Genomic DNA, 114845 nt, shown 5'->3' on the forward strand with positions numbered 1-114845 from the left:
GATTTCGCTTGCCGCCGCCTGCGTCGCCGACTGGATGCCGAGCACCTGGGACGAGATGTCCTCCGTCGCGCGTGCGGTTTGCGTCGCGAGCGTCTTGACCTCCGCCGCCACGACGGCAAAGCCACGGCCCGCTTCGCCCGCGCGCGCCGCTTCGATGGTCGCATTGAGCGCCAGCAAATTGGTCTGACCGGCGATATCGCTGATCAATTCCACGACGCTCCCGATCTTTGTCGCGGCTTGCACCATGCTCTCCACCATTAACCCGGCCTGGGTTGCGCGGCCGCTGGCGATGTCAGCCACCTGGCTTGCTTCCTGGGCCCGTCCATTGATGTTGCGCGTGGAGGCATCGAGTTGCTCGACTCCGGCAGCCATGGTCTGCACGCTGCCGGCGATGCCCTCTGCGGACGCCGACGCCGTGCGGCTGCACGATAGATTGTCGGCGTTGAACCGCTCGAGTTCCTGGATCGCATCGGCAATGTGTCCGGCCGCCGCAACGACCTCGTCCACCGAGCCGACGACTGACTCCTCAAAGGACGAGGTCGCACGCGCAAGAACATCTCTCAGCTCGCTTTCCGCCTGCATCTTGAGCTGCGCTTGCGACGTCTGAAGCGACAACCGATCGGCCGAATGGTCACGCAGGACGGCGACCGCCGCGGCCATCGCGCCAATCTCGTCACGCCGGTCCAAGCCTGGAATGCTCCCTTCGATCTCACCCGACACGATCTTGCGCAGACGCTCCTCGAGCCGCCGCAGCGGCCGGGAGATGGTTCCTGCGATCAGAACCGCAAACGCCACACTCATGAGCACGACAAGCAGCGCGAGACCTCCGAGCCGCAGCGCCGCGGCCTTGAACGACGCGTCGAGATCGTCGACATACATGCCACTGATGACCATCAGCTTCAGGTCCGGAACCGCCCTGACGAAGGCCTGTTTGCGCAGCGGCTCCGGCTGGCCGTTGCGGGGGAAATGATAGGTGACGGTCCCGGCGCCGGCGCTATGGGCGAGATCGACGATCTCGCGGCGGAACAGGCGCCCGTTGACGTCGCCCTTGTCGATCAGGTTCTTCCCGACGTTCTCGGGCGTGCCCCCGTCGGCCAGATTGAGCCCGTCCCAATCGTAAACGAAGAAGTAGTTGTTGCCGTCATACCGCGATGGCGCGACGATCTCCCTGATCCTCGCAACCAATTCGTCGCGCCTCATGCGGCCCGACAGCACCTCTGGCTGATAGGCTGCGATCTGCGATGCCACCACATCCACCGCGCCGCGCAGCGCCCTCGTCCGCTCGGCCTCCATCTGATCGCGCAACTGGATGAGGGACACGCCGACGAGAACCATCATCGCCAGAACACTGCCAAGCGTGAGCATGCCCAGCCGCCACGCGATCTTGATCTTCTTCATGCGAAATCCCTTGTCGCTGCAATGAATGCCGAAGCTTGCAGCCGAAAGCTTGACGAGGACTTTCACTCAGGGAGCGGAAGGCGGCGTCTTCTGCAGAATGTTATGCGTAATTTGCATCGGCCAGTCGGATCTCGCATCGAAAGGCGATGGGGATGCCGGCCGCGACGGAAGCCGCGGCCACGCTTCGTCGGGCAAAAAGGTACCGGTGTCCGAGACGAATCTGCGAGCTCACCGGAGGTGTGCGCTTGGCCGGTGTGAGCCGAGCAGGTGCGGTGTCACGAGGTTCGTTCACAAGGGCAGACCGGAAGAGAACGGCAGAGTGCCAAAGTGACGTAATTGACCCGGAGCGGCCTTCAGATCGAAAGAAATTCTCGCTACCTTTCAGGCGAGCCAGCACTTCAGGTGGTCGCGTCCGGCAGGGAGCCCAATGAACATTTCGCTCGCACTCATCGCCGCCACCCTGCCTGTGGACTTTTCCGAACTAGAGGCGGATGCGACACTGGATGGTCACCGGCATCTGACCCGCTTCGCCGCGGAGTTTGCGTCTGAGCGAGCCATGTTCCACGCGATTTACACGTGTCGCGTGGATGGCCAATTGGCTGGGACTGGGGCAATTACGGACGAACCTGCGATGACCGTGCATCCCGGCAGGCGGATGCGCCGGCTTTACGTGCACCGTCGATTTAGACGGCGCGAAATTGCCCGCACCATAGCGAGCGCGCTGATGTTGGAAGCGGCAACCAAGGTTTCCATCGTGACTGCGCACGCAGGAAACGATGGGGCCGCCAAGTTTTGGGAGGCGATTGGATTTAGACCCGTGCAAGATCAGGCTTGGTCTCACGAAGTACGGATAACAACCAAGTCCTGAGGTGCGGCAATGGCCCCCTCAGCCGAACCACGCTGATCCCATCGTGGTGTCGGCTTCCGGCAGCAGTGGAGCGGACACGGGAGCGCGCCTGTGCCAACAGCCGCTCTTGTCACACAGCGGACCCCATGTCGGCGATATGCGCTGGCTAATCGGAGGACCTCACGTCCGCTTTCGCGTCGCCAACAGTTGGCGGATGTGGTCCAGCACGGGTCGATAATCCAGCCTCTTCGCGGCGTGCGGACCGTCCTCGCAAAGATCACCTGCCAACGCGAGAACCCTCCCGACTGTCGCGCCCAGCATCGTCTTCACAGTCGGCTGGTTGCTCCGAATCCACGCAGAAAGAGCAAACCCCGAACCGGTGGGGCCGCCTACGTCGATCAAGGCGACATCGATAAAGTGTTTCCCGCCTTCGAGGCATTCACGAGCCTCGTCGTGGTGAGTTGCTTCCACAACGCGGTAGCCACACTCGCGAAGGTACTCCGCCAGCGGATGGCGCACGAGCACATCTTGCTCGACAATCAACACAGTTGTTGTTTGCATGCAGATTACAGCGCCGGGCCGAGCATCTCCGCGATCAGCATTGCGATCTGCTTGGGATCGTAGGGCTTGCGGATGAACCTACCTACGCGGCTCGCTGCGCTCTCCAATTCTATGCTTCCGGAGGCAACGAGGATAAGGAGCATCGGTTGCATATCGCGTACCCTCCCAGCCAACGCAAGGCCATCAAGGGTTCCCGGCATTCGGACGTCGGTTATAAGCGCGTCAATCCGCTCGCCTGATGCAATGTAGTCCATCGCCTCGTCTGCGGTGCTCGCCTCAACAACCTCAAGCCCCACGCCTCGAAGCTGCTCAGCGACGTCGAATCGGATGAACCATTCGTCCTCCACGAGCAAAACCCTCACGCGCTCACTCTTCAGCTGCTCTTGGGGGACCATTGTTGCTCCTCGGACGCTGGTCGGCCAACCTCCGGAGTGGCGCAACGTTCCAAACCATTGACTTGTTCGCTAATTGCAAGCCGCAATCACCACCAAAAGTATCCCATGTTAGTGGGGAGTTCTGCTCGCGATGATAGATGTTGCCCATCACCAGCAGCGGCTCTGTTCGTAGGCACCGGTGGCTGAGAGACCGATTGCGCTCCCGCCTGCACAACCAGGGAGCGCAGCCATGCTAGTACGGCGCGGAATTTGTCGTCCGTCCCAACACGAGTTCAACGAAATAGAACGATTACGAGAGCTCGTCACGGAAGCCCGAGACACCCTGATGCGATTTCCTGTGCCGGACACGTTCCTCGGGAGGAAAACACAGGAGCCGTTCCCGGAAGAGACCGCAAATGGCCGCTCGAAAATTCCGAATGATTCACATAGGTAAATTCCCGAATCAGGAACAGGTTGTTTGCTTGCGGCATCCTGCGTGACGGGGAAGTCACAATGCCTCATCGTATGTACCGTGCGTTAGAGCGGGATTGCCAGCTGCAGGCGGCCCTTACAGAGCACAAAGAAACGAGAGAGGAATTGAAGAAGATGCAAAGGGAGTACAAAGTCATAGCCGATTGGCTGGAGCGGCAATTGGCTGAGGCGGATCGGTCTCCCGATGTGCGATAGGTGCATCAGCATCGACAAAGAGCTTGCCGCGCTCAAACGTGTGAGACCTCTTGTAGACGATCAGCTGGCGCTGGCTCTGATGGCTGAAGTCGTCAAGGACCTTGATACAGAGAGGGCCACACTGCATTGGGACGAGAACCACACGACTAAGTGAATGGTCTGATCCGCACCGGCCACGGCGCGGAGTGTTGGCGGTTCATCCCGGCATGACTATCCCCGACAAACTGACGGAGTGTAAGGAAGCTAAGCCGTCCCGGCTGGAGCAGGCACGACTGGATGACTTCGCCTTACCTGCGACGCAGTACGCGCTCAGCGGTGACGTGAGCATCGCCTATCAGGTCATGGGCAATGGTCCCATCGATCTCGTGATGGTGCCGGGCCTGGTTTCGTAGCCGCGAAGCGGACGAAGCCTTGGTACACGACGGCCGCCCCCTCGAGTTGGGCCAGGCACGGACGGAGCGCAACAAGTTTGAGGGTGAGCTATCAGCGAGTGTTTCTGACCGCCTCAGCCAGAATGGCGTAAAGCTGCGGCTTGCTGAATTCGTCGGGCTGCGGCCTCTTCCCTGTGTTTCGCGACACCTTCTTTGCGACTGGACGGGCGCAGGCTGCCGACGATGCCGGCCTCAGCTTTGGGGGCGGCCTTATGCTCGGTCTTGCTGTAGGTGGCTTGCGGCCGCGCTTCAGGCCCCTTCGGGTCAGCATGCCGCAGACCGCATTACGGCTGCACCCGAGACGGCGCGCAATCTGCGCGGCGCTCTGTCCTGCGGACCAGAGTTCAGTCAGAAGCGCGATGTCTTTCGCATCCCAGCCCATGGGAGATATCATAGCGCAGACTGCCGAACGCGCACCAGTCTAGTCTTCGTCCGGCTCGCGCACGACCGGCGGTTCATCAGCGTCATCTTCCTCATCGTCGTCTTCGTCCTCGTCGTCTTCATCGGGGTCTCTTGGCGGCATCGCGGTGCCCATGAGCACGAGCGGTGTCCAGCCGATCGCGGCGGCGAAAAATGTTTCGGAGGTGTGTTGCTTCATGGTGTTGCCATTCCTCGAAAAGAACGCGCAGTCGCATATCCCTGGCCGATGACGTGCAGATGCCGAAGGCGCGCAAACGCGACGGGATCAGGTCGACTGCATCAGCCGCGGGCGGCCCCCGCCACGTAACCTTGTGACGTTTGCGCCTACCTTATGCCAGAGGACGCATCGGGCTCTATGTTCACCAACACTTCGCCGGTGGTAATTTCGGGAACTCCAAGATCGAGGTCATGTAGACTTGCTTGAGCAAACGCCATTATCTTGTCGTTCGCTGTATTGGCGCTTTCGCGGTCGTCAAAGATCATCACGGCGATACCGACACCGTCGCCCGCATCCAGCACATAGTAAGATCTGAATCCCGGCGATTGCCTCAGGATCTGGCCGACCCCACTCCTGGCGCGGCGAGCGGCGTCCGCTACCGAACGAACCTTGGTGTACTTGCGAATGAGCATGTACATGACGTCACCACGCTGCCAAACGCCGCTCGCATCAAAGCATATCGGTCCCCCGTCAGGCTAGGGGCCAACTTCCGAGCTGTCACACCGCCCGGTCGGGCGGACCGCGCAACGCGCCTGTTTCCAATGAGCCATCTTCGCCCACGAGCGCGGGCGAGGTGCGGAGGCTTAGGAGCCCTCGAACTTGAACGATACGTTGAGCTTGGCGCGATAGGCTTCAACCTTTCCCTTTTCATCAAGTTGCATATCGAGCTTGACGACCTCTGCAATGCGAAGATCGCGGAGAGATTTTGCAGCTTGCTCCACCGCATTGGCGGCCGCTTTCTCCCACGAGTCACTGCTGGTACCGACCAGTTCTATGACCTTGTAGACGCTATCAGGCATGTCATCCTCCTGTCCGACATGACCCGGGAAATCTAGCATCAGGATCTCGACGCCGATACCGTTTCGCGAATGCCCCGGAACAAGAAGACAACTGCATTCGCGGAGGGCGGCTCTTGGCCCGAGCTAAAAGGGTCCGACTGGCTGCCGCTTTGCTGTTGAGCTGTCCTCTGTCATCCCAATCGTCCTGATGCTTGCCTTGGGGCCGCAGGGTCGGACAGCATCAGGATGCCCGCTCCCGACCCGGATCGTACGTCGGATCTCGTGTTGTGCGAAACCGTCGACACCGCTGCCCCATGGAATGCTCTTCATTTACAGCAGGCTGGCCTGTCGCAGTTTACGCGCAAGACGGCGCGAGAACTGGATTTAACGATGCCGACATCCATTCTACTCAGCGCCGACGAGGTGATCGAACAGGCGGGTCGACGTCGCTTATTGCCCTTGGGGCGCTGCGGCGCGCAGGGGCCACAAATCGTTCGAGTTGAGCGTTCGGCGCGGTGCTGACGAGACGAGATATTTCGACTATCCTTCCATGCGGGCATTCAAGGCGGGGCCCACGAGAGGAGACCGATGAGCACCGTAAAAAACGCTCTGGCCCAGAAGGGTGGCGCCCTGATCCACGTCGGTTCCGGCGACATGGTCGTCGAAGCTTTGCGCAAGATGCGCGACGACCGGGTCCGGTCGGTGCTGGTCATCGACGACGACGTGCTTGTCGGCATCGTGACCCAGGGTGACTGCGCGATCAAAGTGCTGCTGCCCGGGCTCGATGCGAAGCAGACACCGGTGGGCCAAGTGATGACCGGCAACCCGGTGACGGTCAAGCCGGACGATCCACTGGACCGCTGCATGGCAATGATGGCTCAGCGCAGTTTTCGCCATCTGCCGGTGCTGGACGCGGGCAAGGTCGTCGGAGTGATCTCGATCGGAGACGTTGTCAAGAACATCATCCGGGACTTGGAGCACAACGTGGACGACCTGATGGGCTACATCATGAAGGACGGGCCCGGGGGCTGACAGACGAACTGCCGTGCCGCACATCCAGGCAAGTTGCCCGGCGAAAAGCACGTCGCCGAAAGCCGCCGCCAAGCCCAAAGACCCCGGGGTCTCTCCCGGGGCCCTTCGATCACGCGCAGAATTTTCCCGAGGGGGCGGACCCGCGCCTTTATCCCCCCGCTGCACCAACCGCGGCGACGCCAGGCACGACGGTCTCCGACGTGCCCTCTTCGACCAGACCTCGCTCGTCTTCCCACTTCGCCACGGCAGCCGTTGCGATGCCGTTGCCGATGACGTTGGTCATGGTCCGCCCCATGTCGAGGAACTGGTCGATACCCATGATCAGAAGCATGCCGCCCACCGGCAGGTTGAACATCGGTAGCGTCGCGGCAACGACGACGAGCCCGGCGCGCGGCACGCCGGCGATGCCCTTGCTGGTCACCATCATCACCAGCAGCATGACGAGCTGCTGCGTGACGCCCAGCTCGATGCCGTAGGCCTGGGCGATGAACAAGGCCGCAAACGCCTGGTACATCATCGAGCCGTCGAGGTTGAAAGAATAGCCCAGCGGCAGCACGAAGCCGGAGATGCGCTCGCTGACACCGAACCTGGTCAATTGCTCGATCATCTTGGGATAGGCAGCCTCGCTGCTCGCCGTCGAGAAGGCCAGCAGCATCGGCTGGCGCAGCAGGCCGATGAGATGAAGGACGGGCCGGCCCAGCGCCAGCAGACCGGCGAGGACGAGGACGGTCCAGAGCACCGCCAGGCTGAAATAGAATGTGGCGATGAACTTGCCGTAGGTCAGGAGCACGCCGAGCCCCTGCGTGGTGATGACAGCCGCAATCGATGCGAACACGCCGAGCGGCGCGAACTTCATCACGAAGCTGGTGATCTGCAGCATGATGTGGACCAGTTCGTCGATCGACGCCGCGATGATCCTGGCATGGCTGGTCTTCAGCCTGCTCAGCGCCAGTCCGAAGAACACGGCGAAGACCAGGATCTGCAGGATCTCGTTCGCGGACATGGCCTGGGCGATGCTGGTCGGAAAGACGTGGGTGATGAAGTCCTTCAGATTGAAGCCGGCGGTCTGCAACGTGCTGGTGGCATCGGCATCGGGAAGCGGCAGCTGCAGGCCGTGCCCCGGCGCGAACAGGTTCGCAAAGACCATGCCGAGGCCGAGCGAGACGAGCGAGGCCGAGACGAACCAGCCCATCGACCTGGCGGCAATGCGGCCGACCGCTCCGCCTTCGGAGCCGAGGCTGGTGATGCCTGACACGATCGTGGCGAAGACGAGCGGCGCAATGATCATCTTGATCATGCGCAGGAACACATCGGTGACAACAGAGAAATAGCCGGCGATGGTCTTCGCCATCTCCGGCGTCGGAGCCAGTTCGTGGCAGGCGTAACCCGCCAGGATGCCGAGCAGCAGGCTGAGCACGAGAGCATTGGTCAGACGGTTGGACCGCGCAGGTGAATTATCGGCGCTTGATGTCATTTCCTTGTTTCCTCCCTTGGACGCTTTGGTTCACGACGGTTGGATCTGGCGGCCATCCTGGTCCGCGGCGGCCAGACTTTGCGGCCGCGTCAGCATCTCGGGCTTCAGGATCGCCGCGAGGGTGGCCTCGGTGAGCAGCCCGCGCTGGCGCACCAGCTCGGCAACGCCGCGACCCGACGCATGAGCCTCCACGGCGACGGCCGTGGCGGCGGCATAGCCGATGTATGGATTGAGTGCGGTCACCAGGCCGATCGAGTTCTCGACATCGGCCCGCAGCCGGTCCCGGTTGGCTGTGATCCCCGCGACGCAGCTCCGCTCCAGTGTCAGGCAGGCCTGGCTGAGATGGCTGATGCTCTTGAACAGGCTGTGCGCAATGATCGGCTCGAACGCATTGAGCTGGAGTTGGCCGGCTTCGGCGGCCATCGTCACCGTGATGTCGTTGCCAATGACTTCGAAGGCGACCTGGTTCACGACTTCAGGGATCACGGGGTTGACCTTGCCGGGCATGATCGAGGAGCCGGCCTGGACGGCCGGCAAATTGATCTCCCCGAAGCCGGCCCGCGGGCCGCTCGAGAGCAACCGGAGATCGTTGCAGATCTTGGAGATCTTGACCGCGACGCGCTTCAGCACGCCCGAGATCTGAACGAATGCACCGCAATCCTGCGTCGCCTCGACGAGATCAGGCGCGGTGACCAGCGGCAATCCGGTGATCGCATTGAGATAGCGGCAGACGAGACGCGCATAATCCGGATGCGCGTTGATGCCGGTGCCGATGGCGGTCGCGCCCATGTTGATCTCGTGGATCAGCAGCCCCGCTTCGCGCAGCCGCTCCTGATCCTCGCCGACCATGACGGCGTAGGTGTTGAACTCCTGTCCCAGCGTCATCGGCACCGCATCCTGCAGCTGGGTGCGGCCCATCTTCAGGACATCCTTGAACGAACAGGCCTTGCCGGCGAAGGCGAGACGCAGCACGTCCATCGCCTCCACGAGATTCTGCAGGCCATGAGACGTCGCGATCTTCAGCGCGGTGGGGTACACGTCGTTGGTGCTCTGGCTCATGTTGACGTGCTCGTTCGGATGCAGCGCGGCGTACTCGCCCCTGCCATGGCCGAGGATTTCCAACGCCCGGTTCGCGATCACCTCATTGGCGTTCATGTTGGTGGAGGTGCCGGCGCCGCCCTGGATCACGTCAACGACGAACTGGTCGTGGAGGCGGCCGGCCCGCAATTCCTCGCAGACCGCCACGATCGCCCGCCCGCGGCGCTGGTCCAGCAGACCGAGCTCCATGTTGGAGAGCGCCGCCGCCTGCTTGACGGCAGCGAGCGCATTGATCAGCTCGGGATAGGCCGAGATCGCGATGCTCGAGATCGGAAAGTTCTCGACGGCGCGCATGGTGTGAACGCCGTAATAGGCCTCAAGCGGCACCTCGCGCTCGCCAAGCAGATCATGTTCCGTCCGCATGTTTTCTCCCGCAAATCGGCTCCGTTGTCCGCAGACAGCGGCAGGGGATGCATGCGCCGAGGGACGGAGGGCCGTCCAATGTTATGCCGGCAAGTTCTATTCCGAATTTGCATAGATTTCCCCGGCGCGTCAGGGCATCTTCCGGCGAGCGAGGCTGACCGGAGCAGGCACGATGGAGTTGAAATGGCTGGAGGATTTTCTCAGCCTCGCCCGCACCCGCAGCTTCTCGCGCGCGGCCGATGAGCGGCACGTGACGCAATCGGCGTTCAGCCGCAGGATCCAGGCGCTGGAGCTTTGGCTCGGCGTGTCCCTCGTCGACCGCAGCAGCTATCCGACCACGCTGACCACCGAGGGCCGCGAATTCCTGGAGACCGCGGAAGAAACGGTCCGTATGCTGCATGCGAGCCGTCTCGCGCTTCAGGCCAGCAAACGGCCGAACACGCAGATGGTCTCGGTCGCGGCCCTGCACACTTTGTCGCTGCATTTCTTTCCGCGCTGGTTCAGGAGCATCGAGCAGGAGGTCGGGCCGATCGGCAGCCGGTTGCTGCCCGACGATTTTCACAGTTGCCTGCAGGCGCTCGTCGAAGGCAGCTACGACTTCCTGCTCACCTTCCATCACGCCAATGTGCCGATCCTGCTGGAGCCGGAGCTCTACCCCCATGTCGTCGTCGGCATGGACAGTTTCGTCGCCGTGCGCAGTGCAACATTGGCGGCCGCGGCGGACGATGCCGCTTCGCTTCCCCTGCTCAGCTATGCCTCGAACTCTTTCCTGGGGCGGGTCGCCACCTTCGCGCAGGCCCAGGCCGGCTCGCCGCCCGCGCACGTGACGCATACCAACGAGAACGCCATGGCGGAGGGGCTGAAATTCATGGCGCTGGAGGGCTATGGCCTGGCGTGGCTGCCGCGCAGCCTGGTCGCCCGGGAGCTGGACGAGGGCACCCTCACCATTGTCGGCCCCGAGATTCCGCTGGAAGTCCGGCTCTATCGCAGCGCGCGGAGGACGCGGCCGATCGTGGAGAAGGTCTGGAGCGCCGCGCAGGCGGCCAGCCCCGAAACTATGTAGAAGCCGCATATGCCGTTCTGAACAGGCATTGGATTTGCCTGAAGCAAGCATGCATCGTGGCTCCAGCAAGGAGACTTCGATGCTTGGCATTCTGGGCGGCATGGGCCCGATGGCGACCGTGGATTTCATGGGCAAGATCGTCAGGAACACCCCCGCATCCTGCGACCAGGACCACATCCAGATGGTGGTGTGCGCGGCAACCGATGTGCCCGACCGAACCGCCGCCATTCTCGGCCGGGGCCCGGATCCCCTTCCCGCCATGCTGAATGCCTTGCGCCGGCTCGAGCTGTCCGGCGCGACCCGGATCGCCATCCCCTGCAACACCGCCCACCATTGGCACGGCGCGCTGCAGGGCGAGACGCCGGTGCCGATCATCCACATCGTCGACGCCGTTGCCGACGGGCTCGCTGCGCAGCAGGCGAGCAACCCGACCATCGGCCTGCTTGCGACCGACGGCACGGTGCACGCCGGAATCTACCAGCAGCGCCTGGCCGAACGCGGTTATGCCTGTGTGGTGCCTGGCGCGAAGGCGCAAGCCGAGGTCATGCGCGCGATCCGACTGGTGAAGGCGGGACACACGGACGAAGCGGCCGGCATTCTGGGCCGGGAAGCAGAGGCGCTCGCGGCCAGGGGCTGCTCGCACGTCGCCATGGCCTGCACCGAAATCCCCCTGGCCCTCGCCACGCTGGACTGCGATATCGGCGCGGCATTGCTGGACCCGACCGACCTTCTCGCACGGGCCTGCGTCAGATCATGCCTGGCCGCGCCGCAGGAGGCGATGCGGGAAGTCGCCTAGCCCTTCCCTCACGCCGCAGCGGGCGCCTCGATCTCGCGCGGCAGGATGATCGCCGCCGCGATCGCGAGCAGGCAGAGGCCGGCGAAGGCGTGCAGCATGGTGACGAAGCCGCCCTGCCCGTAGAGCCAGGCGACGAGGCCGACCGAAGCGCCCGCCGCGGTGAAGCCGATGAAATAGCGCACCGCGTAGGCGCGCGAGCGCCATTCCTCGCTGGTGTATTTGCCGACCATGGCATCGTTGACCGTGACCTGGCCGAACGCGCCCATGACGATGCCGATCGAGACCAGGATCAGCGGCAGATTCGACAGGCTCGCGGCCAGATACAGGAACGGCGCCAGCATGAAGGACAGCGGCAGCGCCACCGTCTTCAATGAGTAACGGTCGAGCAGCCGGCCGATGGTGTACTGCGTCATCGCGCCGAACACGTAGACGCAGGCGGCGATGACCCCGAGCCACGCGGGGCTCCTGGTCAGGTCCGCGAGCCGCTCGGCGAACAGCTTTGGCAGCGCGACGGTGACGGCATTGAACGTGGTGGAGATCGCGATCACGACGATGAGCAGCGACAGCACCACGCGCCACATGTCCTGTTTTGCCACCCGCGCCTGCGCCGCCGCCTGCTTGCTGCCCTTGCGGTCCTCGTGCACCACCATCATCGCGAAGGCGAGGCCGATCAGGATGGTGACGATGCCGGGGATGATGAAGGCAGAGCGCCAGCCGAGATATTGGCCGATCACGCCGGTGACCAGGGCGGACGAGGCCACGCCGAGATTGCCCCAGACGCCGTTGATGCCCATCTCGCGGCCGAGCCTCTCGGCATAGGACACGATCATCGCCGTGCCGACAGGGTGATAGATCGAGGCGAACACGCCGATCGCAAGCAGCGCGCCGCCGAGCTGCAGCGGGGTCTGCACGAAGCCGACCGAGATCATGGCGGCGCCGATGCCGATGAAGAAGATCAGCATCATGTGGCGGCGGCTCCAGCGGTCGCCGAGCCAGCCCGTCAACAGCGAGCCGGCGCCAAAGGCGATGAAACCGGGGGTCGCGTAGGGAAGCAGTTCCGAATAGGCCATGCCCAGCGCCGGCCCCATGATGATCACGGCGGCGGCGAAGATCAGCATCGAATAATGGTCGATGAAATGGCCTGCGTTGACGAAACTGATGACCCTGGCGGGGCTGTTCATTCGGAATTCTCTCCTGCTCCGAAAGGAGTTATATGTCATGGGCATGACGGAATGCTGCCAATGACTGTCGTCGAAACGCCAATCCTCCGGGAGGTCCAGGGTAATCATCGCTCCACCGCGGGCGTGCACCTGGTCGCGCGCGATTATCCGAAGGGCATGCGGATCGATCTGCACATGCACCGCGAGTCGCAGCTGATCTATGCGGCGAAGGGCACGATGCAGGTGACGACGCCAGGAGGACGCTGGCTGGTGCCGCCGGACCGCGCGGTCTGGGTGCCGGCCGGGCTCGAACATGCCATCGACCTGCTCGCCGACATCGAGATGCGCACGCTGTATTTCGACCTCGCCTGGCTCAAGCGCGAGCAGCGCTACGAGGGGCTGACCAAAGAATTCGTGGTGCGGGTGTCGCCGCTGCTCAACCAGGCGATCCTCGCGCTGTTCGACGCGCGCAACACCGCGGAGCGCACCGAGCTGCTGGTGCGCCTGGCGATGCTGGAATTGCACCAGGCCGAGGATTCCGCGACCTTCGTGCCGCTGCCGCACGAGCCGCGCTGCCGGCGCGCGGCGATGATCGTGCTCGACGATCCAACCGGCCTGCACGACATCGACACGCTGGCGCGCGAGGTCGGCACCTCCGCGCGCACGCTGTCCCGGCTGTTCTCGAGCGAGACGCAGCTCAGCTTCAAGAGCTGGTGCCAGCGCGCAAGGATTGCCGCGGCGATCCGGCGGATATCCACGGATGCGAATGTCTCGATGAAGCAGCTCGCGACGCAACTCGGCTATGCCAGCGTGCCGGCGTTCTCGGCCGCCTTCCGGCAGGTGACGGGTCGGACGCCGACGGAGTTTGCGGGGAAGGATTGAGGCGAACGCGCCCGCGTCACCGTCATTGCGAGGAGCTCGCGACAAAATTGCGTAGCAATTGCGCTGATGCGACCAAGCAAGCCGGACTGTCCGGCCAAGGGATTCTGGATTGGTTCGCTTCGCTCGCCATGGCGTTGTGAGGCAACTGCCCCCAGCCCGGCACAGCGGCAGTCTCGGAAATGCACGGCCCGACTAAAGATGCCGCATCCCACCGCTTGATTGTGATCGGCTTCCGCCTAAATCCGATGTAAGCTTCCGCACCGCACAAACCCGGATTCGAAAGCCCAGATGGCCAATGCCTTCTTCTCCGACCTGCTCGCCACGATCTCCGAGCGCGGCCGCACCCTGCTGCGCCGGGGGAATTCAGCCGATACCCGGCAGGACGCCGATGGACTGATCGCGCTCTGCGGTGCGCTGCTGTCGGGCCGGGGCGAAGCTTCCGGCACCGCCATGGCGCGCGAGGTGCTCGACATCTACCGGCAGCTGGATGCGGCAGGACGCCGCGCCTTCTTCGAAGGCCTGCTGCGCGATTTCGGTCCGGATCGGGAGCGGCTGTCGAAGGCGATCGAAAGGTGGCGCACTCAACCTGATGACGAGGATGCGAGCTCGCTGCACTTCGCCTCGGAACCGCGGCGGCAGGAGCTTATCCGGCGTCTCAACCGCGCGCCTGGCGGGACCGGCGACCTCGTCGCCATGCGTGCCGACCTGCTCGGCATGATGAACGGACACACCCACCTCGCCGCGCTCGATCGCGACGTCTCGCATCTTCTCTCTTCGTGGTTCAACAGGGGGTTTCTCGTGCTGCGCCGGATTGACTGGTCGACCCCGGCCAACATCCTCGAAAAGATCATCCGCTACGAAGCCGTGCATGAAATCAGGGACTGGGACGATCTGCGCCGTCGCATCGATCCGGTCGACCGCCGCTGCTACGCCTTCTTCCATCCCGCGATGGTCGACGAACCCCTGATCTTCGTCGAGGTCGCGCTGACCGAGACGATTCCCGGCGCGATCGCGCCGCTGCTGGCCGTCGATCGACAGTATCTTCCGATCGAGAAAGCGCGCACCGCCGTGTTCTATTCGATCTCCAACACCCAACGCGGCCTGGGCGGCATCTCGTTCGGCAGCTTCCTGATCAAGCAGGTGGTCGAGGAGCTGCGCCGCGAATTGCCCAAGCTCGACAGTTTCGTGACGCTGTCGCCGGTGCCGGGCTTCATGTCATGGCTGAAGCAGGACAAGGACCTGCCGCTCTCGGACGAGGACCGCGAGATCCTCAAGCGGCTCGACGATCCCAAATGGTACGAGAATCCGGAGACGACGACGCAGCTGCGCGGCGTCATCGAGCCGCTCGCCGCCTATTATTTCCTGAAGGCGCGGACGTCGAAAGGCCGCCTGATCGATTCCGTCGCCCGCTTCCACCTCGGCAACGGCGCGCGGCTCGAGCGCATCAACTGGCTCGGCGACCTCTCGCCGAAGGGCCTGCGCGAATCCGCCGGCGTCATGGTGAACTATCTCTACCGCCTCGACGACATCGAGAAGAACCACGAAGCCTACGCCAATGACGGCGAAGTCGTGGCGTCGAGCGCGGTGAAGAAGCTGCTGCGGGGCGAAGGACGACGGTTGCTGGATATGCGGTTGTCGTAGGGGGGCGGGCGGACTCACTGTTCACGCCCGCCGTCATTGCGAGCGCAGCGAAGCACTCCAGACTGCCTCTGCTGAAAGACTCCGGGTTGCTTCGCTTCGCGCGCAATGACCGAGTATGCGGCAGCGTGTCGGCCTACTCCGCCAGCGCCTGCATCTCCCTGTAGAGTTCGGACTTGCCTTCGAAGCCGATGCCCGGGAGCTCAGGCATGGTGATGTGGCCGTTTTCGACGCGGACGCCGTCGGGGAAGCCGCCATAGGGCTGGAACAGGTCGGGGTAGCTTTCATTGCCGCCGAGCCCCAAGCCGGCCGCGATGTTGAGCGACATCTGGTGGCCGCCGTGCGGGATGCAGCGGCTGGGGGACCAGCCGTAGGTCTTCAAGACTTCCAGCGTGCGCTGATACTCGCACAGGCCGTAGGACAGCGCGCAGTCGAATTGCAGCCAGTCGCGATCCGGGCGCATGCCGCCGTAGCGGATCAAATTGCGGGCGTCCTGGTGGCTGAAGAGATTCTCGCCGGTCGCCATCGGACCGGGATAGAATTCGGCGAGCGCGGCTTGCAACGCGTAATCGAGAGGATCGCCTGCTTCCTCGTACCAGAACAGCGGATAATCGCGCAGCATTTTTGCGTAGGCGATACCGGTCTCGAGATTGAAGCGACCGTTGGCGTCGACGGCGAGCTGCGCGTCCTTGCCGATCTCGTTCAGCACCGCCTCGATGCGCTTGCGGTCCTCGTCGATATCGGCGCCGCCGATCTTCATCTTCACGACGTTGTAGCCGCGATCGAGATAGCCGCGCATCTCAGCTCGCAGCATCGCGAGATCCTTGCCGGGATAATAATAGCCGCCGGCGGCGTAAACGAAGACGCGCGGATTGGCCTTCACACCATGGCGCTCGGCGAGCAGACGAAACAGCGGCTTGCCCGCGATCTTCGCCACCGCATCCCACACCGCCATGTCGATGGTGCCGACCGCGACCGAGCGCTCGCCATGGCCGCCCGGCTTCTCGTTGGTCATCATCGCGGCCCAGACCTTGTCAGGGTCGAGATTGTCAGCCGATGCATTCAGCAGCGACTTCGGATCGGCCTCCGTGATGCGCGACGCAAAGCGCTCGCGGATCAGGCCGCCCTGCCCGTAGCGGCCGTTGGAGTTGAAGCCGTAGCCGACGACGCGCCTGCCGTCCGCTACCGCGTCGGTGACGACGGCAACGAGGCTCGTCGTCATCTTGGTGAAGTCGATATAGGCGTTGCGGATTGGGGACGAGATCGGTTTGGTGATCTCGCGGATGTCGACGATGCGGACGGACATGGGGACGGCCTTTCACTTTCGTCATTGCGAGCGTAGCGAAGCTATCCAGAGTGTATCCGCGGAAATAGTCCGGATTGCTTCGCTTCGCTCGCAATGACGGGGAGAGGGAGTGGGGCTCCTCGCAATGACGAGGACAGAGAGCGCCCGTCGCAATGACGAGGAGAGTGCGCGACGCTTACTTCTTATCCCTGAAATACGGCTCCACGGGCCCATGCACCTTGATGGTCAGCGGATTGCCGTAGCGGTCCTTGGCGTTGCCGGCGGTGACGCGGACCCAGCCTTCGCTGATGCAGTACTCTTCCACGTTGGTCTTCTCGATGCCCTTGAAGCGGATACCGACGTCGCGCGACAGGATGTCGGCGTTGTAGTAGGGGCTGTTGGGATCGACCGAAAGACGGTCGGGAAATTCGTCGCTCATTGATGTCTCGCTCATAACAGGGTCTCGATCTTCTGCCGCAATCCTTCCGGCCGCGCGGTCGGCGCGTAGCGCGCAGTCACGTGGCCGGCACGATCCACCAGGAATTTGGTGAAATTCCATTTGATGGAAGCGCCGAGGAGTCCGGATTGCTGGCGTTTCAGGTACTCATACAGGGGGTGCGCCCGTGCGCCGTTGACGTCGATCTTTTCGAACAGCGGAAAGGTGACGTCGTAGTTCGTGGAGCAGAACGCCTGGATCTCGTCGGCCTGCCCCGGCTCCTGCGCGCCGAACTGGTTGCAGGGAAAGCCGAGCACCGCGAAGCCGCGCGGCGAGAGATCGCGATGCAGATCCTCCAAGGCCCGATATTGCGGCGTGAAGCCGCATTTGCTGGCGGTGTTGACGATCAGCAGCACCTGCCCTTCGTAGGCGCGCATGGACACCTCGTCGCCGGCAAGAGAATTGGCCTTGAAATCATAAAACGCGGACATGGCTAACCCACGGGATCGATCGGCGACGGCGGCACGCCGCCCGCCTCGATCGCTTCGCCGGCGAGCAGACAGAGATCCTCGCGATAGCGGCCGGAGACGATGTGGACGCCGACCGGAATCTTGCCGACGAGGCCTGTCGAGACGACCAGGCCCGGCAGCCCCATGAAGGGGGTCGCGATCTGCGGCAGCTGCGCTTCCCAGACGCGCTCGAAGGATTGAGCGTCCTTGCGGTCGAGATGATCGGGGAACGGCAGCTCGCCGGACACCGGCGTCAGCACGACGGCGTATTTCTCGAAGAACAGCATCCAGTCGCGGGTCAGCGTGGCGCGGCGGGTCAGCGCCTGCGCGTAGTCGGCCTGGTCCATCGGCGTCACCTTGGCGCGGTTGCCGCGCAGACACGCCAGCGCGCCGGGATCGCCCTCGCGCTCGGCCATCTCAAGCTGCGCCTCATAGGCTTCGCCAAGCCAGAGTTTTCGCTGCCATGTGACGGCTTCGCGCATCGGCGGGGTGTTCTCGATCACCTCGACGGTCCACCCCGCGCGCTCGAGGCGCTTGCCGGCGTCGGTCACGGCCGCCTTCACCTCAGGCGTGGTGGCGAGGCCGTCCGGGTTGAGGCAGACCGCAGCGCGCTTGTCGCGCGCGGGGCCTTCCAGCGGGACCGGCACATACCAGGGATCGCGCACGTCGCGCGCCGACATCGCGGCGAGCGAAATGCGCAGGTCATTCACGGTGCGTGCCAGCGGGCCCGACACTGCCATGAGCTGCGGCCCGATCGGGCGTTCCGGCAGCGCCGGGTTGAATGCGGGAATGCGGCCCAAGGTCGGGCGCAGGCCATGCACGCCGCAGGCATAGGCGGGATAGCGGATCGAGCCGGCGATGTCGGTGCCGTGGGCGATTGCACCGATGCCGGCAGCGACCGCCGAGCCGGCGCCGCCGGACGAGCCGCCGGGGGTCAGCGAAGCATCGCGCGGGTTCTTGGTGTCGCCATGGACGAGATTGGTGGTGAACCAGCGATAGGAGAAGGCCGGGCAATTGGTGCGGCCAAGGAGAACAGCCCCGGATTTACGGAAATTGGCGACGACGGGATTGTCCTCGCGGGCGATCAAGTCGCTCTGCAGCTTGAGGCCGTTGGTGGTGGCAAAGCCCGCCTGGTCGACATTGGCCTTGATGGTCACGGGCACGCCGGCGAGCACGCCGGGGTCTTCCCCCCTGGCAATGGCGGCATCCACGGCGTCGGCCTGCTTGATCACGTCCTCGGGCCGGTGGTCGATGACGGCGTTGAGCTGGGGGTTGACCGCGTCCAGGCGATCGAGGCCGGCCTTGGCCGCCTCCCGGGCCGACACCTTCCTGGATTTGACGAGATTCGCGAGGTCGGCTGCTGAGAGGCGCCAGAGATCTTGCATGACATGCTCCGTGTAACCGGCGTCTTTTAGCGCCGGGAACGCGGCAAAGCCATGCGGATTTCGCAGGGAAACCGTCATTGCGAGCGAAGCGAAGCAATCAAGGCTGTCGCCGCGGAGGCAGTCTGGATTGCTTCGTCGCTTCGCTCCTGCCAATGACGGGAGGGAGCGGCGGCCCCTCTAATGCCGCGTCGCGGACTCGCCCGGCATGTCCAGCAGCGCCTCGCTGAAGGGAAATTCCAGAACGATCTCGCCGTCATCGTCGGTGACCTCGATGACCGCCTCGAGCAGGGCCGGCTGCGCGCCCTCGGACTTCACGACCTCCAGGATCATCTGGCGGGCGACCTCCCAGGCGCGATCCGGGTTGCGCAGATCCTCGCCGTCGGGATCCACGATCAGTTCGTCGCCGATACGGGTGTTGAAGAAATATTTGGGCATCACGAGATCCAGCTAAAGGCGCCTGTATCGGATTGAAAGCTGCACTGCACTCACAACTGCTTTATCAGGACAGGGTTCGCGACCGAATGTGCCAAGCGCGAGGCCGCATCCCCGGAAGTAATGTTCCCAGTGTCATTTTTCGCGTCGCAACATGGCGTTTCTCGGGAAGATTTCTCTGGCGAACTTTTTCGCCCGCATTAGTTTACCCATGGTCGGACACGTCCGAGTTCGCAGAAATGGAGAACCAAAATGGCCTGGAAAGCCCCCAAAATCGTCGAAGTGCCCTGCGGCATGGAAATCAACATGTATGTGAGCGCCACCCGTAAGTAAGCGGTCGGCGAGTTAAGCGTTCTGCGCATGGGTCTTTCGGTCGCGAGCGGTTTCCCCGCGGGAAACTGTGTCGGTCTGAGATCCCCTTCGCGAATTTGCCCCAGGAGACGGATCATGCTTCGCGTCGTCGTCCTGGGCGCCGGCGCCGGCGGCGGTGTTCCGCAATGGAATTGCGGTTGCGACGGTTGCCGGGCGGCCCGTGCCAATGGCCATGAGCTTTATCGAACCCAGGCCTCGGTCGCCTTCAGCGGTGACGGCGAGCACTGGTTCCTGATCAACGCCTCTCCCGATCTCCGCCAGCAATTGAACGCCACGCCGCAGCTGCATCCCAAGGCGGGCGCGCTGCGCCATACGCCCGTTGCCGGCGTGATCCTGACCAACAGCGAAGTCGATGCGGTCGCGGGCCTGCTGTCGATGCGCGAGGGCTCGCCCTTCACTGTTTATGCGCATGAGAAGGTTCTGGCGATCCTGGCCAGCAACAGCATCTTCAACGTGCTGAACGAGAAGAGCGTCAAGCGCCAGCCGATCGGCCTTTCCGAGCCGTTCGAACCGAGATTCCCGGACGGCGCGCGCTCGGGCCTTGAAGTGCTCGCCTTCGCCGTGCCGGGCAAATCGGCCTGGTATCTCGAAGGCAAAACGCATCCCGGCGGCGAGAGCGGCGACGGCGACACGCTGGGCCTGAAGATCACCGACAAATCGACCGGCAAGTGCTTCTATTTCATCGCCGCCTGCGCCGAGGTCACCGATGCGCTGAAGGCCGAGATCGACGGCGCCGCACTGGTGTTCTTCGACGGCACGGTCTGGCAGGACGACGAGATGATCAAGGCCGGGCTCGGCCACAAGACGGGCAAGAGCATGGGCCATGTCGCGATGTCCGGCGCCGATGGCGCGATCGCGCGGCTGGCCGATCTCTCACTCGACAGGAAGATGTTCCTGCATATCAATAACTCGAACCCGGCGCTGCTGCCCGGTACGCCTGAACGCAAGACGGCCGAGGCGGCGGGATGGCAGATACCCGCCGACGGAACGGAGATCGTGCTGTGACTGCCGCGTCCAAGCCTGAAATGAACATGACTGGAATCACTGCGCTCTCTGTCGGCAAGGACGTCCGGCTCACGAGCGCCGAGGAACTGGAGGCGACGCTGCGTCACATCGGCGCCACGCGCTATCACAGCCTGCATCCGTTCCACAAGCTGCTGCACGGCGGCAAGCTGAACAAGGGCCAGGTGCAGGCCTGGGCGCTGAACCGCTACTATTACCAGAGCACCATCCCGATCAAGGACGCGGTGGTGATCTCGCGCTTCCGCGATCGCGCCACGCGGCTGGAATGGCGCCACCGCATCGAGGATCATGACGGCGATGTCGGCTCTGAAGGCGGCATCGAGCGCTGGCTGAAGCTGACCGAAGGTCTCGGCCTCGACACGGCCTATGTGGAATCGACCGAAGGCATTCTGCCGGCGACGCGCTTTGCGGTGGAGGCCTATGTGCACTACTGCCGCGAGAAGAGCCCACTGGAGGCGATCGCCTCCTCGCTGACCGAGCTGTTCGCGCCAAACCTGCACGAGGAACGCATTTCGGGCATGCTGGAGCATTACGACTTCGTCAATCCCGACATCATGAGCTACTTCAAGCGCCGCCTCACGCAGGCGCCGCGCGATGCCGGTTTCGCGCTCGACTATGTCAAGACGCATGCCACGACGCCGGAGCAGCGCGCGCAGGTCTGCAACGCGCTGATCTTCAAGACCAACGTGTTGTGGGTGCAGCTCGATGCGCTCCAGCACGCCTATGTCGAAGGCAACATTCCGCCGGGCGCGTTCGTGCCCAAAGAAAACTGAGAAGGCGAGCTGAGGAATAAGAGCATGGCCCGGCCGCGGAACATCAGCGTCAGCGAGGCAAGCCGCCCCGTGCTGCCGCGGCACGCCAAGCTCAAATATGACGAGACGCGACAAGTCTGGGTGATCCTGGCGCCGGAACGCGTGCTGGCGCCTGATGAAATCGCGGTCGAGGTCTTGCAGCTCTGCGACGGCAGGCGCAGTGTCGGGGAGGTATCCGATCAGCTGGCGGCGAAATACGCCGCCCCCCGAGAGGCGATCCTGGCCGACGTCATCGTCATGCTCCAGGATCTCGCGGACAAGGGCTTCCTCACCGAAGTCAGGGAGAAGACGCCATGAGCGATGTGCTCCCGACCATCCCGCTTGATACCGGCGACAGTCTCGCGGTGCTGGAGAAGAGCCGCTCGACGGCCGAGACCTTCGGCATTCCGCTCGCGGTGCTGCTGGAGATCACGCACCGCTGCCCGCTGCAATGCCCCTATTGCTCCAACCCGCTCGAGCTCGACCGCTCGGGCAACGAGCTGACCACCGAGGAATGGAAGAAGGTGCTGAGCGAGCTCGCCGAGATCGGCGTGCTCCAGGTGCATTTCTCCGGCGGCGAGCCGACGGCGCGCAAGGACCTCGTCGAGCTGGTCAAGCATGCCAGCGATGTCGGCCTGTACACCAACCTCATTACCTCGGCCGTGCTGCTGACGCGCGAGCGGCTCAGCGATCTCGCCGACGCCGGGCTCTGCCATGTGCAGATCTCTTTCCAGGGCATCGAAGAGGGCCTCGCCGACCGCGTTGCCGGCTACAAGGGCGGCCACCGCAAGAAGCTCGAAGTCGCGAAATGGACTCGCGAGCTGGATCTGCCGCTGACGGTGAATGCGGTGATGCACCGGCAGAATTTGCATCAGCTCCCTGAGATCATCCAGATGTCGGTCGATCTCGACGCCGACCGGCTCGAGGTCGCCAATGTGCAATATTACGGCTGGGCGTTGAAGAACCGCGCCGCGCTGATGCCGACGGTCGCGCAGCTCGAGCAATGCACCCGCACCGTCGAGGAGGCCCGCGAGCGGCTCAAAGGCACGCTGGCGATCGACTACGTCGTCCCTGATTACTACGCGCTGCGGCCGAAGAAGTGCATGGGCGGCTGGGGCCGGCAGTTCTTCAACATCTCGCCGGCCGGCAAGGTGCTGCCCTGCCACGCCGCCGAGAGCATCACCGGGCTCGACTTCGAATCCGTGCGCTCCAACCATTCGATCGCCTGGATCTGGCGGAACTCCGAGGCCTTCAACCGCTATCGCGGCAGCGGCTGGATGAAGGAGCCGTGCAGGAGCTGCGAGTTCCGCGAGATCGATTTCGGCGGCTGCCGCTGCCAGGCCTTTGCGCTGACAGGCGATGCCGCCAACACCGACCCGGCCTGCGCGCTGTCGCCCTTGCACGAGACCATCTTCAAGCAGGCCGAGCGGGAGGCCGAGGGCGAGACCAACCGCTTCCTCTATCGCAACTTCGCCGGCGGCACTCTGGAACACGAGAATGGTGCCTGACGCGGACGCGGCTGCATCCGCGAGACGTGCCGATCCCTTTGCGCCGCTGACATCGGACATGCTCGATGTCGGCGACGGCCACGAGCTCTATGTCGAGAGCGTCGGCCGCGCTGACGGCATCGCCGCGATCTACCTGCATGGCGGCCCCGGCAGCGGCTGCCAGCCCGATCACCGCCGGCTGTTCGATCCCGAACGCATGCACGCCGTGCTGTTCGATCAGCGCGGCTGCGGCCGCAGCCGGCCGAAGGGATCGCGCGAGCACAACACCACGGCGCATCTGATCGCCGACATGGAGAAGATTCGCGAGAAATTCGGTCTTGACCGCTGGATGGTGGTCGGCGGCTCCTGGGGCGCGACGCTGGCGCTGGCTTATGCGCAGGCCCATCCCGCGCGCGTCTGTGGCATTGCGCTGCGCGCGACGTTCCTCGGCACGCAGGCGGAGGTCGAGATCGCCTTCACCTCGCGCCTGGCGCAGTTCTATCCGGCGCTGCACGAGGATTTCCTGAGCGTGCTGACGCCGGAGGAGCGCGCGCATCCGGTTGAAGCCTATTATCGCCGCATCCTCGATGCCGATCCCGCCGTGCATGGGCCGGCCTCGCGCGCCTGGCACGACACCGAGCGCGCCCTGTCGGAACACAAGGCGACCAAGACCCGCATCGACCTCGCCTCGCTCAACGTCTGGCGTACGCTGCCCGCGACGCCGTTCATGGAGGCGCATTATTTCGCCCACAGCTCCTTCATGAGCGAAGACCAGCTGCTGCGGAATGCAGACAAGCTCGCCGGCATTCCCGGCATCATCGTGCAGGGCCGCTACGATTTGTTGTGTCCCCCTGAGACATCCGCGCGGCTTGCGCAGGTTTGGCCGGGTTCCGAGGTCAGGATCGTAGAAGGCGCCGGGCATTCGCTCTATGATGCCGGCGTGCGGGACGCGGTCATGAAGTCGATCGCCGATCTCGCGTCGAAGGCCGCGCGCTGACGCGCCCTTCCCGCTGCCCGTCTCCGTCGGCACCTATGCGCACATGTGGGGCCTCGCGAAGAGCGATATGGTGCGCCGGCTGAAGTCGGAAGATCGCTACGCTGCCCGCCAGATCTTTTCGCGGATGCACCTCGCAGCGACGGAGATAGAGCACCGCGTGATGCTGCACCGCCGCATGACTGCGCGCGGACGTTAATGCTGTCTGCGCGGAGCTCCCATGAAAGCAGGTGATCGCGAAAATTTGCCGTTGTACTCCGGAGCGGTTCTAATAAGCTAACCCAATGACGTCATTCAGAAACCAGATTGCGACGCGTTAAGCGTTCGACAAGCTCGAGAAAAGGCCGCCGGGTCTTTGAGCCTGTGCGGACATGGTAGGAATGAAACCGACCGATATCGCGGCCCCCGACTACTTTCACAAAGTGGTCGATTGCCAGTGGGCCTGTCCTGCGCATACCCCCGTTCCCGAATACATCCGACTGATCGCACAAGGCCGCTATAGCGACGCCTATATGATCAATTGGAAGTCGAACGTGTTTCCCGGAATCCTGGGACGCACGTGCGATCGTCCATGCGAACCGGCGTGCCGGCGCGGACGCGTCGAGGAAACGCCGGTGGCGATCTGCCGCCTCAAGCGCGTCGCTGCCGACTTCAAGGACGACATCAAGCAGCGCCTGCCGCACCCTGTTGCGAAGAACGGCAAGCGTGTCGCGTTCGTCGGCGGCGGTCCGGCCTCGCTGACGGTGGCCCGCGACCTCGCGCCGCTCGGCTATCACTGCACCGTGTTCGACAGCGATCCTGAAGCCGGCGGCATGATGCGGACGCAGATCCCGAAATTCCGACTGCCCAATTCCGTGATCGACGAGGAGACCGGCTATATCCTGGGTCTCGGCGTCGAGTTCAAAGGCGGTCACCGCATCGAGAGCATGAAGGCGCTGCTCGCGGAAAAATATGACGCGATCTTCGTCGGCTCCGGCGCGCCGCGCGGCCGCGAGCTCGACATTCCCGGGCGGAAAGAGGCCGCCGCCAACATCCATATCGGCATCGACTGGCTCTCCTCCGTGTCGTTCGGTCACACCGACAAGATCGGCAAACGCGTGATCGTGCTCGGCGGCGGCAACACCGCGATGGATTGCTGCCGCACCGCGCGCCGCCTTGGCGGGGAGGACGTCAAGGTGATCGTGCGCTCCGGCTTCGAGGAGATGAAGGCCTCGCCCTGGGAGAAGGAGGACGCCATCCACGAGGACATCCCGATCCTCAACTACATGGTGCCGGTGGAATTCAAGCATGTCGCAGGCAAGCTGATCGGCGTCACCTTCCAACACGTCAAGGCCGAATACGACGCAAAAGGTCGCCGCAATCTGGTGCCTTCGGGCGATCCCGATCAGACCATCCCCTGCGACGACGTGCTGGTCGCGGTGGGCCAGGAGAACGCCTTTCCCTGGATCGAGCCGGATTGCGGCATCGAGTTCGACAAATGGCATATGCCGCAGGTCGATCCGAAAACCTTCGTCTCGACCAACCCAAAGGTGTTCTTCGGCGGCGATGCCGCGTTCGGGCCGAAGAACATCATCTGGGCGGTGGCGCAGGGCCACGACGCCGCGCTGTCGATCCACAAGCTGCTCTCGGGCGAGGACATCACCGAGCGGCCGCTGCCGGAGGTGAACGTCTCATCGCAGAAGATGGGCATCCACGAATGGAGCTACGACAACGACATCTCCATCGATAAGCGCTTCAAGGTGCCGCATCGCGACAAGGTCGTCGCGCTGAAGGACATCCGCACCGAGGTCGAGCTCGGCTACGACGTCAAGCTCGCGCTCGGCGAGGCGCATCGCTGCCTGAACTGCGACGTCCAGACGGTGTTCTCGACCTCGCTCTGCATCGAGTGCGATGCCTGCGCCGACATCTGCCCGATGGACTGCATCACGTTCACCGCCAACGGCGAGGAAGACGATCTGCGCCATCGCCTGAAGGCGCCCTCGCCGCATCAGGACCAGGACCTCTACGTGTCCTCCGCTCTCAAGACCGGCCGCGTGATGGTCAAGGACGAGGACGTCTGCCTGCATTGCGGGTTGTGCGCCGAGCGGTGTCCTACCGGGGCCTGGGACATGCAGAAATACTTCATCGAGATGACTCACGCAGGTTCGACATGTCCGACAAAAAGCCGATCAGCAGCGTAAACGACTTCGTCGTCCGTTTCGCCAACGTCAACGGCTCGGGCTCGGCCAGCGCCAACGAGATGTTCGCGCGCGCGATCCTGCGCCATGGCGTACCGGTGTCGCCGCGGAACATCTTCCCCTCCAACATCCAGGGCCTGCCGACCTGGTACGAGGTGCGCGTCACGGAAGCCGGCCATCTCGGCGCCCGCGGCGGCGTCGACATGATGGTGGCGATGAACCCGCAGACCTGGGACAAGGACGTCGCCGGCATCGAGCCCGGCGGCTATCTGTTCTACGATTCCACCAAGCCGATGCCGTCGACCAAATTCCGCGACGACATCACCGTGATCGGCGTGCCGCTGACCGCGATCACCAACTCGACCTATACCGATCCGCGCCAGCGCCAGCTGTTCAAGAACATCATCTATCTCGGCGCGCTGTCCGCGCTGCTCGAGATGGATCCGAAGCTGATCGAGCAGCTGATCGGCGAGCAGTACAAGGGCAAGGAGAAGCTCTTGTCCTCCAACGTCCATGCGCTGCATCTCGGGCGCGACTGGGCGCTGCAAAACCTGAAATGCCCGCTGGGCTTACGCATCAAGAAGTCCGACAAGGTCGGCGACCGCATCTTCATCGAGGGCAACAGCGCCGCCGCGCTCGGCGCCGTCTATGGCGGCGCGACCGTCTGCGCCTGGTATCCGATCACGCCATCGTCCTCCGTGGCGGAGGCCTTCACCGCGCATTGCAAGAAGTACCGGCACGATCCTGAAACCGGCAAGGCCAAATACGCGATCGTGCAGGGCGAGGACGAGTTGGCTTCGATCGGCATCGTCATCGGCGCCTCCTGGAACGGCGCCCGCGCCTTCACCGCGACCTCAGGGCCCGGCATCTCGCTGATGACCGAGTTCATCGGCCTCTCCTACTTCGCCGAGATTCCGGCCGTGATCATGAACATCCAGCGCGCCGGCCCGTCCACGGGCATGCCGACCCGCACCCAGCAATGCGACATCATCGCCTGCGCCTATGCTTCGCATGGCGACACCAAGCATGTGCTGCTGTTCCCGGAAGACCCGGCCGAGGCGTTCGAGTTCGCGGCGGCCGCCTTCGATCTCGCCGAGCGGCTGCAGACCACGATCTTCCTGATGCTCGATCTCGACATCGGCATGAACCACCGGCTCTGCCGCCCGCTGAAATGGGACCATGCCAAGCAATATGACCGCGGCAAGGTGATGACGGCGGAGATGCTGGAGGAAGGCCGCGATTTCGGCCGCTATCTCGACGTCGACGGCGACGGCATCCCCTACCGCACCTATCCCGGCACGCACCCGACCAAAGGCTCGTATTTTACCCGTGGCACCTCTCGCGACCGCTATGCGCGCTATTCCGAGGAAGGCACCGTTTATGCCGACAACATGCAACGCCTCGTGCGCAAGTTCGAGACCGCGCAAGACCTCGTGCCGCGACCGCTGCAGGCCAATGCGGAACGGCCGACCAAATATGGCGTGATCTATTTCGGCTCGACCTCGCCGGCCATGGACGAGGCGATCGGCTTGTTGGAAGCGCGCGGGCACCAGCTCGATCGCCTGCGCATCCGCGCCTTCCCGTTCCACTCGAGCGTGGCGAGCTTCCTTGCCGAGCACGACTTCGTCTACGTGGTCGAGCAGAACCGCGACAGCCAGCTTCGGCAGCTCGTCGTCAACGAGAACGGCATCGACCCCGTCCGCCTCGTGCCGATCGTGCACTATGACGGCACCCCCATCACCGCACGTTTCATCGCAAAAGCCATTGGCGACCACCAGGATCACCTCAAGGTGACCCCGCTCCGCAAGGCCGTGTCATGATGGCCGGCTGCATCTACATCGTCTTTGCGAGCGCAGCGAAGCAATCCAGAGCCTTGCCCCGGAGGGATTCTGGATTGCTTCGCTGCGCTCGCAATGACGGGTTGCCGCAGCAACAGCCCGGGCGGGGCTGAAAGACGTGGGATTGCGGCGAGGAAGCAGAAAGAAATTGTCATGACCTACATCGCAAAGCCGAAATTTCATCATCCCGGGCTGAAGAAGAACGAGCTCGGCTACACGCACCGCGACTACGAGGGCAAGATCTCGACGCTGTGCGCCGGCTGCGGCCATGATTCGATCACGGCGTCGATCATCGAGGCCTGCTACGAGCTCTCGATCGAGCCGCACCGGGTGGCAAAGATCTCCGGCATCGGCTGCTCGTCCAAGACGCCAGACTATTTCCTCGGCAATTCGCATGGCTTCAACTCCGTGCACGGCCGCATGCCGTCAGTGCTGACCGGCGCCAATCTCGCCAACCGCGACCTGATCTATCTCGGCGTCTCCGGCGACGGCGATTCCGCCTCGATCGGCTTCGGCCAGTTCGCGCATTCGATCCGGCGCGGCGTCAACATGACCTATATCGTCGAGAACAACGGCGTCTACGGCCTGACCAAGGGTCAGTTCTCGGCCACCGCCGACCGCGGCTCAAAGTCGAAGAAGGGCGTGACCAACACCGACAACGCCATCGACCTCGTCGCGATCGCACTGCAACTCGGCGCCACCTTCGTGGCGCGCTCGTTCTCCGGCGACAAGACCCAGCTGGTGCCGCTGATCGCAGCCGCAATCCGCCACAAGGGCGCGTCCTTCATCGACGTCATCAGCCCCTGCATCGCCTTCAACAATCACGCCGGCTCGACCAAGAGCTTCGATTACGTCCGTGAGCACAACGACGCCGTGAACCGGCTCGACGTGCTGGTCGGCCGCGACCCCATTGCGGTCGACTACGCGCCTGGTACGGTGCAGGTGGTCGAACAACATGACGGCAGCAAGATCGCGCTGCGCAAGATCGATGCCGACTACGATCCCCATGACCGCTTGGGGGCCCAGACCTTCCTCGCCAAGCACGCCGCCAAGGGACAGATCGTCACCGGCCTGCTCTATGTGGATCCCGATGCGGAAGATCTGCACGCCCATCTCAACACGGTCGAGACGCCGCTCAACAGGCTCGAAGCGGACACGCTGTGCCCGGGCTCGGCGGTGCTGGACAAGATCAACGCCAGCCTGCGCTGAATCACTGGCTGCGCTGCGACGGTGGCCTGACACGCACGGTGATCTTGTCTGAGACGACGGGCGGATCGAACGGATAGTGCTTGGCATCGCCCAGCAGCAGCTGAAGGGTGTGGGTGCCTGGCGGGAGCTCCAGAAACGTTTCGGTCTGTCCGGCGCCGAAATGCAGATGCGACTTGTCCTGGAGAATCGGCTCCTTCGGGTCAATCGGGTCGGTGACGTCGACAAGCAAATGATGATGACCGGCGTTCTGGTAATCATCACCGGCATGCGTCACCCCCATGTTGCGTAAGCCGAACCGGACCCAGAATCCGCCGCGGACCTTCTGCCCGTCATACGGGGTGATGAAGTAGAGCTTTGCGTCCTTTGGAGCTGTCTTGCCTTGCGCAAGTGCTGTGCCCGGAAGCAACGCAAGCGCCATCGACAACGTGATGCAACGAAGGATTTGCATCAAACCCACTCCCCTGACTAAGGACCAAGAGCGACTCGGAATCCATGCGTCGGATAGCGAACATTGGTGTCGTAGCCATCGCGGTTGGATGGCCTCACATATCTCGAATCGTTCTTCCACGAGCCCGAGCGCAAGACATGCGATGTACAGTCCCCGCCGTTCCACGCCGAGCCGTCACCAGGCGCGCCCTGGTAGGTTCTGTGCCAGCAGTCCTCGACCCACTGGTCGACGCCGCCGCCCATGTCATGGAGCCCGAATGGATTCGGCTTGAAGCTGCCGACCTTCGCCGGCTGCTCGGCCGCGAGATCACCGCAATCCTTGCATCCGGCCATGCCCGACTGGAGCTTGTCACCCCACCAGTATTTGGTCTGCGTTCCGCCGCGGGCGGCAAATTCCCATTCGGCTTCGCTCGGAAGCCGATAGGGCTTTTTGGCTGCTTGCGCGAGATAGGCCACGTACTGCTGCGCGTCGGTCCAGCTCACATTGGTGACGGGCGCATCGTCCTTTCCGGTCGCAACAAATCCGCATGCCTTCGCAGCAGCGCATTCGTTCCATTCGGCGGTCGTCACCGGGTACTTGCCGATTGAAAATGGCTTGATCGTCACCTGGTGGACAGGCCGCTCGGTCGGGTCGTCATTGCTTCCCATCGCGAAGCTGCCGCCGCGAATGGCGATCATCTCGGGTTCGCGGGCGGGCGTCGCCGATGGGCTCGGCGACGGCGCGGATGACGGAGTTGAGGCGGCCACTGACGGAGACGGTTGAGGTGTCGGCGCCGCCGCTTCGCGTGGCGGCGGTTGCGGACTTGGAGATGCGACCGGAGGGACGGCCGGCGCGGCGGCGCGCTCGCCTGTCTTGCCCGGCTGCTGCGCCAGCAGATATCCCAGCACGCCGGCAGCAATCACCAGCAGCGTGACCGCGAGGAGAAAGATCAGCGTGTTCTCGCGCCGGCCGCGTGTCCTCCCGACCGCATCGGCGTCCGGCAGGACGCGATAGACGCGAACGGGATCCGTGATGTTCTTGACCTTACGGTCTCCGAGCGACTCGTAGCCGCACACGACCTTGTGCTTGATCTGCTCGTAGATCGCGCCCGAAATGTAGACCTGACCGGGATCGGCGATTCCCTCGATGCGCGTGGCAATGTTGACGCCGTCGCCATACACGTCGTCCGGTTCTACGATCACGTCACCCAGGTTGATGCCGATCCGGTATTCGATCCGCGATTCCCTCGGCAGCGAAGCGTTGCGGCCGATGAGATTCTGCTGAATGACGATACTGCACCTGACAGCCTCGACAGGACTGTCGAAAATCGCGATGAAGCCATCGCCGGTCGTCTTCACCAGCGCGCCATGATGCTCGATGATGCTGGGCCCAATGAGGTCTCGCTCGATCCGCTTGACACGGACATGCGTGCCTTCCTCGTCGGCTTGCATCAAGCGGCTGTAGGAAGCAATGTCACCGACAATGATCGCAGCGAGGCGACGGGGCATTGAGCCCTGCGGAGGCGGCTCGCCGTGATTTCCGGATCTGAAGTTGCGAATTTCGCCCATGACGGGGCTCCACAAACTTGCAAAGACGGATCAGCTTAAAACTCCGAAATGCGATTGCCTGTGAAGAGTATCACATCGATGAACCGCGACAACGTCGTAGCGGACCGCGCGCGGTTCCCAGACACAAGCGCCGCTGAACCTTCCTGGTCCGACGGCGACTAAGGCTGACGCGAGCGCACCCATTAACCTGCGTCTATTCTCCGCGACACGTTGCGCGACAACCTGTTCGACCTCGGAAAGCTCCACACTACTTCAGCGAGGCCGCCGGAGCGAGGGCAGATGAACGCTCGGCGAGCGGCTTGCGACTAAACCGCAACGGCCCGCTCCCTTCCCGATACGGGCCCTCAATGGCCAACGTCTTCGGTGCGATCATGAAGCTTGCCCTCATCCTCCCGCTTGCCCTTGCCGCCTTCATCGGCGCCGCCCGGGCCGAGGAGGTCGACGATATCCACGAGGCCACCACGGCCGAAGCCGATACCTTCAACGCGCGCATCTATGCAGGCGCACCCGGCAAGACGGCCTATGCCTGCTTCGTTCGCCGTTACGATGCCGCACATCTGGCGCAGCATCCGAAGCAGAAGGTTGCCTCGATGAAGCTGCTGGTCTCGGCCGAGACCGACGCAGTGGACAATCAGCTGCGCAACTCGTTCCGGATCGGCTTCCACTATCGCCACCGCAGCGGCGCTTTCGACTCCAGCGGCTCCTGCCACCACGCGGTGTTTACCAAGGACGGCAGCGAGGTGCGCCTCGACTGCGGCGTCGATTGCGAGGGCGGCGGCGTCGGCATTGCACTGTCAAAGGACGACAAGTCAGCCATCGTGCGGCTCGAAAGCATCAGGATCTGGCTGCACAACAACCCGACTGAAGATAAGGATCGATCCCTGGTCGCAGGCCAGGACGACGGGATTTTCCGGCTCGATCGGACCGACAAGAGCGAGTGCGCCGCGTTGGTGACCGACCGCAAGGAACTCGCTGCGCTGCGCCACAAGTGATATGCCTCCGGCAAAATCAGGAGATCATCATGAACCGCCGGAACATGTTGTGGAGCACCGTCTCGGCGCTTGGCGCAACCTTTGCGGCCTCGCGCGCCAAAGCGGCGGCTGAACCCACCAAGTCCGACAAGCTGAAGGTCGTCTATCACCTCGCTGACGCCGACAAGGTCAGTTTCGTGCTCGGCAACATCCAGAACCACATCGACGGCGTCGGCGGTCCCGACCACGTCAAGCTCGCGCTTGTCATCCACGGGCCGGCGTTGAAGGCGTTCCACTGGGCGCACGCCAACCCCGACGTCAGCCGGCGGATCAGCAATTTCGCGAAGGACGGCGTCGAGCTCGCCGCCTGCGGCAACACCATGAAGGCGCAGAACATCAAGCTGACCGATCTGCTGCCGGGGTTCGTGAGTGCGGAGAAGGGCGGCGTGGTTCATCTCGCTGAGCTTCAGTCGCAGGGGTATCTGTATTTGCGGCCGTAACGGCTGCCGCGAATTCGCGCTCCCTCCCGGCTTGCGGGGGAGGGGGTGTCTCCGCGACGGGACAATCCCCCAGAGCAAAAAGCCCTCCCGCAAGCGGGCGAGGTAAGGCGGAGCCCGCAGAGTCGCCTACTCACTTCGATCGCACTTGACACACCCATAACTCCACGGTTATGGGTTGATCCATAACTTCTGAGTTATGGATTCCCGATGTCCGCCGCCCCCGACCTCCTGTTCCGGACGCTCGCCGACCCCACAAGGCGGGCGATCTTCGAGCGGCTTTGCCGCGAGGGCGAGCGGACGGTCGGGGCACTGACGGCGACATCAGGCGTTTCCCAGCCGGCGGTCTCAAAACATCTGGGCGCGCTGAAGCAGGCGGGCCTGGTGCGTGACCGCCACGAAGGACGCCAAACCCATTACAGCGCGCAGCCCGGTGCGCTCGATCCACTGATCGACTGGACCAGCCAGATGGCGGGCTTCTGGCAGAACCGGCTCGATGCGCTCGACGATCTCCTCAAGAGGATGGACCAATGACTGAGGCTGCGACCGAAACACGTTCCGTGGTGATCGAGCGGGAATTTGCCTTTCCCCCGGAGCGGCTGTGGCGCGCGCTGACGCAGCCGCATCTGATCGAGGAATGGCTGATGAAGAACGACTTCAAGCCATCGGTCGGTCATCGCTTCAATCTGCGCGGCGAATGGGGCGGTGTGCTGGAGTGCGAGGTGCTCGCCATCGAACCGCAACGCTCGCTCGCCTACACCTGGAATTTCACGCATGAGGACGCGGCCTACGACCTCAAGAGCGTCGTGACGTTCACACTCACCCCGCGGGGATCAGGCACGCATCTGCGCGTCGAGCAGGCAGGCTTCCGTCCCAGCCAGAAGCAGGCCTATGGCGGAGCGCATGCCGGCTGGAAGCAGTTTTTCACCAAGCTGGACGAGCTGTTGGCGCGGACCGAATAGTCCGGCTGATTCCGTCCATCCCACACATTGCCGAAGGAGATTGAGATGAGTTCGAACACGTGGATCCGGCAGATCCATCGCTGGCTGTCGATTGCCTTCACGATTGCCGTGATCGCCAACATCGTTGCGCTGACCATGCAGATTCAGGCGACATGGATCGGACTGCTGGCTTTCGTGCCGCTGATCCCGCTGCTCGCGACCGGGCTCTATATGTTCGCGCAGCCCTATCTCGGCCGCTCCAGCGAGGCGCGATGATGAAGAAGGCCGTGACCGCAAACAAGAAAGAAACGGACGGGCCGTCGCCGTCAAAGCTGATCGACGGTCGGATCAAGGAGCTCGGCGACTGGCGCGGCGAGACGCTGAAGCGAATCCGCGCGCTGATCAAGGAGGCCGATCCTGATGTCGTCGAGGAATGGAAATGGCGCGGCGTTCCCGTATGGGAGCACGACGGCATCATCTGCACCGGCGAGACCTACAAGACCGTGGTGAAGCTGACCTTTGCCAGGGGCGCGGCGCTGGACGATCCGGCCGGCCTGTTCAACTCCAGCCTCGACGGGAATGTGCGGCGCGCGATCGATATCGGCGAGGGTGCGAAGATCAACGAGAAAGCCTTGAAGGCGCTCATCCGCGCGGCCGTGGAGCTGAATGGGTCGAAGAAGAAGCGACCGGCGTAGGCACGCCGTGCAGCCACGGCTGGCTTCCTTCTCCCCTTGCGGGAGAAGGTGGCGCGAAGCGCCGGATGTGAGTATCCACGAACACCAAAGTGTGCCGGGAATACCCCCTCACCCGAGCGAGCTTGTGTCTCCCGCCGTCGCTGCCCTCTCCCGCAAGGGGCGAGGGCACATCAACGCACATCCCGCCATGTCGCTTCGCGTGCCCGCCTCAGGCCACCGCCGCCGCGATCGGACGCGGGCTGACGACATACTCCCGCAGCACCTTGTCGCTGGAATCGACCTCGATCAGCGAGACGTCGTAGGTCCAGAGATCGGCGAGATGCTGAAGCACCCGCTTGGCATCGGTCTCGTTGAGCTGCGAACCCTTGATGACGCGGTGATGCAGGATCAGCCGGCGGTCGCCGGAGAGATCGACGTCGACCACCTCGATATTGGCATCGATGAAGCCGACATCGTGCTGCCGCGCCAGCTCGCGGCGAACCCGGCGGAAGCCGCGCTCGTCGTGGATGGCATCGACGCGGATGCCGGCGCGCTCCTCGGGATCGTCGTGCAGGTGGAACATGCGGAAGTGCCGCATCAGCTTCGGACTCAGGAATTGGCCGATGAAGCTCTCGTCACGATAATTGGCCCAGACGTCGCGCAGCACGCCCATCACGTCGTTCCTGCCGGCGATATCGGGGAACCACTCGCGGTCCTCATCTTGCGGATTGGTGACGATGCGCTCGATGTCCTGCATCATTGCGAAGCCGAGCGCATAGGGATTGAAGCCGGAGAAGCGCGGATCGTCGAATTCGGGCTGGAACACCACGTTGGTGTGCGATCCCAGGAATTCGAGGAAGTTGCCGTCGGTGATGCGGCCCTGCTGATGCAGCTGGCTCATGATGCGATAGTGGACGTAGGTCGCCGTCCCCTCATTCATCACCTTGGTCTGGCTCTGCGGATAGAAATATTGCGCGATGTGGCGGACGATGCGCAGGAGCTCGCGCTGCCAGGGCGCCAGCCTTGGCGCGCTCTTCTCCAGGAAATAGAGCAGGTTTTCCTGCGGCAGGCCGAGCAGCTTGCGGCGTCGTTCGAGCGAGATCGCGGTCCGGGCCTTCGAGGCGCCCTTGGGTACCGTGCGCCAGAGGTCGTTGAAGACTTCCTGCTCGTGCTGCCGGCGACGCCCTGCCCGCTTTTCTTCCTCGCGCAGATCCAACTGCTTCTTGCCGGGATAGCGGTCGATGCCGTGCGACATCAGCGCGTGCGCGGCATCCAGCGTGCGCTCGACCTCGGTGCGGCCGTAGCGCTCCTCGCACTGCATGACGTAGTTCTTGGCGAAATCCAGATAGTCCAGAATGCCCTCGGCATCGGTCCACTGCTTGAACAGATAATTGTTCTTGAAGAAGTGGTTGTGACCGAAGGCCGCGTGCGCGATCACCAGCGTCTGCATCGTCGCCGTGTTCTCCTCCATGAGGTAGGAGATGCAGGGCGAGGAGTTGATCACGATCTCATAGGCAAGGCCCATCAGGCCCTTGCGGTAGGAGGCCTCGTGATACGCGAAGTGCTTGCCGAACGACCAGTGCTTGTAGAACAGCGGCATGCCGACCGAGGAATAGGCATCCAGCATCTGCTCGGCGGTGATGACCTCGATCTGGTTCGGGTAGACGTCGAGACCGAGACCCTTCAGCGCCACCTCCTCGCACGCATCGGTAATGCGCTGCAAGGTGTGGAAATCCCAATCGGCGCCTTCGAACAAGCGTTCCGTCATGGAGCGGCTTTCTCCTGGGCAGTTTCGCGGCGCTGGAACAGGTCGTGGAACACCGGAAAGATCTCGCTGCGCTCAGAGACCTTGCGCATCGAAAGCGGTGCGCCGGAGTTGCGGAGGCGCTCGTAGAGGGTCCAGAGCGAGGAATCGGAGAGATCGAAGGCGCTGCCGCCGGATTCCCCGACCTCGAGATAGGCGAAGAACTGGCAGGCCGGCAGGATCTTTTCGGTCAGCAAGAGACCGGTGAGCTCGCCGTCGGAATAGGAATTGTCGCCGTCGGAGGCTTGCGCGGCATAGATGTTCCAGTCCGAGGGATTGAAGCGCTCGCGCACGATCTCGTGCATCGCCTGCAGCGCGCTGGAGACCAGTGTGCCGCCGGAGGCCGGACCGTAGAAGAAGGTCTGCTCGTCGACCTCTTCGGCGCGATCGGTATGGCGGACGAAGACGATCTCGACATGCTTGTAGCGCCGCTTGAGGAACACGTAGAGCAGCATGTAGAAGCGCTTTGCCAGATCCTTCATGTGCTCGGACATCGAGCCCGACACGTCCATCAGGCAGAACATCACGGCCTGCGCGACCGGCCGCGGCATCTTCTCGTAGCGGCGGTAGCGGATGTCGAGCGGGTCGATGAAGGGAATGCGCTTGGTCTTGGCCTTCAGCTTTTCGAGCCGGGCGACAAGCTCGGCGCGCTCGTCCTCGTCGGTGCAGGCCTCAATCGCGGCTTCCAGCTCCTCGACCTCGTCCTTGCGCGGGCGCTTGAGCGCGATGCGGCGGGCAAGCGCAAGCTTCACCGTTCGGCTCACCGAGATGTTGGCGGGCGAACCCGACGTGGTGTAGCCGGCGCGCTGGATGCCTTCGCTCTCGGTCTGCGCGATCTTGCGCTTGGCCAAATCGGGCAGCTCGAGATCATCGAGGAAGAGATCGACGAATTCATCGCGGCTCAGCACGAAGCGGAAGGCATCTTCGCTGTCGCCCTCACCCGGTCCGGAATCCTTGGCGCTGCCCTGGCCCTGGCGCTGGAGATAGTCGCCCTCGATGAACTTCTTGTTGCCGGGCAGCACCATGTCCCGCGTTCCGCCTTCACGGCGGAAACGCGGCTCGTGCATCCCGTCGAGCGGGATCGTGACCTCACCACCCTCCAGGACGTCCTTGATTTCGCGTTCCTGCGAGGTCTTCTTGACGGCGCCCTGCACCAGGGATTTGGCCCGACGCAAGAACCGCTGGCGGTTCTCAAGGCTCTTGCCGCCTGGATTCAGGCGCCTGTCGATGATGTGAATGGCCACTTTCTCATCCGCCTCAACCGGCTTGCTTCACGCGCATGTACCATTCGACCAGTCGGCGAACCTGACGCTCGGTGTAGCCACGCTCCACCATGCGTGCGACGAATTCGCCGTGCTTCTTCTCCGTCTCGCCGTCCTTCTTCGAACCGAACGAGATGACCGGAAGCAGGTCCTCGACCTGAGAGAATATCCGCTTTTCGATCACATCGCGAATCTTCTCGTAGGAGGTCCAGGTCGGATTCTTGCCGCCGTTCTGGGCCCGGGAGCGTAACGAGAATTTGACGACCTCGTTCCGGAAGTCCTTGGGGTTGGCGATGCCCGCCGGCTTCTCGATTTTCGTCAGCTCCTGGTTCAAAAGCTCGCGATCGAGCAGCTGGCCCGTATCAGGGTCCTTGAAGTCCTGATCCTCGATCCAGGCGTCGGCGTAATCGACGTAACGGTCGAACAGGTTCTGGCCGTAATCCGAGTAGGATTCCAGATAGGCCTTCTGGATCTCGTTGCCGATGAATTCGGCGTAGCGCGGCGCGAGCTCGGCCTTGATGAATTCGAGGTAACGCTTTTCGACTTCCTCGGGCAGCTGCTCCCTGCGGATCGACTGCTCCAGCGCGTACATCAGATGCACGGCGTCGGCGGCGACTTCCTGCGGATCGTGATTGAACGTCGCAGCCAGGATCTTGAAGGCAAAGCGGGTGGAGACGCCGTCCATGCCCTCATCGACGCCAGCGGCATCGCGATATTCCTGGACGCTGCGCGCCTTGGGATCGGATTCCTTCAGGCTCTCGCCGTCATAGACCCGCATCTTGCCGAACAGCGTCGAGTTCTCGTGCTTGCGCAGGCGCGACATCACCGAGAATCGCGCCAGCGTCTCCAACGTCGAGGGCGCGCAGGGGGCGGACGCGAGCTCGGAGCCCTGGATCAGTTTCTCGTAGATCTTCTGCTCTTCAGTGACGCGCAGGCAGTACGGCACCTTGATGACGCAGATGCGGTCGATGAAGGCTTCGTTGTTCTTGTTGGACTTGAAGCTCGCCCATTCCGCCTCGTTGGAGTGCGCGAGGATGACGCCGGTGAACGGGATCGCGCCGATATTCTCGGTGCCGATATAGTTACCTTCCTGCGTTGCGGTCAGCAACGGGTGCAGCATCTTGATCGGCGCCTTGAACATCTCGACGAACTCCAGCACGCCCTGATTGGCGCGGTTGAGGCCGCCCGAATAGCTGTAGGCGTCGGGATCGTTCTGAGCGTAGGTCTCGAGCTTGCGGATATCGACCTTGCCGACGAGCGAGGAGATGTCCTGGTTGTTCTCGTCACCGGGCTCGGTCTTGGAGATTGCGATCTGGCGCAACCGCGACGGCTGGATTTTTGCGACTCTAAACTGAGAAATGTCGCCGCCGAAAGCTTCGAGCCGCTTGTAGCACCACGGACTCATCAGACCGGTGAGACGCCGGCGCGGAATGCCATACTTCTCTTCCAGCATCGGACCGAGATGATCGGGATCGAACAGGCTGAGGGGGCTCTCGAACACCGGCGAGAGTTCATCGCCGGCCTTGAGCACGTAGATCGGATGCACTTCCATCAGCGACTTCAGCCGCTCGGCGAGAGAGGATTTGCCGCCGCCGACAGGCCCGAGCAGATACAGAATCTGCTTGCGCTCCTCTAGTCCTTGCGCCGCATGGCGGAAGAAGCCGACGATGCGCTCGATGGTTTCTTCCATGCCGTAGAAGCCGGCAAAGGCCGGATAGGTACGGATGGTGCGGTTCAAAAAAATACGGCCAAGGCGTGGGTCCTTGGCCGTGTCAATCGTCTGAGGCTCGCCGATCGCCGCTAGTAACCGTTCGGCCGCATTCGCGTATTTCATGGGATCGCTTCGACACGATTCCAGATATTCCGCCATCGACATGTCGTGCTGGCTTCTCGCCTCGAACGACCGAGCGAAAGCGTTGAATAGAGAATCGTTGTACATGATCCCTCTCCGCGTGAGTTCCGCTACAAGCTGAAACGAAAGCAGTTGCTGGACCGTTCCTCAGGCCGCGTTTCGAATCAGCGTGAGCACATGACGATCATTGGACACCCGGCTGCCAACACGACGCAATGCACAAGGTAGGCACTCGCTGAATTACGAACAGGCACTTGCCTGTAATTTGTGCGAATCTTCGTCTATCTTGGCTCATTTCCAGAAATTGTCACTGGCTCGCCACATCCGGGCAAATACCGGGGATCGCTCCATCCGGCACTGCAACATAGAACGATCTGCGCGCGGCGAACTTATGACGCTTGTAGGGCGACGCCTTGGGTGTCGCGTTCATCTTCCTGGTGCAAGACAGGCCGTCACCGGGCGAACAGCGCGACCCCGGCATAGCCGATCGTCGCATCGTGAGAGCTGAGTCACCCCGCCATTCCAAGGCCAAGCTCGCGCTCAGCAGCGTCGCGACGAGGCTCACAGCGACCCCGGCCGCAGACGCGTGACGCATGGACCGATTTCGAGATCATGGCATGCACCCACACAGCCGGCCGGCGCAATCGATGCCCGGCTATCGGCGACGGCAATACCATCAGGACAAGCACGTATGCTTTCCCCCAGCATGGCCATTCGCGACCGAGCCAATGACTATCGGCGCTATCCGCCGATGACACTCAGCGGCACGACAGATCAATCTCACGCAGCAATCCAGCCAGACCATCCGGCCAAATCTTTATTACGCAAAACGGCGACCGCCGCCTGGATCGCCATGATCGTGACGGAGTTACACCTGGAGTATGACGCCTGTACCCTTGATTGGTTCCCTCCCGGGAGCATGTGAGCTAAAGGATAGCGCGTCAGGACCGTCGCGGAAACCCCCTCCGCCCGCAGGCTTGGAGATAAGAGCATCATGAATCCCGTCAAAGAACTGGAAAAGCACGGACAAGCCGTCTGGCTGGACTTCCTCGCCCGCGGCTTCATCGGAAAGGGCGACCTGAAGCGGCTGATCGACTCCGACGGCGTCAAGGGCGTCACCTCCAATCCCGCGATTTTCGAGAAGGCGATCGGCAGCTCGGACGAGTACGACGCCTCGATCGGCAAAGCGCTGAAGCGGGGAGACCGGACCGTGGCCGACCTGTTCGAGGCCGTCGCGGTCGAGGACATCCAGAACGCCGCAGACGTGCTGCGCCCGGTCTATGACAGGCTCAAGGGCCATGACGGCTATGTCAGCCTCGAGGTCTCGCCCTATCTCGCAATGGACACATCCGGCACGGTGGCCGAGGCGCGGCGGCTCTGGAAGGACGTCGACCGCAAGAACCTGATGGTGAAAGTGCCGGCGACGCCTGAGGGGCTGCCGGCGATCGAAACGCTGATCGGCGAGGGCATCAGCATCAACATCACGCTGTTGTTCTCCAGAGCGGTCTACCTGAAGGTGGCCGAGGCCTATCTCGCGGGTCTCGAAAAATACGTTGCCGGCGGCGGCGACCCCTCCCATGTCGCGAGCGTGGCGAGCTTCTTCGTCAGCCGGATCGACTCCGTCGTCGACAAGCAGCTCGACGAGAAGATTGCCCGCGCCAACGACCCATCTGAAAAGGAGCGGCTCGCCGCCCTGAAGGGCAAGGTCGCGATCGCCAACGCCAAGCTCGCCTATCAGGACTACAAGCGGCTGTTCTCCGGTCCGCGCTGGGAGAAGCTCGCCGCCAGGGGCGCCAGGCCGCAGCGCATGCTGTGGGCCTCCACCGGCACCAAGAACAAGGATTACAGCGATGTCCTTTATGTCGAGGAGCTGATCGGCCCCGACACCATCAACACCGTGCCGCCGGCGACGCTCGATGCTTTCCGCGACCACGGCAAAGCGCGCGACAGCCTGGAAGAGAACGTCGATGACGCCCGCCGCGTGCTGGAAGAGCTGGAGCGCTCCGGCATCTCGCTCGACGCGATCACCGAGGAGCTCGTCAGGGACGGCGTCAAGCAGTTCGCGGATGCCGCCGACAAGCTCTACGGCGCAGTCGCCCACAAGCGCGCAACCGTGCTCGGGCCGGCAATCGACCGCCAGCAGCTCTCGCTGGGTGACAGCCTCGCCAAGGCGGTGGCCAAGAGCACCGAAGAGTGGCGCGCCTCGGCCAAGATCCGCAGGCTGTGGCAGCGCGACAAGTCGGTCTGGACCGGGACGGACGAGGACAAATGGCTCGGCTGGCTCGACAGCGCGGCGAAGGCCGACGTCGCCGATTATGAGGACTATGCCAACCGCGTGAAGGGCCAGAAATTCTCCGACGCCGTCGTGCTGGGCATGGGCGGATCGAGCTTGGGTCCGGAGGTGCTGGCCGAGACCTTTGCGCGGAAGCCGGGCTTCCCGAAGCTGCACGTGCTTGACTCCACGGACCCGGCCGAGGTGCGGGCGATGGAGGCCAAGATCGACATCGCCAATACCGTCTTCATCGTCTCGAGCAAATCCGGCGGCACCACCGAGCCGAACGCGATGAAGGATTATTTCCACGAGCGGGTCGCGCAGGCGCTCGGCCCCAAGGCCAAGACCGGCTTCCGCTTCATCGCGGTGACCGATCCCGGCTCCTCGCTGGAAAAGGCCGCCAAGAAGCTGAATTACGCCCGCATCTTCCACGGCGAGCCGTCGATCGGCGGCCGCTATTCGGTGCTGTCGCCGTTCGGCCTTGTGCCGGCGGCCACGGCCGGCATCGACGTCAAGACCTTCCTCAAGCATGCCCTCTCGATGGCGCGCTCCTGCGGACCGGACGTGCCGCCAGCCGAGAATCCGGGCGTGCAGCTCGGCCTCGCCATGGGACTTGCCGGCCTCGAAGGCCGCGACAAGGTGACGATCCTGTCGTCGAAGAAGATCGCCGATTTCGGTGCCTGGGCCGAGCAGCTCATCGCGGAATCGACCGGCAAGGAAGGCAAGGGCCTGATCCCGATCGCCGGCGAGCCGCTCGGCGAGTCCTCTCTCTACGGCAACGACCGCTTCTTCATCGATATCCGTACCGAAGGAGAGACCGACGCTGCCCACGACTCGGCCCTGGCCGGAATCGAGGCCGCCGGCCATCCGGTCGTGCGCATCGTCATGAAGTCGATCGAGCATCTCGGCCAGGAATTTTTCCGCTTCGAGATGGCAACTGCCGTTGCGGGCGCGATCCTCGGCATCAACCCGTTCGACCAGCCGGACGTGGAAGCCGCCAAGATCAAGACCCGCGAACTGACGTCAGCCTATGAGAAGACCGGCGCGCTGCCGGCCGAAGAGCCTGTCGTCAGCACCAAGGAAGCCGATCTCTACACCGACGCCGCCAACGCCAAGGCGCTGCGCGCAGCCGGCGCCGATGGCGACCTCACCTCCTGGCTGAAGGCGCATCTGTCGCGTTCCAACCGCGGCGATTATGTCGCCCTGCTCGGCTACATCGAACGCGACAAGGCCAATGTCGACGCGCTTCAGGCCATGCGTCTCGAGGTGCGCGAGAAACGGCATGTCGCAACTTGCGCCGAATTCGGGCCGCGCTTCCTGCACTCCACCGGACAAGCCTACAAGGGCGGCCCCGACAGCGGCCTGTTCCTCCAGATCACCGCAGATGACGCCAAGGACCTGGCGGTGCCGGGCCAGAAGGCGAGCTTCGGCGTGATCAAGGCAGCGCAGGCGCGCGGCGACTTCGATGTGCTCACCGAGCGGGGCCGGCGCGCACTTCGGGTGCACCTGAAGGGTCCGCTCGAGAAAGGTCTCGCGGCGCTCAATGCGGCGCTCAACGACGCACTGAACTAAGGGAATATCTCAATGCAACTCGGCATGATCGGCCTCGGCCGGATGGGCGGCAACATCGTTCGCCGGCTGATGCGCCAGGGACATTCGACGGTGGTCTATGACAAGGACAGCAAGGCCGTCGCCGGCCTCGCTGCGGAGGGCGCGGCCGGTTCGGCAACGCTGGAAGAGTTCGTCTCGAAACTCGAGCGGCCGCGCACGGTCTGGGTGATGCTGCCTGCAGGCCGCATCACCGAGCAGACCATCGACACCATCGCAGGCGTGATGCAGGAGGGCGACGTCATCATCGACGGCGGCAACACCTTCTGGCAGGATGACGTCCGCCGCGGCAAGGCGCTGAAGGCGCGCGGCATCCACTATGTCGACGTCGGTACGTCGGGCGGCGTCTGGGGGCTCGAGCGCGGCTACTGCATGATGATCGGCGGCGAGAAGCAGGTGGTCGACCGGCTCGATCCGATCTTCGCAGCGCTTGCGCCCGGCGCCGGCGACATTCCGCGCACCAAGGGACGCGACGGCCGCGACGCCCGCATCGAGCAGGGCTACATCCATGCCGGCCCGGTCGGCGCGGGCCATTTCGTCAAGATGATCCACAACGGCATCGAATACGGCCTGATGCAGGCCTATGCCGAAGGCTTCGACATCCTCAAGAACGCCAATATCGACGCGTTGCCGGCCGATCATCGCTATGATTTCGACCTCGCCGACATCGCCGAAGTGTGGCGGCGAGGCTCAGTGATCCCGTCCTGGCTGCTCGACCTCACCTCGACCGCGCTCGCCGACAGCCCGCAGCTCGCAGAATATTCCGGCTTCGTGGAGGATTCGGGCGAGGGCCGCTGGACCGTGAATGCGGCGATCGACGAGGCCGTGCCGGCCGAAGTCCTGACTGCAGCGCTCTACACGCGTTTCCGTTCGCGTCGGGAACACACTTTCGCCGAAAAAATTCTCTCCGCGATGCGCGCGGGTTTCGGTGGCCACAAGGAGCCGACGCAGCCCGATGCCTCGAAGATCAAATAAGAGACACCATCAAGCGAAGGCCGCTCGTTCGTGACAAAAGACCAGCAAGCCAAGCGCAAGCCGGAAAATTGCGCTTTCGTCATTTTCGGTGCCACCGGCGATCTCACACACCGTCTCGTGATCCCGTCGCTTTACAATCTTGCCGCCGAACATCTGCTGCCGGAGAAATTCTGCGTGGTCGGCGTTGGCCGCAGCGCCATGTCCGACGAGGAATTGCGCGAGAGCCTGTTGAAGGGACTGCGCGAGTTCGCGACCCGTCCGGTGGACGATGTCGTCGCCAGGAGACTGCTGGAGCGCGTGAGCTTCGTCGAGGCCGATGCAAAGGATCCGCCATCGTTCGACCGGCTGCGCGAGCACCTGGATGCGCTGGACTGCGCGCAGGACACCGGCGGTAACAGGCTGTTCTACCTCGCGACCCCCCCGGCTGCGTTCGCACCGACCGCGCGCGAGCTCGGCCGCACCGGCATGATGAAGGAGAACGGCACCTGGCGCCGGCTGGTGATCGAAAAGCCTTTCGGCACCGACCTCGCCTCGGCACGCGCGCTCAACGCCGAACTGCTGAAGATCATGGACGAGCACCAGATCTACCGGATCGATCATTATCTCGGCAAGGAGACCGTGCAGAACATCCTGGTGCTGCGCTTCGCCAACGGCATGTTCGAGCCGATCTGGAATCGCAACCATATCGACCACGTCCAGATCACGGTTGAGGAGAAGCTCGGCGTCGGCCATCGCGGCGGCTTCTACGACGCCACCGGCGCGCTACGCGACATGGTGCCGAACCATCTGTTCCAGCTGATGTCGCTGGTGGCGATGGAGCCGCCGGCGCGCTTCGATGCGCATTCCGTGCGCTCCGAGAAGGCCGAGGTCCTCAGCGCGGTGCAGCAGCCGAACCAGGAAGAAGCGCTCAGGAGCTCGGTTCGTGCGCAGTATCTCGCAGGCCGCATCGGCGACGACCAGATCCCGGACTACCGGAAGACCTGCGACGTCAAGCCCGGCAGCACCACCGAGACCTTTGTCGCGCTGAAGCTGATGATCGACAATTGGCGCTGGGCCGGCGTGCCGTTCTATTTGCGCACCGGCAAGGCGCTGGCCCACAAGCGCACCGAGGTCGCGATCAAGTTCAAGCAAGCGCCGCTGTCGATGTTCTCAGGCACGGCGGTCGACCGTCTCTCGCAGAACTTCCTCACCATCGGCATCGCGCCGACCGAGACGATCGAGCTTCAGTTCAACGCCAAGATTCCGGGACCGAGCATCACGATCGACGGCGTCGAGATGAAATTCAAGTACGGCGACTATTTTCAGGCCGATCCGTCGACCGGCTACGAAACGCTGATCTATGACTGCATGATCGGCGACAACATCCTGTTCCAGCGTGCCGACGGCATCGAGGCCGGATGGCAGGCGGTGCAGCCGTTCCTCGATGCCTGGAAGAACGCCGGCACCAACGGTATCGAGACCTACGAGGCCGGCAGCGACGGTCCGGCCTGCGCCGACGAGTTGCTGCGACGCGACGGCCGCAGCTGGCGGAAGTTCACGTGATGGCGGCGGCCGGGAAGCCAAACCTGATCGTCGTCGCCGACGCCGAGGCCCTCGCGCAAGCCGCAGCCGAACGCGTGATGGCCCGGATATCAGCCAATCCCGGCCGCATTGCGATCTGCCTCACCGGCGGCTCCAGCCCGAAGAAGCTCTACCAGTTGCTGGGCAGTGATGCCTGGCGCGGCAGGATCCCTTGGGACCGCGTGCACTGGTTCATTGGCGACGAGCGTTTTGTCGCCGAGAGCGATCCCCTCAACAACATGGCGGCGGCTCGCGCCACGTTTCTGGATCGCAACGCGCCGTCTGACCACATCCATCCGATCCCGACCGCGGCCGAGAGCCCCGAGGTTGGCGCCGAGGCCTATGCGCGCGAGTTGAAGGCCTTTTATGGGGCGGACCAGCTCGACCCGGCCCGACCGCTGTTTGACGTCGTCCTCATGGGCGCCGGACCCGACGGGCACACCGCCTCGCTCTTTCCCGGCTATCCCGCGGTCGAGGAGACCGCGCGCTGGGTCGTCGGCGTCCCCAAAGCCAATGTCGCGCCCTTCGTGCCGCGGATCTCGTTGACGCTGCCTGCATTGGCCGCCTGCCGTGAAATGCTGTTCGAGATTGCAGGCCATGACAAGCAGGCGATCTTGACGCGCCTGCTCAATGGCGGGAATCTGCCGGCTGTACGCGCGCGCTCGAATGGTGAGACCGTCTGGCTGGTCGACCAGGCCGCGCTTCCGGAGGGGATTCGTGGCGGGCGTTAAAGCACCTTGTGCGTTGATCGTGATGGGCGTGTCGGGTTCGGGCAAAAGTACAATTGCAGAGGCGCTCAGCGAGCGTCTCGGCTGGCGATTCGAGGATGGCGACAGCTTTCACCCCGTCAGCAACGTCGAGAAGATGAGAGCCGGCCATCCGCTGACCGACGAGGACCGCTGGCCCTGGCTCAACGCCATTGCCGACGAAGTCGCGCGGGTCTGCAACAAGGGCGAGCACGTCATCATCGCCTGCTCGGCGCTCAAGCACAGCTATCGTGACGTGCTGCTGCGCGGCCGCGACGACGTCCGCTTCGTCTTCCTCAAGGGCACGCAGGAGCTGATCGCCGACCGGCTCGCGCACCGCAAGGGTCACTTCATGCCGCCCGGGCTTCTCGCCAGCCAGTTCAACACGCTGGAGCCCCCGGACGCGGACGAGCACGTCATCACGGCGTCGATCGACGAATCCGTCGAAGAGATCGTCGACGGCATCATGCGACAGCTGAAGATCGACGGCGCGACAGGCAAGGCCAAGGAAACCAAGGCTCAACCATGACGAAAATCTCTTTGGTCGTTTCCGACGTCGACGGCACGCTGCTGACCAAGGACAAGACATTGACGGACCGCGCGCGGTCCGCGGTGCAGCGGTTGCACCAGGCCGGGGTCGCCTTCACCATCACCTCCAGCCGGCCTGCGATCGGCATGCGCTTCCTGATCGAGCCACTGGCGCTGTGGCTGCCGGTCGGTCCGTTCAACGGCTCCTCGATCATCGATCCCGAGATGAATCCGGTCGAGCAGCATCTCATCCCGGCAAGCGCGGCCGAGACATCGCTGCAGATCCTGCGCGATTTCGGCGCCGATATCTGGATCTTCACCGCGGACAAATGGCTGATCGACAATCCGAGCGGTAAATATGTCGCCCATGAGCAGCACACGATCCGCGCCGATCCGACCATCGTGACGGACTTTACGCCGTATCTTGCCGGCGCCTGCAAGATCGTCGGTGCCAGTGCCGATGCGGCAGGTCTCGAGCGTTGCGAAAAGGTGATGCAGGAAGCGCTCGGCAGTGAGGCGACCGCCGTCCGTTCGCAGACCTATTATCTCGACATCACCCCGCCCGGCTTCAACAAGGGCACCTTCGTGCAGGCCATGGCCAAGCGCCTGGGCATCTCCCTGGATGCGGTCGCCACCATCGGCGACATGCAGAACGACCTCGCCATGTTCCGCGTCAGCGGCGTCTCGATTGCAATGGGCAATGCCACCGACAACGTCAAGGACCAGGCCACAAACGTCACCGCGACCAACGAGCAGGACGGTTTTGCGGAGGCGATGGAGATGATCTTGAAGCGGAACGGGGCTGGTTGAGGCGAAATTGCATCGAGCGGGTCGATCGAGCCGCGGGCTCTCTTAACCTCTCCCGCTCGCGGGAGAAGGGGCACACCACTTTCGTGGAAGCAACCAAATCGAACCTTTACTTCGATCGCTGCATCGCCGGCTTCGCGCTCGCGTGCCGCGCGGCGGACAGATTGTGCGCGGTGTTGATCAGCGCGATGTGGGTCAGCGCCTGCGGGAAATTGCCCGTCTGGCGACGCGCGATCGAATCATACTCCTCGGCCAACAATCCGACATCGTTGGCGAGCGCGGCCACGCGATCGAACAGCAGCTGCGCCTTGTCGGTGTCGCCGGCCAGCACATGGGCATCGGCAAGCCACAGGGTGCAGGCCAGGAACGCGCCCTCGATTGGCTGGGTCTCCCCGGACATCTCGCGCGGATCGTGTCGGAGCACGAAACCGTCGCGCATCATGTGCTTTTCAATGGCAGTGACGGTGCCGCGGATGCGCGGATCGTCTGCCGGCAGAAAGCCGACGCCGGAGAGCAGCAGCACGCTGGCATCGAGCATTTTCGAGCCGTAGCATTCGACGAAGGCGTTCTCCTCCGCGTCGAAACCCTTGTTGCAGACGTCGTGGTGAATGGCCTCGCGCAAGGTGCGCCAGTGCAGCAGCGGTGCCTTGAAGCCGAATGTCTCGGCGCTCTTGATGGCACGATCGAAGGCGACCCAGGTCATCACCTTGGAGAAGACGTAGTGCCTGGGCTGGCCGCGCCGCTCCCAGATGCCATGATCGGGCTGGTCCCAGACGTCGGCGAGATGCTGGAGCACCGCGCATTCCAGCGCCCAGGTCGCTTCATCATCGAGCTTGAGCTTGGCCATCCGCGACTGATGGAAGGCATCGATCAACTCGCCGTAGACGTCGAGCTGGAGCTGCGCATGGGCGGCATTGCCGACGCGCACCGGCTGCGCGCCCTCATAGCCGCCGAGCCAGCCCGCCTCCCATTCCAGGAGGCGCCGCTGGCCCCAGATGCCGTACATGATCTGCATGTTTTCGGGCGAGCCGGCCGCGGCGCGCAGGAGCCAGCTGTGCCAGGCCGAGGCCTCCTCAGTATATCCGGCGTTCATCAGCGCCAGCAGCGTGAAGGTGGCGTCGCGCAGCCAGCAGAAGCGATAGTCCCAATTCCTGGCGCCGCCGAGCTTTTCCGGCAGCGACGTGGTCGGCGCCGCGACGATGCCGCCGGTGGGGGCGAAGGTCAGCGCCTTCAACGTGATCAGCGAGCGCATGACGAGATTCTGGTAATCGCCCTCGCGATCACAGCGCTCACTCCACTGCTTCCAGAATTTCTCGGTCTCCCGGAGCGCGATCTCGGGGTCGATCGCCTGGGGCGGATCGAGATGCGACGGACCGTAGGTCAGCACGAACGGCACGGTCTCGCCGTCCCTGACCTCGAACTCCGCGACCGTGGTCAGATCCTCGCCGCGCGTCTCGACCGGCGTGCGCAGCACCGTCATGTCCTGGCCCGCGACCGCCAGCAGCGAGTGGTCGATCCGCCGCACCCAGGGAATGTTCACGCCGAAGCCGAAGCGGATCACCAGCTCCATCCGCATCTTCACCGTGCCCGTGACGCCGCGCACCAGCCGCACGATGTCGGAGGCCTTGCCGCGCGGCGGCATGAAGTCGACCAGCGCCACGGTGCCGCCTTTGGTCTCAAAGCGTGTTTCCAGGATGAGGGTGTCGCCGAGATAACGGCGTGAGATCGTGGTGACGTCCTCGCTCGGCGCAATCAGCCAGCGGCCGTTCCCGGGCGTACCGAGGATGGCGGCAAAGCAGGCGTCGGAATCGAAGGCAGGCCAGCACAGCCAGTCGATCGAGCCGTTGCGCCCGACCAGCGCTGCGGTCTCGCAGTCGCCGATCAACGCATAGTCCTCGATCCTCTGTGACAATGTCGTGCGAGCCCTGGCTTTCCGAACCTTGGAAATCCCGCCGGATCAACTCCCGCCGGGCAGCGAACGTTCCCGCGTCGCCGCCTTCAAAGCCGCGAGATCGATCTTGGCGGCGATCTTGTCGAGCGCAACGGGCAAGCGCTGGCGCCAGTTCGGATGCTCGTCGATGGTGCCGGGAATATTGGGCTGGTCGATCACGCCGAGCAGGTCCTCCATCGACACCGCGAGCAGCCGCGACGGCGTGCGCGACAGGAAGGTGAGCACCGAGTAGAGATCGTTGGCGTTGATGCCGTTCTGGCGCAGGATCGCGTCGAGCCCGCCGAGCGCGTTCCAGCGCGCCTGATCGTCCTCGCCTGGATCGAGCCCGAGCGAGCGCTTCATCCTGAGATCGCTGAACGAGCGCCAGCCCGCATAGGTGCACAGGTCATGTGTGTTCAGCGTGACCAGTGCGTTGGGCCGGTAATGGTCGATATTGCGGAAATGGCCGGCATCGTCGCGCTCGAACATCATGACGAGATAGGACCAGATGCCGAAATCCTGCATGGTCTCGCGGAAACCTTCCGGCACGGTGCCGAGGTCTTCGCCGATCACGATGCATTTATGGGTGACGCTCTCCCTGACCACCGCGGCCAGCAGCGCCTCGAGCGGCATCTGCACATAGGCGCCGTTGTCGGGCTTGAAGCCGCGCGGCACCAGGTACAGCCGCTTCAGTCCGAGTACGTGATCGAGCCTGATCGCGCCGGCATGCCGCATCGAGGCGGCCACCATGTCGGCGAACGGCACGAAGGATTGCGCCTCCAGGCCGCCGGCGTTGAATCCCGCGAGGCCCCAATCCTGCCCAACCGTGTTGAGCACGTCGGGCGGCGCGCCAACCGCGAGGTGACGCGAGATCGCGGTCTGCTCGTTCCAGGCATCGAAACCGTTCGACTGCACGCCGACGGCAACATCGAGATAGAGGCCGACGCGCATGCCCAGTTCCGCTGACAGATCCTTGGCGGCGCGCAATTGTGCGTCGGCCGTCCATTGCACGAACTCGACGAATTCGACCTCGTGCTTGTCAGGGCCGTTGCGCAAGCCGGCGCATTTGGCATCATCGGGTTGCTGCCATTCCGGCGGCCATTCCCACCACGGCGCGGCGAAACGATGCCGCAGCACCTCGAAGCAGGCAAAGCGCGACAACAGCGGCGCACGCTCGGCGCGGAAGGCATCGAACTGGTTGCGGCGTACACCGCTCGCCGACTTCACGAAACTGTCAAAGGCCGCGCGCAGGCCCAGCCATTTCAGCGCCGCCATGTCGGCGTAAGGGACACGATCGCCTTCGCGCAGCCGCGCAGCGGTCGCGGCCGCGTTCGGAATGAGGTGCGGAGAAAATTCCGGGATGGCCTCGACATCGATATAAAGCGGATTGAGAAAAAGCCGGCTATTTGGCGAATAGGGACTGCAATCGGCCGGGTGATCGTCGAACAGCACATGCAGCGGATTGAGCCCGACGCCATCGGCACCCAGCTGTTTGGCGAGCCGGACGAGCCCCGCCAGATCGGTGAAATCGCCGATGCCCCAATTGCGGTCCGAACGGACGCTGTAGAGCTGCACGGCGAGCAACCAGCCGCGGTCGAAATCACCACCAAAGGCACGCTCCGGTGCCACGATCATCGGCACCTCTTCCGTCGCACCTGCCGCATCGGTCAGGGTCAGGCGGTGATAGCCGAGCGGCAGGCCGGCGGGCCAGGCGATCACGGGCTCGCGCGTCTCACCTTGTGCGATCAAATCGCCGTTGCCGGTGATCTTCCATTGCAGCGGCCCCGCGCCGACGGAAGCGAGTTCGGTGCGCGGACTGCCCAGCGCGCGCACCACGACCGGCCCGCTGACGAAGCGGTAGACCCGCTTTTCCGGCAGGGCATCGAGGATGGATTTGAGCGCCTCGGGCGCGGTGACCCGCAGCTTTCCAAGGGCGTCGATGAATTCGGACTGAACGCCCTTGATCCGGGCTTGAGCTAAAAGATCCATTCGGCACGCAGCTTGCAGGCCATTGTCAGGCCGGGGTCATCGATTTTAATGAGGTCGTGGAAGAGGTTAGTCACGCTTAACTCGCAAACTGCGCCTGCTGTTCCCGAGGGAACCAATGCCACACAACCGGCTTTCTATACTGGTACCAAGCGTGGATCCCCGACAAGGGAAACGGGCTCCTGCTTTCTTGTCAATGGCATCACCGTGAACAAGACAATTCAAACTGTCGAGAGTGCCGCGGCCGGCAGCGCTTTCCTGATCGAAGACGTCTATCCCCTGATCGACGGCGGCCGCTTCGCCGTGAAGCGGATCGCGGGCGATCGGGTCGAGGTGTGGGCCGACATCTATCGCCACGGCGACGCCACGATCAGCGCCGCGTTGATCTGGCGCGGCGAGCAGGAGCGAGAATGGCGGCGAGAGAGCATGATCCATCATGGCGATGACCGCTGGTCCGGCGCATTTGTTCCGCCCGAGCCCGGCCTCTATGTCTATGCCATCGAAGCCTGGACCGACGAATTCGCCACCTGGCGGCACGGCGTCGAGCGCAAGCAGTTGTCAGGCAGCGACATCACGCTCGATGCGATCGAAGGCGCCGGCCTCCTGACCAAGGCGCAAGGAGCGCGGCAGGACGCGGCGGCTGTCATCCTCAGGCAATGCGAGGACTATCTCGGCAGCGGCGATGTCACGCCGCTGCTCGCCACCGAACTTGGCGAGGCCATGGCGGAAAGCCAGGCGCGGCCCGACCTCACGCGATCGCCGAACTTCCCGCTTGTCGTCGACCGTGACAGAGCGCGCTTCGGCGCCTGGTATCAGATGATGCCACGAAGTCAGAGCGCGGTCGCCGGCCAGCACGGCACGCTGCGCGACTGCATCGCGCGGGTGCCCGACATCGCGGCCATGGGCTTTGACGTGCTCTATTTCACGCCTGTCCACCCGATCGGCAAAACCCGGCGCAAGGGTCGCAACAATTCACCGGTCGCGAGCGACGGCGAGCCCGGCTCGCCCTACGCGATCGGCGCGGCCGAGGGCGGCCATGATGCGCTACATCCAGAACTCGGCACCATCGAGGATTTCCGCGCGCTGGTCGCGACCTGCCTGGAATATGGCCTCGAAATCGCGCTCGATTTCGCCGTGCAATGCTCACCGGATCATCCCTGGCTGACGCAGCATCCGGAATGGTTCAAATGGCGGCCGGACCGCTCGGTGCGCACGGCGGACGGTGCTTACTCGGATATCGTCATCCCCGATTTCGCCTCCGTCGACCGGGCTGGATTGTGGAACGCATTTCGCGACGCCATGCTGTTCTGGATCGACCACGGCGTGACCATCTTCGCGATCGATAATCACGACACCGCGCCACTACCGTTCTGGGAGTGGCTGATCCGCGACATTCGCTCGCGCCATCCCGAGGTGATCCTGTTCTCGAAGACGTTTGCGCGGCCGAAGCTGATGAGGGGCCTCGCCAAGCTCGGCTTCGCGCAGTCTTTCAGCTATTTCCCCTGGCGCACCGGGAAGTGGGAGCTCGAGCAATATCTCGGCGAACTGACGCGATATCCGGAGCGGGACTTCGTTCGGCCGAACCTGTTCGTCAACACGCCGGATTTGCTGCCCTACCATCTCCAAGGCGGCGAAGCCTGGATGTTCAAGTCGCGCGTCGCGCTGGCGGCCACGCTGTCGGGCAATTATGGCCTGTACAGCGGCTTCGAGCTGCTCGAGCACGCGGCCATCCCCGGCCATGAAGAATATCAGGATTCCGAAAAGTACCAGATCCGCCAGCGCGACTGGGACAAGCCCGGCAACATCAAGGCCTACATCACCGCGCTCAACCGCATCCGTCACGACAACGCCGCGCTCCAGCAGACCACTGATCTGCGCTTCCTTGGCATCGAGGACGGCGAGACGATCGCTTTCGTGAAGGAAGCGACCGAGCCGGCCAACATCGTCGTCGTGGCCATCGCCCTCTCGCGCCCCGTGCGCGAAGTCTGGTTGTCGCTCGGCGAGCTCACCATCGACGTCGGCGGCGAACGCCGCCGCATCTCCGCACTCGAAAATCTCATGACAGGCGAACAGTCCCGCATCGAATGGGGCGGGATCAGGTTGCGTATCGATCCCGACTGCGATCCGGCACTGCTATTCCGCTGCCTGGCGTAAGGATCACGCCATGAATGTACTGTCTTCCGTCGACACCCAGAAAGCCGAGGCCGCCGAGGTCGTGGATGAGCTGTGGTACAAGGATGCGATCATCTACCAGCTCCACGTCAAGGCCTTTGCCGACAGCAACAATGACGGCATCGGCGATTTCGTCGGGCTGACCGAGAAGCTGCCCTATCTGCAGGACCTCGGCGTGACCGCGCTGTGGCTGCTGCCATTCTACCCCTCGCCCGGCCGCGACGACGGCTACGACATTGGCGACTACGGCTCCATCAATCCCGATTTCGGGACGATGAAGGATTTCAAGCGCTTCATCCAGGAAGCGCAGAAGCGCGGCCTGCGCGTCATCACCGAGCTCGTCATCAACCACACCTCCGACCAGCATAACTGGTTCAAGCGCGCGCGCCGCAGCCCCGCAGGCTCGAGCGCCCGCAACTGGTACGTCTGGAGCGACACCGACCAGAAATACCAGGGCACGCGGATCATCTTCACCGACACCGAAAAGTCGAACTGGACCTGGGATCCCGAGGCCGGCGCGTTCTACTGGCACCGCTTCTTCTCGCACCAGCCCGATCTCAATTTCGACAATCCTCGCGTCGTCAGCGCAATCATCCAGGTGATGAAGCGCTGGCTCGACGCCGGCGTCGACGGCTTCCGCCTGGACGCCATTCCCTATCTCTGCGAGCGCGAGGGCACCTCCAACGAGAACCTGCCCGAGACGCATGCGATCATCAAGCGCCTGCGCCAGGAACTCGACGCCTATTCCAAGGGCAAGCTGTTGCTGGCCGAGGCCAATCAATGGCCCGAAGACGTGCAGGAATATTTCGGCCGCGGCGACGAATGCCAGATGGCCTACCACTTCCCACTGATGCCGCGCATCTACATGGCGATCGCGCAGGAGGACCGCTTCCCGATCACCGACATCCTGCGCCAGACGCCGGACATTCCCGCGAGCTGCCAGTGGGCGCTGTTCCTGCGCAACCATGACGAGCTGACGCTGGAGATGGTCACCGACGTCGAGCGCGATTATCTCTGGACCACCTACGCCAACGATCCCCGCGCCCGCATCAATGTCGGCATTCGCCGGCGGCTTGCGCCGCTGATGGACAACGACCGCCGCAAGATCGAGCTGATGAATTCGCTGCTGCTGTCATTTCCCGGCACGCCGATCATCTATTACGGCGACGAGATCGGGATGGGCGACAACATCTATCTCGGCGACCGCAACGGCGTGCGCACGCCGATGCAGTGGAGCCCCGACCGCAACGGCGGATTCTCCCGCGCCGATCCGGCCCGCCTCTATGCGCCGCCGATCATGGATCCGGTCTACGGCTACGATTCGGTCAACGTGGAGGCGCAGTCGCGCAGCCTGTCGTCGCTGCTCAGCGCCACCAAGCGGCTGATTTCCGTGCGCAAGTCGACGCTCGCCTTCGGCCGCGGCACCATGACCTTCATCCGCCCGGCCAACCGCGCCGTGCTGGCCTATGTCCGGCAATATGGCGACGAGGTGATCCTCTGCGTCGCCAATCTGTCGCGCGCGGCGCAAGCCACCGAGCTCGACCTGTCGCCGTGGAAAGATCGCATCCCGCAGGAGATGCTCGGCCGCACCCGCTTCCCCGCGATCGGGGAGCTGCCATACATGATCACGCTGGGACCCTACGGCTTCTACTGGTTCCAGCTCCAGGAGCGTGACAAGTCCGAGCCGGTCGTGCCGCGGGCGGTGCCGGAATTCGAGACGCTGGTGGTCCCCGTCAACTCGAACTGGGTTTCGCTCGCCCGCGAGCGCGGCGTGTTCGAGCGTGACGTTCTGCCGGGTTTCCTGTCGCGGACACGCTGGTATCCCGAGCACAATCCCAAGCACATCAAGGCAACGCTGACCTCGGCGGTGCCGTTCAGCGACATCGGCGACAACAGGCCCTGGATCGCGTTCTTCGAGACGGCGCAGGCCGACATCACGACGCGTTATGTGCTGCCGATGCAGATCGAGTGGGTACGGTTCGACCGCGAGCGCTTCAACCCGAAGGCGCTCGCCGCCGTGCGCCAGGGTGCGCGCGAAGGCACGCTGCTCGACGTCGCGACCGACCAGATCTTCATTGGCCTGTTCCTGCGAGGCTTGTCGCAGAACCTGGTCGTGGACGAGAACAATCTGCGGCTCGAATTCAAGGCCACCAGCCGGTTCGCCGAATACACCATCAAGGAGCCCGCCCGCATCCGCGCCGTCGAGCAGTCGAACAGCACGGCGCTGGTCGACAATCAGTATGTGGCCAAGATCCATCGCCGGCTCGAGAGCGGCATCAATCCCGAGATCGAGATCGGTCACTACCTCACTGAAGTTGCCCGCTTTGCCAACGCGCCGGCGCTGCTCGGCAGCGTCGAGCTGGTCGAAGGCGATACCCACAGCGCGATCGGCGTTCTGCATGCCTATGTCGAGAACCAGGGCGATGGCTGGGCAGTGACGACGGGCTATCTGGACCGCTACATCGATGAGCAGCGGTTAGGGCCGGTGGGCGAGATGCCCCGGGTGACCCAGGAGCAGGCGCCCTATCTGCACTTCATGGCGCAGATCGGACGGCGTCTCGCCGAACTGCACATGGCGCTCGCGGCCGCCAAGACGACCGACCTCGCCCCCGAAACGATCGGCCCTGCGGATGTCAAGCGTTGGACATCCGAGCTCAAGGGACGCGCCGAGCGGGTGTTCGAGCGCCTTGCCGACATCAGGGACGGCCTGCGCGAGGGCGACCGGCCCCTGATCGACCGGCTGGTGGCGGTGCGCGCGACCGTGCCGAACCATATCAACGCGCTCTTGCCATCCGGCATCGGCGGGTTGAACATCCGTCATCATGGCGACTTCCGGCTCGGGCAAACTCTGATTGTGAAGGACGACATCTTCATCATCGATTTCGACGGCGATCCGCATGTTACGTTGGCCGACAGGCGCCGCAAGCTGCCTGCCGCGCGCGACGTCGCCGGCCTGGTCCGCTCGATTGATCTTTCGGTTAACGCGGCGCTTCACCGCGCCCTGTCGGGTGCCAGTGACGAACAGGGCCGGCTTGCCGCCGCGCTCCGCGAATGGCGCGAACATGCCACCTCGACCTTCTTGACCGCCTACCGCGAGGCCATGACCGATCGCCGGATCTGGCCGCAACAGAGGCACGCTGCGGAAAACATGTTAAGGTATTTCCTGCTTGATCAAGCGTTCGACGAAGTAGAGTACGAGCTGTCCCACCGGCCGGAGGGGCTCAATGGGGCGCTGACCGGGCTGCTTCGCATTTTGTCCAATGAGAGCGAAGCCCATGCCTAAACTGCCAGCCGAGGCCTACGCGATCATCGAGGGCCGCCATTCCGACCCCTTCCACTATCTCGGGCTGCATCCGGAGGGCGACAAGAGCGTGGTGCGGGCCTTCCTGCCCGATGCTTCCAATGTCGAAGCGGTCGGCGAGCACGGCGAGGTCGCAAAGCTCGATCGCGTCCACGCTTCCGGTCTGTTCATCGGCCCCCTGCCCAATGGCTCCAAGCACTACCAGCTCCGCGCCAAGTTCGGCGACAACGTCGTCGAATTCGAGGACGCCTACCGCTTTCCGCCGATCCTGAGCGATTTCGACCTCTATTTGCTCGGCGAAGGCACGCACCAGCGCCTTTACGACAAGCTCGGCGCGCATCCGATGCGGCTGCAGGGTATCGACGGCATCGGCTTCGTCGTGCTGGCGCCGAACGCGCGGCGCGTGTCGGTGGTCGGCGATTTCAACTTCTGGGACGGCCGGCGCCATCCGATGCGGGTGCGCGGCGCCGGTTATTGGGAATTGTTCATTCCGCACGCCAAGCCCGGCGATCACTACAAGTTCGAGATCATCGGCCCGCACGGCCATCTGCTGCCGCTGAAATCCGATCCCATGGCATTCGCGAGCGAGCTGCGGCCGAAGACGGCTTCCATCGTGTTCGACGAGGCGCATTTGCCGCGGCCGCGCCCGGCGCCTGACGGCATCAATGCGCTGTCGGCGCCGATGTCGATCTACGAGGTTCATCTCGGCTCATGGCGGCGCAAGGACGGCAATGAATGGCTGACCTATCGCGAGCTCGCCGAGCAGCTCCCGGCCTATGCCCGCGACATGGGCTTTACCCACCTCGAATTCCTGCCCGTGAGCGAGCATCCGTTCGACGGCTCCTGGGGCTATCAACCGACCGGCCTGTATGCGCCGACCAGCCGCTTCGGCAAGCCGGAGGATTTCGCCGCGCTGATCGATGCCTGCCACCGCGAGGGCATCGGCGTGCTGCTCGACTGGGTGCCGGGTCACTTCCCTGACGATCCGCATGGGCTCGGCAGCTTCGACGGCACGTCGCTCTACGAGCACGCCAATCCCCTGCAGGGCCGCCACCTCGACTGGGGCACGCTGATCTACAATTACGGCCGCACCGAAGTGACGAATTTCCTGGTGTCGAACGCGCTGTTCTGGCTGGAGCGCTACGCCATCGACGGCCTGCGCGTCGATGCGGTCGCGTCCATGCTCTATCTCGACTACAGTCGCCCGCCCGGCGCCTGGATTCCGAACCAGTATGGCGGCCGCGAGAACATCGAGGCGATCAACTTCCTGCGCCGCTTCAACACCGAGCTGTTCGCACGCTTTCCGCAGGCGACCACGGCGGCGGAAGAATCCACGGCGTGGCCGCAGGTCTCGCGCCCGGTCGAATTCGGCGGGCTCGGCTTCGGCTACAAGTGGAACATGGGCTGGATGCACGACACGCTGAACTACATCAGCAAGGATCCCATCCACCGCAAGCATCATCACGGCGACATCCTGTTCGGCCTGCACTACGCGTTCTCCGAAAACTTCATCTTGCCGCTGTCGCATGACGAGGTCGTGCACGGCAAACGCTCGCTGCTCGGCCGCATGCCCGGCGACGAATGGCAGCGCTTTGCCAATTTGCGCGCCTATTACAGCTTCATGTTCGGTCATCCCGGCAAGAAGCTGCTTTTCATGGGCGGCGAGATCGCTCAGAGCCGGGAGTGGAATCACGACCAGTCACTCGACTGGCACCTGCTCGAATACAAGTACCATTCCGGCATCCAATCCCTGATCCGCGACCTCAACCGGCTCTACCGCGCGGTGCCGGCGCTGCACCAGATGGATTGCGACCATGCCGGCTTCGAATGGCTGATCACCGATGATGCCAACCGCAACGTCTTTGCCTGGCTGCGCAAGGGCTTTGACGAGCACGCGCGATGTCTCGTGGTCACCAACTTCTCGCCCAACGTTTATCGCAACTATCGCGTTCCGGTACCCTTCGCCGGCAAGTGGAAGGAAGTGTTCAATTCGGACTCCGCCCATTACGGCGGAACCAATGTCGGGAACGTCGGCGAGGTGCAAACCCTCGAAGGCAAGGCACCCGAGCTTCGCCTCACCATTCCGCCGCTCGCCGCGATCTTCCTCGTTCCGGAAGGCTGACCGATGCGCCTGACTGCTGGATCGCCCGCACGCCTCGGTGCAAGCTGGGACGGACGCGGCACCAATTTCGCGTTGTTCTCCGCCAATGCGCAGAAGGTCGAGCTCTGCCTGTTCGACGCGCAGGGGCGCCGTGAGCTCGAACGCATCGAGCTGCCTGAAAGAACCGAGGACGTCTGGCATGGCTATCTCAACGACGTCTCGCCGGGACAGCTCTACGGCTACCGCGTGCACGGCCCCTACGAGCCAGAGCACGGCCACCGCTTCAATGCCAACAAGCTGCTGCTCGACCCCTACGCCAAGCGGCTCGCCGGACGCCTGGTCTGGAGCGATGCGCATTTCGCCTATCGCACCGGCTCGGCGCGGGAGGACCTGTCGTTCGACCGCCGCGACAATGCGCGCGGCATGCCCAAGGCGGTCGTGGTCGACGAGACATTCAACTGGGGCCGGCGCGAGATCCGGCCCCACGTCGCCTGGGAAGACACGATCATCTACGAAGCCCACGTCAAGGGCCTGACGCAGAAGCGCGACGACGTGCCGCCGAATCTACGCGGCACCTATGGCGGGCTGTCGTCGCCGGCGATGATCGAGCACCTGAAGAAGCTCGGCGTCACCACGATCGAGCTGCTGCCCATCCACAGCTTCGTCGACGATCGCATCCTGGTCGAGAAGAAGCTCGCCAATTACTGGGGCTACAACACGTTGTCCTTCTTCGCGCCGGAGCAGCGCTACGCCCAGGACAACGCGCTCGATTCCTTCCGCACCACGGTGGCGCGGCTCCACGATGCCGGCATCGAGGTCATGCTCGACGTCGTCTACAACCACACTGCCGAGGGCAATCACCTCGGGCCGACGCTTTGCTATCGTGGCATCGACAACGCCTCCTATTACTGGCTGAGCCGCGAGAACCCGCGCTACTACGACGACTTCACCGGCTGCGGGTCGTCCGTGAACCTCACCCATCCGCGCGTGCTGCAGATGGTGATGGATTCGCTACGCTACTGGGTCGAGGTCTGCCACGTCGACGGCTTCCGCTTCGACCTCGCAACCACGCTTGCGCGCGGGCCCAACGGATATGATCGCGGCATCTCGTTCCTCACTGCGATCCGGCAGGACCCGGTGCTCGCCACCGTCAAGCTCGTCGCAGAACCGTGGGACCTCGGCCTCGGCGGCTATCAGGTCGGCGCATTCCCCTCGCAATGGTCGGAATGGAATGATCGCTATCGCAGCGCGATGCGCCGCTACTGGAGCGGCGAAGGCAGCCTGATCGGCGATATCTCCAGCCGCATGACGGCGTCCTCCGACCTGTTCAACCATGACGGTCGGCGGCCCCGCGCCAGCATCAACCACATCACCGTGCACGACGGTTTCACCCTCGCCGACCTCTTCAGCTACAATGAGAAGCACAACGAGGCCAATGGCGAGGACAATCGCGACGGCTCCAACGACAACCACAGCAACAATTGCGGCGTCGAGGGCCCGACCGACGATCCCGCCATCCTCGCGCTGCGGCGGCAGCTGCGCAAGAACGTGCTGGCCTGCCTGATGCTGGCGCAGGGCATCCCGCTGATCCTCGCCGGCGACGAGGTCGGCAACACGCAATCCGGCAACAACAATGCCTATTGTCAGGACAACGAGATCGGCTGGGTCGGCTGGGACAATCTCGGCAAGGACGGCGACGACATGATCGACTTCGTCTCCCATCTGACCGGCATCCGCAACCGTTTCTCCCAGCTCCGCAGCCATCGCTGGCTCGACGGTCGGCCGAAGGATGGCATCTCCTATGGTGCTTTATGGCTGACGCCTGAAGGCAACGAGATGACGGAAAGCGACTGGACCTTCCCGGACGGGCGCTTCCTCTCTTATGTGGTGGGCCCCGTGGAACCGGGCAGCGCGGCGATCTTTATCGTACTGAACGCCGCCCCCGAAGAGATCGCATTCAAATTGCCAAAGATGCCCGAATACAAGAGCTGGCAGCAAATCCTGAACACGACCGATGCCAAGCTGAACAGCACTGACTTCCTGCCCGGGAGCGACAGCAAGGCGCCGCCGCGTTCCGTGCTCGCCTTTACGGGGGCGCTATGAGACCATCCTTCGGGGCGAAGCCGACCAACGACGGCGTGTCGTTCCGTTTGTGGGCGCCCGGCGCGCGTCGCGTCGATCTGCTGCTCGAGGGGCGACATGCCATGCAGCGCCGGCAGGATGGCTGGTATGTCGCTGAGATTGCGGGCCTTCCTGCTGGCAGCTCCTACAAGTTCAGGATCGACGACGAGATCGATGTGCCGGATCCGGCCTCCGCCTTCCAGCCCGAGGACGTCTCCGGCCCGAGCGAGGTGATCGACCACGACGCCTTTGCGTGGCGCGCCAAGGATTGGCGCGGTCGCCCCTGGGAAGAGACGGTGCTGATCGAGGCCCATGTCGGCACCTTCACGCGCGATGGCACCTATCGCGCCATGATCGACAAGCTCGATCATCTCGTGAGGACCGGCATCACGGCGCTGGAGCTGATGCCGCTCGCCGACTTCGCCGGGCGTCGCGGCTGGGGCTATGACGGAGTGCTCTGGTACGCGCCCGACAGCGCCTATGGCCGCCCCGAGGAGCTGAAGACGCTGATCGACGAAGCGCATCAGCGCGGGCTGATGGTCTTCCTCGACGTCGTCTATAATCATTTCGGCCCCGAGGGGAATTATCTCGGCCGCTATGCGCCCGATTTCTTCACCGACGCACACACGCCCTGGGGCAGCATCATCGACTACCGCGTGCCGCAGGTGCGGGCCTTTGCCGTCGAGAATGCACTGTCCTGGCTCACCGATTATCGCTTTGACGGCTTAAGGCTCGATGCCGCGAACCACATCATGGCGGTCCCCGGCGAGCAGTCGTCGATGCTGCAGGACCTCAGCGTCGCCGCCGGCGAGCTCGCCAAGGCCACCGGCCGCCACATCCATCTCGTGCTGGAGAATGGCGACAACCGCGCCAGCCTGCTCGATGCCGCGCAGGAGCCGCCAAACGGTAAATATCGCGCGCAGTGGAACGACGACTATCACCACGTTTGGCACGTCATGCTGACCGGCGAGCACAACGGCTACTATGCCGACTACCAGACGCCGCGCATGGATCTGGCGCGCACGCTCGCGTCCGGCTTCGTCTATCAGGGCGAGATCTCGGAATTCTGGGGGAAGAAGCCGCGCGGCGAGCCGAGCGGCGATCTGCCGCCGGCAACCTTCGTCAATTTCCTGCAAAACCACGACCAGATCGGCAACCGCCCGTTCGGCGACCGGCTGGAGAGCCTGGCCTCGCCCGAGCAAATCGACGCCGCGCTCGCGGTGACGCTGCTCGCACCGATGGTGCCGATGCTGTTTCAGGGCGAGGAATGGGGATCGAAGGTGCCCTTCCCGTTTTTCTGCGATTTTCAGGGCGGCCTCGCGGACGCCGTGCGCAAGGGGCGCAAACAGGAATATGCCTGGGCCTATGAGAAATACGGCGAGGAAGTGCCCGACCCGCTCGATCCGGCCACAGCGCAATCGGCCGTGCTTGATTGGACCGGCCACACCCCGGACCAGGACGCGCGGCTCGCGCGCGTGCGCGACCTGCTCGCAGTTCGCCGCAAGGAAATCATGCCGCGGCTGAACGGGGCAAGCTTCGGTGCTGCCGAGGCAGCAGACAGCGGCCTCCTCACCGCGCATTGGCGCATGGGCGATGGCACGACGCTGCGGCTCACCGCAAATCTGTCGGACAAGGCTATCGCGCTTTCCAACGACAATGCTGGCACGCCGATCTGGGGCGGCGCGACCGGTGACCGGCTTCCGCCCTGGTCGGTGGTCTGGCATCTCGGAGGTTGATATGCCTTCGGCGATTCCGCTCGCAACTTACCGGCTCCAGCTGACTGCGGACTTCGACTTCGACAAGGCCGCCGCGGTGGTGCCTTACCTGAAGGCGCTGGGGATCACACACCTCTATGCCTCGCCGTTGATGAAGGCCCGCAAGGGCTCGACTCACGGCTACGACACGGTCGATCACAGCCAGTTCAATCCCGAGCTCGGCGGCGAGGCCGGATTTGCACGGCTGAGCGAGGCGCTGGCCCAGCACGACCTCGGCCTCATCATCGATTTCGTGCCGAACCATGTCGGCGTGCACTTTGCAGACAATCCTTGGTGGCTCGACGTGCTGGAATGGGGCCAGGCCTCGCCCCACGCGGCCTCATTCGATATCGATTGGGATCAGCTGGCCTTCCGTGCCCGCGGCGGCGTGCTGCTGCCGATCCTCGGCTCGTCTTACGGCGAGGCACTCGAGCGCGGCGAGATCGAGCTACGCTACGATCCCGATGAGGGCAGCCTTTCCGCCTGGTATTTCGAGCACCGCCTGCCGATCGCGCCGGAGCGCTATGGCGAGATCTTGCGGATGATCGTGAAGGAAGCGGACGCTGCCGATACGGTCGCCGGCAAACGCCTGCTCTCGCTCGCCGCACACTACACGGGCTTGCGCCGTCCCAACCGCAAGGAAGCGCCCGCCTTCAAGTCGGAACTGAAGGAGATCGCTGGCAGCGCCGACATCATCACCCACGGCCTAGCGGCATATCGTGCGGCCAAGGACCGCCCGGCGCAAACGCTGGCGCTGCATCATCTGCTCGAGCGGCAGCATTACAAGCTCGGCCATTGGCGGCTCGCCTCGAGCGACATCAACTATCGCCGCTTCTTCGACGTCAACGGGCTCGCAGGCCTGCGCGTCGAGGACGCGAGCACGTTTGCCGCCACGCACCGGCTGGTGAAGCAGCTCGTCGCCGAGGGAAAGCTGCAGGGCATCCGCCTCGATCACATCGACGGCCTGCGCGACCCCGCTCAATATTGCCAACGATTGCGCCGGCTGGTGCGCGATGCGCAAGGCAACACCAAGCCATTCTACACGGTGATCGAAAAAATCCTGTGCGAGCACGAAAAACTGCCGCACTTCGCCGGCGTCCAGGGCACCACCGGATACGAGTGGATGAATGCCATCACCCAGGTGCTGGTGGATGCGAAGGGGCTGGAGGCGCTGGACGAGACCTGGCGGCAGATCAGCAACCGCTCGCCGCAGCTCGGACCCTACGTCAAGGAGGCCAAGCGGCGCGTGCTGGAGACGCTGCTCACCAGCGAATTCACCGTGCTGACGCGCCTGCTCGCACGCATCGCCAACGGCCATTATTCGACCCGCGACTTCTCCGCCGACAGTTTGCGGCAGGCACTCGAATTGTACGTGCTGCATTTTCCGGTTTACCGCACTTATCTGACGCACAGCGGCCCGACGGTGCTCGACCGAAAGCTGATCGATGACACCATCGAACGCGCCCGCGCGGAGTGGTTCGCCGCCGATGAAGGCATCTTCGAGTTCCTGCATGATGCCCTGACCATGGACCTGCTCAAGCCCGGCCGCCCGCCACACAGCGCTCCCCGCGTGCGCCGCTTTGCGCTGAAGGTGCAGCAGTTCACCGGGCCCGTCATGGCGAAGTCGCTGGAGGACACCGCATTCTACCAATTCCACCGGCTGCTGGCGCTGAACGAGGTCGGCGGCGATCCTGCCAGCAAAGGCCTCGCAATTCCCGCCTTCCACGCAGCGATGCGCGCCCGCGCCAAGGAATGGCCGCAAGGGATGACGGCGACCGCGACCCACGACACCAAGCGCGGCGAGGATGCGCGTGCGCGCATCGCGGCGCTCAGCGAAATCCCCGGCGAATGGACCAGCGCGGTGGCGCGCTGGAAGGTGCTGAACGCGTCGCACCTTGCCCTCAACGGCAATCTGCGCGCGCCGTCGACGACGTTCGAATACATGCTCTACCAGACCCTGCTCGGCGCCTGGCCGCTGCAAGGCCCGAATGCGAGCTTCGTCGAGCGAATCCAGGCCTATGCGCTCAAGGCGGCGCGCGAGGGCAAGGAGGAGACGAGCTGGCTCAATCCGCATGAGGCGTATGAGAACGGGGTGAAAAGCTTTATCGAGAAGATTCTCGATCCGGCGCTGTCAGGTGAATTCCTGGATGCGCTGCAGACGCTTGGCCGCCGCGTCGCACAGCTCGGTGCGCTGAACTCGCTGAGCCAGCTCACGCTGAAGGCGACGCTCCCCGGCGTTCCCGATTTTTACCAGGGCACCGAATATTGGGACCTCTCGCTGGTTGATCCCGACAATCGCCGCCCCGTGGATTTTGTCGCGCGCAGCGCGGCATTGACGTCGCTGGACGCGCCGGACTGGAATAGACTGATCAAGAGCTGGCCGGATGGCGAGCTCAAGCTGGCCTGGACACGGCACCTGCTCAAGCTGCGCAACGCGCGCGCAGACGTCTTCGCGCAAGGCGACTACCAGCCGCTGGAGGTGCGCGGCGCGCACGCCGGCCATGTCATCGCCTTCGCCCGCCAGCACGGCCGTGATGCGGTGATCGTCGTGGTCGGGCGGCAGTTCGCGCCCTTCACGCAAGCAGGTCGGGAATGGCCTGCGTTTGACAGCTTCGACGCTACTGTCGACATCAGCGGTTACCAGGCGCCGGGCCTTGCCGGCAACGAATTGCCCGTGGCTCAGGTTTTTCGCGATCTACCCGCGGGCATCATCGAAGCCCGCACCAAAAGCCAGGCCAAATCGCTCCGCCAGCGCGCCCTCGCCTGACCCTCACTTCCCGTCGTCCTTGGTCAACAGCAACTGCCCGCGCTTGCGGATGGTCGCCTGCGCCATCTCGGCAAAGCGCTGCAGCAGCCACGGCAACACGACCTGCACCGCGACATGGTCGTCGGTGACATCGACCTGCCCGCTCGCGATCTGCCCGAGCGCGCGGATGCGAAAATTCATGGTGTCGCCGTTCCAGCGCTCCTCCTCGACCTGCATCACGGGAATGCTGGCCGCGGCACGACCGAGCCCGGTCTTGAGCCGGCGCACCGCCTCCTCGCGGCCCAGACGATGCGGAATGGAGACGACAAGTGGTGCTGACATGGCCTCTGCCCTGTGGTGACGGATCCTCACATAGTCATGCCGGCCGGACGGTCAAAGGTTCCATGCAAGTTGAACCTGTCGTCGCGTTTCAAATCTGGAACTTTAGAACCTGCGGCAAGTTGCCCCCCGCATATCGGACAGATGCAACGACCCTTTCAACAAAGGGCTGGAGGAGATTCGCATGTCTATCGGTACAATCATTCTGATCATTTTGGTCATCGCGCTGCTCGGCGGCTTCAGTGGCATCGGCGGCGGCCCGTTCTACGGCACCGGCTATTACGGCGGCGGCGGCCTTGGGCTCGTCATCATCATTCTGCTGATCCTGCTGCTGATGGGACGAATCTAGGCAGGCCGTCATTTCCGGAGCGCGCACAAGCGTGAACCCGGAATCTCGCACCACAAATCTCTGGATTCCGGGTTTGCGCTCGGCGCAGCCCGGGATGACCTTTTGGAAAGCACCTATTTCGTCCCCGCCAGCTTCTTCATCGCCGCCTTGATCGAGGTGGCCGCATCGTCATAGCCCTCCCAGGCTTTCGAGCGCGCCAGCAGGCCCGGCACCGTCCGCACCGTATATCGCTTCGGATCGAGATCGCTCTTCACCTGCGCCCAGGTCAATGGCATCGACACCGTGGCACCGGCACGCGCACGCGGAGATAGCGGCGCCACCGCCGTCGACATCCGATCATTGCGCAGGTAGTCGAGGAAGATCTTCCCGTTGCGCAGCTTCTTGGACATGTTGAGCAGATAGCGCTCGGGATCGTCATCGGCCATCCACTGGCAGACGCCTTGTGCGAACGCCTTCGCCTCTTTCCAGCTCACCTTGTCGCGCGCGCCGTGAAGCAGCGGCACCACCAGGTGTAGCCCCTTGCCGCCGGTGGTCTTGCAAAAACTCTCCATCCCGACATCGACCAGCCGCTGGCGCATCTCCTTGGCGGCGTCCACGACCTCGGTAAACTTGACGTCCGGCGCGGGATCGAGATCGAACACCAGTCGGCCCGGCGTGTCATAAGCGTCGGGTGCACAATTCCAGGGATGCAGCTCGACGCCGCCGATCTGTGCGACCGCGGCGAGCCCCTCGACGCGATCGATCTGCAGGTAAGGCTTGCGATCGCCCGAGACTCTTGCGAGCTCGAGCAGGTTCGACGTGCCCTGCATGGCATGGCGCTGGAAGAAGCACTCTCCTTTGATGCCATCGGGCGCACGGATCAGCGAGCATGGCCGGCCCTTGAGGTGCACGATCATCCATTCGCCGACGGCCTCGAGATAGCGCGCAAGGTCGAGCTTGGTGACCGGAGCCCCCTCTCCGTCGTCAGGCCAGAGCTCCTTGTCAGGCTTGGAAATAACGACGCCCATCACTTCGGCGGTGCCGGTCGTCTTCGATGACTTGTCAGCCTGCGGCGCGACGCGCTTCCGGGCGGAGGGCTTTGCCAGCTTGGTATCGGCAGGCGTCTCCGCCTGGACCTCCTCGGCCGGCTTGTCCTGCCGCAGGCCCTTGAAGGCTGCCTGGCGGATATTGCCGTCGGCGGTGAAACCGGCGAATTCGATCTCGGCCACGAGCTCCGGCTTGAGCCAGTGCACGTCGCGGGTCTTTTTCGGCGCATTCTTGCCGCCGAAGGGACTTTCCTTGGCCTCCACGGCCTTCAGCGCCGGCATGATCCGAGCGACCTTGTCGGCGCCAAAACCAGTCCCGACCATGCCGACAAAGGCGAGATGGTCGCCACGATGCACACCCGCCATCAGCGAACGGAATTTTCCGTTGGTGGTCTTGTAGCCGCCGATCACGACCTCATGGCCCGCGCGGCATTTCGCCTTGGTCCAGCTCTCCGTGCGGCCCGAACGGTAGGGTGCGTCGAGCTTCTTCGACACCACGCCTTCGAGCTCGAGCTTGCAGGCCGATTGCAGCACCGCATCGCCGCCGCTCTCGAAATGCTCGACATAGCGGATCTGGCTCGACTTCTTCCTGCGCGCCTCCAGCAATTCCTTCAGCCGGTCCTTGCGGTCGCTGAGCGGCAGACGGCGATAGTCGAGGCCCTCGGCAAACAGCAGATCGAAGGCGAAGAAAATCAGGTTCTCGGACTTGCCGTCGGACAACGCGGCCTGGAGCGAGGAGAAGTTCGGCGCGCCGTTGTGGTCGAGCGCGACGATCTCGCCGTCGATGAGCACATCCGGCAGCGCGCCCGCCTCCTTCGCGATCGACGCGAACTTATCGGTCCAGTCGAGGCCCTTGCGGGTCTTCAGCGTCGCCTCTCCGTCCTCGACGCGGAGCTGCACACGGTAGCCGTCGAATTTGATCTCATGGCACCAGCCATCGGCTGCAGGCGGCCGCTCGACCGAGGTGCAGAGCTGCGGCGCGACGAAGTCCGGCATCTCCGAGACCTTCTTGGTCGTTGTCGCGGTCGTCGCCTTCGTATTCGAGGTCTTGGCGCTCTTCAAAGCGGCCCGCGGCGCCGGCTTGAGCGTGCGCCCCTTGGTCTCCTCGGCGCGATTGGATTGCCAGACCGCATCGGCCTTGCCCTTCGTTCCCTTTGCCAGCATGAACGGCTTGGGCGCCCGCCCCTTGCCCCCGGCGATCTGGTCCATGGCGCGCCCGGAGGCCACGGACTTGTCCTCGGCCAGGATATCCTCGTCCTCGCTGGCATAGTCGTCGCGGTGCTTGATCAGGAGCCAGTTGGTGCGTTTCTCGCTGCCGCGGTTACGCATGCGCACCAGCACCCAGCTGCCATGCAGCTTTTCGCCATGCAGGGTGAACTTGAGGTCGCCCTTCCTGAAGCCGGCTTCGGGATCATCGGACTCCCAGGTGCCGCGGTCCCACAGCATCACCGTGCCGCCGCCATATTGTCCTTCCGGAATGGTGCCTTCGAAATCGCCATAGTCGAGGGGATGGTCCTCGACTTCCACCGCCAGTCGCTTGTCCTGCGGATTGAGCGATGGACCCTTCGTCACCGCCCAGGACTTGAAGACGCCGTCGAACTCAAGCCTGAGGTCGTAGTGCAGCCGGGTTGCATCATGTTTCTGGATCACGAAACGCCGCTGTTCTGACGGCGCAACTGCCGCCTTGCCCGACGGCTCGGGCGTCTTTTCGAAATCACGCTTCTTTCGATAGGTGGAGAGTTTTTGCAGCACGACCCGTCCCGCTTCACTTTCGGCATTCAGCCTATCACGGCCAAAGTCCCGCCCGGAACCAAAACCCCGGAGGTCGGTTGGAGTTCCTGAAAGGCCTTGAAATCACTGGAGAATGGAATGGCTCCGCGCGCCTATTGGAAGGGAACGTTGAAGCTGTCGCTGGTCAGCTGCCCGGTCGTGCTTTATCCGGCCACGACGGCGGCCGAGAAGACGCGGTTTCACCTGATCAACCGCGAGACCGGCAACCGCCTCAAGCAGCAGATGATCGACTCCGAGACCGGCGACGTCGTGGAGAGTGACCAGAAGGGCCGCGGCTATGAGCTCTCCAAGGGCAAATATGTCGAGATCGAGCCGGAGGAGCTCGAGGCGGTGCAAATCGAGAGCAACCACACCATCGACATCGAGAGCTTCGTGCCGAGCGAGGAGATCGACCAGCGCTATCTCAATCACCCCTATTACATCGCGCCCGACGGCAAGGCCGCGATCGACGCCTTTGCCGTGATCCGCGACGCCATGAAGGACCAGGATCGCGTCGCGCTCGCCAAGATCGTGCTGACGAACCGCGAGCACATCATCGCGATCGAACCGCTCGGCAAGGGCCTGCTCGGCACCACACTGCGCTTCCCATATGAGCTGCGCGACGAGCACGAATTTTTTGGCGACATCAAGAACCCGAAGATCACCAAGGACATGGTCGAGCTCGCCGGCCACATCCTGCACACCAAGGCCGCGCATTTCGATCCGAGCGAGTTCAAGGACGAATACGAGACCGCCCTGAAGTCATTGGTGAAGCGCAAGGCGAGCGGCAAGACGATCGAGCTGCCGGAGCCGGAGCAACGCCCCAGCAATGTCGTCAGCCTGATGGACGCGCTGAAGCAGAGCCTGAAGGGGCGGGCTGCGAAGAAGACGACGGCGAAGTCGCATCCGCGGCGTGCGACCGGGCGGCACCGTCCTGCGAAGAAGGCGCATCGTTCCACGGCGCGGCACAGGAAGGCCGGGTAGCTCCGCATCATCGCGAGCGCAGCGAGGCAATCCAGACGAGGGACCCTGGATTGCCTCGCTGCGCTCGCAATCACGATGTGGATAGAGCATCGCTCCCGATAGGAACGTCAATCCGCCGCCTTCAGCCGGTACCCGATTCCCGTCTCGGTCAGCACGTATTGCGGCCGCTCCGGATCGGCTTCGATCTTCTGGCGCAGTTGGCGAACATAGACGCGCAGATATTGCGCATCCGTCAGTTCGTCCCAGAGCTCCTTGAGCAGGAAGCGATGGGTCAGCACCTTGCCGGCGTGCTGCACCAGCACGCGCAGCAGGTCGTATTCCTTCGGCGACAGCTTGACCTCGCGCTCGCCGAGCTTGACGATGCGACGAACGAGATCGACCGAGAGATCGCCGGTGCGGAACACCGGGCGCTCGCCCTGCACCTGAAGCTGGTGCCGCAGCGCGGCGCGCAGGCGCGCCAAAAGCTCGTCCATCCCGAATGGCTTGGTCAGATAATCATCGGCGCCGAGGTCGAGCGCCTGGACCTTGCCGGCCTCGTCGCCGCGGCTCGACAGCACGACTATCGGCACACTGTCATGCCGGGCACGGATGGTGCGCAGCAACTCATGGCCTTGAATGTCGGGCAGGCCGAGATCGAGGATGATCAGCGCGGGCTCCTCGGCGAGCTTCTCCAGCGCGATCTTGCCGTTCGATGCCTCCAGGATCTCGTAGCCCTGCGTTGAAAGCCCCATCCGCAGCAATTTGCGGATCGGTGGCTCGTCGTCGATCACTAGGACCTTGATCGGGGCAGCGCTCATGCGGCGGTATCCAATGCTTGGGTCTGTGCTGGGACCGGCAGACGGATGGTGAGAACCGCACCGCTGCGGTCGCTGCGATTGGCTGCCGTGATCGTGCCGCGCATCGCCTCGACGAAGCCGCGGGAGATCGCAAGCCCAAGCCCGGTGCCGGGGCGAACATGGTCGCCCTTCTGAACGCGGTAGAACTTGTCGAACACGCTCTCGACCTCGTCGGCCGGGATGCCGGCGCCTTCGTCGGCGATCTCAAGCACCACCTGATCGTGCTCGCGCCGGCTCTTGATCGCAATCATGGTTTCGGGCGGCGAATACTTTGCCGCATTGTCGAGCAGGTTGAACAGCACCTGCTCGAACAGCACGGCATCGAGCTCGAGCATGGGAAGATCGGCGGCGAGGACCAGCTCGACCTTGTGCGCGGCCAATATCTTGGACGCCCGCCGCAGAGCGCTGCCCACGATCTCGCCGAGATCGTGCAGCGCCGTGTTGGGCACGATGGCACCGGATTCGAGCTTGGTCATGTCGAGCAGATTGGCGATGAAGCGGTTGAGGCGCTCGGACTCATCGATCACGGTCGCGAGCAGATCGCGCTTCTCGGTGTCGGACAGTGCGCCGGCGAGATCGCGCATGGTCGAGGCCGCGCCCAGCACGGAAGCAAGTGGCGTCTTCAGATCGTGTGAGATCGAGGTCAGCAGCGCCGAGCGCAGGCGTTCGGATTCCACCGTGCGTTTGACGCGATCCATGTCCTCGACCAGCAGCACGCGCTCGATCGCGAGAGCGCCTTGGTCGACCAGCGCATCCAGCAGCCGGCGCTGGTCCGGTGTCAGCAAAGGGCCAGTACGGTCGTCGTCGATACCGATGACGCCGATCGGGCCGCGCCCGGTGCGCATCGGCAGGAACAGGCGCTTGGCGCCCGGCAGCGTATCCGAACCGCGGCCGGCGGAGCGGTCATTGCTCCAGGCCCAGTTGGCGGCGGCGAGGTCGGCCTGGTCGAGCTGATCTTCCGGCGGATAGCCTGACTTCACGGTCAAAAGCCCGTCCTCCGGCAGCAACAGGACGACGCGGACCTTCAGCATCAACGCGATCTGATAGGCCGAGGCCCACAGCACGTCATCGAGCGTCGCCGTGCCGGCAAGCTTGCGGCTGAAGGCATAGAGCTGCTCGGTGGTCCTGATGCGGCCGATCGCGGTGTCGGCCTGCGTGCGCACGCGTGCGGCGACGTTCGAGACCAGGATCGCGATCAGCATGAAGAAGAAGAACGCCGCGACGTTGGTCGGATCGGTGATGGTGAAGGTGTAGACCGGCGGCAGGAAGAAAAAATTATAGGCGAGCGAGGCCGCCAGGCTCGCGAGCAGCGACGGCCAAAGGCCGTAGCGCACTGCGACCGCAACCACGGCCGTGAGCAGCACGAGGTCGACGTTCTCGATGCCGAAGCGAGGCTGGAGCAACTCTGCGGCGCCAAGGCCGACCAGCACGACGCCGAGCGATTTCAGATAGGGCAGCGGATTGAACGGCTCGGCCCGCGCCGCGGTCTGCACCGCCGTCTTCGGCACCGCCTCGTCCGTCAGCTCGTCGCCGGGAATGACGTGAACGCTGATATTGCCGGCGCGCCGCACCAGGTCGTGCACGACAGACCCGCGCGTCATCTCGAACCAGCGCGAGCGGGTCGATTTTCCGATCACGATCTGGGTCACGTTGTTGCCTTGCGCGAAATTGATGACGTCGTCGGCGATGCGGCGACCGACGGCGGGAATGGTCAGCGCCTCGCCGCCGAGCGATTCCGCGAGCCGCAGCGTGTCCGCCAGCCGGTCACGCTCCTGGTCCGAGAGCTGGAGCGAGCGTCGCGTCTCGATCGAGATCGCCGTGAACTGTGCATGCAGCCGGTCGGCCAGCCGCTTGGTGTAGCGCACCAGGCCTGCCGCGCGGGGATCCTCGCTGACGCAGACCAGGATGCGCTCGCCCGCGGCCCAGGGACCGGCGATGGCGTTTGCCTGCATGTGAGTGAGCAGCTGCTCGTCGACCCGCTCGGCCGTGCGCCGCAGCGCGAGCTCGCGCAGCGCGGTCAGATTGCCGGGCGAGAAGTAATGCTCGAGCGCCCGCTCGGCCTGCTTGGGGACATAGACCTTGCCTTCACGCAGGCGCTGGATCAGGTCGTCGGGCGTGAGGTCGATCAGCTCGATCGCGTCGGCGCGGTCGAAGATCGAATCCGGCACGGTCTCCCGGACCCGCACATGGGTGATCTGGGCGACGACGTCGTTCAGGCTCTCGATGTGCTGGATGTTGACGGCGGTGTAGACGTCGATGCCGTGGGAGAGCAGCTCCTCGACGTCGAGATAACGCTTGGGATGACGGCTGCCGGCGGCATTGGTGTGGGCGAGCTCGTCCACCAGCGCGATCTTCGGACGCCGCGCGATCACGGCATCGAGGTCCATTTCCTCCACGATCTGGCCGCGATAGTCGAGCCGCTTGCGCGGGACCACCTCGAGCCCGCGAACCAGCGCCTCAGTCTCGGCCCGGCCATGGGTCTCGACAAAGCCGACCACGACATCGATGCCGGCCTTGCGCCTGGCATGGGCGCTTTGCAGCATCTCGTAGGTCTTGCCGACACCGGGGGCGGCGCCGACGAAGATCTTCAGCTTGCCGTTCGCGCTCTCCTCCCGGCGCGCGGCTTCCAGCAGCGCCTCCGGCGACGGTCGTTGTTCGGGATCGCGGCGCTGTTGAACCATCAGGCCAATATAATCATCCTGATATTCCCGGCATAGAGCGCTACTTCGTGGAAGCACGATCCAGCGCGAGATTCAGCGCCAGAACGTTAACCCTGGGTTCGCCAAGCAGGCCGAACAGACGGCCCTGGGTGTTGGCGGCGACGAGCTGCTTCAGTTGGTCCTCCGACATGCTCCGCGCCTTGGCGACGCGCGCGACCTGGAATTCCGCCGCCGCAGGGGAGATATCAGGATCAAGTCCGCTGGCCGAGGTCGTGACAAGATCGACCGGCACCGCGGCATTCGGGTTCTCGGCCTTAAGCCTCTCCACGTCCTCCTTCAGCCGGTCGGCCAGCGCCTTGCTGGTCGGGCCGAGATTGGAGCCTCCGGAATTGGCGGCGTTGTAGGGCGCCGGGACCGTCTTGCTCGAATCATTGGGGTCCGGCGCCAGCGTCGCCGAGGGACGGCCGCGGAAATATTTGTCGTCCTTGAATTCCTGCCCGATGAGGGCGGAGCCGATCACCTTGCCGTCCTTCTCGATCAGGCTGCCTTGCGCCTTGGCGGGAAAGATCGCGCCGGCAATGCCGGTCATGGCGAGCGGATAGGCGAGGCCCGTGATGGCGGTGAGCACCAGCAGGAGGACGATGGCGGGGCGGATTTCTCTGAGCATGTTGGGGCTCCTTTAGGCGAGGTGCAAGGCAACGACGACGAGGTCGATCGCCTTGATGCCGACGAAGGGAATGACGATGCCGCCGAGGCCGTAGATCAGCAGGTTACGCCGAAGCAACGCGCCGGCACCGACGGCGCGATAGGCGACGCCCTTCAGCGCCAGGGGGATCAGGCCGATGATGATGAGCGCGTTAAAGATGATCGCCGACAGGATGGCGCTCTGCGGGCTCGACAGGTTCATGACGTTCAGCACGTTGAGCTGTGGGTAGAACGCCAGAAACATGGCCGGGATGATCGCAAAATATTTTGCGACGTCGTTGGCGATCGAGAAGGTCGTCAGCGCGCCGCGCGTCATCAAGAGCTGCTTGCCGATCTCGACCACCTCGATCAGCTTGGTGGGATTGGAATCGAGGTCGACCATGTTACCGGCCTCACGCGCAGCCTGTGTGCCTGTGTTCATGGCGACACCGACGTCGGCCTGGGCGAGCGCCGGCGCGTCGTTGGTGCCGTCGCCGCACATGGCCACCAGCTTGCCTTTCGCCTGCTCGTCGCGGATCAGCTTGAGCTTGTCCTCGGGCGTTGCCTGCGCCAGGAAGTCGTCGACACCGGCTTCCGCGGCGATCGCCGCCGCCGTCATCGGGTTGTCGCCAGTGATCATGACGGTGCGGATACCCATGCGGCGCAGCTCGGCAAAGCGCTCGCGGATGCCGCCCTTGACGATGTCCTTGAGCTGGATGACGCCGAGCAGCTTTCCGTCCCTGGCGACGGCCAACGGCGTCCCGCCGGCTTTCGAGATGTCGTCTGCAATGGTCTGGATCTCGCGGCCGATCTCGGACAGTGCTGCAGGCTGGATGGCGCGCGCCGTATTGCCCGACGCCACGGCCATCGGCGCGCCGCCGCCGACATAGTTGAGCATGGCATCAACCGCGCCCTTGCGCACCGAAGAGCCGCCGGCATCGACACCGCTCATGCGGGTCTGCGCCGTGAACGGGATGAAAGTCGCCCCGAGCTCGGCCATGTCGCGGCCGCGGATGCCGTATTTCTCCTTCGCGAGAACGACGATGGAGCGGCCCTCGGGGGTCTCGTCGGCAAGCGAGGCGAGCTGAGCGGCGTCCGCCAGCTCCTGCTCGCCGACACCGCGCACCGGTCGGAACGCGGTGGCTTGGCGGTTTCCGAGCGTAATGGTGCCGGTCTTGTCGAGCAGCAGCGTGTCGACGTCGCCGGCCGCCTCGACCGCGCGGCCGGACATCGCGAGCACGTTGAAGCGCACCAGGCGGTCCATGCCGGCGATGCCGATGGCCGAGAGCAGCGCGCCGATCGTGGTCGGAATCAGCGTCACAAACAGCGCGACCAGCACGATCACCGAGATCGAGCCGCCCGCATAGGCCGCATAGCTCGGAATGGTGACGGTCGCGAACACGAAGATGATGGTGAGGCCCGCGAGCAGGATGTTCAGCGCGATCTCGTTCGGCGTCTTCGCGCGCTCGGCCCCCTCGACCAGCTTGATCATGCGATCGATGAAGGTCGAGCCCTGCGCCGCCGTGATGCGGACGCGGATCCAGTCGGATAGCACCTGGGTTCCGCCTGTCACCGCGGAGCGGTCGCCCCCGGACTCGCGGATCACGGGTGCGGATTCGCCTGTTATGGCGGCCTCGTTGACGGACGCGACGCCTTCGATCACCTCACCGTCGGACGGGATGGTGTCACCCGCCTCGACCAGCACGATGTCGCCGACCTTGAGGCTCGTGCCCGGCACCAGCTTGAAGTCCTTACCCGCGCCGCTCAGCAGCTTGGCCTGGCTCTCGCTGCGGGTCTTGCGCAGCGAATCGGCCTGCGCCTTGCCACGGCCTTCGGCCACCGCCTCAGCGAAGTTCGCGAACAGCACTGTGAACCAGAGCCAGACGATGATCTGGAAGGTAAAGCCGAGATTGGTGCCCTCAGTGACGAGATCGCGCAGGAAGATCACCGTGGTGAGCGCGGCCACGATTTCGACCACGAACATTACGGGGTTCCTGATCATCAGCCGCGGGTCGAGCTTGGTGACGGAAGCGCGGATCGCCGGCACGACGATCTTGGGATCGAGCATCGCCGAGACGGACGCGCGCTTCTGCAGTTTCATGGTTTCCATGGAGGTCACTCCAGACAATCAGAAGAGGTTCGATCAGAACACTTGGCCTGCATTCATCGCGAGATGCTCGACGATCGGGCCGAGTGCGAGCGCCGGGAAGAAGGTGAGGCCGCCGATGATCAGGATTACGCCGACGACGAGGCCGACGAAGAGGCCGCCGGTGGTCGGGAACGTGCCCGCCGACGGCGGAATGGATTTTTTGGCGGCGAGCGAGCCCGCGATCGCCATGGCCGGCACGATCATGAAGAAGCGGCCGACGAACATCGCGCTGGCGAGGGTGAGATTGTAGAACAGCGTGTTGCCGGTGAGGCCCGCGAACGCCGAGCCGTTGTTGCCGGTCGCCGACGTATAGGCGTAGAGCACCTCGGTGAAGCCGTGGGGGCCGGCATTGGCCATGGAGGCCACCGCCGCGGGATAGACCACGCCGACCGAGGTCCAGCCCAGATACATCAGCGGCAGCACCAGGATCGCGAGCATCGCCATCTTGACCTCGCGCGCCTCGATCTTCTTGCCGACATATTCCGGCGTGCGGCCGACCATCAGGCCCGCGACGAAGATCGCGAGCACGACGAACAGCAGCATGCCGTAGAGGCCGGCCCCGACGCCGCCGATGATGATCTCCCCTAGCTGCATGTTGATCAGCGGGATCATGCCGCCGAGCGCGGTAAAACTATCATGCATGGCGTTCACCGCGCCGCAGGACGCCGCCGTGGTGATCACGGCGAACAGCGAGGACGCAACGATGCCGAAGCGAACTTCCTTGCCCTCCATGTTGCCGCCGGTCAGGCCGAGCGCCTGAAGCATCGAAGTGCCGTTGGCTTCCGCCCAATAGGTGATCGCGACGCCGGCGACGAACAGGACGCCCATCACGGCGAGAATCGCGAAGCCCTGGCGCTGGTTGCCGACCATGCGGCCGAACACATTGGTCAGCGCGGCGCCCAGCGCGAAGATCGACAGCATCTGCACGAAGTTCGACAGCGCGGTCGGATTCTCGAAGGGGTGCGCCGCATTGGCATTGAAGAAGCCACCGCCATTGGTGCCGAGCATCTTGATCGCGACCTGCGAGGCCACCGGCCCGACAGCGATGGTCTGCTTGGCGCCTTCGAGCGTCGTGGCCTCGACATAGTCGCCGAGCGTCTGCGGCATGCCCTGCGAGACCAGGAACAGCGTATAGACCACGCAGATCGGCAGCAGCACATAAAGGGTGCAGCGGGTCACGTCGACCCAGAAATTGCCGACCGTGCGCATCGAGGCGCGCGAGAAGCCGCGGATCAGCGCCACGGCGAGCGCGATGCCGGTCGCGGCCGACAGGAAGTTCTGGTGCGTCAGGCCGACCATCTGCACGAGATACGAAATCGTGCTCTCGCCACCGTAGTTCTGCCAGTTGGTATTGGTGATGAAGGAGATCGCGGTGTTGAAGGACAGATCCTCGGCAACCGCGGTCTGCCCGGCCGGATTGAAGGGCAGCACCGCCTGCAGGCGCATCACACCGTAAATGATCAGGAAGCCGCCGACATGGAACAGCAGCATGGAAACCGTATAGGTCAGCCAGTGCTGCTCGCGCTTCTCGTCAACGCCTGAGATCCAGTAGATGCCGGCCTCGATCGGACGCAGCACCGGCGAGAGAAACGTTGTCTCGCCATTGAACACACGCGTCATGTACCAGCCGAGCGGTTTTGTCAGCGCGACGATGACGACGCAGAAAAGAATGATCTGGAGCCAACCGATCACAGTCATGGAATCAACCCTTCAGGCATTTTGTCCGCCGCAACAGCGGCAGCCGCACGGCTCAGAACCGTTCCGGCCGCAGCAGCGCATAGGTGAGATAGACCAGAAGGCCGAACGAGACGGCACCGGCGAGCGCATAATCGAACATCATGATCCGCTCCGTCACAGCCGTTCGCAGGCGTAGGTGTAGCCGATCGCTAGGGCAAAGAAGCCGAAGCCCAGCGCCAGCATGAGAATGTCCATCATGGGAAAACTCCTCGTTGCGCTCCGTGGCGGAGGCAACTGTGTCTCACTTCCCCGGCAGGCAGCTTGCGTTGAATCAAGTGCAACGCATGTGCAGCAGTTGCCGGCCGGGACTTTCACCGCCTTCACGTGCCACCACGCACATAGGTTTTCGAGACGTGGGCTCTGGCGAAGTTATAGGAATCTCATAAAGGACGGCGCGCCGGCGACGCGTTGCATCCCGCGCGGATGGGGCCAGTGCTTATGAGATTCCTATATCTCCCAACCCCTTCCCGTCTCGTTTTCCAATGCTCTTCCCGCCATCCTGAACAGGCCGGCCGACGGACCGACGCCCGCTCCAGGAGGCCTGATATGACCGTCGCTTTCCAACACTATGATCCACCGGCCCTCACCGACCGCCTCCGCAACGCGCAAGGCATGACGCGGCCGTTGATGCTCGAAATCATGGACAAGGCCTGCCGCCGCTTCCCTTCTCTCGGACAGACCGAGCGCACCGCGCGCGTCATGCGCCTGATCGATGCCGAGGCGTGGACCGATGCCGCGCTGGCGCTGATGGAACTCGAACTGCCGCTGTGGCAGGTCCGCCGCATCGCCTACGATGAGGGCGAATGGCACTGCGCACTGTCGCGCGAACGCGAACTGCCGGACTGGCTCGACGCGGCGGTCGAGGGATGCCATGGCGACCTCGCGGTCGCGCTGATGTCGGCTTTCGTGGAGATACAGGCACTGGCCGTCGAAACTTCGCGGCCGAGCGTTCCCAGCGTGCGTCCCGCTGCGGATGCGCTCTACGAGCCGGCGGCTTGCGAGAATTTCAACTGAGCGCGAAGCCTTATGGCGTTCCTATGAGATCGCCGAGCGCCCTCTCTCGAAATCCTATCCATCGAGAAAGATATTGATCGGGAGGTTGCGGGACGAAATTCCGCCCCTCGCGTCAATTGGAAGGACTTCATCCGTGAAACTCGTCGAACCTCCCTCGTGCAGCTCGCTCTCCAGCATCGTCTTCATCGGCCGGAACCATCGCGGACAATGGATTGCGCAGGAGCAGCACGGCCTCTATGGCGGCCTGTTCGTCAGCCGCGCCCAGGCGATCAAATACGTGCTGTTCGAGAACGGACATCATCCCGAGACCATCGTCGAACTGTCGCGCGAGATCGAGCTCGACATGGGTAAACACCCCGACCTCTCGCAGCGCGCGGCCTGAGCGCCGCGCATCCGGGCAAGCAAGCCATGTTCATTCCTCCTTCAGCCTGGTTCACCGGTTTCATCCCGGATCTGCCGACGCCGTTCGACGCAGCCGACACGATCGACCTCAGGGCGTTCGCCGCCCTGTGTGAGCGCCAGGTTGCAGCCGGCGTGCCTGCGATCGTGGTTTGCGAGACGGCGGGCGAAGCGCCGACGCTTTCGGCCGCCGAGCAGGAACTCGTCATTCGCACCGCGGTCGAAGTTGCCCGCGGGCGGGCGCGGGTCATCGCGGGTGCGATGTCGAATGCGACCGGCCGCGCTGTCGAGCTTGCGCGGCGCGCAGAGGCAGCCGGTGCCGATGCCGTCATGTCGGTGGTGCCCGCCTACAACAAGCCGATGCAGGAGGGGATGCTCGCGCATTTCCGCGCCATAGCCGGCGCGATCGGCCTGCCCGTGATCCTGCACGACGTCCCCTCCCGCACGCTGCGTCCGCTCGCCGACGAGACATTGCTGCGTCTGGTCGAAGCCCGCCAGTTCGTGGGCCTGCGCGATGGGAGCGGTGACAGCACCCGCCCGATGCGCCTGAGCCGGCTGCTGCCATCTGGCTTTCGCCTGCTATCGGGCGACGACGTCTCCACATTCGGCACTCTCGCCGGCGGCGGCGACGGCGCAATCTCGGAGGTTTCCAACATCGCGCCAGATCTATGCCGCACGATCTTCTCACAAATCCGGCAGGGTCGCCTGCAAACGGCGCGCTACCTGCACAAGCGTCTCGTGCCGCTCATCGCCTGCCTGTCCCGCGAAAGCCCGGCTGCACTCAAATACGCACTGAGCACGCTGGGCCTGATGTCGCCCGCGACAAGGCTGCCGATCGTGCCGCTGGATGATCTGGCTCGGGCCGAGGTCCGGAGAGCCTTCATGGCGATTGCCGACGAGGAGCTGATCGACAGCATCGGCGCTTAGAGAGCGCGCCTATAGCGCTCCTATACGACAACACCCACACCCGCCTCGCATTCCTATGCTGCGATGCTCACTATCAGAAGCCAGATAGGGCGACCGTCTCGTCGCCCGAGAGACAAGGACTTCCATATGTCGATGCTGACACAGGGCTTTCAACGCCCCTTCCGCTGGGCCGAACGCCCGGCCAGGGAACGCAAGGCCGAGCTCAAGCGCGTCGCGCGGCGTGCACTTGCGGTGCTCACGATGGGCAGCGTGCTCACGGCGCTCATCGTGCTGAAGACCGCCATCCACGTCTGGCACCTCCACGCCTGAGGGCGCTATGATGACCTTGCAGACGTGTGAGGAGGCCGCCATGGCCGCGATTGCTCTTCAAGCTTTTGATCGCCAGCCGCGGCAGCGGCCTGCGGCGGAATTGACGCCGCTCGATCCCGACGTCGTCAGCGCCGCCATTCCCGCCTTTTTCATCGGCCGCAACAAGGTCGGCCTCTGGGTCGCCCGCGAGGCGCGCGGACGCATCGGCGGCCTGTTCCTGTTCAAGAGCTCGGCCGTCGATTTCGCCAACCGCCAGAGCGCGCCGGCACGGTGTGCGCTGGTGTTTCCCGCCGAGACCTTCGAGCTCGACATCGAGAACCGCGGCAATCCGCTGATCGTGCTGGCCGAACGAGCCAGGCGGCTGCTGGCTCGCCTCACCGCGGTGCCCACCGCGGACAGCTAGCATATGCCGCTCTTCAGGGGACCTCTCGAGCACGCGGTCACCACGACCATCCTGACCATGACGCTGAGCCTGATCTGGGGGGCGGTCCTGACGATCGTGATCACGCTCGCAGCGCGTGGGCTCGGGGTCTAGAGCCTTCGATCACTTCCGCGGGCCGACCGCGAAGTGACCAAGGCTGCCCATCAGGCGAGCAACCGGGCAGGAACGGCGATCGCGATGACGGATAGGCCGCCCCGGTCCTTGCGGAAAACGCCCGGCCGATCTGGCGCAGTTTCACGGAACCGTGTTAGACGGGCTGCATGAGCACAAGCAGCGTCAACGTCGTCGCCCACCCCCTGGTCCAGCACAAGCTTTCCCTGATGCGGGAGAAGGATCGCTCGACCAAGAGCTTTCGCGAGATCCTGAACGAGATCGGGATGCTGCTCGGCTACGAGGTGACGCGCGACCTGCCGCTGGAGCTGGTCGGGATCGAGACGCCGATCTCGCCGATGCAGGCGCCGAAGATCGCCGGCAAGAAGCTCACGCTGGCGCCGATCCTGCGCGCCGGCGTCGGCTTCCTCGACGGCATGCTGGCGCTGATGCCTTCGGCCCGCATCGCCCATATCGGGCTCTACCGCGACCCCGAGACGCTGCAGGCCGTGGAATATTATTTCAAGGCACCACAGGACCTGTCGGACCGCACCGTGATCCTGATGGACCCCATGCTGGCGACCGGCAATTCGGCCTGCGCCGGCGCCTCGCTGCTGAAAGACCGCGGCGCCCGCGACATCCGTTTCGTCTGCCTGCTGGCAGCGCCTGAAGGCGTTGCGAAGTTCCAGGACGAACATCCGGACGTGCCGGTCTGGACCGCCGCGATCGATGAGCGGCTCAACGACCACGGCTATATCGTGCCGGGCGCTGGGCGATGCCGGCGACCGGATGTTCGGCACCAAGTAGACAGGTTGCGCGATCGGGCTACTCCGGTGGCCATGCACGCCGACGATGTTTCGCTGCAATCGCTGATCGAATCGGAGACATCAGCCGAGCCCGCCTTCGTGTTCGACGGCACGTCCGTGTCGCGCACGGAATTTTCGATGAAGGTCGAGCAGACCGCTGCCTGGCTTGCCGCGCAGGGCATCGACAAGGGCGACGTCGTCGCGGTCTGGCTGGTCAACCGGGTCGAATGGATCGCGCTGCTGTTCGCCGCCGCCAGGCTGGGTGCGATCGTCGCCGCCGTCAACACGCGGTATCGCAGCGCGGAGGTGGTGCATCTTCTGAAACTGTCCGGCGCCAAGCTTCTGGTGGTCGAGGCCGCGTTTCGCTCGATCGATTTCGCTTCCATTCTCGCCGACATCGCCGGCGAAGAGGTGCCGGCCCTGCAGAAGGTCGCGACGGTCGGCGCGGATGCGATCGCCGCAAAATGGTCCTGCACGCGCTTCGATGCGTTCGATAAGCCCTATCCGCTGACTCCCGCCCAAGAAGACATCGACCTGCCCGTACTGCTCTACACCACATCGGGCACGACAAAAGGCCCGAAGCTGGTGGCGCATTCGCAGCGAACGCTCGCAAGCCACGCGAAAGCCGTTGCCAAGGCACTCCAGCTCTCGCCGCAGCGTCACGCTCTACTGGCGATGCTGCCATTCTGCGGCACCTTCGGCATGACGAGCCTGCTGGGCTTCATCGCGGCGGGCGCGACCGTCCACGTGCTCGACGCTTTTGAGGCGGCACCGGCTTTGAACATCCTCAGCAAGCAGCAAATCACACACGCCTTCGGCTCCGACGAGATGTTTCGCCGCATCCTCGCACTGACCCACGCGCCGCGACCGTTCCCGCATCTCGAAGTCTGCGGCTATGCCGCGTTCCAGCCCGGCTGGCGCGAGCTGGCTACAGAGGCCGAGACGCGCGGCCTGCCGCTGTTCGGCCTCTACGGCTCGAGCGAGGTGCAGGCGTTGTTCTCGATCGGCCGCCACGGCGACGCTTTCGCCGATCGCATCGAGGGCGGCGGCTGGCCGATGTCATCAGAGGCGAAGGTGCGCGTGCGCGATACCGAGAGCGGCGAGCTCACCGCTCCCGGCGTCTCCGGCGAGATCGAGATCAGCGCGCCATCGCGCTTCCTCGGCTATTTCAACAACCCGGAAGCGACGCGCGAGGCCATCACCGCGGACGGCTTCTTCCGGACCGGCGATATCGGCCGTCTCCGCGGCAACGGCGCCTTCGTCTATGAGACCCGCGCCGGCGACGCCATGCGCCTCGGCGGCTTTCTGGTCGCGCCCGGCGAGATCGAGGACGAGCTCAAGTCCTGTGCCGGTGTCGCCGACGCCCAGGCGGTCGCTGTCGATCTGAAAGGCCAGGCGCGCTGCGTCGCCTTCGTGATCCCTACTGGTCGGCCGCCACAGCAGGAAACCTTGGTCGCGCGCCTGCGTGAGCGGCTCGCCGGCTACAAGGTGCCGGCACGCATCTATGTCGTGGATGCCTTCCCGGTCACCGACAGCGCCAATGGCGTCAAGATCCAGCGCGCAAAACTCCGCGCCATGGCGATGAAACGGATCGCCGCCGAATAGAAACCTTCAGAGCAACCTGCTCAGTACGATTTGGCGAGGCCCAGCACCTTCTCCGCGATGAAGCTGAGCGCGAGCTGCGGACTGACCGGCGCGATGCGGGGGATCAGCACCTCGCGCAAATAGCGCTCGACGTGAAATTCCTTGGCATAGCCAAAGCCGCCATGGGTCATCACCGCCTGCTCGCACGCCGAGAAGCCGGCTTCGCCGGCGAGATATTTCGCAGCGTTGGCCGCGGCGCCGCAGGGCATGCCCTTGTCGTATTGCCAGGCCGCCGACATCACCATCAGCCATGCCGCCTCGAGCTCGACCCAGTTCACGGCGAGCGGATGCTGGATGCCTTGATTTTTGCCGATCGGGCGATTGAACACGACGCGCGTCTTGGCGTATTCGGTCGCGCGCGACAGTGCGAGCTTGCCGAGGCCGACGGCCTCCGCCGCGATCAAGATACGCTCGGGATTCATGCCTTCGAGGATGTACTCGAAACCCTTGCCCTCTTCGCCGATGCGGTCCTCCATGGCAATTTCAAAGTCCTCGAAGAACAGCTCGTTGGAATCGACGATCTTGCGGCCCATCTTCTCGATCTCGTGGACCTTGATCTTGTTGCGGTCGAAGTCCGTGTAGAACAGGCTGAGACCGTGGGTCGGCGAGCCCACGTCTTCGAGCGGCGTGGTCCGCGCCAGCAGCAGGATCTTGTGCGCGACCTGCGCGGTCGAGATCCATACCTTCTGGCCATTGACGATGTAGCGGTCGTTCTTGGCGACCGCGCGGGTCTTGAGCTGCGTGGTGTTAAGGCCGGTGTTGGGCTCCGTGACGGCAAAGCACGCCTTCTCGCGGCCCTCGACCATCGGCGGCAGCATGCGCTTGCGCTGCTCCTCGGTGCCGAACACGACCACCGGATTGAGGCCGAACACGTTGATGTGCACCGCAGAGGCGCCGGACATGCCGGCGCCTGACTCCGCGATGGTGCGCATCATGATCGCGGCTTCAGTGATCCCGAGCCCGGAGCCGCCATAGGCTTCCGGCACGCAGATGCCGAGCCAGCCCGCGTCGGCCAGCGCCTTGTGGAAGTCGTGCGGGAAGCCGCCGTCGTGGTCCTTCTTCAGCCAGTAGGCATCGGGAAAGCCTTCGCAGATCTTTACGATGGCGTCGCGAATGGCTTCCTGCTGATCGGTGAGCGCGAAATCCATCGGTGTTGATCTCCCTGATCGCCCTGCTCGCGCTGTTGACTTGAAGCTCGGTACATAGACCTGAACGCCCCCGTCAGGTAGATGTACCACGCATGCGGCCATGTTCGACGGAAATGCCGCCACGCGGCAAGATCATCAGACGACGTTGAGCGACATGTCCGGCAAGCCCTCGGGCTTGCACCGTAGCGCGTCGCTCTTCACCACGGGGCCGACATGCTCCGGCGTGCCGGAATAGATGATGTCGCCGGCCTTCAGCTCGAACGCTTCCGACGACTTTGCGATCTGCTCGGCGGCGCTCCAGATCCACCCAGGCCGGTCCGCCCAAATGTGCTAGCATGGAACTTGCATAGATTCTGGGCGACATGGACGCCGCATGAACCTCATCAGTCTCGATATCCGCATGCTCCGGTCGCTGATCTCGGTGGTCGAGACCGGCAGCATCACCGAGACTGCGCGACGGCTGGGCCGCACCCAGCCGGCGATCACGCTGCAATTGCAGCGGCTGGAGGAGCTCACCGGCAAGCAATTGTTCGACCATGCCGGCCGCAGGCTGACGCTGACCGACGACGGCACTGTCGTCCTCACCTACGCCAAGTCTATCCTGAGGTTGCATGACGAGCTGATCTCGCAGCTGGCTTCGCAGGAGATCGAGGGCCAGGTCGTGCTCGGCACGCCCGACCTCTACGCGGCGTTCATGCTGCCGCAGATCCTCAGCGTGTTCCGGAAATCTTTCCCGCGCGTTCAGGTCGAGCTCAACTGTGCGCTGTCGACGCCGCTCGTCGGCCTCGTCAAGCGCGGCGATGTCGACATCGCGCTCGTCACCCGCATGAACGATTTCACCGGCGGCCAGGTGGTGCGGCGCGAGCAGCTGGTGTGGATGACGGGCGAGCAGTCCACGGCGCATCAGGAGCGACCGATCCCGCTTGCGCTGCTGCCGCCGGGCAACATCTATCGCGACTACGCCATCGATACGCTGGAACGCGCAAACCTGCGCTGGCGCGTCGCCTGCGTCAGCGAAAGCGTCGGCGGACTGCAAGCCGCCGCCTTCGCCGGCATGGCCGTCACCGTGCTCGGCCGCAGCGCCCTGGTGCCGGCGATGCGCGAGATCGGGCCGAATGAAGGGTTGCCCCCGCTGCCGAAGATCGAGCTGCTGCTGTACAAATCCAACGGCGCCACCTCGAAGGCCGCGACCGCGCTGCACGACTATCTCGCGCACTATCTGCGGCTCGACGACGAGCTCAGCGGCCGCGGCACGCCGATCGAGCTGTCGTAACTCCTGCGATTCAGTGATGCTCGCCAGCGTTTCGCAAAGCCCTCGACACCCAACATCGAGGATTTAGCCAGCCCGGGGCGCAGTGATGAGGCCTTGCAGAGCGAGAAACGGAACGACGCAGACCGCCGAGGCCTGACCGAGCAGCACGAGCCCGAGAACAGTCTGCGTGAGCATCATGTGCTTCGCCCCTCTGCGGCGGCCCGTGGCCGCCGCAGCCGCATCGGTACGCCGCCGCCGCGCGGCGGGTCGTCATTGTCGTTGTCACCGCCGAGCTTGCGCAGGGCGGCCAGGATATCGACGAGCCGGACCGCGTGGTTCATGCCGGGGATTTCGCGCAAGGCGGGACAGGATTCGACGGTGTACATGTCGGACGCCCAGGACGACAGGATGATCCGCTTCTCCGGGGTGGAGAGCTCCTGCGCATCCAGGACCTCGGCAGGCGAATCGTAATGGGCTGCGGGATGAAACAGCGGATTGAGATCGCCGGAATTGGCATTCACGTTGGTCATTGGCGGTGCCTCCCTCATACTCCTTTCAAATCGAGGGTCTGTTGACGGGGACGGCGGCGTCGATCGCCGCCGTCCGTGACGCTAATGCGTGTTGATCGGGATGCGCTTGACGCCTTCCCGCGCCTTCTCGGACTTCGGCAGCGATACGGTCAGGACGCCGTCCTTGAACGAAGCCTCTGCCTTGTCCTCCTCGACGCCGTCCAGCGGGATCTGCCGTTCGAAGGCGCCATAATAGCGCTCGGTGAAGTACCGGCCATCGCCGTTGCGCTCAGCCTTCTTCTCGCCGCGCACGGTCAGCACGCCGTTGGCGATCTCCACCTGGACGTCCTTCTCGTTGAGGCCGGGAAGCTCGGCCGAGACCGTCAATGTCTTGTCGGTCTCGCTGAGCTCGACCTTGGGCCAGCCGAAACGGCCTTCCATCAGCGGCGACAGGCTGGTCCCGCCGAAGCCGCGGAAGACGTCCTCGAACAGGCGATTCATCTCGCGGTGAAGCGTCAGGAAGGGGTCGAAATTGTCGCGCGATTGCGCGAGCTCCTGGTTTTTCGACCAGGGAATGAGATCACGAAAAGCCATTGTTCTCTCCTTGATGCATCGGGAGCGCGGCGCGCATCCGCACGCCGCGTTCCGCCACTGAACCGATCGAGCGCTTAGGCTGCTTTCTTCTGCTCGATCTGCGATGCCGCAGGAGTGCCGCCCGCGATCGGAATCCGGCGCGGCTTCATGGCTTCCGGAACCTCCCGGACGAGGTCGACGATCAGGAGCCCGTCCTGGAACGAGGCCTGCTTCACCTGGACATAGTCGGCGAGGTTGAACACGCGCCGGAATGGCCTGGCGGCGATGCCCTGATACAGGTATTCGCGCGCAGCGGTCTCGGGCTTCTTGCCCTCGATGGTGAGCGCGTTCTGCTCGGCCGTCACGTTGATATCGCTGGGACCGAAACCTGCCACGGCAAGGCTGATCCGGTAATGGTCTTCACCGGAACGTTCGATATTGTAGGGGGGATAGTTGTCCTCGTTCGCCTGGCGCAACGTGCTGTCGACGAGGTCGGCCAGGTGATCGAAGCCGATGGTGGAGCGCCACAGGGGCGCGAAGTCGAAACTGGTCCTCATAACCAAGTCCTCCAAAGAGCAAGATGGATACGAAGGAGCGCAAGACAGGTATCAGACGGGTCCGATGACCGGTCCGGCGCCCGCGCCGAGCCCGATCTGGCACCCGGCACACCGCTCTCGCGGCGAAAAACGACTTATAAAAACCGCTGTCGATTTCAAGAGGTCGCCTCGAAAAATTTTCGAATCCCGGCAGACGAGAGGCCGGGCCGGTTCCAGCCCTACGCCTTGGGTCGTCCACGCAGGGCCACCTGCGGCCAGAACTTCGCCCAGGGCTGCGCCTGCTCGAACGCGGCGGCGATCCGGAAGATCGTGGGCTCGTCGAGCCAGGGCGCGATGATCTGAAGACCGATCGGCATGCCGTCACGATCGAGACCGCAGGGCAGTGTCGCGGCCGGAAGCCCGGCGAGGTTGATCGGCCAGGTGAACGGCGACCAGCCGAGATGCGGATCGACCTTGCTGCCGTCGATGGTGTCGACGCCGATCTTGGCGGCCCCGAACGCGGTCACGGCAACCGTCGGCGTCACCAGCACATCGACGCGTTCGAACAGCTTGATGAAGGCATTGCGCACCTGGCCGCGGCGATAGCTCGCTTCGATGTAATCCGTACCGCTGTAGCGCCGGCCGGCGCTGACGACATCGCGATAGTGCGCTTCGGAGTCCGCGAGATCGGCCCGCGTCTTGGTCGAGACCGCGGCCGCCTGCTCGGTAAATGCGATCGGCTTCAACGTATGCTCGAGGATATCAGGATCGAGACCCGGCTCATCCATGGTGACTCGCGCGCCGCACGAATCGAGAATCGCGAGCGCCCTGCCGAAAGCTGCGCATACGTCGGAACTGACGGCGGCATAGCCGAGATCGGCGCTGGCGCCGACACGAATACCATCCAGGCGCCCTGCAGTCGTATCGAAGCGGCGCGCGGACACGCGAAGGCTTGCGGCATCGCGCAGATCGTAAGCAGCGATGATCTCCAGCGTCAGCGCGGCATCGGCAACGGTCCGCGTGATCGGCCCGGTATGCGCGAGCGAGGCCCAGGACGGCGGCGAGAAGCCGGGCAAGCGTGGCACGAGACCGAAAGTCGGCTTCAGGCCAAACACACCGCAAAAGGAGGAAGGCACACGGATCGAGCCGACGCCGTCGGTGCCGATTGCGATCGGGCCACAGCCGGCAGCGACGCCCGCTGCCGCACCGCCGCTCGATCCACCACTGGTGCGACCAGGATTCCAGGGATTGCGCGTGATGCCGGTGACCGGGCTGTCCGCCGTCAACTTGTACCCGGACTCGCAAGTGGTGGTCTTGCAGGTGATGATCGCGCCTGCTGCCTTCAGCGCCGACACCACGGCAGCATCGGCTTCAGGAACAAAGCCTGCGTTCATCGGCGAGCCGGCATAGGCCGGCACGCCCGCGACGAAGATGAGGTCCTTGATCGTGACAGGCACGCCGGCGAGCGGTCCCTGGTCTTCGCCCGCGTGCATTGTCTTCGTGAGGCGATCGGCCTCCGCTCGCGCCTGCTCGTACATCGGCGTCACCACCACGTTGCAGGTCTCGTTCGTCGCCTCCAGCGCGGCGATGGTGTCGTCAACGACATCGCGCGGCGTGAATGCCTTGCGCCGGTAGCCGGCCATGATCTCGGTTGCGGAAAGCGCGCCAAGGCCAGTCGGCGCCGGCGGGAGGGCCGTTCGGCCGGAACCATCAGTCATCATCAACCCTAAGGAACTTGACGAGCGCCGCGTCGACGGCGCGCTTGGCCATGACAGTGACGAGATGCGCCCGGTAATCGGCTTCGGCATGGATGTCGGATGTGAGACCGTCGGTGTCGATCTTGATCGCCGCGATCGCGGATGGATCGAAATTTTGCGACAGCGCCGCTTCCATCGGGGGCACACGGAACACACCCGGCCCCGCACCCGTGACCGCGACGCGAACACCATCGGCGAACTTCGCGACGAACACGCCGACCAGCGCATAGCGCGAGGCCGGCGCCTTGAACTTTGCGTAGCCCGCCTTGAGCGGCACCGGAAAACGGATCGCGGTGATGATCTCGCCCGCTTCCAGAGCGGTCTCGAACAAGCCGAGGAAGAACTTGTCCGCCGCGATCTCACGCATGCTGGTGATGATGGTGGCGCCGAGACCGAGAACGCCGGCGGGATAATCCGCGGCCGGATCGTTGTTGGCGACTGAGCCGCCGAGGGTGCCGCGGCTGCGCACGGCAGGATCACCGATCATCGAGGCCAATGCCGTGAGCCCGGGGATTTTCGCCTGCACCAGTTTCGAGCCTGCAACCACCGCATGCGGCGTCATCGCGCCGATGGTGATGGTCTCACCGTCGTCGGTGATGCCCTTGAGGGATCCAAGCTTCGACAGATCGACCAGCGCAGGCGGATTGGCCAGCCGCTGCTTGAGCGTCGGGATCAGCGTCATGCCGCCAGCGAGGAGCTTGCTGTCCTCGATCGAGGTCAACAGCTTGGCCGCATCGGGAATTTGGACGGGCTGATGATAGGCAAATGGCTTCATTGTTGTCCTCCCTATTCCGCGGCGACCGGCAGCGACGCATTTTGCAGCAAGCGCCAGATCCGGTTGGGCGTCGCGGGCATGTCGACATGGGTGACGCCGAGATGCGACAGCGCATCGACCACCGCGTTGATCACGGCGGCGGGCGAACCGATGGTGCCGACCTCTCCGCAACCCTTCACGCCCATCGGCGTGTGCGTGCAGGGCGTCGAGTGGGTCGCAACTTTCATCATCGGCATATGGTCGGCGCGCGGCATGCAATAGTCCATCAGCGAGCCCGACAAGAGCTGACCGGTGCCCTCGTCATAGACCGCGTTTTCGAACAGGGCCTGGCCGACGCCCTGCACGATACCTCCGTGCAACTGCCCCTCGACGATCATCGGATTGATGACAGTGCCGACATCGTCGACTGCCGTGTAATTGACCAACGTCACCGTGCCCGTCTCCGGATCGACCTCGACCTCGGCGATATGGCAGCCGCCGGGATAGGTGAAGTTGACAGGATCGTAATAGGCCTGCTCCTCCAGGCCCGGCTCCAGCACCTCGAGCGGATAATCGTGCGGCACATAAGCCGCGCCCGCGATCTCCTCGAACGTCTTCATACGGTCGGTGCCGGCCACCGAAAATTTGCCGCTCTCGAACTGGATATCCGCTTCGGCCGCCTCGAGCAGGTGCGAGGCGATTTTCTTGCCTTTGGCGATTACCTTGTCGGTCGCCTTGGACAGCGCGGCCCCCCCGACCACGAGTGAGCGCGAGCCATAGGTGCCCATGCCGAACTGCACCCGATCGGTATCGCCGAACACGATGTCGACATTCTCGAAGGCGACGCCGAGCTTGTCGGAGACGATCTGCGCAAAGGTCGTCTCGTGGCCCTGGCCGTGATTGTGGGTGCCGATCATGACCGTCACCTGGCCGGTGGGATGCACGCGCACGGTGGCACTCTCATAGAGGCCCCCGCGCGCCCCGAGCCGTCCCGCGAACCGCGACGGCGCGAGGCCGCAGGCTTCGACATAGGTGGAATAGCCGAGCCCGCGGAATTTGCCCTTGCTGGCGGAGGCCGCCTTGCGCACGCCGAAATTCTTGACGTCGGCGGCTACAAGCGCGCCGTCGAGGCAGCCCATGGGATCACCGGAATCGTACTGCACCAGCACCGGCGTCTGATAGGGATAGGCTTCCTTCGGGATCATGTTGCGGCGGCGGATCTCGACGCGGTCGATACCCATCTCGGCGGCTGCGACATCGACGATGCGCTCCAGCACGAAGGTCGCTTCGGGGCGGCCGGCGCCGCGATAAGCGTCGACAGGCACGGTGTTGGTGAAGACCACCTTCACGTTGCAATAGATCGCGGGCGTGGTGTAGACGCCGCCAAGCAGCGGACCGTAGAGATTGGTCGGAATGTTCGGCCCGAAGGTCGAGAGATAGCCGCCCATATTGGCGAGCGTGTTGACGCGGAAGGCGAGGAATTTTCCGGTCTCGTCCAGCGCCAGTTCGGCCTCGGTGACGTGATCGCGGCCGTGGCGATCGGAGACGTACCCCTCCGAGCGGCTCGCCACCCATTTCACCGGCCGCTTCACGCGCTTGGCAGCCCAGGTGACCACGGCCTCTTCGCCGTAGTGGAACTGCTTGACGCCGAAGCCGCCGCCAACATCGGGGGCAACCACGCGCAGCTTGTGCTGCGGGATGTTCAGCACCAGCGCGCCCATCAGGAAGCGCACGACATGCGGGAATTGGCTGGTGGTCCACAGCGTGAAGCGATCGGTGCCGGGCTCGTATTCCGCGATCGCCGCGCGCGGCTCCATGGGATTACCGATCAGGCGGTTGTTGACGAGGCTGAGCCTGGCGACATGGGTGGCCCTGCGAAACGCGGATTCCACCGCAGCCCTGTCGCCGAGCTCCCAGTCACAGCAGATATTGTTTGGGATATCGTCGAACAGTTGCGGCGCATTCGGCCTGACCGCTTCGAGCACGCCAATCACGGAGGGCAGCACCTCGTAATCGATCCTCAGCAGCTCAGCGCCGGCGTTCGCCTGCTCCGGCGTCTCCGCGATGACAAAAGCCACCATATCGCCGACGAAGCGCACCTTGCCTTGCGCCAGCATCGGGAACGGCGGTTCCTTCATCGGCACGCCCTTGGCATCCGAAATGCCCCAGCCGCAGGGCAGTGAGCCGAGGCCGTCGGCCTTGACGTCATCGCCGGTGAGGACCGCGATCACGCCAGGCGATGCCAGCGCCGCAGCCTTGTCGATGCCGCGCAGTATCGCGTGTCCATGCGGCGAGCGCACGAACACACCCGCGGTCATGCCGGGACGTTTGATGTCCGAGACGTAATTGCCGCGGCCGGTGAGGAAACGCTGGTCTTCTTTTCGCTTCGGTGCGGCGCCGATGCCGATCACATTGGCCATGGTCATTCTCCCTTGGCGGCGCTCATGGCGGCAGCGCCGGCCATGACCGAAACGACGATATTCTGGTAGCCGGTGCAGCGGCAGATATTGCCTTCCAGGCCGTGACGGACATCGGCCTCGGTCAGATCCCTCTTCTCGGTCGCGAGCGCGACCGCGGTCATCAGCATGCCGGGCGTGCAGAAGCCGCATTGCAGACTATGATGCTCGCGAAACGCCTCCTGCATCGGATGCATCTGGTTCGAGCCGGGCGCGCCTTCCAGACCCTCGATGGTGAGCAGCGTCGCTCCGTCGAGCGCGGGCGCCAGCAACGTGCAGCTCTTCACGGGCAGTCCGTCGAGATGGACCACGCAGGCGCCGCACTGGCTGGTGTCGCAGCCGATATGGGTGCCGGTGAGGTTGAGCTGCTCCCGCAGCAGCTCGGCGACCAGCGTTGCCGGTTCGACCTCGACAGTGATGGGCCGGCCGTTGAGTGTGAAGGATATCTGCACGGTCATGCTCCTGTGCGCAGGGGTCTTGAGGCGAGAGGCAACGCGCTGCCGGTGGCCCATGTGGCCATCACGACATCGCCGACGGTGAAGGGATCTGCGAAGAAGGTTTTTTCCGGCACGTAGGCGACGAACTCGTCGTCGGGCACGGTGTCGAGCATCACCTTGACGAAATAGCCCTGGTACTCGATCGCGAGCACGCGGCTCGGCAGCGACGTGGTGCAACCTGGCGGCAGGTCCCTGCCCGGCCTGACAAGAGCAACGTCGTCGCGGCGGACCGCGATATCGACGATGTCACCGATGCCGACGGTCGCGCGCGCCTGCAGCGGCACCTCGATGCCATCAGGTGCGGCCTGCGAGAGGGTGAAGCTTGCACCGTTGACCTTCTCGACCCGACCGGACAGCACGTTCTGCCCGCCCATGAACTCGGCGACATAACGATCGTGCGGATGCGCGTAGACGTCGCGCGCCGCACCAGCCTGCTTGATCTTGCCGTGCTCCATCACCACCACGAGATCGGCGAGCGCGATCGCCTCGAGCTGGGTGTGGGTGACATGGATGAAGGTGATGCCGAGCTCCTGCTGCATGCGCCGGAGCTCCTGGCGCATCTGCACGCGAAGCTGCTCGTCGAGCGCGGACAGCGGCTCGTCGAGCAGCAGCACCCTTGGTTCGGTGATCGCCGCCCGCGCCAGCGCAACGCGCTGCTGCTGGCCGCCGGAGAGCTGGGCCGGCAGACGGTCGGCGAACTGCGTCAGCCGCACCTTCTCGATCATGGCGTCGGCCGCCCGCAGGCGATCGGCCTTCGACTGACCGCGGACCCGCAATGCAAAGGCGATGTTCTCGCGCACCGTCAGATGCGGGAATAGCGCGTAGGACTGGAACATCATGGCGGTGCGGCGCTGCACGGGCGCGAGCCCGACGACATTCTGGCCTCCGATGACGATTTCGCCTGAGGTCGGATCCTCGTGACCGGCGATCATGCGCAGGATCGTGGTCTTGCCGCAGCCGGACGGGCCGATGAAGCAGCAATAGGCGCCATCTGCGATCCTGAGATTGACGCCGTCGACCACGTTGGTGATGCCGTCAAAGCTCTTGCAGACGCCTGCAAGTTCGATATCGCCACGATCGCTTTTCATTCCCGTCTCAACCCTTGCTCAACCTTTGGCCTGGCTGCCGCGTTTCTTCTGGATCAACACGATGCTGCCGAGGCTTGCGCCGATGACGATGAAGGAGACGACGGTGGTCACCGTGCCGAGCGCATAGAGCGAGGGCGAGGTGACGTTCAGCGTCATGCTCCAGATTTCCAGCGGCAGCGTGTTCAGCGAACCCGCGGTCTGAAGGCTGCGCGCGAACTCGTCGTAGGACAGCGTGAAGCCGAACAGTGCGACTGCGACGAGGCCGGGCGCCAGCACGGGGATCATCACCAGCCGGATCGACTGCCAGCGACTGGCGCCGAGATCGTAGGCCGCCTCCTCCCAGGCGTGGTCGAAGCGCGACATCACCGCGAACATCACGAGCACGCCGAACGGCAGCGTCCAGGACAACTGCGCCCCCAGCGCCGAGGTGTACCAGCTTGCGTTCAGACCGAGCGCCTGGAACAGAAGACCCGTGCCGAGGCCGAGCACGAGCCCGGGCGCCACCAGGCTGCCGATCATCATGTAGAAGACAAAAGTGTCCCCGCGAAAGCGCCTGCGGAAGCCGAGGCCTGCAAGAAACGACACCACCACGGTGATGATGGTGACGACGACGGCGAGCTTGATCGAGCGATCAAACGAGCCCTTGACGTCGCCGGTCCGCACCTGGGTGAAGAGATCAACGAACCAGTGCAGCGAATAGCCTTTCATCGGAAACACCAGGCCGCCGCGGATGTCCTGGAACGACAGGACGTAGATGCAGAACATCGGGCCGTAGAGCGCGATGACGTAGAAGGCGAACAGCGTCGCCAGAACGTAGAACGTCCAGGGCCGGCCGCCCTTGCTGGGCGCGATCGCCTTGGTCGTCGCATGCGTGACCGTTTCGGGCATGTCGGCAAGGACAGCGCTCATCGCGTGATCTCCTGCCTGATGTCGACGGTGCGCAGGATCAGCGAGACGATCGCAACCAGGACCAGCGTCAGCAGAACGGCGCTTGCCGCGGCGGTCGGATATTGCAGCACGCCGACGTCCTCGTAGAACGCGCTGACGACCGAGGCCGAGCCGCCGCCGGACATCACCTTGACCACGAAGAAGTCGCCCATCACGATCGAGACCACGAAGATGGTGCCGAGCGCGATACCGCTCTTGGACATCGGCACCACGATCAGGCGCATGATGTCGAACCGGCTGGCGCCGGCATCGATCGCGGCTTCGATCAGCTTCTTGTCGATCCGGGCCATGGAATTGAAGATCGGCACGATCATGAAGATCGTGAGCTGGTGAACATAGGCGATGACGACGGCGAGATCGGAGAACAGCAACACCTCGAGCGGCTGATGGATCAAACCCATCGCCAGCAGCGCCTGGTTGATCAGGCCCTCCTTGCCGAGCAACGGGATCCAGGAAATCATCCGAATGATGTTCGAGGTCCAGAACGGAACCGTGCAGAGCAGGAAAAGGCCGATCGCCAAGAGCTGGTTTCGAACGTGGAAGACGAGGAAATAGGCGACGAGGAAGCCGATGACCAGCGTGATGACCCACGTCAGCGCGGTGAACTTGATCGTCGCCAGATACAGCTTCAACGTCAGCGCCGAATGCAGCACTTCGACATAGCTTGCCAGCGTAAAGCTCGGGGTCAGCCCGCCAAAGCCGTCGGTGGCGGAGAAGCTCGCAGCCAGCACGACCAGGATCGGCGCCACGAAGAACGGCACGAGAACCATGACCAGCGGCGAAACATAGAGCCAGCCGGCGAGATTGGAGCGTGATGGAAATGGACCTGGACTCGGCTGCATATGACCAATGGCCTCGATGGCGGTCTTATCAGCACCGGCGCGTCACGGCGCCGGTGCTTCGTTGACGTCAGGGAATGCAGGCCTCAGGCCACCTTGAAGTCGTTCCAGCGCTTGTTCATGTACGCCGCCTCGTCCATCAGCGTGTTCCAGCACGAGATGTTCTTGACGCGATCGAGGAACGAGCCGCCGTCGCGCTTGGTGCCGGCCTTCTCCATCGCAACGCCATAGGGATCGTTGACGACTTCAGGCGAGGGTTGGCCCTCGTACCAGAACGCCCATTCGGCCGGGGTGAGGAATTTCTTCGCGGTCGAAGGCACCGGGCTGTAATAGCCGTAGCGCGCGACGAAGCCGCCCTGCCAGCCTGAGAGATACCAGTTGAGATATTCGTAAGCCGCCTCCAGCTTCTTGCCGGAGAGATGCTTCATCAGGCCCATGCCGTTGCACCAGCCGCGATAGCCTTCCTTGCCGTCCTTGACGTTAACAGGCGCGTAGACGCAGGGAATCTCCTTGACGCGGACGGCAGCGACCGCGGGCGACCACATCGACTGGATCACCACTTCGCCCGCGGCCATCAGTTGCACCGACTGGTCGAAGGTGGTCCAGGTCGCGCGGAACTGGCCCTGCTTCTTCAGCTCGATCAGCTTGTTGCAGGTGAAGTCGATCTCCTCCTTGGTCATGTTGCCCTTGTTGCCGTACTTGATCAGCCCGGCACTTTCGAAGCAGAGCGCGGCATCCATGATGCCGATCGCGGGCACGTCGAGGATCGCGGCCTTGCCCTTGAACTTGGGATCGATCAGATCCTTCCATTCGGTCACTTCGTGGCCGACGAGGTCGGGGCGATAACCGATGGAGTCGGCGTTGTAGACCTGCGGCAGGAACGTCGCCCATTCGGTGACACCGTCATTCAAATCGGTCGCGTCGGGCTTGGCGATGTACATGGCCTCATAGGGCGAGATTCCCTGGCGCGGGATCTTGTGGCCGTCGATCTCGCCCTTGGTGAAGATCGGCAGGATGTTGTCGAACTCCTTGATCTTCTTGACTTCGATGCCCTGGATGACGGCTCGCTTCGCGGCGAGCTTGGCCTGCCAGCCCTCGAGATCGGCGATATCGACCGTATTAGGCTGGCTTATGAAGCGGTTGATGGCAGCGGAGGTGTCGAGGTTCTGCATCGTCACCTTGAAGCCGAGATCCTTGGCGGCCTGGTCACCGATCGCCTTCACCACCGAATAGGACACGCCGACATGGCGCAACTCGATGTCCTTGATCTCCTGCGCCCAGATGGTCGGGAATCCGCGGATCGCATCCGATCCTGCGGCTGCGCCCGCAACCGCGGCCGTCCCCTTCAATAGCGTGCGACGGCTCAGCTTTTTCACGGGCTTCGCTGCCGTTCCCGCCGGATCGGACGTGAAATTCCCCTTCGTCTCGTCAGACATGGCAACCCTCGTTGGCTACGATGAACGCTCGCACCGATCGCCATTGACCGGCTGCAGATGGGATCAGTTGCGCGTGAGGCTATGGCTGAGATTTTGCGAAGTAAAATTGGAAGTAAAAATTCGCCGCATAAACGCGGCTAATGGATCGGCCCGCTGCATTTGCTTTTGGCAGAAGCGCATAAGAAGGCGCCAGACCGTGCAGAATAGGCGCGGCAATGGGGCTCGCCCGCCCGTTCACACAGCGGAGCTGACGACGAGTCCTGTCAGGACTTGAGCGTCTCGCGCGCCGTCTCCGGCGTCATCAGCGTCGCGGTGATGGTGATGATCGACAACGCGATGATGTAGAGCGACACCGGCCAGTAAGTGCCGGCCCAGGCGAGCAACGCGGTTGCGATCAACGGCGAGAAGCCGCCGCTCAGTGCGGCTGCGACATTGGCACCCAGCGAGGCGCCGCTGTAGCGCACTTGCGTGCGGAACAGCTCCGGCATGAACGCGGCTTTCGGTCCGAACAGCAGCGCATGTGTCAGGGTCATGGTGACGACGAGTGCGAACGTGATCAGTCCCGGATCCCTGGTATCGAGGAACCAGAACAGCGGAAACGCCAGCGCCACCGAGAACACGCCGCCGGCGAGATACAACGCCTTGCGGCCGAAGATATCCGATAGCCAGCCGGCCAGCGGCAGCGTCGCGAACTCGACGATCGCGGCGTAGACGACCGCATTCAGGATCACCTGGCGCGGCAAGCCGAGCGTTGCCGTGGCATAGACCACGACGAAAACGGTGAGGAGATACGCAAGCCCGACTTCCGACACCGTGATGCCGATCGCCAGCAGAAAGCTTCGCCAGTCGCGGCGCAGCACGTCCCAGACCGGCTGCGCCAAGACTTCCTTGCGTTCGACGACCTTCTTGAAGTGCGGCGTCTCCGCGAGCTTGAGACGTACGATGAAGCCGATGCCGACCAGCACGATGCTGATCAGGAACGGCACACGCCAGCCCCAGCTCAGAAAATCCGCTTCGGGCAATTGCGTCATCAGCCCGAAGATGCCGGTGGAAGCGGCAACGCCAACCGGAAAGCCTATTTGCACCAGGCTGCCGTAAAAGCCGCGCCTGCTGCCGGCGTGCTCGACCACCATGACCACAGCGCCGCTCCATTCGCCTCCGAGACCGATGCCCTGAATAAAGCGCAGCGCGACGAGCAGGATCGGCGCCCACACGCCGATCTGGCTGTAGGCCGGCAAGCAGCCGATCAGGAACGTGCCGAGCCCCATCGCGATCATGGTCGCGACCAGCATTGTCTTGCGGCCGAGCCGGTCGCCATAGTGCCCGATGATGGCACCGCCGATCGGCCGTGCCACGAAGCCGACCGCGTAGGTCGAGAATGCCGCGAGCGTGCCGACGAAGGGATCGAAGCCCGGGAAGAACAGCTTGTTGAGCACGAGTGCGGCGGCCGTGCCATAGATCAGAAAGTCGTACCACTCGATCGCGGTGCCGAGCGCGCTCGCCCACACCACATGGGCCGTCGTCGATCGCTCCGTTGCGCCGGAGACTCCCGCTGCTGCCGTCATTGCCATCCGCCCCACAATTCCGGAGGGCATCATGGCCAAACACGGTCGGGGCTGCAACGTGCGGCGCATTCGACCGATCCAGCCTCATTATTCGTTATTGACAAACTCATTCGTCTTTATTTAATTTGGATCAAAACAACCCGCCGCGCCGAGCGGCCATAAAAGAGAGGGAATGACATGAGAGGGCTTTTGGCCTGCGCCATGCTCGCCGCCATGATGTCTGCTGCCATGACCACGGTCGCGAGCGCGCAAGTCTCCGACGACGTGGTGCGCATCGGCGTGCTGACCGACCTGTCGAGCTGGGGCCGTGACAACTCGGGGCCGGGATCCGTCGAGGCGGCCAAGATGGCGGTCGAGGAATTCGGCCCGACCCTGCTCGGCAAGCCGATCGAGATCATCAGCGCCGACCACCAGATGAAGACCGACGTCGGCGTCAACATCGTGCGCGGCTGGTTCGACAACGGCAAGGTCGACGCCGTCGCCGACATCCCCAATTCCGGCATCGCGATCGCCGTGCACAACATGGTGCGCGAGCGCAACAAGATCGCCCTGCTCTCCGGCCCCGGCGCGAGCTCGCTCACCGACGAGCTGTGCAGCCCGAACACCGTGCACTTCACGTACGACACCTACGCACTGTCCAAGGTCACAGCGTCCGCCGTGATCAGGGAAGGCGGCAAATCCTGGTACTTCATCACCGCGGATTACGCCTTCGGCCAGCAACTCGAGAAGGACGCCACGCGCTTCATCAACGAGATGGGCGGCAAGGTGCTCGGCGGCGTCCGGCATCCGACCAACACGGCCGACTTCTCCTCGTTCGCGCTGCAGGCGCAGAGCTCCAAGGCTGACGTCGTCGCGTTCGCCAATGCCGGCCAGGACACCGACAACGCCATCAAGCAGTCCGGCGAGTTCGGTCTGGTCCAGGGCGGCCAGAAGCTCGTCGGTCTCCTGATGTTCGACACCGACGTGCACGCGGTCGGCCTCAAGGCCGCGCAGGGCACCTACATGACGACGGCGTCGTATTGGAACATGGACGAGGCGACCCGCGCCTGGTCGAAAAAATTCTTCGCCCGCACCAATGTGATGCCGACCATGATCCATACCGGCGTCTACGGCTCGGTGCTGCACTATCTCAAAGCCATCAAGGCCGCCGGCACCGACGATCCGGCCAAGGTCATGGCCAAGATGCGCGAGCTGCCGATCGAGGACACCTTCGTTCACGGCGGCAAGTTGCGAGAGGACGGCCGCGTCGTCCGCGACATGTATCTGGCCAAGGTGAAGTCGCCCGAGCAGTCGAAGGAACCCTGGGATTATCTCGACATCATCAAGACGGTGAAGGGCGAGGACGCCTTCCGCCCGGTCTCCGAATCCAAATGTCCGCTTCTGAAGAACTGAGGTGAGACATGACCGGCAACGCGCACAACGCAATTGAGACTTACGAGTGCGATGTGCTCGTGGCCGGATCGGGCTGCTCGGGCATGTCGGCCGCGATCACCGCACGATATCGCGGCCTCGAGGTGCTGATCGTCGAGAAGGAGCAGCGCTTCGGCGGCACCACGGCGCGCTCCGGCGGCTGGTTGTGGATCCCCGGGACCTCGCTGGCGAAGGCCTACGGCATCGCGGAGACGCCGGAGCAGGCTCGCACCTATCTGCGGCACGAGGCCGGCAACAATTTTGACGCCGCGCGCGTCGATGCGTTCTTGAGCGCTGGCCCCGAGGCTGTCGATTTCTTCACCACCAAGACCGCGCTGCGTTTCGACATGCCGCTGGTGTTCCCGGACTATCACGCCGAGGCGCCAGGCGGCGCGCAAGGCGGTCGCTCGATGGTGACGCGGCCGTTCGACGGCCGCGAACTCGGCGACCAGATCACGACGCTGGGCATGCCGCTGCCGGAGCTCACCGTGTTCGGCATGATGCTCGGAAGCGGCAAAGAGATCATCCACTTCATGCGCGTAACGAAGTCGCTGACATCGGCGGTCTACGTCGCCAAGCGGCTGTCTCGGCATCTGATGGACGTGCTGCGCTACGGCCGCGGCATGACCTTGACCAACGGCAATGCGCTCGCGGGGCGTCTCGCCAAATCCGCGCAGGATCTGAAGATTCCGATGTGGCTGTCATCGCCGGTACGCAAGCTGAGCGTCGAGAACGGCGCGGTGATCGGCGCGATCGTCTCGCGCGACGGCCGCGACGTGCGCGTCCGCGCGCGGCGGGGCGTCGTGCTCGCCTGCGGCGGCTTTCCGCACGATGTCGAGCGCCGCAAAAAGCTGTTTCCGCACGCACCGACCGGTCATGAGCATTTTTCGCCCGGCCCGACCGGCAACACCGGCGACGGTCTGCGCCTCGCGGAAAGCGCCGGCGGACATGTCGAGGATCGGCTGCCGAACGCGGCGGCCTGGGTGCCCGTGTCGCTGACGACGCGCAAGGACGGCTCGAAGGGCGTGATGCCGCATTTCATCGATCGCGCCAAGCCCGGGGTGATCGCGGTCATGCGCGACGGCAAGCGTTTCACCAATGAAGGCAACTCCTATCACGACTTCGTCCAGGCCATGACCAAGGCGGCAAAGCCCGGCGAGGAGATCGCGGCCTATCTCGTCTGCGATCACCCAACGCTGCGCAAATACGGACTTGGCTGCGTGCCGCCGTTCCCGATGCCGCTCGGTCATCATCTCGCGACCGGCTACCTCATGCGCGGCGAGACGCTGGAGGCGCTGGCGGCGAAAGCCGGCATCGATGCCAAGGCGTTCACCGAGACGATCAAGCAATTCAACGCAACTGCGCCGCTGGGTCACGACGCTGCCTTCGGCAAGGGATCAAAAGCCTATAACCGCTATCAGGGCGACGCCATGCATGGTCCGAATCCCTGCATCGCGCCCATCGAAAACGGGCCGTTCTATGCCATCAAGATGGTCATCGGCGACCTCGGCACCTATGCCGGCATCGTCACCGACGAGAACGCCCGCGCGCTGGATTCCGAGGGCCGGGTGATTCCCGGGCTCTACGCGGCCGGCAACGACATGGCGAGCATCATGGGCGGCAATTATCCCGGCGCCGGAATCACGCTTGGGCCAGCGTTGACCTTCGGCTACATTGCCGGCCGTCATCTCGCCGACAGCGCCGCCAAGCGCGACGCGGCCTAAGCGAAGCGCATCGGAGGCGCATGAAGAGAGAAAGCCGCGGCATCCAGTCCATCGAGGTCGGCGGAGAATTGCTCCGTGCGCTCGCCAGGAGCGGCGAGCCGATGATGCTGCGCGATCTCGCGCGCGAGGCCGGCATGACGCCCGCCAAGGCGCATCCTTATCTCGCCAGCTTCTCGCGCATCGGCCTGATTGAACAGGACGAAACCACCGGCCGCTACGAGATCGGCGCGCTGGCGCTGGAGCTCGGCCTGATCAGCCTGCGCCGCCTCTCCGGCGTCCGCATCGCGCAGCCGAAGATTGCCGCGCTCGCGAGCCAGGTCGGTCACGCCGTCTCGCTCGCGGTGTGGGGCACGTACGGCCCGACCGTGGTGCAGCTGGAAGAGCCCGGCCAGCCCGTGCACGTCGTGATGCGCGCGGGCTCGGTGATGGCGCTGCTGGAGACCGCCACCGGCCGCGCCTTCGCGGCCTTCCTGCCGGAGAAGACGATCAATGCCGCGCTCGAAAGCGGCCTCGATCGCCAGGGCGTCGGCTACAATCCGAAGCGCGCCGTGAAAGGCGCCAAGGTCGCCGACATGCTCACCGAGGTCCGCAAGCACGGTCTCGCCCGCGCGCTCGGCGATCCCCTGCCCGGTGTCAATGCGTTCTCCGCGCCGGTATTCGATCATTCCGGCCATGTCGCGCTTGTCATCACCGCGATGGGGCCGGAAGGGACGTTCGATGCGCGCTGGGATAGCCCCATCGCGCATGCCTTGCGCGATTGTGCCGGCGGCATCTCGAAGCGGCTCGGTTATGGGATGACCTTGGCGGCGGAGTAGGCCGTCATGGCGGCTTGTCCCGGCCATCCACGCAGCGCCACAATTGCCAAAGCACGCGGATGCCCGCGTCGAGCCGGGCATGACGACTGAGATGCACCGGCGAGACCTACTCGTCCTTCACCGGCACAGTGTAGTTAGGAGCAATCGCCCGCCATCAGGCCGCCGCAAATCCGAGATGAGCCCGGAACCGGTTCTTGATAAAGACGGCATCGCGGGACGGCAGCGAGCGCGGCGGATTTTCGGCCCTGACCTTGACGACAAAAAGCCGCGGGCCGTCGGCCGGTTCGGCGATATCAGCGGCCAGGCCTCGCACCTCCTCCAACGTCCGAACGGTCGCCGTTGCGACAAAACCGCAGGCGGTTGCGATCGCCGTGAGATCGACACCGCGCCCGGTGTGGCTCGCCTGCATTCCGGTCTCGCCAAAATGCTGGTTGTCGATCACGACGATGGCGAGATTGCGCGGCCGGGCGACGCCGATGGTGGCGATGCCGCCGAGGCCCATCAACTGCTCACCGTCGCCGGTCAACGCGAGGACGCGCCTGGAAGGTTGCGCCTGGGCAAGACCAAGGCCGATCAGCGCGGCGCCGCCCATGGCGCCCCAGAGATAGAAATTGTCGTCGCGGTCGCCGGCCGCGTGCAGATCGTAGGTCGGCGAGCCGAGGCCAGCGACAACCAACGTGTCCTTGCGATTCTTGAGAAGGGCCGCAACCGCTGCACGACGATCGAGTTCGGAGGGAACGCTCATCGGTATCACCACTTCTTCTTGCCAATCAGGCGTTGCCCGATCAGAACAGCGATCTGCTGGTCGGATTCGTAGGCGAGCGCTGCCGCGGATTCGACTGTCTCGACCAAATCCCCTGCCGTCTCGGCGCGCATCACCTTCAGGCCGATCGCCTCCAGCGAGGGCTGCGTCGCCCGGCTCATCGGCACCTGCCAGGGATTGAACTCGGCCCATTCGCCGCGCATCGTCACCAGCATCAAGAGCGGAAAGCGGCCAATCGCGGACAGCGACAGCATGTTGATGCAATTGCCGACCCCGCTCGACTGCATCAGCAGCACGCTGCGCTGACCGCCAAGCCAGGCGCCCGCGGCGATCGCAATGCCTTCCTCTTCGGTCGTCAGCACATTGGTGGTGACGTCAGCGTCGGCGGAGAACAAGCGGATCAGCTGGCTGTGGCCGGCATCCGGCACGTAGGACATCTGCTTGACGTCGGCCGTCTTCAGGACGCGATAGAGCTCGGATGGCCAGTCGATTTCGGGATGGGGCTTGGGGCTTTGCACCTGAGTCTCCGTGAATTTCAGGAGAGATGCTAGCGATGTTTGCGAACGAAAGCTCTGACTGTCTGGGACGATCAGGTATCGAGGGATTGTATAGCTGGGAGCATGGAGCCACCGACCGCCTCCCTCTGGTGAATTACAGATGCGTTCTCCCCACCCCGGACGAGGTGAGAACCTCAATTCGCCGCGGACCTCACCGCGGCCGGCATGTAGATCTGCGCGTAGCCTTCCTTGATCGCCGACGTGATGCGATCCAGGCGGCGATCGATGTGCTTCTCCAGCACGGACACGCAGACCTCTTCGTTGCGCGCCTTCAGGCCTTCGAGGACGGCGCGGTGCTCGGCCTGGGTGTTGGAGCGGTTGATGCTGTCCATGTCGATCCAGCGCACGAAGCGGATGCGGGCATTGACGTTGCGCAAGACACGCAGCATCTCGGCATTGGTCGACATGGCCATCAGCCGCTCGTGGAACGTCTCGTCGAGTTCGACCAACTCCACGGAAGAGCGCTCGCCGGGATCGGGGCCAGTGGCTTCGAGGAATTTCAGGAGCGAGTCGATGTCCTCGTCCCTGGCGCGCCTGATGGCGAGGCGGACCGAGGCGACCTCGATCGATTTGCGCAGCTCGTAGAGATCGAAGATCTCGTGCGCGTCGAGTTCGCGGCAGAAGAAGCCCTTGCCTGGCGTGAAGCGCAGGAAACCTTCGGTGTTGAGACGGTTGAGGGCTTCGCGCAGCGGCGTGCGGCTGACGCCAAGCCGCTTGGCCAGCTCACCCTCGTTGAGCCGTTCGCCCGGCTTGAACTCGTAGCTCACGGCCATCGCCTTGAGTTGTTCATAGACGCGATCGACGATACTGTCGGAAGCCAGTTCCACGTTACTCATCATCAGCAGCATTCATGCTCGAACACAGCCAATATACTGGGGCTGCAGGAATGATTGCAATGCAAACGAAAGTGGAGGTCGTGAAGGGTGACATCCAGAATCAGCTGAAGGCGCGCGGGCGCAGCCCCGCATGAAACCAGGTGATCATGGAATAGATGTCGTAGACCGGCAACCCCACCTCGGCCCGCAACGCGGCCGCATAAGGCGGCATGTTGGTGCATTCGAGCACAATGGCGCCCACGTCCGGATTCTTCGCAACCAGCTGCTTTCCCGCCTCGACGACATCACGCTCGGCCTGGGCCACATCCATGTCGTCCTTCTCGGCCTTGATCAGAACCCGGAAAAATTCCTTGCCAGTGCTCGGTGCCGACCAGCGGTGTATCGAGCGGCACGCCTGCGCCTTCGAGATGGGCCGGCGTCAGGGTCGAGCCCGACACCGTGACGAGGCCGACGCGCTTGCCCGGCGGCAAGGTCGCCTGTACCCACGGCACCTGCATCAGCGAGGAGGTCGCAACGGGAACGCCGACAGCCGACGCGATCTCCTTCTGGAACAGCGAGAGGAAGCCGCAATTGGTGGTGATGGCTTCGGCCCCGAGCCGCACCAGATCCTTGGCAGCATCGATGAAATCGGGCAGCAGGCCGGCGGCGCCTTTCAGCACCACCTTCTCCGGCGATGCGCCGCTCACCACGCGATACAGCACGGGAAACGGCCAGGTCGTGCCATTGCCCATGTCGCCGGGGATGCGGGGGAAGCGCGCTTCCAGCATCAGGATGCCGAGAGGTGCGCCGTAGATGGCCTTGCCGCCACGGGCGATGCGGGAAGATGAGCTGGCTGCTTGAGTCATGGTGCGATCTCAGAGGAAGCGATTGGGCGAGAACGGTGCGAGCGGAATTTCCGGCTGCTTGCCGCTCAGGAGCTGGGCGACAAGACGGCCGGTACGGGCCGAGCCGACCAGCCCGATATGGCCATGGCCGAAGGCATAGACGATATCGCGCGAGGCGCGCGCATGGCCGATGCAGGGAATACCATCAGGCATGCTGGGGCGATGACCGAACCAGGTCTTGATACGCGACGCCGGAATGTCCCTCGGCAGCTTCGGAAACATGCTGAGAAGGTGGTTGCGCAGGATCTCGGCGCGCTTCCAGTTCGGCGCGGCCTCCAGGCCCGCGATCTCGACCGTGCCGGCGGCTCGCAGGCCCTTGTTGGTCCAGTTCACCACCATCTTGGCGTCGGACGCCATCATCGAGCTGCGTGGTCCCGTTTCCGGATTCTCGATCATGACGTGATAGCCGCGCTCAGTTTCGAGCGGCAGCGGATCGCCGACCGATGCGGTGAGTTTTTTTGAACGCGCGCCGGCTGCGACCACCGCGGCATCGCACGCAATCTCACCGGTCTCGGTAAAGACGGCGACGAGCTTGTTGCCCGCAAGCTTGAGCCCCGTGGCTTTCGCATGCACCAGCTTGGCACCGTTCGCCAGCGCATGCCGGGCGAGCGCCGCAACGTATGCGCCGGGATCGCGGCAACGTCCGGCTTCCTCCACCACCACACCGAAAGTGTAGCGCGGATGCAGATCCGGCTCGCGCTGACGCATCTCGTCGGCATTGAGCTCCAGCCATTCGATGCCGACCTTCCTGCGCAGCCGCCAGCCGAGATCGTCATCGAAATTGCCGCGCGACGGGAAGACATGCATCACGCCGTTGCGCTCGATCAGTTCGGGAACGCCTGCCTCTTCCGCGAGCTTCCGGTGCAACAGCGGCGCGTCCTTCAGGAGATCGCGCAGCACAAGCGCCGTCTTCTCGACGCGCGCCTCGGTCCAGCCCGAAAGGAGATACTTGAGCAGCCAGGGCAGCGCCTTCGGCAAATACGACCAGCGGATCGCGAGCGGGCCGAGCGGATCCATGAGATACCCAGGCACCTTCTTCCAGGTGCCCGGCTCGGCCGGCGGGATCACCGAATGCGAGGAGAGCCAGCCGGCGTTGCCGTAGCTGGCGGCCTGTTCGCCACCGGGCGCGCCGGCATCGATCAGTGTAACGCGATGTCCCTCGCGCAGTGCCTCGATGGCGCTGATCACGCCGATCGCGCCGGCTCCGATGATGGCGACGTGACGGCTCTCCGACATCGCCTACGCCTTCACCGCGGGCGTAAAGTCCTTGCCGACCGAGATCGCGCGGGGATCGATGATGCAGTGGAGGATCGACGGCTTGCCCGAGGCCAGCGCGCGCTCGAACGCCGGCGCGAATTCTTCCGTGCGCTCGACGCGCTCACCATGACCGCCGAACGCCTTCGCATACATCGCAAAATCAGGGTTCTTGAGCTGGGTGCCGACGACGCGGCCGGGATAGTCGCGCTCCTGATGCATGCGGATGGTGCCGTATTGCGAGTTATCGACGACGATCACGATCAGCGGCGCGTCATACTGCACGGCGGTCGCGAATTCCTGGCCGTTCATCAGGAAGCAGCCGTCACCGGCGAAGGCGACGACGACACGATCCGGGTACTGCCGCTTGGCGAGCACGCCCGCCGGCACGCCATAGCCCATCGACCCCGAGGTCGGCGCGAGCTGAGACGCAAAGCTGTGGAAGCGGTGATGGCGATGGATCCAGCCGGCATAATTGCCGGCGCCGTTGCAGACGATCGCGTCCTTCGGCAGCCGATCGCGCAGCCAGGTCATGACTTGGCCGTACTGGAACGTGCCCGGCAGCTCACGCGCCTTGTCGGTCCAGGCGAGATAGTCGGCATGCGCCTTGGCGGCTTCGCCCTTCCAGGCAACCGCGCCTGAAGGCTTCAGCGCCTGGACGGCGGCGGCGAATGCGGCCGGCGTCGCCTGGATCGCGAGATCAGGCTGATAGATGCGGCCGAGCTCTTCCGAGCCTGGGTGCACATGGATCAGCTTCTGCTTCGGCGCGGGAATGTCGAGCAGCGTGTAAGACGACGACGGCATCTCCGACATGCGGCCGCCGACGAGAAGGATGACATCGGCATTGTCGACGCGGGCCTTGAGACTCGGGCTCGGTCCGATGCCGAGGTCGCCGGCATAGTGCGAATGGTCGGCATCGATCAGCGAGGCCCGGCGGAACGAGGTCGCGACCGGCAGGTCGAAGCGCTCGGCGAAACGCGCGACGCTCTTGGTCGCCTCATCGGTCCAGCGCGAACCGCCGAGGATGACCAGCGGCGCCTTGGCGCTCGCCAGCATTGCACCGACCTGCTCGAGATCTGATGGCGCCGGCCAGCTCACCGCCGGCTCGATGCGCATGGCATCGGCGACAGCGGCGGTCTCGGTCAGCATGTTCTCGGGCAGCGCGATCACGACGGGACCGGGGCGGCCCTGCATCGCGACGCGGAAGGCGCGCGCGACCAGTTCGGGAATGCGGTCGGGACGATCAATCTCGACCGCCCATTTCGCCATTGAGCCGAACACCGCCCTGTAGTCGAGCTCCTGGAACGCCTCGCGCTCGCGCATGCCGGTATCGACCTGGCCGACGAACAGGATCATCGGCGTCGAATCCTGCATCGCGATATGGACGCCATGGCTGGCATTGGTCGCGCCGGGACCCCGGGTGACGAAGCAGACACCGGGCCGGCCGGTGAGCTTGCCATAGGCTTCGGCCATCATCGCCGCGCCACCTTCGGCGCGGCAGATCACGACGTCGATCGGGCTGTCATGCAGCGCATCGAGCGCCGCCAAGTAGCTCTCGCCGGGCACGCAGGTGACGCGGTCGACGCCCTGCGCGACCAGCTGGTCGATCAGGATCTGGCCCCCGGTGCGGGTGTTTCTGATGGTCATTGACAGCTCCCTGCAGGCTTTAGCGAATGCGTTTTTGTTCCGAGGTGGCGTAGGACAGGCGGAAACAACGCGCAAGGCCGATGCAAACGGTTCAGAGGGCAGCGGCGCGCATGTCAGCGGCGCGCGGCAATCGCGATCACCTCGATGCGGTAGGCCGGATCGGCGAGCTCGACCTTGCCGCAGGCACGCGTCGGTGCGTTGCCCGGAACGACCCAGGCATCATACACCGCGTTCATCGCGTCGAAATCGTCCATGGTTTTCAGCCAGACCTGAACGCTGAGCAGGCGCGACTTGTCGGTGTCGGCGCGGGCCAGCATGTCATCGACCTTCGCCAATGCTTCGCGGGTCTGCTGGGCGATGTCAGCGGTCTTGGTATCCGCTACCTGGCCGGCGAGGAAAACGAGATCACCGAACACGGAAGCGCGGCTGCGGCGGGCGTTCTGGTCGATGCGCGTGATATCAGACATGGATGTCCTTTACGTGCCGGTCGCGATGACGCGGCGGCAGTGATCGAGCGCCGCGCCGATGAGATTGTCGCTGGCCTCGGGCGTACGAAACGCCGAATGCGCCGACAGCGTCACGTTCGGCAGCTTTGTCAGCGCGTGGCCTGCCGGGAGCGGCTCGACGGTGAAGACGTCGAGGCCGGCATGCGCGATATGGCCCGAGCGCAACGCATCCAGCATCGCTTCTTCGTCGACGACAGCGCCGCGCGCCGTGTTGATCAGGATGCTGCCCTTGCGCATCCGGGCGATACGCTCGCGCGATAGGAAACCCTTGGTTTCGTCGTTGAGCAAGAGATGCAGCGAGACGACGTGGCTCTCCGCCAGCAGCTTCTCCAGCGAGACGAACTCGACGCCGGGATGCGTCTTCGGCGTCCTGTTCCAGGCGATCACCTTCATGCCGCAGCCGGCCGCCATGCGCGCGGCTTCGGCCGCGATGCCGCCGAAGCCGATCAGGCCGAGCGTCTTGCCGGTGAGCTGCACGGCATCACGCCGTAGCCAGTTGCCCTCACGCATGCCGCGGTCCATCTCGCCAAAATTCTTGGCCGAGGCCCACATCAGCGCGATCGCGCATTCGGCCACCGCGGTGTCGCCATAACCCTTGATGGTATGGACGGCGATTCCACGCGCAGCGAGCTCCTCCGGATTCATGTAGCTGCGCGCGCCGGTGCCGAGAAAGATGACGTGCTTCAGCTTCGCGCACTTCTCCGCGATCGCTGATGGCACGGCCGTATGGTCGACGATCATGATCTCGGCATCGCCGAGCAGGTCGGGCAGATCGTCCGACTTGATGGAAGGATTGCGGTTGATGCCAACAGGCAGCTTGGTCCCGCCCAGCAGCTTCTCGGTGACCGCTGCCAGCGTGTCGTTGGCATCGACGAAAACAGCGCGCACAGACTTCCTCCTCTGACGCAATTTTCTCTCGCTTTGCCAGAGGACTAGGCTCTAACCTGCTTCATCGCACAACTCCCGGCAAGGCTGTAATACCATATTGCATTATGCCCTGAATACAGAAATAGTGCCCAGCCGGAGCTGCTGATCATTCCCAGGGAGCACTGACCATGAACCGTAGGGACGCACTCACCACCGTCGCGCTGGCAGGCGCCGCAATGGCCGCGACCGCCTCGGCCCGGGCCGACACCGCGCCGGCCTCAACGCTCGATCGCATCAAGAAGAGCGGTGTGCTGCGGATCGCTGTGATCGCCGGCCAGGATCCCTATTTCCACAAGGACCTCGCGACCAATCAATGGTCAGGCGCGTGTATCGACATGGCGAACGACATCGCCGGCAAGTTAGGGGCCAAGGTCGAGACGCTGGAATCGACCTGGGGCAACCAGATCCTGGATCTTCAGGCCGACAAGATCGATCTCGCCTTTGCCGTGAACCCGACGCCAGAGCGCGCGCTGGTGATCGACTTCTCGACGCCGATCCTGGTGCACTCCTTCACCGTCATCACAAAGAAGGGCTTTGCCAAGCCGCAGAGCTGGGCCGAGCTCAACAAGCCCGAGGTCAAGATCGCCGTCGACATCGGCTCGACCCACGAGACCATCGCGCGCCACTATTGCCCGAAGGCAACCATCCTCGGCTTCAAGACGCGCGACGAGGCGATCCTCGCGGTGTCGACCGGCCGCGCCGACTGCAACGTCTCGCTGGCGGTGCTGTCGGTCTTCACGCTGAAGAAGAATCCGACGCTTGGCGATCTCGCGATCCCGCGGCCGCTGCTGACCCTGCCGACCAACCTCGGCATCCGTGCCGAATCCGATCGCCGCTACAAGGATTTCCTCAGCGCCTGGGCCGACTACAACCGTTCGCTCGGCCAGACCCGCGAATGGCTGCTGAAGGCCTATGAAACCGTCGGCCTCAGCGCCGAGGACATCCCGAGCGAAGTGCAGTTCTAGACCGGCGGTCTGAAGCAGCTGAATCGACCAGCTACGGGCACCTGGCCTCTCCCGCTTGCTTGCGGGATAGGTCGGCACGACGCGCCGGGTGAGGGGTCTCTCCGCACAGCGGCTCTCGCTTGCAGAGACACCCTGTGCCAATTGCGGACATCCGGATCACGATAGGATGAACCAACAGGTTGACTTATCTCAAGACTGCAGTCGGAACGCGAGCTAACCTGTCCTTGCAAGGCAGCGATACGTCCGGACAATCGGGAGGTAGAGCATGTACCGGCACATTCTCATTCCGACAGATGGGTCTAAGCTAGCGGAGCGTGGGGTTGCGCACGGATTGGCGCTGGCGAAATCCCTCGGGGCCACCGTATCCTTCATCTTCGTTGTGGAAGCGTTTTCCGAAGTCTCAGGCCGGTTCCTCGAAGCGGTCGCAACATATGCCGAGTTGCGCAAGGAACAGGCCGCCAGCATATTGAATGGCGCGGCAAAGGCGGCCAGGACGGCCGGTGTTTCCTGCGAGACGATTCAAGCGGAGAGCGGGCAACCCCATCAGGCCATCATCGCAGCCGCCGCGGAGAAGGGCTGCGATCTCATCGTCATGTCGTCGCATGGGCACAGCGGACTTACCGCGCTTCTCATCGGGAGCGTGACGAACAAGGTGCTTACACACGCAAAGACCCCCGTCCTGGTCTGTCCTTGAACGGGAGGCGCCTGTTAAGGTCAAACAACCGCACCGGGAGATGGCGACGGGTTGTCGAGAAAGGAGGCCGCCAAATGTACACCCGGATTCTCCTCAGCACGGACGGATCGGACGTCGCAAGAAACGGCATCAGGCATGGGATTGCCTTGGCAAAGGCCTTGAAGGCCAAAGCGACCGTCATTGCCGTGACGGAGTCACTGCCAATCGACTACGGGAGCGGACACGCCCCGGGATGGATCCCGTCGCAGCAGGAAATCGACAGCTTCGATGCGGCCTCCAGGGAGCGTGCGCGCAAAGTCCTCGACGAAGCACGAGCCATGGCAGAGCAAGCCGGGATAACCGCGGAACTCCTGCACGTTCCGAATGCGCACCCGGCCACCGCGATTATCGAAACAGCAAAGTCAGGAGGCTGCGACTTGATCGTTATGGGCTCTCATGGGCGCCGGGGGCTCAAGAAGCTATTCCTGGGAAGTCAAACATCGGAGGTCCTGGCCGACGGAAGCGTGCCGGTGTTGGTCGTACACTGACCGCGATAGCGCAGGCCTTCATTGAGCGGCACCATATCGACGTTCCCGGCGAGGTGCAGTTCTGATCGGTCATTTGTGTCTTGGACCTCTCCAGCCGTGCAACAAGCGGCTGGAGACGTTCTTGAGTGGATGTCACGAGACAGATTGACGCGGATGCCCTGAGCAAACCGGGACGCTGATATGCGGACCGCTTTACGTGGGCCTGCGGTGTTGACGCGAATCCTGACGCGTTTAAGTAGGTGGGACAAAGACTGCAGGGATGGCGACGTTTGCTGGGCTGGTTCCCGTTGCCGTCACCTAAGCAGGACACATGACGACCTCGCCTCACGCGACCTCGCCGCGCAATTCAACGCCCCCTCATCTCGCCATCGTCCTGTTCTCGCTCGCGATGGGCGGCTTTGCGATCGGAACCACCGAATTCGCATCGATGAGCCTGCTGCCGTTCTTCGCGGCCGACCTTCATATCGACGAGCCGACGGCCGGACACGCGATCAGCGCTTACGCGCTCGGCGTGGTGCTGGGCGCGCCGCTGATTGCCGTGATCGGCGCACGGTTCGCACGACGCACGCAGCTACTGGCGCTGATGGCCATTTTCGCGCTCGGCAACGCCCTCACCGCGCTGGCGCCGGGCTTTGGCGCGATGATCGCGGCCCGTTTCCTGTCAGGCCTGCCCCACGGCGCCTATTTCGGTATCGCTGCGCTGGTCGCGGCCTCGCTCGTTCCGCAACATCGCCGCTCGCAGGCAGTCGGCCAGGTGATGCTGGGCCTGACCGTCGCCACCATCATCGGCGTGCCGATGGCCAATCTGATCGGTCAGATGGCCGGCTGGCGCGCGAGTTTCGGTCTCGTGTCGGGACTGGCCTTGCTCACGATGCTCCTGTGCGCGCTGTTTGCGCCGCGCGACCAGGCCGGCCGGTCGGATCCGCTGCGCGAACTCGGCGCGCTCAAAAGCCGCCGCGTCTGGATCACGCTCGCGATCAGCGCCATCGGCTTCGGCGGCATGTTCGCCGTCTATACCTACCTGGCGACGACGTTGATCGAGGTCACCAAGGTCAGCACCGACGTCATCCCGTTCTTCCTCGCGATCTTCGGCGTCGGCGCCACGCTCGGCAATCTGTTCGTGCCGCGCTTCGCCGATCGCGCGCTGATGCCGACGGCGGGAGGCATCCTGCTGTTTGCGGCCGTGGCGCTGCTGGTGTTTCCGCTCGTCGCCGGCAATCCCTGGCTGCTGGCGATCGATATTTTCGCCATCGGCGCCAGCGTCGCACTCGGTGCCATCCTGCAAACGCGCCTGATGGATGTCGCGGGGCACGCACAGGCGCTCGCGGCCGCGCTCAACCATTCGGCATTCAACACCGCCAATGCGCTCGGCCCGTTCCTCGGCGGCCTCGCCATTCGCCAGGGGCTGGGCTGGACCTCCACCGGCCCCGTCGGCGCCGGACTCGCGCTTCTGGGCTTTCTGATCTGGATCGTCGCCTATCGCGACACCGGCCCGGCTGCGGTCAAGCCCGGCTCGGGCGACGCCTCCGCACCTCGCGAGAACGAGCCGGTCAGACCCGCGCCAGCACTGGCGCCGGAGAACCGGACGCGTGCGGATCGTGCGAGGGACCCGGTGGCATGACGGATCGCGGCGCTCGGAACAGAGCGCGTTGAGAGCCTGTCCGTGGATCATCGCGGCCACGAAGGAGGCCAGCAGGCCCGCGCCCGAGAAGATCACGACGATCTACAGGGGGTTCGATGTCGACATTGGTTCCCGTCGCGCGGATTTTGCTCTTGCCAGTGCAGCAATCATCGCCAGCTCCGAAGCCGGCCGCGCGGACGCGGGGCCTGATCTCATCTGGCGCGGATCGGCGCAACAACCTGTGAAGCAGAGTATGGGTCGCGGCCCCGCGCGAATTGCGCACCAGGCCGGGTCGACATCAAGCCCCTCACCCACTCTGCTTCCGTCGCGCGCTCGCCAGCAGCACCAGCATGAAGGACGCAGCGGTCATCAGCGTCGAGATCGCGGCAATGGTAGGGTCGATCTCGTCGCGGAGCGCGGTGAACATGCGCT

Annotated in this window: 104 protein-coding genes and 3 pseudogenes (2 of these 107 only partly in view); 54 read left to right on the plus strand and 53 right to left on the minus strand. The window is 64.0% G+C overall.

Annotated features, from left to right (window positions below):
* Positions 1–1398, minus strand: partial view of a methyl-accepting chemotaxis protein gene (locus ACVIIW_RS01630; RefSeq protein ID WP_456699141.1) — the 5' portion only. Its footprint begins 297 nt before the window's first position; only the first 1398 of its 1695 coding nucleotides appear in the window; its start codon is at positions 1396–1398; its stop codon lies off the left edge, out of view.
* Positions 1399–1825: 427 nt separating this feature from the next.
* Here ACVIIW_RS01630 and ACVIIW_RS01635 point away from each other — a divergent pair, with 427 nt between their 5' ends.
* Positions 1826–2266: a GNAT family N-acetyltransferase gene (locus ACVIIW_RS01635; protein WP_456699142.1), complete on the plus strand. Its 441-nt coding sequence runs from the start codon at positions 1826–1828 to the stop codon at positions 2264–2266.
* A 159-nt stretch (positions 2267–2425) separates the two neighbouring features.
* Here the strand turns inward: ACVIIW_RS01635 and ACVIIW_RS01640 are convergent, their stop codons facing one another.
* Together ACVIIW_RS01640 and ACVIIW_RS01645 are read right to left on the minus strand one after the other, a co-directional pair.
* Positions 2426–2806, minus strand: coding sequence for a response regulator (locus ACVIIW_RS01640; RefSeq protein WP_456699143.1), 381 nt, complete (start codon positions 2804–2806; stop codon positions 2426–2428).
* 5 nt (positions 2807–2811) lie between these two features.
* Positions 2812–3201 (minus strand): response regulator, encoded by a 390-nt coding sequence (locus ACVIIW_RS01645; protein ID WP_456699144.1) that lies wholly within the window; start codon positions 3199–3201, stop codon positions 2812–2814.
* Between the two features lie 872 nt (positions 3202–4073).
* Here ACVIIW_RS01645 and ACVIIW_RS01650 point away from each other — a divergent pair.
* Entirely contained in the window at positions 4074–4259 is a 186-nt protein-coding gene (locus ACVIIW_RS01650) for a hypothetical protein (RefSeq protein ID WP_456699145.1), read from the plus strand.
* A 91-nt stretch (positions 4260–4350) separates the two neighbouring features.
* On the opposite strand, the gene ACVIIW_RS01655 is transcribed toward ACVIIW_RS01650, so the two are convergent.
* The 4 genes from ACVIIW_RS01655 to ACVIIW_RS01670 form a co-directional block, all read right to left on the minus strand.
* Positions 4351–4692: a GcrA family cell cycle regulator gene (locus ACVIIW_RS01655; protein WP_456699146.1), complete on the minus strand. Its 342-nt coding sequence runs from the start codon at positions 4690–4692 to the stop codon at positions 4351–4353.
* 27 nt (positions 4693–4719) lie between these two features.
* The gene (locus ACVIIW_RS01660; RefSeq protein WP_456699147.1) at positions 4720–4896 is read right to left on the minus strand and encodes a hypothetical protein; all 177 of its coding nucleotides are present in this window, start codon (positions 4894–4896) and stop codon (positions 4720–4722) included.
* Between the two features lie 146 nt (positions 4897–5042).
* On the minus strand, positions 5043–5354 hold the full coding sequence (locus ACVIIW_RS01665) for a hypothetical protein (protein WP_456699148.1): 312 nt from the start codon (positions 5352–5354) through the stop codon (positions 5043–5045).
* 165 nt (positions 5355–5519) lie between these two features.
* Entirely contained in the window at positions 5520–5735 is a 216-nt protein-coding gene (locus ACVIIW_RS01670; protein WP_456699149.1) for a dodecin family protein, read from the minus strand.
* 225 nt (positions 5736–5960) lie between these two features.
* On the opposite strand from ACVIIW_RS01670, the gene ACVIIW_RS01675 reads away from it, so the two are divergent.
* Both ACVIIW_RS01675 and ACVIIW_RS01680 read left to right on the plus strand, forming a co-directional pair.
* Positions 5961–6236, plus strand: coding sequence for a hypothetical protein (locus ACVIIW_RS01675; protein ID WP_456699150.1), 276 nt, complete (start codon positions 5961–5963; stop codon positions 6234–6236).
* Positions 6237–6302: 66 nt separating this feature from the next.
* On the plus strand, positions 6303–6746 hold the full coding sequence (locus ACVIIW_RS01680) for a CBS domain-containing protein (RefSeq protein ID WP_456699151.1): 444 nt from the start codon (positions 6303–6305) through the stop codon (positions 6744–6746).
* Positions 6747–6894: 148 nt separating this feature from the next.
* Here the strand turns inward: ACVIIW_RS01680 and ACVIIW_RS01685 are convergent, their stop codons facing one another.
* Complete coding sequence (locus ACVIIW_RS01685; RefSeq protein ID WP_456699152.1) at positions 6895–8220, minus strand: dicarboxylate/amino acid:cation symporter; 1326 nt, start codon at positions 8218–8220, stop codon at positions 6895–6897.
* Between the two features lie 30 nt (positions 8221–8250).
* On the minus strand, positions 8251–9681 hold the full coding sequence (gene aspA / locus ACVIIW_RS01690) for an aspartate ammonia-lyase (protein ID WP_456699153.1): 1431 nt from the start codon (positions 9679–9681) through the stop codon (positions 8251–8253).
* A gap of 172 nt (positions 9682–9853) precedes the next feature.
* Between aspA and ACVIIW_RS01695 the strand changes: the two genes are divergently transcribed.
* Both ACVIIW_RS01695 and cuyB read left to right on the plus strand, forming a co-directional pair.
* The gene (locus ACVIIW_RS01695) at positions 9854–10744 is read left to right on the plus strand and encodes a LysR family transcriptional regulator (RefSeq protein ID WP_456699154.1); all 891 of its coding nucleotides are present in this window, start codon (positions 9854–9856) and stop codon (positions 10742–10744) included.
* A gap of 79 nt (positions 10745–10823) precedes the next feature.
* Positions 10824–11540 (plus strand): cysteate racemase, encoded by a 717-nt coding sequence (gene cuyB, locus ACVIIW_RS01700; protein ID WP_456699155.1) that lies wholly within the window; start codon positions 10824–10826, stop codon positions 11538–11540.
* An 8-nt stretch (positions 11541–11548) separates the two neighbouring features.
* On the opposite strand, the gene ACVIIW_RS01705 is transcribed toward cuyB, so the two are convergent.
* Positions 11549–12721, minus strand: coding sequence for an MFS transporter (locus ACVIIW_RS01705; RefSeq protein WP_456699156.1), 1173 nt, complete (start codon positions 12719–12721; stop codon positions 11549–11551).
* Between the two features lie 60 nt (positions 12722–12781).
* On the opposite strand from ACVIIW_RS01705, the gene ACVIIW_RS01710 reads away from it, so the two are divergent.
* Together ACVIIW_RS01710 and ACVIIW_RS01715 are read left to right on the plus strand one after the other, a co-directional pair.
* Entirely contained in the window at positions 12782–13582 is an 801-nt protein-coding gene (locus ACVIIW_RS01710; protein WP_456699157.1) for an AraC family transcriptional regulator, read from the plus strand.
* A 288-nt stretch (positions 13583–13870) separates the two neighbouring features.
* Positions 13871–15223 carry a malonyl-CoA decarboxylase gene (locus tag ACVIIW_RS01715; protein WP_456699158.1) on the plus strand — a complete coding sequence of 451 codons (1353 nt, stop codon included), beginning with the start codon at positions 13871–13873 and terminating at the stop codon, positions 15221–15223.
* A gap of 133 nt (positions 15224–15356) precedes the next feature.
* Here ACVIIW_RS01715 and ACVIIW_RS01720 read toward each other — a convergent pair whose 3' ends face one another.
* From ACVIIW_RS01720 to ACVIIW_RS01740, 5 genes are all read right to left on the minus strand, one after another.
* Entirely contained in the window at positions 15357–16526 is a 1170-nt protein-coding gene (locus ACVIIW_RS01720) for a mandelate racemase/muconate lactonizing enzyme family protein (protein ID WP_456699159.1), read from the minus strand.
* Positions 16527–16701: 175 nt separating this feature from the next.
* Entirely contained in the window at positions 16702–16959 is a 258-nt protein-coding gene (locus tag ACVIIW_RS01725) for a DUF3297 family protein (RefSeq protein ID WP_092237479.1), read from the minus strand.
* Entirely contained in the window at positions 16956–17432 is a 477-nt protein-coding gene (locus ACVIIW_RS01730; RefSeq protein WP_456699160.1) for a glutathione peroxidase, read from the minus strand. Before ACVIIW_RS01730 ends, ACVIIW_RS01725 begins: the two co-directional genes overlap by 4 nt.
* Before the next feature lie 2 nt (positions 17433–17434).
* A complete protein-coding gene (locus ACVIIW_RS01735) occupies positions 17435–18835 on the minus strand; it encodes an amidase family protein (protein ID WP_456699161.1) in 1401 nt (466 codons plus the stop codon).
* 177 nt (positions 18836–19012) lie between these two features.
* Positions 19013–19270, minus strand: a complete 258-nt coding sequence (locus ACVIIW_RS01740; protein ID WP_456699162.1) for a DUF6894 family protein — start codon at positions 19268–19270, stop codon at positions 19013–19015.
* Between the two features lie 249 nt (positions 19271–19519).
* Here ACVIIW_RS01740 and pqqA point away from each other — a divergent pair, with 249 nt between their 5' ends.
* The 9 genes from pqqA (at position 19520) to ACVIIW_RS01785 (ending at position 29158) form a co-directional block, all read left to right on the plus strand.
* Positions 19520–19600, plus strand: coding sequence for a pyrroloquinoline quinone precursor peptide PqqA (gene pqqA, locus ACVIIW_RS01745; RefSeq protein ID WP_007595659.1), 81 nt, complete (start codon positions 19520–19522; stop codon positions 19598–19600).
* A 114-nt stretch (positions 19601–19714) separates the two neighbouring features.
* A complete protein-coding gene (gene pqqB, locus ACVIIW_RS01750; protein WP_456699163.1) occupies positions 19715–20644 on the plus strand; it encodes a pyrroloquinoline quinone biosynthesis protein PqqB in 930 nt (309 codons plus the stop codon).
* A gap of 20 nt (positions 20645–20664) precedes the next feature.
* Positions 20665–21435, plus strand: a complete 771-nt coding sequence (gene pqqC, locus ACVIIW_RS01755) for a pyrroloquinoline-quinone synthase PqqC (protein ID WP_456705059.1) — start codon at positions 20665–20667, stop codon at positions 21433–21435.
* Between the two features lie 24 nt (positions 21436–21459).
* On the plus strand, positions 21460–21771 hold the full coding sequence (pqqD, locus tag ACVIIW_RS01760; protein WP_456699164.1) for a pyrroloquinoline quinone biosynthesis peptide chaperone PqqD: 312 nt from the start codon (positions 21460–21462) through the stop codon (positions 21769–21771).
* Positions 21768–22961, plus strand: a complete 1194-nt coding sequence (gene pqqE / locus ACVIIW_RS01765; protein WP_456699165.1) for a pyrroloquinoline quinone biosynthesis protein PqqE — start codon at positions 21768–21770, stop codon at positions 22959–22961. Before pqqD ends, pqqE begins: the two co-directional genes overlap by 4 nt.
* Positions 22951–23937, plus strand: a complete 987-nt coding sequence (pip, locus tag ACVIIW_RS01770) for a prolyl aminopeptidase (protein WP_456699166.1) — start codon at positions 22951–22953, stop codon at positions 23935–23937. Before pqqE ends, pip begins: the two co-directional genes overlap by 11 nt.
* 377 nt (positions 23938–24314) lie before the next feature.
* Complete coding sequence (locus ACVIIW_RS01775; RefSeq protein WP_456699167.1) at positions 24315–26114, plus strand: FAD-dependent oxidoreductase; 1800 nt, start codon at positions 24315–24317, stop codon at positions 26112–26114.
* Positions 26084–27931: a 2-oxoacid:acceptor oxidoreductase subunit alpha gene (locus ACVIIW_RS01780; protein WP_456699168.1), complete on the plus strand. Its 1848-nt coding sequence runs from the start codon at positions 26084–26086 to the stop codon at positions 27929–27931. The genes ACVIIW_RS01775 and ACVIIW_RS01780 overlap by 31 nt, the downstream gene beginning before the upstream one ends.
* A gap of 171 nt (positions 27932–28102) precedes the next feature.
* Positions 28103–29158, plus strand: a complete 1056-nt coding sequence (locus ACVIIW_RS01785) for a 2-oxoacid:ferredoxin oxidoreductase subunit beta (protein WP_456699169.1) — start codon at positions 28103–28105, stop codon at positions 29156–29158.
* A 1-nt stretch (position 29159) separates the two neighbouring features.
* Here the strand turns inward: ACVIIW_RS01785 and ACVIIW_RS01790 are convergent, their stop codons facing one another.
* Positions 29160–29606, minus strand: coding sequence for a DUF4399 domain-containing protein (locus tag ACVIIW_RS01790; protein WP_456699170.1), 447 nt, complete (start codon positions 29604–29606; stop codon positions 29160–29162).
* 17 nt (positions 29607–29623) lie between these two features.
* A complete protein-coding gene (locus ACVIIW_RS01795; RefSeq protein ID WP_456699171.1) occupies positions 29624–31153 on the minus strand; it encodes an SUMF1/EgtB/PvdO family nonheme iron enzyme in 1530 nt (509 codons plus the stop codon).
* Between the two features lie 371 nt (positions 31154–31524).
* Here ACVIIW_RS01795 and ACVIIW_RS01800 point away from each other — a divergent pair, with 371 nt between their 5' ends.
* The 6 genes from ACVIIW_RS01800 (at position 31525) to ACVIIW_RS01825 (ending at position 34257) form a co-directional block, all read left to right on the plus strand.
* The gene (locus tag ACVIIW_RS01800; protein WP_456705060.1) at positions 31525–32145 is read left to right on the plus strand and encodes a hypothetical protein; all 621 of its coding nucleotides are present in this window, start codon (positions 31525–31527) and stop codon (positions 32143–32145) included.
* Between the two features lie 29 nt (positions 32146–32174).
* Positions 32175–32624 carry a DsrE family protein gene (locus ACVIIW_RS01805; RefSeq protein WP_456699172.1) on the plus strand — a complete coding sequence of 150 codons (450 nt, stop codon included), beginning with the start codon at positions 32175–32177 and terminating at the stop codon, positions 32622–32624.
* A gap of 207 nt (positions 32625–32831) precedes the next feature.
* Complete coding sequence (locus ACVIIW_RS01810; RefSeq protein WP_456699173.1) at positions 32832–33155, plus strand: ArsR/SmtB family transcription factor; 324 nt, start codon at positions 32832–32834, stop codon at positions 33153–33155.
* Complete coding sequence (locus ACVIIW_RS01815; RefSeq protein ID WP_456699174.1) at positions 33152–33583, plus strand: SRPBCC family protein; 432 nt, start codon at positions 33152–33154, stop codon at positions 33581–33583. Before ACVIIW_RS01810 ends, ACVIIW_RS01815 begins: the two co-directional genes overlap by 4 nt.
* A 45-nt stretch (positions 33584–33628) precedes the next feature.
* On the plus strand, positions 33629–33838 hold the full coding sequence (locus ACVIIW_RS01820; protein WP_456699175.1) for a hypothetical protein: 210 nt from the start codon (positions 33629–33631) through the stop codon (positions 33836–33838).
* Positions 33838–34257, plus strand: coding sequence for a DUF1801 domain-containing protein (locus tag ACVIIW_RS01825; RefSeq protein ID WP_456705061.1), 420 nt, complete (start codon positions 33838–33840; stop codon positions 34255–34257). Before ACVIIW_RS01820 ends, ACVIIW_RS01825 begins: the two co-directional genes overlap by 1 nt.
* 208 nt (positions 34258–34465) lie before the next feature.
* Here ACVIIW_RS01825 and ACVIIW_RS01830 read toward each other — a convergent pair whose 3' ends face one another.
* From ACVIIW_RS01830 to ACVIIW_RS01840, 3 genes are read right to left on the minus strand one after another with little or no spacing between them, the layout of a single operon-like run.
* On the minus strand, positions 34466–36004 hold the full coding sequence (locus ACVIIW_RS01830) for a SpoVR family protein (RefSeq protein WP_456699176.1): 1539 nt from the start codon (positions 36002–36004) through the stop codon (positions 34466–34468).
* Complete coding sequence (locus ACVIIW_RS01835) at positions 36001–37278, minus strand: YeaH/YhbH family protein (RefSeq protein WP_456705062.1); 1278 nt, start codon at positions 37276–37278, stop codon at positions 36001–36003. The genes ACVIIW_RS01830 and ACVIIW_RS01835 overlap by 4 nt, the downstream gene beginning before the upstream one ends.
* Positions 37279–37297: 19 nt before the next feature.
* On the minus strand, positions 37298–39241 hold the full coding sequence (locus ACVIIW_RS01840) for a PrkA family serine protein kinase (protein WP_092237520.1): 1944 nt from the start codon (positions 39239–39241) through the stop codon (positions 37298–37300).
* 604 nt (positions 39242–39845) lie between these two features.
* Here ACVIIW_RS01840 and ACVIIW_RS01845 point away from each other — a divergent pair.
* The 7 genes from ACVIIW_RS01845 (at position 39846) to ACVIIW_RS01875 (ending at position 47653) form a co-directional block, all read left to right on the plus strand.
* Positions 39846–40079, plus strand: coding sequence for a hypothetical protein (locus ACVIIW_RS01845; protein ID WP_456699177.1), 234 nt, complete (start codon positions 39846–39848; stop codon positions 40077–40079).
* Positions 40080–40148: 69 nt separating this feature from the next.
* Positions 40149–42998 carry a bifunctional transaldolase/phosoglucose isomerase gene (locus ACVIIW_RS01850; protein WP_456699178.1) on the plus strand — a complete coding sequence of 950 codons (2850 nt, stop codon included), beginning with the start codon at positions 40149–40151 and terminating at the stop codon, positions 42996–42998.
* Positions 42999–43010: 12 nt separating this feature from the next.
* Positions 43011–44009: a phosphogluconate dehydrogenase (NAD(+)-dependent, decarboxylating) gene (gene gnd / locus ACVIIW_RS01855; RefSeq protein WP_456699179.1), complete on the plus strand. Its 999-nt coding sequence runs from the start codon at positions 43011–43013 to the stop codon at positions 44007–44009.
* A 30-nt stretch (positions 44010–44039) separates the two neighbouring features.
* Entirely contained in the window at positions 44040–45551 is a 1512-nt protein-coding gene (gene zwf, locus ACVIIW_RS01860) for a glucose-6-phosphate dehydrogenase (protein ID WP_456699180.1), read from the plus strand.
* Positions 45551–46300, plus strand: a complete 750-nt coding sequence (gene pgl, locus ACVIIW_RS01865) for a 6-phosphogluconolactonase (protein ID WP_456699181.1) — start codon at positions 45551–45553, stop codon at positions 46298–46300. Before zwf ends, pgl begins: the two co-directional genes overlap by 1 nt.
* Entirely contained in the window at positions 46287–46844 is a 558-nt protein-coding gene (locus tag ACVIIW_RS01870; RefSeq protein ID WP_456699182.1) for a gluconokinase, read from the plus strand. Before pgl ends, ACVIIW_RS01870 begins: the two co-directional genes overlap by 14 nt.
* Positions 46841–47653 (plus strand): HAD family hydrolase, encoded by an 813-nt coding sequence (locus ACVIIW_RS01875; RefSeq protein WP_456699183.1) that lies wholly within the window; start codon positions 46841–46843, stop codon positions 47651–47653. The genes ACVIIW_RS01870 and ACVIIW_RS01875 overlap by 4 nt, the downstream gene beginning before the upstream one ends.
* Before the next feature lie 106 nt (positions 47654–47759).
* Here ACVIIW_RS01875 and ACVIIW_RS01880 read toward each other — a convergent pair whose 3' ends face one another.
* Together ACVIIW_RS01880 and malQ are read right to left on the minus strand one after the other, a co-directional pair.
* On the minus strand, positions 47760–49562 hold the full coding sequence (locus ACVIIW_RS01880) for a glycoside hydrolase family 15 protein (RefSeq protein WP_456699184.1): 1803 nt from the start codon (positions 49560–49562) through the stop codon (positions 47760–47762).
* 45 nt (positions 49563–49607) lie between these two features.
* The gene (malQ, locus tag ACVIIW_RS01885; protein ID WP_456699185.1) at positions 49608–51569 is read right to left on the minus strand and encodes a 4-alpha-glucanotransferase; all 1962 of its coding nucleotides are present in this window, start codon (positions 51567–51569) and stop codon (positions 49608–49610) included.
* A 204-nt stretch (positions 51570–51773) separates the two neighbouring features.
* Between malQ and ACVIIW_RS01890 the strand changes: the two genes are divergently transcribed.
* From ACVIIW_RS01890 to treY, 6 genes are read left to right on the plus strand one after another with little or no spacing between them, the layout of a single operon-like run.
* On the plus strand, positions 51774–53720 hold the full coding sequence (locus ACVIIW_RS01890) for a maltotransferase domain-containing protein (protein ID WP_456699186.1): 1947 nt from the start codon (positions 51774–51776) through the stop codon (positions 53718–53720).
* A 10-nt stretch (positions 53721–53730) separates the two neighbouring features.
* Positions 53731–57021: a maltose alpha-D-glucosyltransferase gene (gene treS / locus ACVIIW_RS01895; protein ID WP_456699187.1), complete on the plus strand. Its 3291-nt coding sequence runs from the start codon at positions 53731–53733 to the stop codon at positions 57019–57021.
* Positions 57014–59161: a 1,4-alpha-glucan branching protein GlgB gene (glgB, locus tag ACVIIW_RS01900; protein WP_456699188.1), complete on the plus strand. Its 2148-nt coding sequence runs from the start codon at positions 57014–57016 to the stop codon at positions 59159–59161. The genes treS and glgB overlap by 8 nt, the downstream gene beginning before the upstream one ends.
* Before the next feature lie 3 nt (positions 59162–59164).
* On the plus strand, positions 59165–61243 hold the full coding sequence (gene glgX / locus ACVIIW_RS01905; protein ID WP_456699189.1) for a glycogen debranching protein GlgX: 2079 nt from the start codon (positions 59165–59167) through the stop codon (positions 61241–61243).
* Positions 61240–62997, plus strand: a complete 1758-nt coding sequence (gene treZ / locus ACVIIW_RS01910) for a malto-oligosyltrehalose trehalohydrolase (RefSeq protein WP_456699190.1) — start codon at positions 61240–61242, stop codon at positions 62995–62997. The genes glgX and treZ overlap by 4 nt, the downstream gene beginning before the upstream one ends.
* Position 62998: 1 nt before the next feature.
* Positions 62999–65782, plus strand: a complete 2784-nt coding sequence (gene treY, locus ACVIIW_RS01915) for a malto-oligosyltrehalose synthase (protein ID WP_456699191.1) — start codon at positions 62999–63001, stop codon at positions 65780–65782.
* Between the two features lie 3 nt (positions 65783–65785).
* Here treY and ACVIIW_RS01920 read toward each other — a convergent pair whose 3' ends face one another.
* Positions 65786–66103 carry a polyhydroxyalkanoic acid system family protein gene (locus tag ACVIIW_RS01920; RefSeq protein WP_092237566.1) on the minus strand — a complete coding sequence of 106 codons (318 nt, stop codon included), beginning with the start codon at positions 66101–66103 and terminating at the stop codon, positions 65786–65788.
* 181 nt (positions 66104–66284) lie between these two features.
* Here ACVIIW_RS01920 and ACVIIW_RS01925 point away from each other — a divergent pair, with 181 nt between their 5' ends.
* Entirely contained in the window at positions 66285–66449 is a 165-nt protein-coding gene (locus tag ACVIIW_RS01925) for a DUF3309 family protein (protein ID WP_084298933.1), read from the plus strand.
* Positions 66450–66562: 113 nt separating this feature from the next.
* On the opposite strand, the gene ligD is transcribed toward ACVIIW_RS01925, so the two are convergent.
* Positions 66563–69226, minus strand: coding sequence for a DNA ligase D (ligD, locus tag ACVIIW_RS01930; RefSeq protein ID WP_456699192.1), 2664 nt, complete (start codon positions 69224–69226; stop codon positions 66563–66565).
* A gap of 117 nt (positions 69227–69343) precedes the next feature.
* Here ligD and ku point away from each other — a divergent pair, with 117 nt between their 5' ends.
* The gene (gene ku / locus ACVIIW_RS01935; RefSeq protein ID WP_456699193.1) at positions 69344–70228 is read left to right on the plus strand and encodes a non-homologous end joining protein Ku; all 885 of its coding nucleotides are present in this window, start codon (positions 69344–69346) and stop codon (positions 70226–70228) included.
* A gap of 107 nt (positions 70229–70335) precedes the next feature.
* Here the strand turns inward: ku and ACVIIW_RS01940 are convergent, their stop codons facing one another.
* Genes ACVIIW_RS01940 through ACVIIW_RS01965 form a run of 6 tightly spaced genes read right to left on the minus strand, consistent with a single transcriptional unit; the run spans position 70336 to position 78397 of the window.
* A complete protein-coding gene (locus tag ACVIIW_RS01940; protein WP_456699194.1) occupies positions 70336–71025 on the minus strand; it encodes a response regulator in 690 nt (229 codons plus the stop codon).
* Entirely contained in the window at positions 71022–73745 is a 2724-nt protein-coding gene (locus ACVIIW_RS01945; protein ID WP_456699195.1) for a DUF4118 domain-containing protein, read from the minus strand. Before ACVIIW_RS01945 ends, ACVIIW_RS01940 begins: the two co-directional genes overlap by 4 nt.
* Positions 73746–73785: 40 nt before the next feature.
* Entirely contained in the window at positions 73786–74391 is a 606-nt protein-coding gene (locus ACVIIW_RS01950; protein ID WP_456699196.1) for a K(+)-transporting ATPase subunit C, read from the minus strand.
* A 12-nt stretch (positions 74392–74403) separates the two neighbouring features.
* Positions 74404–76518 (minus strand): potassium-transporting ATPase subunit KdpB, encoded by a 2115-nt coding sequence (gene kdpB / locus ACVIIW_RS01955; protein ID WP_456699197.1) that lies wholly within the window; start codon positions 76516–76518, stop codon positions 74404–74406.
* A gap of 33 nt (positions 76519–76551) precedes the next feature.
* A complete protein-coding gene (gene kdpA / locus ACVIIW_RS01960) occupies positions 76552–78255 on the minus strand; it encodes a potassium-transporting ATPase subunit KdpA (RefSeq protein ID WP_456699198.1) in 1704 nt (567 codons plus the stop codon).
* Positions 78256–78307: 52 nt separating this feature from the next.
* Complete coding sequence (locus ACVIIW_RS01965; RefSeq protein ID WP_456699199.1) at positions 78308–78397, minus strand: K(+)-transporting ATPase subunit F; 90 nt, start codon at positions 78395–78397, stop codon at positions 78308–78310.
* 443 nt (positions 78398–78840) lie between these two features.
* On the opposite strand from ACVIIW_RS01965, the gene ACVIIW_RS01970 reads away from it, so the two are divergent.
* The 8 genes and pseudogenes from ACVIIW_RS01970 to ACVIIW_RS02005 all read left to right on the plus strand — a co-directional run bounded on the left by ACVIIW_RS01970 (position 78841) and on the right by ACVIIW_RS02005 (position 83886).
* On the plus strand, positions 78841–79308 hold the full coding sequence (locus tag ACVIIW_RS01970) for a hypothetical protein (protein ID WP_456699200.1): 468 nt from the start codon (positions 78841–78843) through the stop codon (positions 79306–79308).
* 133 nt (positions 79309–79441) lie between these two features.
* The gene (locus ACVIIW_RS01975; RefSeq protein WP_456699201.1) at positions 79442–79690 is read left to right on the plus strand and encodes a hypothetical protein; all 249 of its coding nucleotides are present in this window, start codon (positions 79442–79444) and stop codon (positions 79688–79690) included.
* 26 nt (positions 79691–79716) lie between these two features.
* A complete protein-coding gene (gene dapA, locus ACVIIW_RS01980; protein ID WP_456699202.1) occupies positions 79717–80634 on the plus strand; it encodes a 4-hydroxy-tetrahydrodipicolinate synthase in 918 nt (305 codons plus the stop codon).
* 126 nt (positions 80635–80760) lie between these two features.
* Positions 80761–80943: a hypothetical protein gene (locus ACVIIW_RS01985; protein WP_456699203.1), complete on the plus strand. Its 183-nt coding sequence runs from the start codon at positions 80761–80763 to the stop codon at positions 80941–80943.
* Positions 80944–80953: 10 nt separating this feature from the next.
* Positions 80954–81346, plus strand: a complete 393-nt coding sequence (locus tag ACVIIW_RS01990) for a hypothetical protein (RefSeq protein ID WP_456699204.1) — start codon at positions 80954–80956, stop codon at positions 81344–81346.
* A 3-nt stretch (positions 81347–81349) separates the two neighbouring features.
* Positions 81350–81478, plus strand: a complete 129-nt coding sequence (locus ACVIIW_RS01995; RefSeq protein ID WP_456699205.1) for a hypothetical protein — start codon at positions 81350–81352, stop codon at positions 81476–81478.
* 167 nt (positions 81479–81645) lie between these two features.
* Positions 81646–82282 (plus strand): annotated as a pseudogene (gene upp / locus ACVIIW_RS02000) (uracil phosphoribosyltransferase).
* A gap of 32 nt (positions 82283–82314) precedes the next feature.
* Entirely contained in the window at positions 82315–83886 is a 1572-nt protein-coding gene (locus ACVIIW_RS02005; protein WP_456705063.1) for an AMP-binding protein, read from the plus strand.
* A 20-nt stretch (positions 83887–83906) separates the two neighbouring features.
* On the opposite strand, the gene ACVIIW_RS02010 is transcribed toward ACVIIW_RS02005, so the two are convergent.
* Both ACVIIW_RS02010 and ACVIIW_RS02015 read right to left on the minus strand, forming a co-directional pair.
* Positions 83907–85073, minus strand: a complete 1167-nt coding sequence (locus tag ACVIIW_RS02010; RefSeq protein ID WP_456699206.1) for an acyl-CoA dehydrogenase family protein — start codon at positions 85071–85073, stop codon at positions 83907–83909.
* Between the two features lie 135 nt (positions 85074–85208).
* Positions 85209–85382: pseudogene (locus tag ACVIIW_RS02015) on the minus strand (fumarylacetoacetate hydrolase family protein); the annotation flags it as partial.
* A 64-nt stretch (positions 85383–85446) separates the two neighbouring features.
* Between ACVIIW_RS02015 and ACVIIW_RS02020 the strand changes: the two are divergent.
* Positions 85447–86346 (plus strand): LysR substrate-binding domain-containing protein, encoded by a 900-nt coding sequence (locus ACVIIW_RS02020; protein WP_456699207.1) that lies wholly within the window; start codon positions 85447–85449, stop codon positions 86344–86346.
* Between the two features lie 173 nt (positions 86347–86519).
* Here the strand turns inward: ACVIIW_RS02020 and ACVIIW_RS02025 are convergent, their stop codons facing one another.
* The 12 genes from ACVIIW_RS02025 to ACVIIW_RS02080 all read right to left on the minus strand — a co-directional run bounded on the left by ACVIIW_RS02025 (position 86520) and on the right by ACVIIW_RS02080 (position 99283).
* A complete protein-coding gene (locus ACVIIW_RS02025) occupies positions 86520–86855 on the minus strand; it encodes a hypothetical protein (RefSeq protein ID WP_456699208.1) in 336 nt (111 codons plus the stop codon).
* A gap of 81 nt (positions 86856–86936) precedes the next feature.
* The gene (locus ACVIIW_RS02030; RefSeq protein WP_456699209.1) at positions 86937–87428 is read right to left on the minus strand and encodes an Hsp20/alpha crystallin family protein; all 492 of its coding nucleotides are present in this window, start codon (positions 87426–87428) and stop codon (positions 86937–86939) included.
* Between the two features lie 74 nt (positions 87429–87502).
* Positions 87503–87964 (minus strand): Hsp20 family protein, encoded by a 462-nt coding sequence (locus ACVIIW_RS02035; protein WP_456699210.1) that lies wholly within the window; start codon positions 87962–87964, stop codon positions 87503–87505.
* Between the two features lie 218 nt (positions 87965–88182).
* Positions 88183–89661 carry an amidase gene (locus ACVIIW_RS02040; RefSeq protein WP_456699211.1) on the minus strand — a complete coding sequence of 493 codons (1479 nt, stop codon included), beginning with the start codon at positions 89659–89661 and terminating at the stop codon, positions 88183–88185.
* The gene (locus tag ACVIIW_RS02045) at positions 89654–90475 is read right to left on the minus strand and encodes an FAD binding domain-containing protein (protein WP_456699212.1); all 822 of its coding nucleotides are present in this window, start codon (positions 90473–90475) and stop codon (positions 89654–89656) included. Before ACVIIW_RS02045 ends, ACVIIW_RS02040 begins: the two co-directional genes overlap by 8 nt.
* Positions 90476–90486: 11 nt before the next feature.
* On the minus strand, positions 90487–92874 hold the full coding sequence (locus ACVIIW_RS02050) for a xanthine dehydrogenase family protein molybdopterin-binding subunit (RefSeq protein WP_456699213.1): 2388 nt from the start codon (positions 92872–92874) through the stop codon (positions 90487–90489).
* Positions 92875–92876: 2 nt separating this feature from the next.
* Positions 92877–93368 carry a (2Fe-2S)-binding protein gene (locus tag ACVIIW_RS02055; protein ID WP_456699214.1) on the minus strand — a complete coding sequence of 164 codons (492 nt, stop codon included), beginning with the start codon at positions 93366–93368 and terminating at the stop codon, positions 92877–92879.
* Complete coding sequence (locus ACVIIW_RS02060; protein WP_456699215.1) at positions 93365–94495, minus strand: ABC transporter ATP-binding protein; 1131 nt, start codon at positions 94493–94495, stop codon at positions 93365–93367. Before ACVIIW_RS02060 ends, ACVIIW_RS02055 begins: the two co-directional genes overlap by 4 nt.
* A gap of 18 nt (positions 94496–94513) precedes the next feature.
* Positions 94514–95404, minus strand: a complete 891-nt coding sequence (locus tag ACVIIW_RS02065) for an ABC transporter permease (protein ID WP_456699216.1) — start codon at positions 95402–95404, stop codon at positions 94514–94516.
* Positions 95401–96285 (minus strand): ABC transporter permease, encoded by an 885-nt coding sequence (locus ACVIIW_RS02070; protein WP_456699217.1) that lies wholly within the window; start codon positions 96283–96285, stop codon positions 95401–95403. The genes ACVIIW_RS02065 and ACVIIW_RS02070 overlap by 4 nt, the downstream gene beginning before the upstream one ends.
* An 83-nt stretch (positions 96286–96368) precedes the next feature.
* Positions 96369–97718: an ABC transporter substrate-binding protein gene (locus ACVIIW_RS02075; RefSeq protein ID WP_456699218.1), complete on the minus strand. Its 1350-nt coding sequence runs from the start codon at positions 97716–97718 to the stop codon at positions 96369–96371.
* 263 nt (positions 97719–97981) lie between these two features.
* Complete coding sequence (locus ACVIIW_RS02080) at positions 97982–99283, minus strand: MFS transporter (protein WP_456699219.1); 1302 nt, start codon at positions 99281–99283, stop codon at positions 97982–97984.
* A gap of 177 nt (positions 99284–99460) precedes the next feature.
* On the opposite strand from ACVIIW_RS02080, the gene ACVIIW_RS02085 reads away from it, so the two are divergent.
* From ACVIIW_RS02085 to ACVIIW_RS02095, 3 genes are read left to right on the plus strand one after another with little or no spacing between them, the layout of a single operon-like run.
* Entirely contained in the window at positions 99461–100675 is a 1215-nt protein-coding gene (locus tag ACVIIW_RS02085; protein WP_456699220.1) for an ABC transporter substrate-binding protein, read from the plus strand.
* An 8-nt stretch (positions 100676–100683) separates the two neighbouring features.
* Positions 100684–102417 carry an FAD-dependent oxidoreductase gene (locus ACVIIW_RS02090; RefSeq protein ID WP_456699221.1) on the plus strand — a complete coding sequence of 578 codons (1734 nt, stop codon included), beginning with the start codon at positions 100684–100686 and terminating at the stop codon, positions 102415–102417.
* Between the two features lie 20 nt (positions 102418–102437).
* Entirely contained in the window at positions 102438–103232 is a 795-nt protein-coding gene (locus ACVIIW_RS02095) for an IclR family transcriptional regulator (protein WP_456699222.1), read from the plus strand.
* 154 nt (positions 103233–103386) lie between these two features.
* Here the strand turns inward: ACVIIW_RS02095 and ACVIIW_RS02100 are convergent, their stop codons facing one another.
* From ACVIIW_RS02100 to ACVIIW_RS02135, 8 genes and pseudogenes are all read right to left on the minus strand, one after another.
* Complete coding sequence (locus ACVIIW_RS02100; protein ID WP_456699223.1) at positions 103387–103977, minus strand: thiamine pyrophosphate-dependent enzyme; 591 nt, start codon at positions 103975–103977, stop codon at positions 103387–103389.
* Between the two features lie 5 nt (positions 103978–103982).
* Positions 103983–104513, minus strand: a complete 531-nt coding sequence (locus ACVIIW_RS02105) for a phosphonopyruvate decarboxylase (RefSeq protein ID WP_456699224.1) — start codon at positions 104511–104513, stop codon at positions 103983–103985.
* Between the two features lie 173 nt (positions 104514–104686).
* Complete coding sequence (locus tag ACVIIW_RS02110; protein WP_456699225.1) at positions 104687–105391, minus strand: GntR family transcriptional regulator; 705 nt, start codon at positions 105389–105391, stop codon at positions 104687–104689.
* Between the two features lie 97 nt (positions 105392–105488).
* Positions 105489–106233 (minus strand): annotated as a pseudogene (locus ACVIIW_RS02115) (aspartate/glutamate racemase family protein).
* Between the two features lie 9 nt (positions 106234–106242).
* Positions 106243–107508 (minus strand): NAD(P)/FAD-dependent oxidoreductase, encoded by a 1266-nt coding sequence (locus ACVIIW_RS02120; RefSeq protein WP_456699226.1) that lies wholly within the window; start codon positions 107506–107508, stop codon positions 106243–106245.
* 3 nt (positions 107509–107511) lie between these two features.
* Positions 107512–109173 (minus strand): thiamine pyrophosphate-binding protein, encoded by a 1662-nt coding sequence (locus tag ACVIIW_RS02125; RefSeq protein ID WP_456699227.1) that lies wholly within the window; start codon positions 109171–109173, stop codon positions 107512–107514.
* A 113-nt stretch (positions 109174–109286) separates the two neighbouring features.
* Entirely contained in the window at positions 109287–109640 is a 354-nt protein-coding gene (locus ACVIIW_RS02130; protein ID WP_456699228.1) for a RidA family protein, read from the minus strand.
* Positions 109641–109649: 9 nt separating this feature from the next.
* Positions 109650–110567: an NAD(P)-dependent oxidoreductase gene (locus tag ACVIIW_RS02135; RefSeq protein WP_456699229.1), complete on the minus strand. Its 918-nt coding sequence runs from the start codon at positions 110565–110567 to the stop codon at positions 109650–109652.
* Positions 110568–110734: 167 nt separating this feature from the next.
* Between ACVIIW_RS02135 and ACVIIW_RS02140 the strand changes: the two genes are divergently transcribed.
* The 4 genes from ACVIIW_RS02140 to ACVIIW_RS02155 all read left to right on the plus strand — a co-directional run bounded on the left by ACVIIW_RS02140 (position 110735) and on the right by ACVIIW_RS02155 (position 114413).
* A complete protein-coding gene (locus ACVIIW_RS02140) occupies positions 110735–111571 on the plus strand; it encodes a transporter substrate-binding domain-containing protein (protein WP_456699230.1) in 837 nt (278 codons plus the stop codon).
* 265 nt (positions 111572–111836) lie between these two features.
* Positions 111837–112265: a universal stress protein gene (locus ACVIIW_RS02145; RefSeq protein WP_456699231.1), complete on the plus strand. Its 429-nt coding sequence runs from the start codon at positions 111837–111839 to the stop codon at positions 112263–112265.
* A 74-nt stretch (positions 112266–112339) separates the two neighbouring features.
* A complete protein-coding gene (locus ACVIIW_RS02150) occupies positions 112340–112792 on the plus strand; it encodes a universal stress protein (RefSeq protein WP_456699232.1) in 453 nt (150 codons plus the stop codon).
* A 310-nt stretch (positions 112793–113102) separates the two neighbouring features.
* The gene (locus tag ACVIIW_RS02155) at positions 113103–114413 is read left to right on the plus strand and encodes an MFS transporter (RefSeq protein ID WP_456699233.1); all 1311 of its coding nucleotides are present in this window, start codon (positions 113103–113105) and stop codon (positions 114411–114413) included.
* 307 nt (positions 114414–114720) lie between these two features.
* On the opposite strand, the gene ACVIIW_RS02160 is transcribed toward ACVIIW_RS02155, so the two are convergent.
* A protein-coding gene (locus ACVIIW_RS02160; RefSeq protein ID WP_456699234.1) for an ABC transporter permease crosses the window boundary here: on the minus strand, positions 114721–114845 show its final stretch. 661 nt of this gene lie beyond the right edge of the window; the window shows 125 of its 786 coding nt (coding positions 662–786); its start codon lies off the right edge, out of view — the gene reads right to left on this strand; the stop codon is at positions 114721–114723.

The sequence above is a fragment of the Bradyrhizobium sp. USDA 4449 genome (assembly GCF_054056275.1).

Coding starts and splice junctions, on each gene's coding strand:
- ACVIIW_RS01830 (WP_456699176.1), bottom strand. CDS start 36,004: ATGACGGAACGCTTGTTCGAAGGCGCCGATTGGGATTTCCACACCTTG.
- ACVIIW_RS02085 (WP_456699220.1), top strand. CDS start 99,461: ATGAGAGGGCTTTTGGCCTGCGCCATGCTCGCCGCCATGATGTCTGCT.
- ACVIIW_RS01925 (WP_084298933.1), top strand. CDS start 66,285: ATGTCTATCGGTACAATCATTCTGATCATTTTGGTCATCGCGCTGCTC.
- ACVIIW_RS02110 (WP_456699225.1), bottom strand. CDS start 105,391: ATGATGAGTAACGTGGAACTGGCTTCCGACAGTATCGTCGATCGCGTC.
- ACVIIW_RS02010 (WP_456699206.1), bottom strand. CDS start 85,073: ATGGATTTCGCGCTCACCGATCAGCAGGAAGCCATTCGCGACGCCATC.
- ACVIIW_RS01710 (WP_456699157.1), top strand. CDS start 12,782: ATGACTGTCGTCGAAACGCCAATCCTCCGGGAGGTCCAGGGTAATCAT.
- ACVIIW_RS01655 (WP_456699146.1), bottom strand. CDS start 4,692: ATGATATCTCCCATGGGCTGGGATGCGAAAGACATCGCGCTTCTGACT.
- pqqE (WP_456699165.1), top strand. CDS start 21,768: ATGAGCGATGTGCTCCCGACCATCCCGCTTGATACCGGCGACAGTCTC.
- ACVIIW_RS02095 (WP_456699222.1), top strand. CDS start 102,438: ATGAAGAGAGAAAGCCGCGGCATCCAGTCCATCGAGGTCGGCGGAGAA.
- ACVIIW_RS01650 (WP_456699145.1), top strand. CDS start 4,074: ATGACTATCCCCGACAAACTGACGGAGTGTAAGGAAGCTAAGCCGTCC.
- ACVIIW_RS01995 (WP_456699205.1), top strand. CDS start 81,350: ATGCCGCTCTTCAGGGGACCTCTCGAGCACGCGGTCACCACGACCATC.
- ACVIIW_RS02030 (WP_456699209.1), bottom strand. CDS start 87,428: ATGGCTTTTCGTGATCTCATTCCCTGGTCGAAAAACCAGGAGCTCGCG.
- ACVIIW_RS01665 (WP_456699148.1), bottom strand. CDS start 5,354: ATGTACATGCTCATTCGCAAGTACACCAAGGTTCGTTCGGTAGCGGAC.
- pqqC (WP_456705059.1), top strand. CDS start 20,665: ATGAACATGACTGGAATCACTGCGCTCTCTGTCGGCAAGGACGTCCGG.
- ACVIIW_RS01850 (WP_456699178.1), top strand. CDS start 40,149: ATGAATCCCGTCAAAGAACTGGAAAAGCACGGACAAGCCGTCTGGCTG.
- ACVIIW_RS02020 (WP_456699207.1), top strand. CDS start 85,447: ATGAACCTCATCAGTCTCGATATCCGCATGCTCCGGTCGCTGATCTCG.
- ACVIIW_RS01965 (WP_456699199.1), bottom strand. CDS start 78,397: ATGATGTTCGATTATGCGCTCGCCGGTGCCGTCTCGTTCGGCCTTCTG.
- malQ (WP_456699185.1), bottom strand. CDS start 51,569: ATGGATCTTTTAGCTCAAGCCCGGATCAAGGGCGTTCAGTCCGAATTC.
- ACVIIW_RS02070 (WP_456699217.1), bottom strand. CDS start 96,285: ATGCAGCCGAGTCCAGGTCCATTTCCATCACGCTCCAATCTCGCCGGC.
- ACVIIW_RS01840 (WP_092237520.1), bottom strand. CDS start 39,241: ATGTACAACGATTCTCTATTCAACGCTTTCGCTCGGTCGTTCGAGGCG.
- treY (WP_456699191.1), top strand. CDS start 62,999: ATGCCTTCGGCGATTCCGCTCGCAACTTACCGGCTCCAGCTGACTGCG.
- treZ (WP_456699190.1), top strand. CDS start 61,240: ATGAGACCATCCTTCGGGGCGAAGCCGACCAACGACGGCGTGTCGTTC.
- ACVIIW_RS02055 (WP_456699214.1), bottom strand. CDS start 93,368: ATGACCGTGCAGATATCCTTCACACTCAACGGCCGGCCCATCACTGTC.
- ACVIIW_RS01670 (WP_456699149.1), bottom strand. CDS start 5,735: ATGCCTGATAGCGTCTACAAGGTCATAGAACTGGTCGGTACCAGCAGT.
- ACVIIW_RS01795 (WP_456699171.1), bottom strand. CDS start 31,153: ATGGGCGAAATTCGCAACTTCAGATCCGGAAATCACGGCGAGCCGCCT.
- ACVIIW_RS01675 (WP_456699150.1), top strand. CDS start 5,961: ATGCCCGCTCCCGACCCGGATCGTACGTCGGATCTCGTGTTGTGCGAA.
- treS (WP_456699187.1), top strand. CDS start 53,731: ATGAATGTACTGTCTTCCGTCGACACCCAGAAAGCCGAGGCCGCCGAG.
- ACVIIW_RS02145 (WP_456699231.1), top strand. CDS start 111,837: ATGTACCGGCACATTCTCATTCCGACAGATGGGTCTAAGCTAGCGGAG.
- cuyB (WP_456699155.1), top strand. CDS start 10,824: ATGCTTGGCATTCTGGGCGGCATGGGCCCGATGGCGACCGTGGATTTC.
- ACVIIW_RS02065 (WP_456699216.1), bottom strand. CDS start 95,404: ATGAGCGCTGTCCTTGCCGACATGCCCGAAACGGTCACGCATGCGACG.
- ACVIIW_RS02120 (WP_456699226.1), bottom strand. CDS start 107,508: ATGTCGGAGAGCCGTCACGTCGCCATCATCGGAGCCGGCGCGATCGGC.
- ACVIIW_RS01800 (WP_456705060.1), top strand. CDS start 31,525: ATGAAGCTTGCCCTCATCCTCCCGCTTGCCCTTGCCGCCTTCATCGGC.
- pqqB (WP_456699163.1), top strand. CDS start 19,715: ATGCTTCGCGTCGTCGTCCTGGGCGCCGGCGCCGGCGGCGGTGTTCCG.
- ACVIIW_RS01875 (WP_456699183.1), top strand. CDS start 46,841: ATGACGAAAATCTCTTTGGTCGTTTCCGACGTCGACGGCACGCTGCTG.
- ACVIIW_RS01695 (WP_456699154.1), top strand. CDS start 9,854: ATGGAGTTGAAATGGCTGGAGGATTTTCTCAGCCTCGCCCGCACCCGC.
- ACVIIW_RS01970 (WP_456699200.1), top strand. CDS start 78,841: ATGACCGTCGCTTTCCAACACTATGATCCACCGGCCCTCACCGACCGC.
- ACVIIW_RS02140 (WP_456699230.1), top strand. CDS start 110,735: ATGAACCGTAGGGACGCACTCACCACCGTCGCGCTGGCAGGCGCCGCA.
- ACVIIW_RS01920 (WP_092237566.1), bottom strand. CDS start 66,103: ATGTCAGCACCACTTGTCGTCTCCATTCCGCATCGTCTGGGCCGCGAG.
- ACVIIW_RS01640 (WP_456699143.1), bottom strand. CDS start 2,806: ATGCAAACAACAACTGTGTTGATTGTCGAGCAAGATGTGCTCGTGCGC.
- ACVIIW_RS01810 (WP_456699173.1), top strand. CDS start 32,832: ATGTCCGCCGCCCCCGACCTCCTGTTCCGGACGCTCGCCGACCCCACA.
- ACVIIW_RS01730 (WP_456699160.1), bottom strand. CDS start 17,432: ATGTCCGCGTTTTATGATTTCAAGGCCAATTCTCTTGCCGGCGACGAG.
- kdpB (WP_456699197.1), bottom strand. CDS start 76,518: ATGGAAACCATGAAACTGCAGAAGCGCGCGTCCGTCTCGGCGATGCTC.
- ku (WP_456699193.1), top strand. CDS start 69,344: ATGGCTCCGCGCGCCTATTGGAAGGGAACGTTGAAGCTGTCGCTGGTC.
- ACVIIW_RS01985 (WP_456699203.1), top strand. CDS start 80,761: ATGTCGATGCTGACACAGGGCTTTCAACGCCCCTTCCGCTGGGCCGAA.
- ACVIIW_RS02040 (WP_456699211.1), bottom strand. CDS start 89,661: ATGACTGATGGTTCCGGCCGAACGGCCCTCCCGCCGGCGCCGACTGGC.
- pqqA (WP_007595659.1), top strand. CDS start 19,520: ATGGCCTGGAAAGCCCCCAAAATCGTCGAAGTGCCCTGCGGCATGGAA.
- ACVIIW_RS02080 (WP_456699219.1), bottom strand. CDS start 99,283: ATGACGGCAGCAGCGGGAGTCTCCGGCGCAACGGAGCGATCGACGACG.
- dapA (WP_456699202.1), top strand. CDS start 79,717: ATGTTCATTCCTCCTTCAGCCTGGTTCACCGGTTTCATCCCGGATCTG.
- ACVIIW_RS02075 (WP_456699218.1), bottom strand. CDS start 97,718: ATGTCTGACGAGACGAAGGGGAATTTCACGTCCGATCCGGCGGGAACG.
- ACVIIW_RS01820 (WP_456699175.1), top strand. CDS start 33,629: ATGAGTTCGAACACGTGGATCCGGCAGATCCATCGCTGGCTGTCGATT.
- ACVIIW_RS01680 (WP_456699151.1), top strand. CDS start 6,303: ATGAGCACCGTAAAAAACGCTCTGGCCCAGAAGGGTGGCGCCCTGATC.
- ACVIIW_RS02150 (WP_456699232.1), top strand. CDS start 112,340: ATGTACACCCGGATTCTCCTCAGCACGGACGGATCGGACGTCGCAAGA.
- ACVIIW_RS02045 (WP_456699212.1), bottom strand. CDS start 90,475: ATGAAGCCATTTGCCTATCATCAGCCCGTCCAAATTCCCGATGCGGCC.
- ACVIIW_RS02060 (WP_456699215.1), bottom strand. CDS start 94,495: ATGAAAAGCGATCGTGGCGATATCGAACTTGCAGGCGTCTGCAAGAGC.
- glgX (WP_456699189.1), top strand. CDS start 59,165: ATGCGCCTGACTGCTGGATCGCCCGCACGCCTCGGTGCAAGCTGGGAC.
- ACVIIW_RS01705 (WP_456699156.1), bottom strand. CDS start 12,721: ATGAACAGCCCCGCCAGGGTCATCAGTTTCGTCAACGCAGGCCATTTC.
- ACVIIW_RS01825 (WP_456705061.1), top strand. CDS start 33,838: ATGAAGAAGGCCGTGACCGCAAACAAGAAAGAAACGGACGGGCCGTCG.
- ACVIIW_RS02130 (WP_456699228.1), bottom strand. CDS start 109,640: ATGTCTGATATCACGCGCATCGACCAGAACGCCCGCCGCAGCCGCGCT.
- pqqD (WP_456699164.1), top strand. CDS start 21,460: ATGGCCCGGCCGCGGAACATCAGCGTCAGCGAGGCAAGCCGCCCCGTG.
- ACVIIW_RS02025 (WP_456699208.1), bottom strand. CDS start 86,855: ATGACCAACGTGAATGCCAATTCCGGCGATCTCAATCCGCTGTTTCAT.
- ACVIIW_RS01785 (WP_456699169.1), top strand. CDS start 28,103: ATGACCTACATCGCAAAGCCGAAATTTCATCATCCCGGGCTGAAGAAG.
- gnd (WP_456699179.1), top strand. CDS start 43,011: ATGCAACTCGGCATGATCGGCCTCGGCCGGATGGGCGGCAACATCGTT.
- ACVIIW_RS01950 (WP_456699196.1), bottom strand. CDS start 74,391: ATGCTCAGAGAAATCCGCCCCGCCATCGTCCTCCTGCTGGTGCTCACC.
- ACVIIW_RS01990 (WP_456699204.1), top strand. CDS start 80,954: ATGACCTTGCAGACGTGTGAGGAGGCCGCCATGGCCGCGATTGCTCTT.
- ACVIIW_RS02035 (WP_456699210.1), bottom strand. CDS start 87,964: ATGAGGACCAGTTTCGACTTCGCGCCCCTGTGGCGCTCCACCATCGGC.
- ACVIIW_RS01725 (WP_092237479.1), bottom strand. CDS start 16,959: ATGAGCGAGACATCAATGAGCGACGAATTTCCCGACCGTCTTTCGGTC.
- pip (WP_456699166.1), top strand. CDS start 22,951: ATGGTGCCTGACGCGGACGCGGCTGCATCCGCGAGACGTGCCGATCCC.
- ACVIIW_RS02090 (WP_456699221.1), top strand. CDS start 100,684: ATGACCGGCAACGCGCACAACGCAATTGAGACTTACGAGTGCGATGTG.
- ACVIIW_RS02125 (WP_456699227.1), bottom strand. CDS start 109,173: ATGACCATCAGAAACACCCGCACCGGGGGCCAGATCCTGATCGACCAG.
- ACVIIW_RS01735 (WP_456699161.1), bottom strand. CDS start 18,835: ATGCAAGATCTCTGGCGCCTCTCAGCAGCCGACCTCGCGAATCTCGTC.
- ACVIIW_RS01720 (WP_456699159.1), bottom strand. CDS start 16,526: ATGTCCGTCCGCATCGTCGACATCCGCGAGATCACCAAACCGATCTCG.
- ACVIIW_RS01845 (WP_456699177.1), top strand. CDS start 39,846: ATGCTTTCCCCCAGCATGGCCATTCGCGACCGAGCCAATGACTATCGG.
- ACVIIW_RS01685 (WP_456699152.1), bottom strand. CDS start 8,220: ATGACATCAAGCGCCGATAATTCACCTGCGCGGTCCAACCGTCTGACC.
- aspA (WP_456699153.1), bottom strand. CDS start 9,681: ATGCGGACGGAACATGATCTGCTTGGCGAGCGCGAGGTGCCGCTTGAG.
- ACVIIW_RS01635 (WP_456699142.1), top strand. CDS start 1,826: ATGAACATTTCGCTCGCACTCATCGCCGCCACCCTGCCTGTGGACTTT.
- ACVIIW_RS01645 (WP_456699144.1), bottom strand. CDS start 3,201: ATGGTCCCCCAAGAGCAGCTGAAGAGTGAGCGCGTGAGGGTTTTGCTC.
- ACVIIW_RS02155 (WP_456699233.1), top strand. CDS start 113,103: ATGACGACCTCGCCTCACGCGACCTCGCCGCGCAATTCAACGCCCCCT.
- pgl (WP_456699181.1), top strand. CDS start 45,551: ATGGCGGCGGCCGGGAAGCCAAACCTGATCGTCGTCGCCGACGCCGAG.
- ACVIIW_RS01940 (WP_456699194.1), bottom strand. CDS start 71,025: ATGAGCGCTGCCCCGATCAAGGTCCTAGTGATCGACGACGAGCCACCG.
- ACVIIW_RS02005 (WP_456705063.1), top strand. CDS start 82,315: ATGCACGCCGACGATGTTTCGCTGCAATCGCTGATCGAATCGGAGACA.
- glgB (WP_456699188.1), top strand. CDS start 57,014: ATGCCTAAACTGCCAGCCGAGGCCTACGCGATCATCGAGGGCCGCCAT.
- ACVIIW_RS01740 (WP_456699162.1), bottom strand. CDS start 19,270: ATGCCCAAATATTTCTTCAACACCCGTATCGGCGACGAACTGATCGTG.
- ACVIIW_RS01715 (WP_456699158.1), top strand. CDS start 13,871: ATGGCCAATGCCTTCTTCTCCGACCTGCTCGCCACGATCTCCGAGCGC.
- kdpA (WP_456699198.1), bottom strand. CDS start 78,255: ATGACTGTGATCGGTTGGCTCCAGATCATTCTTTTCTGCGTCGTCATC.
- ACVIIW_RS01660 (WP_456699147.1), bottom strand. CDS start 4,896: ATGAAGCAACACACCTCCGAAACATTTTTCGCCGCCGCGATCGGCTGG.
- ACVIIW_RS02050 (WP_456699213.1), bottom strand. CDS start 92,874: ATGGCCAATGTGATCGGCATCGGCGCCGCACCGAAGCGAAAAGAAGAC.
- ACVIIW_RS01790 (WP_456699170.1), bottom strand. CDS start 29,606: ATGCAAATCCTTCGTTGCATCACGTTGTCGATGGCGCTTGCGTTGCTT.
- ACVIIW_RS01775 (WP_456699167.1), top strand. CDS start 24,315: ATGAAACCGACCGATATCGCGGCCCCCGACTACTTTCACAAAGTGGTC.
- ACVIIW_RS01780 (WP_456699168.1), top strand. CDS start 26,084: ATGTCCGACAAAAAGCCGATCAGCAGCGTAAACGACTTCGTCGTCCGT.
- ACVIIW_RS01945 (WP_456699195.1), bottom strand. CDS start 73,745: ATGGTTCAACAGCGCCGCGATCCCGAACAACGACCGTCGCCGGAGGCG.
- ACVIIW_RS01805 (WP_456699172.1), top strand. CDS start 32,175: ATGAACCGCCGGAACATGTTGTGGAGCACCGTCTCGGCGCTTGGCGCA.
- ACVIIW_RS02100 (WP_456699223.1), bottom strand. CDS start 103,977: ATGAGCGTTCCCTCCGAACTCGATCGTCGTGCAGCGGTTGCGGCCCTT.
- ACVIIW_RS01815 (WP_456699174.1), top strand. CDS start 33,152: ATGACTGAGGCTGCGACCGAAACACGTTCCGTGGTGATCGAGCGGGAA.